The following is an 85,439-nucleotide window of genomic DNA, read 5'->3' as shown; positions in this document are numbered from 1 at the left end:
TTAAGTTTGACTTGCTCATTTGCACACCGAATGTGCTTGTTTAAAATCTCTTCTATATAAGAAGAAATGTTTGACGTACTGGTTGGTTCGTTCAGTTTTCAAAGATCAATGTTTGGTTCGCCTCTTCAAAACAGCGACTTAATTAATATATCATGTTCAGTCGTTATCGTCAACAACTTTTTTATGATTTATTTTATTAAGCCGTTGCGGCTTGCCGCTCTCTTAATGCGACAATTAATAATATATCATGGCTGTTTGGAGGATGCAATAGTTTTTTTAAAAATATATATCTTCTATGATCACCCTTTATTATAGTAAGCGAGCTAAATCTCCCTCCTTATTCTACATTGAAATAAACACGAGAATCCCTAGTACCCATACAGAATTGTTCCGCGTTCTCTCTTATATAGTAGAAACTAAAAAACAGGTGATCTGCTGCTCACTCCAAAACTTATCTCAAACCTCTCTGGGATTCCACACTTTCCTTAGGGCCCCAATCATTGGATTTATATTCCAAACTAAAATAAAAAGGTGAAGACGAATCTTCACCTTTAAATGACCCATAAGTGTATAGCTGTAAGAGATAGCACTCCAGGAATACCCAACACCGCAGAGATGGCAGCCGTAAATCCATTGATCGGTATGTGTAACCCGAATTGGGCCCCAAAAAGATTCACAAAGAATAATAAAATGACGGCTACAATCACCCGTGTCATTACTTGACCTACAATTTTTATTGGCTTTGTTGGCAGACCAATAACCAATAATAGAGGAATAGCCAAGCCTAATAATAAAATTACGAGTACCGGATCCATAAAAAACCCCCTTGTCCAAGCTGCTGTTTTATATAAACAGTCTATGCTTGTAACCAAGGGGGTAGTACAGATTTAAGATAATGCGTTAATTCCTCGATATCTTGCCTCCCGAAGCAAGTAGAAATATTTCGCTTTTATAACAGCTAAGTCCATCAACCCGTCTTCACTAGGGTCTATACTTTGCTCAATGATCGTATTTAAGGACTCCCATTCTTGTTTCATCTTCCTGATATTTAAGAGAAGTTCTTGATCCATTTCTTTTTTGACTGTTTTCTTTTTGCTAAACAAGCCTTTTCACCCTCTCCTAGAGTTCTCGGCGCCCTTCAAGAGCTTTGGAAAGGGTCACTTCATCTGCATATTCAAGGTCTCCGCCTACAGGGAGCCCGTGTGCAATTCTAGTCATTCGAATTCCAGAAGGTTTAACAAGACGGGAAATGTACATCGCGGTTGCTTCACCTTCAATATTCGGGTTGGTCGCAAGAATCAGCTCTTCAATTCCTTCATCTTTCAATCGATCAATTAAACTTGCAACATTAATATCTTCCGGTCCAATTCCATCCATTGGTGAGATCGCGCCGTGGAGAACGTGGTATTTCCCGCTGAATTCTTTCATCTTCTCCATAGCGATGACATCTTTCGGATCCTGTACGACACAGATTAATGTCTGATCTCTGGACTCATCTTGACAAATAGAGCAGGGATCCTGGTCAGTAATGTGGCCACAGATCGAGCAATGAGTTAACTCCCTTTTCGCACTAACTAGGGATTTAGCAAAGTCGAGAACGTCGTCCTCTTCCATTTCTAAAACGAAAAAGGCCAGCCGGACAGCCGTCTTCGGACCGATTCCTGGCAGTTTCGTAAAACTGTCGATCAGTTTTGATATAGGTTCCGGGTAATACATGAAAATTCCTCCTAGAACATTCCTCCAGGCATACCTTTCGTGAATTGTCCCATAGTATCATTCGTTTTATCATCCACTTGCTTGAGTACATCGTTTGTAGCAGTGATAATTAAATCCTGCAACATTTCAACGTCATCTGGATCAACGACTTCTTCGTCTATCGCAACGTCGGTAATTTCCTTCTTTCCATTAGCTGTTACTTTAACCATTCCACCACCTGCAGAAGATTCAAAAGTCATTTCATAAAGTTCTTCCTGAGCCTTCATCATTTTCTTTTGCATCTTTTGCATTTGTTTCATCATATTATTCATGTTTCCTCCACCACGCATGGAGCATTCCTCCTTTAAGTACCTGTTAGTCTTGGACTTCTATCAAATCATCTCCGACTAATTTTCGGGCTTCTGAGACCAAAGGTTCTTCTTCGCCACCCTGTTGGGGCGATTCGCCTTCTTCGCCTTCTTCCACGGAACCCCCGTCGGTTGATTGCTTTTGTTTACGGACATACTCTTCTCTAATCTCTTGCCAGTTTGGCTCTGGAATCGGAATAATCGTCATAGGTTTTCCGATGAATTCAATAAGCAGTGGTTCGATTGTCTGTTGATGCTCAAGCGCCAAAGAACAATGAATATCATACCGGAAGGCTAGAATCAGAGCTTTGGATGAGGCAGCCCTTGGCTTGCTGTTTAAAAGTGTTGCATGTGCTGGCGCATTGTTCCTCTTTAAAGCTTCCATAAAATCTGCCCAACGCCCTTGAACATTTTTAATGTCTTCCTTCGAGGCTTCATTAAGCACTTGGCGAATACGTTCATAAGGAACATTATACCCTTTTCTTCCGGATTTTGCAGGCGCTCGCTTCTTGGTGGACTTTGCTTGTGTCTGCCCTTCGGCCCCTTGTTGCTTGAGCGTCGTCAATTCTTTCTCCAATTCAGCCATTTTCTTTGTCAGCTTGTCTACCGTTTCCGATTCAGCCGGCTTCCCCTGGACAGGCCCTGCCTGGACTTCTACCATATTAAGCATGGCAATTTCTATGAAGACTTTTGGACTCGTGGTCCATTTCATTTCTTGCTGACAACGATTCAACTCACGAATCGCTTGTTGGATCCAACCGGGAGAGAGTTCCTCTGACAACCCCTTGAAAGATTCGTCAGGAATAGCCCTTTCTAAATTATGTTCAAGGTCTGGTGCGCTTTGGAACAGAAGCAAGTCCCTTAAATAATAAATAAGGTCGAACACAAACCTTCCAGGATCTTTTCCTTGCTGGATCAAATCATCCACCGCTTCGAGGGCAGACCTGGCGTCCTGATTATAAAGCGACTGCAAAACAGCGGTCAGTTTCCCTTGAGAAACCGATCCTGTCACCGCAAGAACATCTTCAAGAGTCACTTCATCTTCACTGTATGATACCGCCTGATCAAGAAGACTTAAGGCATCCCGCATCCCACCTTCAGCCGTAAGCGCAACAATCTCAAGCGCTTCTTTTGAGATGGGAATTCCTTCAACCTCTGTAATCTTCTCCATACGGTCCACCATGGATTTCTGAGAAATCCGTTTGAAATCAAAACGCTGACACCTGGAAATAATCGTCAGTGGAATTTTATGAGGTTCTGTCGTTGCCAAAATGAAAATGACATGCTTTGGGGGCTCTTCCAACGTCTTAAGTAATGCATTAAAAGCACCCATGGAGAGCATGTGTACTTCATCAATAATATAAACCTTATAAGGCACCGCACTCGGAGCATACTTCACCTTGTCCCGGATTTCACGAATCTGCTCGACTCCATTATTTGAAGCGGCATCAATTTCAATGACATCCGAAATTGAACCATCCTGAATACCAAGGCAGGCATCACACTCATTACACGGTTCCTTTACAGGGGAACGTTCGCAGTTGACGGCTTTTGCGAATATTTTTGCAGCACTTGTCTTCCCTGTTCCCCTCGGTCCAGAAAATAAGTATGCATGAGAAAATTTATTCTGCTCAATCGCATTCTGCAGTGTACGTGTGATATGCGTTTGTCCAACGACTCCTTCAAAATTCCGCGGGCGCCATACGCGATATAAAGCCTGATAGCTCATAAAAACCGTTCTCCCTTACTAGTCTCTACCTCATTATACCTGATTCAAGGTTGGGATGTGAACCTCTGGTGTGCCCTGAAACACCATGGAACAAAAATTCTTCCCTTTGCCCCCATGGACAATTAAAAAAAGAGCTGTTATGAATATTCATAACAGCTCTTTTTTGTTTCATATGTAATGCCGTGCACCCATCTTCGATGATGTGGCCCTAAGCGTTACTTATGGTTATGGCTCGACCCAGGCACTCCCACGGCACACGGGAGAGACAGCTTACTGCTGCTTCCTTCCGGACCTGACAGGATTCACTGGTTCCCGTTGCGCAGGACCTGGGTGTCAACACCACTCACATAAGGCAGACCCTAAGGCCGCATCACCTCGGATGGGGATTCGGCCTCGCTATAGCGGATTGCGAGTACAGGGCACCGCTACCTCCCCGCTTAGCACGGCATTAACAAGTATATCGGCTTTTCATAGAAAATGCAATGATTAAACACTGTTAATTATTAGTAAAAGGTGATTTTTTTTTGTTTTTTCGTATATTACGGAAAAACTGTGTAAGCATTTCCCCGCATGTCTTTTCTAGAACGCCTGCATGAACTTCTGATTTATGATTAAAACGATCATCATCCAGTAAATTAAGAAGCGTCCCGGCACTCCCTGCTTTAGGATCTTTAGCCCCATATACAACTTTAGGAATTCTTGATTGTAATATAGCCCCCGCACACATAGGACAGGGCTCTAATGTGACATACAGCGTACATTCTTCCAGGCGCCAGCTGCCGATATGCTGATTCGCTCGTTCTATTGCAATGAATTCTGCATGGGAGGAGGCAAGTTGGGAAGCCTCACGTTGATTATATCCCCTAGCAATAATTTCCCCATCTTTAATAATAACAGCTCCAATTGGAACTTCCCCTTCTGCTTCTGCTTTCTCAGCTTCTTTGATAGCAAGCTTCATATAGTGTTCCTCATTCAACATGACCATCCCCCTGTAACTTTTTCAAGAATATTTCTGTTTTCCTCTTTCATACATTGATAAAGATGAGAAAGGAGTGATCCATTTGCAAATTCACGTCGTTCAGCAAGGAGATTCGGTATTTTCCATTGCTGGTCTCTATGATAGTACGCCAAATGCCATTATCGAGGCAAATGAACTGGAGACTCCCGGTGACCTTGTCATCGGTCAAGCACTGGTAATCCCGATTGTCGGCCAATTTTATTTTGTCCAACAGGGGGACAGCTTATATTCCATTGCCCAGGAGTTTAATACGACACCTCAACAATTAGCTCAAGTTAATGGTCTGCAGGTCGGAGCAGTGCTTCCTGTCGGTTTACGTCTGTATATTCCTGATGCACCGCCCCGGTCTATTACAGCGAATGCATATATTGAACCTTTTGGAGGAGAGGTATCTGATACCTTAAGGTCTTCCGCTGAAAATAGGGCGGCATCCCTGACCTATTTAGCTCCCTTCAGTTATGAAATTCAGGAAGACGGTTCGTTAAAAGCACCACCGCTTGATAACTTTAAGGAGATTGCTCAGCAGAACGATACAGCGCTCATGATGGTAGTCACAAACTTAGCAGAGGATGGATTTGATCGGGAGTTAGGCCGGAAAATTCTCACTGACGAAGCCTTGCAAGATACGCTGCTCGACAATATTATCCAAATAACCAGACAAGTCGGGTTTCAGGACGTCCACTTCGATATGGAATTTCTACCACCAGAAACGAAAGAGAATTATAACCAGTTTTTAAGAAAAGCAAAGCAGCGTCTGTCGGCAGAAGGTTTACTCATTTCTACGGCTCTCGCACCAAAAACTAGCGCTGAACAGCAAGGGGCCTGGTACGAAGCCCATGACTATAAAACCCATGGGGAAATTGTAGACTTTGTGGTCTTAATGACATATGAATGGGGATATAGCGGAGGGCCACCACGTGCAGTAGCACCCATTGGTCCTGTAACAGAAGTAGTGGATTATGCGCTTACTGAAATGCCAGCAGAGAAGATCCTGCTTGGACAAAATTTATACGGCTATGACTGGACCCTTCCATATGAACCGGGAGGGGAGTTTGCAAAGGCCATTAGCCCTCAGCAGGCAATCCAAATTGCAAGAGAAAATAATGTTGCGATTTCTTATGATCAAGAAGAGCAAGCCCCTTACTTCACGTATACGGATAGCTCTGGGAATGAACATGAAGTATGGTTTGAGGATGCACGATCTATTCAAAAGAAATTCGACTTGATCAAAGAACGGGGTCTCCTTGGCATTAGTTATTGGAAACTGGGCCTTGCCTTTCCGCAAAACTGGCTCTTACTAAATGGACAGTTCAGCATTGATAAAAAATAAAAAGGAAAACACTTTCCATCCCAGCGGCCATCTCTCGTTCACAAGAAGAGAAAGTCACTTACATCTTAATTAAATGTAAGTGACTATTCTATTTTTATAAATGTAATCGTATATCTGGATACACCTGTCTCTTGAAAAGCTTTAGATAGTCCTTTTTCCTCTATCTCCTGCTTTGAGACCGCCCGGTAAGGAATATCAACACTGAATGGATACTCGAATGGAAAAGGGTCAACGGAAACACTTGTTTCATCCACCCAGTTTGCAAGCATACCATCAGGCGCAAAATCAAAAGCCTGTCTGAAACCTTCCTTAAACCAAGGAACTTCCTTTTTCTTCGGAGTTCCTGGTTCTTGCATACATACATAAAGGGAAAGGTCATCACAGAATTGCAAGCGACGAAAATGCAGATCATACACATCGTAGGGGATATCCATTTCCATCGATGCGAACAAGTCTTTTTGACGCTTTTTCTCCTCCGTTAAAAATGCCTGCACCAGCGGATTATCATCCTTTTCAGAGAAGAAAGAAGCATAGTGCATACTGCAAAGCATACCAGCATACATTGATTGACTGGCCACTTCCTGAATTCCCCGTTGATAAGCTGACAACTTCTTTTTTAATGGATAATCGACAAATGTATAAGGCCGTTCCTTATCTTCATTCCATTCCGGATCCTGATCCAACGGAATCCAAGCACGGTCATGCTGCTGAATTGCCCAATCTGCTTCCTCTCTCAGCTTTGAACGCAATAAATAATGGTTTTTCCATTGTTCTACAATTTGCCTGGAAATAATGGCATGGTCGTGTTGGGCGATCATATGGAAGTAGTTCTCTTTTTCAAGGACGATCATCGTTTTTTCCTCCCTCTCACATCGAATGCAGATTATGTAATCAGAACAGTGCATCAGTTTTCTTTTTATTATATAGGAACTTCCTTAACCTCTCTACATCACCTCTAAATAAATAGCTTCTTTTTTATGTTGATAAACTCCTGCTCTATACAAAAAAGGAAAAGCCACGAAGACTATGTCCTCGCGGCTTTTCTATTTATTTTATTATTTTAACAGTTTTAAGGATTCACGGTTGAAAGCTGGAATGTCATCCGGTTGGCGGCTTGTCACCAATTGATCCTGACATACAACGACTTCTTTATCCTCGTAATTTACACCCGCATATTCCATGTCTACAGCGATGGATTTGAAACCGGTAGCCTTACGACCTTCAAGTGTTTTAGCTGTGATTAATAGCTGAGGTCCGTGGCAGATAGCGAAGACTGGTTTCTTCTCATCCATAAAGTGTTTAGCGAAAGAGACAAATTTTTCGTCCCCGCGTAGAATATCCGGAGAAAAACCACCAGGGATAAATAATGCATCAAAGTCTTCCGGTTTTACATCATCAATGGATGTATCAATTTTAATTTTAGCCTCTCCCTGCTTTCCTTCTACCTCTTTTCCTGCTTCCCACTCGATGGTCGTTACTTCATGGCCTTCTTTTGAAAAAGCTTCTGCAGGGCTTGTATATTCTACATCTTCAAACATAGACGTCATGACACAAGCGATCTTACTCATATCTAATCATCTCCTTAAATGTAGGGTTAAATGGAATACATAGGATATCTTCCCCCATGTGATGATTTTAAACCTTCATTCTCAGGTGTACGGATAGTCCTTCATAGAGAACTGCTGAAAGGTTGTATCTTTCTGATTACGATAGACTTCTTTCCCTGCAATCGTATTGATGATGTGAACATTACGGTGCACAGATAAACCTAAATTTGTTGCTCCCGCTCCATGGGAATGAACAAGATCGGTCAATGTAAAGAAGTAGTGGTCCCGGTCGTCGTTGAACACCAGTTGGTAATCACGACTCACTTTATACATCCCTTCCCCCTCCCATTCAATTTCATCTTTAAAACGAGAGAGGAACCAGTCAGGAATGTGCGGTTTATATCCTGTGGCGAGAACCACCTTTTCCGTCTGGTATGTGTAATCAATTTCTTCCTGCCACTGCCTGCAATGAAGGTGATAGCTGTCTTCCATCGCTTCAATTCCCGTAATTTCAGTCATTGGCTGAATGAGTATCCGGCTTTCCTGCATCCCGGCTGTGCGATGGTAAAGTTTTGTATAAAGACGTGTCAGGGTTTCAGGATCAATCCCCTTCCTCAACGGTTCAAGTGTGTCAAGTGCTTGCTTGCGCTGGTTCAAGCTTAGATTATGGAAGTAATCGACAAATTCAGGGGTAAACATTTCTTGAGCAAATTTAGCCGTATCGAGTTGAAAAAGTCCCCCCGACCTCGTAAAGAGACTCAAATTCATATCTGCGTTACGATCTTGTTCTTCCAATAAATCCAGAAAAACTTCTAATGCACTTTGCCCAGAACCCACAACAGTCACATGCTTTGCTTTAAGAAGTTGATCCTTTTCAAATAGATAGCGGCTTGTATGCAGTACATCCTCATTAGGAAGGCGATCCATTCCTTCTAGAATCAAGGGATCATTTCCAGTCCCCATAACGATATGTTTCGCTTGGTAATGCTTTCTCTTGCCAGTCGCCCTTTCTTCAACGACTACTTCATAATAAGGCAATTCAGCACCTTTATGGTCTATAACATCAACGACCGTATGACCAAAATATAACCCATTCAATTGTTTGGCTACCCATTGCATATAATGGTTGTATTCCTGACGTGGAACTTCAAAATGCCGGTGGAAGAAAAATGGGAACATCCGGTCATGTTCATGAAGGTAATTCATAAAAGTAAAAGGGCTTTTTGGATCAGCGAATGTAACAAGATCTGCTAAAAAAGGGACCTGAAGATCCATGGTCTCAATAAGCATGCCGGGATGCCAAATGAATTCAGGTGTTTTTTCAAAAAATACCCCTTCCACTTCTTCCGTTTGATCAAGTAGTGCAGCCATTCCTAAATTAAAAGGACCTATACCGATCCCGATGACATCGAACATCTTTTTGTCCATTTCATCACTTCCTCTATACCATCACTTTTCCCTATGATGACTTGTTTGATTCTTTCCATAGCTGGTCAAGAATAATTATGAGCACTGTCCCAACAAGCAACCCATTACTTAGCAAATTCTGTAAAATAGGTGGCGCTCCATTAAACGCTTCAGGAGGGAGAAACATAAGCCCGATACCAAGTAAAAAAGAGAGCCCCAAAATGGTCAGACGTCGCTCATCTAATGGTTGGCTAGCTATATTGGATAGACCGAGTCCCATCAGTTGAATAAAAGTTGCTAGTAACGCAGCGTTCGCTACCGGTGCAGGAATGCCTGATATAAAACCAACGATCGGTGGGAAAAAAGAAAACACCACTAATAATAATGAAGCATATAGAAAAGGCTGTTTCTTTTTTTGCCCTGTCAATTTCATAAACCCTGAAGATGAAGCCATGGAAACATTAGCCACGGCTGAAAATACAGCAGTGATCCCATGGTTAATTCCTAAAAAGCTGCTCCCTTTATTCACCTGATCATAAGTATATTGCGGTTGGCCGTAAATGGTATGACTGACTGCAATAATAGAAGCAACCAGGTTTGACAATAAAATCACAGCTGTCAAAAAACCTAAAGGTAAAGTTCCCCATGTCAATTGAGGCGGCCCCCAGGCAAAGATTTCAGGGAGGGAGAAAGCGGCCGTCCCTCCCGATGGCAACCTTTCTCCAATGAAAACGATGGTATACACGATCCAGCCTACACCAATGCCAATCAAGACACCAAAACTTTTCAACCAACCTTTTCCTATTATGGATAAGCCAATAATGAGCCCCAGTGTTAAAAAGGCCACAAACGCTTGGATACCATCAACAGAGTCCACTTGTTGTTGAATGCCAAGCATGCCCTGAAGGAACGTTCCACTTAGCTGGACTGTCAATAAAAATAAAAAAGCTCCTGTGACTAATGGGGTAAAAACATATAGTACCCTGTGAGATAACCCAGAGATTCCAAAAATGAATAAGAAAATCCCCGTCCAGATCATTGTCCCTTCTAATGCCTGCAATGTCTCTGTATAAGTCTCACCAGACTGGGCCCCACTGTACGCCATGACAGCAAAGATACTAATCCAAATCCCTGCCGGTCCCTCCATAATTGGCAGTCTATGTCCAAATAGACCTTGTAAAAATGACGTGACCCCTACAACGAAAAAAGTACGTTGCATAAGGCCAGCGATTTCATTAAATGGAAGATCAAAAATAGAGCCAATAACAATGGGGAGGGCCACTGCATTAGCTAAAAGAAATACAAACCATTGGACGGCTTCTAACGAAAGGTCCAAAACACGCGTCGATCCTTCTTTCATAGTTACTACACCCGCATTCTATGTAATCTATTACCAACCATATCTTACCATAGGGTGGGCGATCCTTGCTCATTCCGTTTCACGTGAAACACGGTAAAAATGAACATAAACAACCCCTTAAAAACCATATAAAAGCACAGCCGGCATTGGCTGTGCTTTCATCTATTATTCTTCTAATGTGGATGTGTCACCCGTTGGCAGTCCAAGTTCCCAGGATTTGAGTAGTCGCCTCATAATTTTACCACTGCGCGTCTTCGGAATCGTATCTTTAATCTCAATTTCCCTAGGAGCCGCATGGGCACTCAATCCTTTTTTGACGAACTGGCGGATATCCTCAAGCAATTCGTCGGATTGCTGGTAACCCTCTCTTAAAGTAATGAATGCTTTAATGATTTCACCACGCTCAGGATCCGGTTTCCCAATGACCCCTGCCTCAGCTACCGCTTCATGCTCGATTAATTTACTTTCCACTTCGAACGGCCCCACTCGCTCTCCAGATGTGTTGATAACATCGTCAAGACGTCCCTGAAACCAAAAATATCCGTCTTCATCCTTGTAGGCACTATCGCCTGAGACGTACCAGCCATTAATAAAGTAACTTTCATACTTTCCAGGGTTATTCCAAACCGCACGCATCATAGATGGCCACCCCTGTTTGATAGCGAGGTTCCCCATTTGGTTAGCTGGAAGTTCATTCCCCTCATTATCAACAATAGACGCTTCAATACCAGGGAACGGTTTCCCCATAGACCCAGGGCGCATGTCCATTGCTGGATAGTTACAAATCAACATCCCACCTGTTTCGGTCATCCACCAAGTATCATGGATACGCAGGTCGAAGGCTGATAGCCCCCATGTGACAACTTCAGGGTTCAATGGCTCCCCAACACTTAATATATGGCGTAGAGAGGAAAGGTCGTGTTTCTTAACCGCCTCTTCACCAGCACTCAACAGTTTACGAAAAGCTGTGGGAGCTGAGTACCAAACAGAAACATTCTTTTCCGCAATCGTGCCATACCAGTCATCAGGACTAAAGCGTCCACCGCGAATAACATTCGTCACTCCGTTTAACCATGGAGCAAAAATTCCATAACTTGTCCCCGTTACCCAACCAGGATCAGCTGTACACCAGTATACATCGTCTTCTTTAAGATCAAGCACCCATTTACCTGTTTGGTAATGTTGTAGCATGGCATTGTGAACGTGGTAGACTCCTTTTGGTTTTCCTGTAGAACCGGATGTATAGTGCAGCAGCATGCCGTCTTCTAAATCCACCCATTCAATATCAAATTCATCCGACGCCTTTTCCATTTCCTCCTCATAAGAAATGTAGTTGCCGGGAGCATCGCCGCCTACAAGGACAACCTGCTTCAAGTTTGGCAGCTCATCAGCAGGGACGCGTTCAAGTAATTCCGGTGTTGTAATAAGCATCGTTGCTTCACTATCCTCCAGACGGTCCCTTACTGCTTGTTCCATAAAGGCTTCAAACAACGGTCCAGCAATAGCGCCTACTTTGAGAATACCAAGGAACGTCGCATAAAACTCAGGACTTCTCGGCATGAACAGAAAGACACGATCTCCCTTTTCTATATTGTGTTTTTTCAACACATTCGCAAATTGATTACTTTTTTTCTTTAAGTCTTCAAATGTCAGTGTCTCTTCCCTGCCCGGGGCAGAATATATAAGAGCCGCCTGATCCTTCTTATCAGGATTTTCAGCATGGCGGTCGACAGCTTCATAAGCAATATTTACTTTACCTGTCTTACTCCACGTAAAGTGCTCTTTCGTCTCTTCCCACTGGAAATTCTCATACGCTTCTTTGTAATTTTCCATGTTGTGATTGCCTGATCGAGCTGGAATTGGTTTCATGTCCATAATTAATCACCTCATAAGAATGTTTTGTAAACGGTTTCCTTTTGTGTCTGAAGAAAGCTCTGATCCTTTCAGAGCCACGACCTGCATACTTTTCTGAAAATTTTATGAATTAATTCTATTGTAGGGGATTTCCGAGAATATTTAAAGAGAAATGGATGAAAATTTACAGAAATAAGACATGGAGACGAGGTAAATTGACAGTAAAACCCTTAGTCTATATAATGAGACCAGCTTAAAAAAGCTTCATAAAGAGGTTTCTTAGCCCACCCCTCTATAAAAAACTAAGGATGACGACTTATTAAGCCGCAGCCCTTAGCCGCTGCGGCTTTTTTAGGAATCAATGAAAAGGAGTATGCCATATGCCAGGACGAAACGATCAAGAACTCGATTTATCCCTTCTTGGTAATCAGGGAACTTCCTATTCCTTCGAATATGACCCTGATGTTCTTGAGACATTTGAGAACCAACACCCGAACCGGGACTATTTTGTAAAATTCAACTGCCCTGAATTTACAACCCTTTGCCCTAAAACAAGGCAGCCAGACTTTGCAACCATTTATATCAGCTATATCCCGGACGTGAAGATGGTAGAGAGTAAATCATTGAAATTATATTTATTCAGCTTCCGTAACCACGGGGACTTTCACGAAGACAGTGTCAATACCATCATGAATGACTTGATCAATTTAATGGATCCTCGTTACATTGAAGTATGGGGCAAGTTTACCCCAAGAGGGGGGATTTCCATTGATCCCTATTGCAATTACGGTAAACCTGGGACTAAGTTTGAACAAATGGCCCACCATCGACTGATGAATCATGATCTTTATCCAGAGAAAATCGATAATAGATAAAAAAGAGCTACGAAACATCTCGCAGCTCTTTTTATCTTTCATTATTTCTTGTCCTCTTTATATTGCAAATAAGCCACTTGGGTAACAAGAAAATCTTCTACCCCGTGTTTTCCATCAGCTCCGCCTAGCCCTGATTTCCTCATACCGGCATGATAGCCCTGCACAGCTTCAAAATTTTCACGATTAATGAAGGTTTCACCAAACTTCAATTCATTGATCGTACGCATCGCTTCATTCATATCTTCCGTATAAACAGAAGAAGATAATCCATAATCTGTATCATTCCCTTTTTCAATCGCCTCATCAAGCGTCTTGAATGTCGCAACAGGAATCACAGGTCCAAAGATTTCCTCCTGCATAATTTCCATCTCGTGTTCTACATTTGTCAGGATTGTCGGCTTATAAAAGTACCCTTTTTCAACATCCCCGCGTTCGCCTCCGATTTCCACTTTTGCACCAGCTTTTACGGCACTTTTTACCATATTTTCCACTTCTTCCAAGCGATCTATACTGGCAAGTGGTCCTACATCTGCTTTTTTATCTGCCCTTGGATTCCCCATAGACAGTGCTTCAAACTGATGTCGCAATTTGGAGACGAATTGGTCAGCGACACGTTCGTGGACGTACACGCGCTCTGCGTTTGTACACGCCTGCCCATTATTGGCTAGCCGTGATGTCGTAATGTTTTCCGCAGCGACATCAAGGTCTGCATTTGCTGTTACAATTGCAGGTGCCTTCCCTCCAAGTTCAAGATTCACTTTCGTAATATTTTGGGCAGCTGCTTCCATAACTTTGGTTCCAGCCGGTATACTGCCTGTCATTGAAACCATGTGTACTTTTGGATGGGAAGCTAGAGCATTCCCAATTTCAGAACCTGTCCCTGTCACGACGTTATACACGCCTTTCGGGATGTCCATAGAGTCTATAATTTTTGTGAATTCCATAGCTGTGTTTGGCGTCTGCTGGCTTGGTTTCAGGACTAATGTATTTCCCGTCACCAGTGCAGTCGCCACTTTACGCGCCAATATAAATACAGGGAAATTCCATGGTACAATGCCTGCGACTACACCGATTGGCTTCCTATAAATAAAAATGTTCTCATTTTTACGATCACTTGGAACAATTTCCCCTTCTATTCTTCTTGCCCATTCCGACATATAGCGGAAATAATCAATAGCAAGGTCAACTTCTCCGCACGCCAATTCATAATTTTTTCCTTGCTCTTCTTGCAAGAGATCAATAAAGGTCTCCCGCTTCTCCTCCATGCGATCCCCTATCGCCCTTACTAGCTTCCCACGTTCAATATTCGGTATGTGCTCCCATTCTTTTTGGGCATCATAAGCCGCCTGAACGGCGCGATTTACATCGCCTTCCGTCCCTTTGGGAATTTGAGAAATCATTTCCTCTGTAGATGGGTTCACGATATCAATCCATTCGCTCCCCTTTGATTCTGTATATTCACCATGAATGTAAAGTTTATGTTGCTGCATTAAAAATGCCTCCTGTTCGGATTTACCATTTTCATTTCCCCTTCTGCATAAAAATAAACAAACCGGGCTCTAATCGTTTCTTGTCCACTGTCCGAAAAGTTTCTACTGAATTCGAACGAATTCGAGACAATAAAAAAAGCCCTGACTGAACAGGGCCGGTCTTTACCATTCTAGTATGAAACCTTTAACTTTCTTCCCACTTTCATCCTCATTTTGCTGCTGTTCTGCCTCAAAATAAGGGTCCTCTTCTTTAAAATGGTACGTAATACTTTCAGGTTCAAGATACAGCTTAAATTCCAAGTCTGTCACCTTAGGAAGAGAAATGTCCGCAACTGTTGACTGTTCCCCATCTTCATCAACGAGAAGAATGTCAATATGATCATACCCTTGAGCAATCAAATGTTCTTTTAAAACCATAAATGACTCCCCCGTACAATTATTCTAGTTCACCGATACCCTTTCCCAGGTTTTAAGAAACGTTCATTCTATGTAAGAGCGGGAAAAATTCCCGCCTGTCAATTAATATCCGTAACCACGGCCACCTGCATAAGATGCACCGATGATAATCAAAAGGATGAACAAAACAACTAATAGCGCGAAACCGCCACCGTATCCTCCGCTCATTCTATTCCCTCCCCTCTCTTTCTTACCTTACTACCTTATTCAGGATGTTTGCAGAAGGAAGGGCATGAGCGGATTTTTTATTTTTTTCATGAAAAGAGTCACACAATCAAATAGGAAAGACACGCTTAATAGAAAGAAGAGCAAAATATAAGGCTTGAACAAAAAACGCTATTCCCCACAATGGAGCGGGAATGAATTTGGTTGCCCGAGCCAAGTTAGCGGCGTCTCCCGCCTGCCCAGGCGAAACAAAACTAATCCACATCACTTCAAAAGCACTCGTCACCGATTCGACCAGGACTAATGAAGCCAAAAAAATGAGGACATATTGGACCACTTGTTCGTGTCCTGTTCGCAACAACCAGATAAAGGCTGCCCCGAACGTCAGAATCCAAAATAAGCCGTATAGATTTCTCACCCAGAAAATCAAGTTAATAGCAAGAAACGCCATTAAAATGTAAATCATCCATTTGTACTGTCCACGACTAATCAATGAAAAGAAGATAAAGGCAAAAAACGAGGCAAAGACATAACCGGCTATACTTGTGAACACCTGCCCAATCCAGGACCGATGGCCTGTCAAAGCAAATCCGGAGGTGTTCGGAAATAGCGAGATTCTCCTTACTTCTCCTCCTGTCAAAAGAGCCATTAAGGAATGGCCGCTCTCATGAATCATCGTATTCAATATAGCAAAATATTTTCCAACCACAGGGAGCTGTGTAAGTAAAAGAGCAAGAATAAGCGCTGAAAGCACCTGAAGTTTCATGGGTTTCATTCCTTTCTATGACTTTATTATCGAATTCCACTCTGATTTCACGTATCTTAGAATTAGAACCTTTAGCAATGAAGGAGTATGAAGACATGAGATTTAAAATATGTTTTTTCTACAGTATCAGCATTTTATTATTATTAAACGGTTGTACTTCTCCAACCACGGAATCAAAACTAAGAGTGGCTGTCGCGGCAAGTCTTGAAGATGTGATGGAAGAATTAACACCAATCTTTGAAAATCAATATGATATAAAAGTAGAAACCGTTTATGGCGGTTCGGGGAAGTTGGCAAGGCAAATTGAACAAGGAGCTCCTGTTGATGTTTATTTATCAGCGGATGATGACTGGGTCAAGGTTTTACAAGATAAAGGGCTTGTTGAAAATGATACCTATATAGAATTCGCTACTAACCAACTTGTCATGATTGGAGCTAAACAAGCTCAAAACCTTGAGTCCATCCAAAAACTCAAAGATTTACAACCATCTACACAGATCGCTATAGGGAACCCGTCCAGTGTCCCTGCTGGTACATATACGGAACAAGCGTTAAAAAAGATTCATATATGGGATGAAATAGCAGGACAATTCGTTTTTGGCGGTGATGTGAGGCAGGTCCTTGCCTATGTCGAATCAGGCCAGGTAAACTACGGAATTGTATACGCAAGTGACGCCCTTATCTCAGATCAAGTTGTATTAAATTCTGAAATCGACACTGCTCTTCATGATCCAATCCACTATCCCGGCATTCTCATTTCAGATAGCCGGTCTAAGGAGCAAGGGCGGCATTTTCTTAATTTTCTCCTAAGCGAGCAGACGACAGAAATCTACAAGAGCTATGGATTTAATCCAACGAGAGGTGGAGAGATAGACTAATGAATATGGAACCTCTATGGTTATCTCTTAAAGTCGCTGGAATAGCTACCATCATCGTGTTTATTATTGGTTTATGCAGTGCCCGGATCATTTCCAGAAAATTATTTCCCGGGAAAAGTATCATCGAATCAATATTATTACTTCCCCTTGTCCTTCCACCTACCGTTATCGGGTTCAGTCTCTTGTACTTGTTTGGTAAGAATGGCTGGTTCGGACAATGGCTGATGGATTGGTTGGGTGTTCAAATTATCTTCTCCTGGTGGGGAGCGGTTATTGCCTCCACCGTCGTTTCCTTTCCGCTTATGTACCAGAGCGCTTCTGCAGCATTTCAAAATTATGATCGAAACTTAGAGCATGCTGCTTTAACTTTGGGGGCGACTAAATTAAAAGTGTTTTTTACCATTTCACTCCCTTTGGCATGGCCTGGGCTCTTAGCTGGACTCGTCATGTCATTCGCCCGATCTCTTGGTGAATTTGGAGCGACGTTGATGATTGCAGGTTACATTCCTGGGAAGACAGATACGATTCCTTTGGCTATTTATTTTTCCGTGGAATCGGGAAGAATGGAAGAAGCACTCATGTGGGTTATCACCATCCTGGCGCTCGGATTCAGTACCGTCCTCTGGATGAATACATGGAGTCGGAAGAAAATCAATTTTATTCGGAGAGCATAAATAATAGCGCACACGCCTTGATCAGCTATCATGGAACTGTTTTCTGTCACCGAAGAGATTGTCAGTATTCGGAGGGCGTTGAAACTGGATACTGTCTATATACAAAATTCTTTTATCATTTCCTGGACAATAAAAAAAGCTGAAGCTATTTTTTAAGCTTCAGCCAGCGCCCCCGGCAGGATTCGAACCTGCGACACACGGTTTAGGAAACCGATGCTCTATCCCCTGAGCTACGGGGGCAGAAAGCGTATGTGTAATATTATACAAAACAAACCAACGATTGAAAAGAGAAGGAACTCTAAAAATATTTTTCGGATGTTACTTCCAACGTTTGTATGTGATAAAATATTATTTGTCTGTCTAAATGTATCGTATTCTGTAAAAATGAGTGAACAACACTCATGTTTATTTTGAATTGTGTTTTGAAGGAGGAAAAGAGATGGGAGATCTACCTTTCATATCCGTTGAAGGGCCCATTGGGGTTGGGAAAACGTCTCTGTCTAAAAAGCTCGCCTCCCATTTTGATTTTCATTTACTGAAGGAAATCGTTGAGGAGAACCCATTTTTAGGCAAGTTTTACGACAATATTGAAGAATGGAGCTTCCAAACAGAAATGTTCTTCTTGTGCAACCGTTTCAAGCAGCTTGAAGACATCGACCGCAAATATTTGCAGTTGGGGAAGCCTGTAGTGGCTGACTACCACATATCTAAAAATATGATTTTTGCTCGTCGGACATTACGTGCCGAACAGTTTGACAAATATGCACAGATTTTTGATATATTGACACACGATATGCCTAAGCCGAATATGGTTGTTTATTTACATGCGAGCTTAGATACACTGCTCGAACGTATTCGTATGCGCAATCGTGATATAGAGGCAAATATTCAACCCTCTTATCTTGAACAACTCTCTCAGGACTATGAAGACTTCATGAGACATTTTGAAGCTACTCATCCTGAAATCCCTGTGATTCGTTTAAACGGGGATGACTTGGACTTCGTAAAACATCAAGACGATCTTAATAATATTGTTGATCAAGTGGAGCAGCATTTAAATAAAGGAGAAGTTATCAAATGAATGCACGTGAACGTTATGGGATTCCACATGACAGCGTCATAACGATTGCTGGTACTGTCGGTGTCGGGAAATCGACGATGACGAATGCTCTTGCTGACGCCCTCAAATTTCGTACCTCTTTTGAAAAAGTCGACACGAATCCCTATCTCGACAAATTCTATCAAGACTTCGAGCGTTGGAGCTTCCACTTACAAATTTACTTCTTAGCGGAACGCTTCAAAGAACAGAAGAAAATCTTCGAATATGGTGGTGGATTCATCCAAGATCGCTCGATTTATGAAGATACGGGTATTTTCGCTCGTATGCACTATGAAAAAGGGACAATGTCGGAAACAGATTATGAAACGTATCGCAACCTTTTTGATGCGATGGTCATGACACCTTATTTCCCACACCCTGATCTTTTGATCTATTTAGAGGGGTCATTTGATGACATTTTATCTCGCATTAAAGAACGAGGGCGCCCAATGGAACAGGAAACGCCCATCGAATATTGGGAAGAAATGTTCAAACGCTACGACAATTGGATTGATAATTTTAATTCCTGTCCTGTTTTGCGATTGAATATCGCCGATTACGATGTATTGAATGACAAAACAAGTATCGAACCAGTCCTTGAAAAAGTCGGTCATTTCATCCAACAGTCCCGTAAATGGCGCTCTAGTCATTTATTGACTTAATGAATCTTATATTTATAAAACTCCTGACGATTTAACTACTCGTCAGGAGTTTTATATTTTTGGATAAATTCATTAATCATCTTGCGGTGGCTGCCAATCATGTTCTCTGGCAGCGCATGAAGAGGCAGAAATTTAATCTGCAATGTTTCTTTACTGTCGACATTTACCGGCCCTTCATAAGTTTTTGTATAATATGCGGTTGTGACCAAGTAAAATTCGTCCCCGTTCGGTGCACGACTAAATTGATCTTGACCAGAATAAACATCCAGTAAGTTTAAATCCTCTACCTTAAGCCCTGTTTCCTCCCATACTTCCCGCTTAGCGACTTGCTCAGTATTCTCCCCGAGTTCCATCAACCCACCAGGCAGCCCCCATACTCCTTTAGGAGAAGTGCGTTGTTGTAATAAAATCCTATCTTGTTTATCAAGAATGATCACTACAGATCCCACTAGAATAATCGGCCGATGCCCAATGATTGCTCGCAAATCTTCTACATATCCCATCGAATCCCCCTTTCTCCTTCTTCTATATTATAACAAGAACAGAGCTAAGGGTGTCCTTACTCACCCAGAGGCAAAGCCTAAACGACGCCTCTAGGAACACTAAGAACTTAAAGAAGGAGAATTAAAAAAAGCCCCCCCAGTGTTAATGAGAGAGCTCTTAAGAGAGGGGAAAATAAAAAATCGTTACACAAAGTAACGATTTCTGTTCTATAAATCTCCAATATTTATGCGCTATTGTTGATATTAAATGGCGGAGGAGGAGGGATTCGAACCCCCGCGGGGCGTAAACCCCCTGGCGGTTTTCAAGACCGCTCCCTTCAGCCGGACTTGGGTACTCCTCCGTGTGACCGACAATGAATATAATAACATGGTTGTCCTCTATCGTCAACAAAATCCTACAATTTTTTAGAGAAAATTATTGAGGGACAATCACGAAACATAATCACTTCGTTATTATACAAATTACAAAAACAGGAGTCAAGCTACCCTTCCTATCCATATAAAAAGGAATGGAACCTTGGTTGGTTCAGATTCCATCCCTTTTCAAATACATGTTATTGAATAACTTCCTCCCCACCCATATATGGACGAAGGACTTCTGGCACGATGACACTTCCATCTTCCTGCTGATAATTCTCAAGGATTGCTGCAACCGTACGGCCAATGGCCAGACCTGAACCATTTAATGTATGAACAAATTCAGGTTTTCCTTTTTCCTCACGGCGGAATCGAATCCCTGCACGGCGGGCTTGGAAATCTTCAAAATTGGAACAAGAGCTGATTTCACGGTACGTTTCCTGACTTGGGATCCAAACTTCAATGTCATATTTCTTTGCCGCTGTGAAACCGAGATCTCCTGTACACATGCTCATGACACGATAAGGGAGCTTTAACAACTGAAGAACTTTTTCTGCATGCCCTGTCAATTCTTCAAGAACATCGTAGGATTCTTCTGGTTTTGCAAGCTGAACAAGCTCTACTTTGTTAAATTGGTGCTGACGGATCAAACCTCTTGTATCACGGCCAGCGGAACCAGCTTCAGAACGGAAATTTGTACTGAAGGCGACAAACTTTTGGGGGAGATCCTCAACGGATAGAATCTCTTCCCGATGGAAATTTGTCACAGGTACTTCTGCTGTTGGGATTAGGAAGTAATCCCAACCTTCGATTTTGAAAGCATCTTCTTCAAATTTCGGCAGTTGACCTGTGCCTGTCATTGCTGTTCGGTTTACCATTTGAGGAGGAAGCATTTCCTGATATCCATGCTCATCTGCATGAAGATCCATCATGAAGTTAAGTAAGGCACGCTCCAATCGAGCACCTAGTCCTTTATAGAACACGAAACGGCTCCCTGTGACCTTAGAGGCTCTTTCAAAATCAAGAATATTTAAATCAACTGCGATGTCCCAGTGAGGCTTGGCTTCAAAATCAAATTCCTGAATTTCCCCTACCTGGCGGGCTTCAACGTTGTCTCCCTCATCTTCTCCCACAGGCACACTTTCATGAGGGATATTCGGAATGGATAACAGAAGGGTTTCAAGCTTTTCTTCCACCTCTTTTAATTCAGCATCAAGTGTTTTAATGCGATCACCTACTTCACGCATTTCCTTAATCTTGTGATCGGCATTTTCTTTTGCTTTCTTTAATTGAGGAATTTCTTTAGATACTTCATTACGTTTCGCTTTCAATTCTTCTGTTTCTTGAATCAACTCACGGCGTTTGCTGTCTAAATCGCCAAAGGCATCCAAGTCAGATAAGTTTTCACCACGTTTTTTCAATTTTCCTTTAACTTCTACAAAGTTTTGACGTAAATATTTCATGTCCAACATGGTATATCCTCCTTTATTTATAGAAAATAAAAAACTCTCGTCCCTATAGAAGGGACGAGAGCTTTTGTTTATGCTTCCCGCGATACCACCCAAGTTAAAGGTACACGTGTACCTTCCGGCTTCACTCATAACGGTGAGTACCGGTCTGACCTACTCCATTTCAGCCAGACACTCAAGGATGGATTCACATGGTTTCTTCGTCAGTTCTCACCGGCCACTGACTCTCTTGAGAAGAAAGGACATGCTACTATTTCCTATCATCGCGTTCATTTAATGTTTGTGTTATATAACATTAGCGGAATCAAAATTATAATGCAAGTGTTTTATTTGTTTCTTCCACCATTTTCACAAAATGTTCTGTTAAACGGTGGTCATCCGTCAATTCCGGATGGAAGGAACAAGCCAAATATTGATCTTGTTGGGCCGCAACAATGTGACCATCATAACGGGCTAACACTTTCGTATTCCCACCAACCCCTTCAATGTAAGGGGCACGGATAAATACGGCATTAAAGTCATCAGCTACACCTTCGATATCAAGGCTTGCTTCAAAGCTCTCACGCTGGCGTCCAAAGGCATTGCGGCGAACTTTAATATCCATCACTCCGAGGTGGACATCATAGGAGCCATCGATCTCTGATGCAAGCAGAATAAGACCTGCACACGTACCGAAAATCGGTTTACCACTTTCACCGAATTGACGGATCGGCTCCAGGAATTCATACCTGTCAATCAACCGCCGTATTGTTGTGCTTTCGCCCCCTGGAATAATCAAACCGTCGATTTCTTCCAGCTGTTCTTTCCTTTTGACCACGATGGCTTTTGATCCTGTCGCTTCAACGGAACGGATATGTTCACGAAAGGCACCTTGCAGGCCTAATACACCGATTGTAGTCATGCTGCATTCTCCTTTTTTCTTACTGGCTGCGATCCTGCATACGCTGTTCAGGAGTCAGGTTGGACATTTCCATCCCCTTCATGGCTGTTCCAAGATCTTTGGATAATTCACCAATCAGTTTATAATCATCATAGTGAGTCGTTGCTTCAACAATGGCACGGGCAAATTTCTCAGGGTTGTTGGACTTAAAGATTCCAGATCCTACAAATACCCCGTCTGCGCCAAGCTGCATCATCAAGGAGGCATCAGCTGGTGTTGCAATTCCACCGGCAGCGAAGTTTACCACAGGAAGGCGTCCTTCTTCACGGATTTCCATCAACAAATCAAATGGTGCACCATTTTCTTTTGCATAAACCATTACCTCATCTTCAGAAAGTCCACGCAAATGACGGATTTGGGACTGGACTTGGCGCATATGGCTTACAGCTTCTACAATGTTCCCAGTTCCTGGCTCTCCTTTTGTACGAAGCATGGAAGCACCTTCACGAATACGGCGTGTCGCTTCACCTAGGTTTCGGCATCCACATACAAATGGTACAGTGTAGTCATCCTTCTTAATGTGATAAATCTCATCAGCAGGAGTCAGTACTTCACTTTCATCAATGTAGTCCACACCCATAGCCTCAAGAACACGTGCCTCTGTAATATGCCCGATACGTGCTTTCGCCATTACCGGGATAGAAACGGCATTCATGACCTCTTCAACAATTGTAGGATCAGCCATTCGTGCGACCCCTCCAGCAGCACGGATATCTGCTGGTACTCGTTCAAGAGCCATTACCGCTACCGCTCCTGCTTCTTCAGCAATTTTCGCTTGCTCTGCGTTTACGACGTCCATAATGACGCCACCTTTTTGCATTTCGGCCATTCCGCGTTTGACGCGATCCGTACCTGTTTGTGACATGTTGATTCCTCCCTAACAGCTATATAGTGTAAGCATTTATTTTTGAATCATTGATTCTTATCTTCTATTGTAACGTATTACTATATTAAATCCCACTAGTTAAATAGGGATTTTTTAACCTAAAACCATCCTTTGACCATGTCAACAGCGCCCGTAAAGATATCACTGAAGAATTCACCAATAGCCCCAAGTGTCAGCATAAACCAGTTTGCCTTTTCAACACCTGCAGAGGTAACGATATCGACCGTCTGTCCACTCTTGGAAATAATGTTACCATAGTTCTCTTCCCCATTGTAAACAAGCGTTGCATTGCCAACCTTTTGCCCTTTTTCCACAGGAGCAACAAGGTTGCCCTCATTATCCAGCAGGTCTTCATCTATATTGAACTGAATATCATATTGTTCTTCTTCACCATTCTTTACCAGTGTGCTAAGCGCCTCACTCGTTTCAATCGCTACCTTATCTTCTTTTCCTTTGGTCACAGGGAGTGACGATTGGTTGTCTATTGATTCACCAGCTGGAAAGATTTCCTGACGTGTGAACTGGTTAAAACCATAGTCCAACAGTTTCCTTGTTTCATTGAATCGAGAGGCTCTTGTTTCCGATTTCATAACTACAGAAATAAAACGTTGGCCGTCGCGTTCCGCTGTACCTGTAAAGGTATTTTTGGCAAGTTCTGTGTACCCTGTTTTCAAACCATCCATACCCTTATACTCAAACTGTTTTAAATTTTGTCCGGGCATACCTGGAAGCATCCAGTTCCAGTTCGTTACCGTTTGACCGGAAAATTCTAGTGTGGGCTTACTGGAAACTTCTAAAGCTTCCGGATAATCATTCGTTAAATGGTAGGCAAGCAATGCGGCTGATTTTGCTGAGAGCATGTTCGTCGCATCCGGGTCCGTACCTTCTGGGTGGTTGTCCCCTAAATGTGAATTGTTCAATCCTGTCGCATTGACGAATTCATAATCAGGAAGGCCCATTTCTGCAGCCTTTTCGTTCATCATTTGAACAAATTCACCCTCTGAGCCTGCAATCAACTCTGTTAGAGCAATCGTTGTAGCGTTATCTGAATTAATAGCCATAGCTTCGTACAACTCACGAACTGTATATTCTTCATCCAACCTTAGACCTACACCTGAAAATTCAGGATTCGCTGATATATCATATGCATATTGACTGACTTTTGTCGTGTCATCCCAACTGATTCGACCTTCCTCTATGGCTTCCATAACGAGATATTCCGTCATCATTTTCGTCATACTAGCAGGAGGCAGTGTCAAATCTGCTTCTTTCTCAAAAAGTATCTTCCCTGTTTCCGCGTCCACGAGTATTGCCGATTCTGCATCAACATCTACGCTCGCATATGTATGTCCGGGATTCACGGACACCGCAAAGATCCCCATTAGCAACGCCATCATCATGGCCATAGATGTTTTAAACCTTTGTGTCAACTTTCTCAACCTCCACCCTTATATTATGCATCTTTGTTATTTTATCACATGCGTATATAAAAGAATAGACAGGGAAAAGTCCCTGTCTATTCCTTTTATACGGGTCAAACGGAGTAGTTTGGCGCTTCTTTAGTGATTTGTACATCATGCGGGTGGCTTTCTCTCAATCCAGCTCCGGTAATTCTAGTAAACTGAGCATCTGTTCGTAGGGAATGAATTGTCGGGGTGCCGCAATATCCCATCCCTGAACGAATGCCTCCAAGAAGTTGATGAATGGAATCCGACAGTGGTCCTTTATATGGCATGCGGCCTTCAATTCCTTCTGGAACAAGCTTCTTCGCTTCCTGGTCGTTTTGGAAGTAGCGATCTTTAGAACCGGATTCCATGGCACCTACAGATCCCATACCACGATATACTTTGAAGCGGCGGCCTTGGAAGATTTCCGTTTGGCCAGGGCTCTCCGATACTCCGGCAAGCAGACTGCCAAGCATAACGGCATGTCCTCCGGCAGCCAATGCTTTTACAATGTCCCCAGAATATTTAATTCCCCCATCAGCAATGATCGGCTTGTTATGTTTCTCCGCTTCTTTCGCACAATCATAAACAGCCGTAATCTGAGGAACCCCTACACCAGCAACGACACGAGTGGTGCAAATGGAACCAGGGCCAATTCCAACTTTCACCACATCCGCTCCTGCTTCAATCAATTCCCGAGTCGCTTCTGCTGTAGCGACATTTCCTGCGATAATATTCACTTCAGGATGACGGTCTCGGATCCGTTTCACCTGTTCGATGACGCCCTGCGAATGGCCGTGGGCTGTATCTACAACAAGTGCATCAACACCCGCTTCCACCAATTTGTCTATACGCGTCATAGCATCTGCCGTAACACCGACAGCCGCTGCACATAGAAGACGACCTTGCTCATCTTTGGCCGATAATGGAAATTCAATCACTTTTTCAATATCTTTGATTGTGATTAATCCTTTAAGGATCCCCTGGCTATCTACCATCGGGAGCTTCTCAATCTTATATTTCTGGAGGATTTTTTCTGCCTCATCCAGCGTCGTTCCCACAGGAGCTGTTACCAGATCCTCGCTCGTCATAACTTCACTTATCCTCATAGAGTAGTCTTCAATGAAGCGGAGGTCACGATTGGTGATGATTCCGACAAGCTTCTGTTCTTCTATATTGTTGACGATCGGGACACCGGAAATTCTGAATTTCCCCATGAGATGCTCCGCATCGAACACTTGGTGGTCCGGTGTCAAAAAGAACGGGTTCGTAATAACACCGCTTTCTGAGCGTTTAACACGATCGACATGCTCTGCTTGCTCTTCAATCGACATGTTCTTATGAATGACACCAAGCCCCCCCTGGCGAGCCATTCCGATAGCCATTTCCGCTTCAGTTACGGTATCCATCCCGGCACTGATGATCGGCATATTCAAACGTAATGTCGGCGATAATTCGGTCGCCAGTGACACATCACGTGGCAAAACATCAGATTTAGCAGGCAAAAGCAGTACATCGTCAAACGTCAAACCTTCTTTTGTAAACTTGTCTTCACGCATACTTGACCTCTCCTTTTCTTTCTAAAATAGTTTGGGTGAAAGTGGGTAAAATAAGTGGTATATTCGCAGACACCATTTCTTATTGTTATATACAATACGACAATGATTGGGCTTTTTCAACCATAAAAAAATGGGAGAAACTCCCTTAAATGAACGAAAGGAGAGGCTATCTTGCACAAGACTGATCCCATACTCACCTACCTTCAAGTGACCGCTCATACTCGACCTTTTCTTCTTGACTGTTATGAAAGAATGGGGCATTCCCGTTCTGAGCATCATGCATACAATAATGCTGAACGCTTTATTCATGGGCTTACCCTCGGACAAGATTACTGGTTAACGGCCTTAGATACACCTTTAAGTGTAAGGCCTCTCCTATTTTACTATGGAATGAATCACTTTATTAAAAGCTGCCTGCTGACCGTAGATCCAGGATATCCAGCCACAGCTAAAGTCCTCGCCCATGGGTTATCGACCCGAAAGAGAAAAAAGCAGCATTACAGGTTCTTAGAAGATGACATTAGGATTCAACCCAACGGGCTCTTTCCCCATGCGGCACATCATTTATTCCAATTCTCCTCAGAGAAGGGGAAAGTTTCAATGGATGAATTACTGCGCCCACTCCCTTGTATGAGGGAACTTTACGAATTAAAAAAATCCCCCCCCATTAAAATAGAAGAGGAATGGCCAGATCTGTTAGCCTATTTTGCCGTTCTGTATAATCTAAGTATGCTTGTTCGATACGAAGGAGAATGGTGGGGTGAGATGGAACAAATGAAAGACCGTGAAGACTATGTATTCATCATTCATTTCCTGGAATCGGCAGCCGACCAAATTCCAAAACTTTTTGCTTCGTGGTTAAAAGACCAGTTTGCAGCTATTTCCTGACGCAAACTGGTCTATCATTTATACCTTTCATCCAAACTTTATAGAGATGACCTCCCCATCCTCTTCCCAAAGAATTTGCAGCCTTGTCTGGTGTGATTTTCGACAAAAATCACATGCCTCACGCATATCAGATTCGAGAGTTTTGGATGAGTTCAACATTAAGGAAACCAATCCCTGGTAGTTTCCATTATTTATATAAAAAAGCCGCCTGCCGCTACTAATAGCTCGACAGGCGACGCATCATTTAAATTCACTTATGATTCATCTGACTCTTCTTCTGTTGTCTCTATTGTGGAATCTTCACTTTCTTCAGATGCTTCATCCTGAGATTCCGCCTCTTTTTCAAGTGCTTCTTCTACCATTTCTTCTTCCTCTTTTTCTGATTCTACACGGGCAACTGTTGCGACTTCTTCTCCTTCACCAAGGCGAATTAAGCGAACCCCCTGTGTGTTACGACCAGTCTCTGAAATACTCTCCATAGGCATGCGGATCAAGACACCGCTTGCTGTAATAATCATGATATCTTCTTCACCGTTGACAGCTTTCGTAGCCACAACGTGACCATTCTTTTCTGTCAGGTTACAGGTGATAATTCCTTTACCTCCACGGTTTGTAATCCGATACTCATCAGCTGGTGTCCGTTTTCCGTATCCTTTGCTGGTAACGGTCAACACTTGCAAGGAATCATCAAGGATTTCCATTGAAACCACTTTATCATCATCACGGAGGGAGATCCCTTTCACACCTGCCGCGGTTCGTCCCATTGCACGGATTTGATCTTCATTGAAACGAATTAGATAACCGTTTTGAGTCCCGATCATAACGTCTTTCGTACCATCTGTCAGTCGAACAGAGATCAGTTCGTCATCTTCACGTAAGCCAAGGGCAATAAGACCGCCTTTTCGGATGTTGGCAAACTGTGAAAGTGTGGTGCGTTTCGTGATTCCGTTCCTCGTTGTAAAGACAAGGTACCAGTCATCAACAAAATCTTCGACCGCAATAACTGCATTAATCCACTCATCACGTTCCACATTCAGCATATTGATAATCGGAATACCTTTTGCTGTCCGGTTGAATTCAGGAACTTCGTATCCTTTAGCTTTATACACTTTTCCTTTGTTGGAGAAGAAAAGGAGTGTGTTATGAGTAGAAGTGGACAATAAGTGTTCCACAAAGTCCTCTTCATGTGTACCCATACCTTGGACGCCTCGTCCCCCTCTTCGTTGTGAGCGGTATGTGCTTGCAGGCAAACGTTTCACGTATCCCTGATGTGTCACTGTTACGATGACTGTTTCTTCAGGGATCAAATCTTCATCTTCAATGAAGTCAGTTCCTCCCAGAACAATCTCTGTTCGGCGCTCATCATTATAACGTTCTTTGATATCCAACAGCTCTTCACGAATAATTTCAAGTACCTTTTCATCGTCGGCAAGAATGGCTTTCAACTCGCTGATCAATTTCATGATGTCTTGGTACTCTTCTTCAATTTTCTCCCGTTCTAACCCTGTCAGACGCTGCAGGCGCATATCGAGAATGGCCTGGGCCTGTTTCTCAGAGAGACCGAAACGATCCATCAATCCAGTACGAGCGATTTCTGTCGTTTGGGATTCACGAATCAACGTGATCACTTCATCCAAGTGGTCAAGCGCGATACGAAGTCCGGCTAAAATGTGGGCGCGAGCTTCCGCTTTTCTTAGTTCATACTCCGTACGGCGGCGGATGACCACTTTCTGATGATCCAGATAATGTTCAAGGCACTGTTTCAAGTTGAGTACTTTCGGATGGCCGTTTACAAGTGCCAGTATATTAATACCAAATGTTGATTGTAAGGCCGTCATTTTGTACAAGTTATTCAGCAGCACATTCGGATTAGCGTCACGGCGTAATTCGATGACGACACGAAGGCCGTTACGATCCGATTCATCACGTAAGTCAGTGATGCCGTCAATTTTCTTATCGCGGGCAAGATCGGCGATTTTTTCTACAAGACGGGCTTTATTCACCTGATAAGGGAGTTCTGTAACAATCAATTTAGCTTTCCCATTGGCCTGTTCTTCAATTTCAACAGTTGCACGGACGGTAATGGAGCCTTTCCCTGTTTCATAGGCTTTCCGAATGCCGCTTAGTCCGAGAATTTTACCTGCTGTCGGGAAGTCAGGACCATAAATATAATTTTCCATCAATTCCTGGATCGTGATCTCAGGATCTTTACTCAAAGCTAAAACGGCATCAATGACCTCCCCAAGCTGGTGAGGGGGGATGTTCGTAGCCATCCCTACCGCAATTCCTGAACCACCGTTGACGAGCAGATTAGGGAACTTAGAAGGCAGCACTTCAGGCTCTCGTTCTGTTCCATCGTAGTTGTCATTGTAATCAATGGTATCTTTGTTGATATCGCGAAGGATTTCCATAGAAATCTTCGACATACGTGCTTCTGTATAACGCATAGCGGCTGCCGCATCCCCATCGACAGAACCGAAGTTCCCATGGCCATCGACAAGCATGTAACGGTAGTTGAAATCCTGCGCCATACGCACCATTGTGTCATATACGGCAGAATCCCCGTGAGGGTGGTACTTACCGATAACTTCCCCTACGATACGTGCAGATTTTTTATAAGCTTTGTCTGCATGCATACCGAGATCGTGCATCGCATATAATATCCTTCTGTGTACAGGCTTTAGACCGTCCCTGACATCGGGAAGAGCACGGGCGACAATAACACTCATCGCGTAATCTAGGAATGACGTACGCATTTCCTGGCTGATATTCACTTCCTGTACGCGCGGACGTTCGGGTTGATCCACCATTCTATTTACCTCCTAATTGCCTAAAAGGAAAGGATAAGCCCTTTCCCATCCTATCTCATGACATTCTCTCTATATTAAACATCAAGGTTTTGTACATACTGGGCATTTTCCTGAATGAAGTTACGACGTGGTTCGACTTTATCTCCCATAAGAATATCGAACGTTTCATCAGCACTCATGGCATCTTCAAGACTGACTTGAAGCATGGTCCTTGATTCTGGATCCATGGTCGTTTCCCACAATTGTTCTGGGTTCATCTCTCCAAGACCCTTATAACGTTGAACCCCTGGCTTCGGTGAATTGGACAGCTCCGCGAGTTTGGCATCCAGCTGTTTGTCACTGTAGGTGTAATAGACCGTCTTTCCCTGCTGTATTTTGTAAAGAGGTGGCTGAGCGATATATATATAGCCATGTTCAATCAAAGGGCGCATATATCGATAGAAGAACGTCAATAGTAAAGTACGAATGTGTGCTCCATCAACGTCAGCATCGGTCATGATTACAATTTTGTGATAGCGTGCTTTTGATATATCGAATTCTTCCCCAATTCCTGTGCCAAGGGCCGTGATAATTGTCCGGACCTCATTATTGGACAAAATTTTATCCAGACGCGCTTTTTCTACGTTGATGATTTTCCCGCGCAGTGGCAGAATTGCTTGGAAGTGGCGGTCACGTCCTTGTTTGGCTGATCCACCGGCGGAGTCTCCCTCAACGATGTAGAGTTCAGAAATATTGGCGTCTTTTGATGAACAATCAGCCAGTTTCCCTGGGAGGTTAGATACCTCAAGCGCATTTTTACGTCGTGTAAGTTCCCTGGCTTTTTTAGCCGCCATCCTTGCTCTTGATGCCATCAATCCTTTTTCAACGATCGTTTTGGCCATATTCGGATTTTCAAAAAGGAACTTCGAAAAGCTCTCGGAAAACAAAGCATCTGTAACCGTACGTGCTTCACTGTTTCCTAGCTTTGTTTTTGTCTGTCCTTCGAACTGTGGGTCCGGGTGTTTGATCGAAATAATGGCCGTAAGCCCTTCCCGGACGTCATCCCCGGTCAAATTAGGGTCTGTTTCTTTGAACATACTATTTTTACGCGCATAGTCATTGATAACACGGGTTAAACCAGTCTTAAACCCTGATTCATGCGTTCCCCCTTCATACGTATGAATGTTGTTCGCATAAGAATAAATGTTGCTTGCAAAGCCGTCATTATACTGCATTGCAATCTCAATGGAGATTTCATCCTGTTCTTCTTCAATGAAGAAAGCTTCATGCAACGTATCACGCGTGCGGTTCATATGTTCAACATACGACAAGATTCCGCCTTCGAAATAATAGTTCACAGGTTCATCGTCGGTACGTTTATCCTCGATTGTGATCGTTAACCCTTTATTCAAGAACGCAAGCTCACGTAAACGATTGGCCAAGATCTCAAACTGGTATTCCTGCGTTTCTGTGAAAATTTCAGGATCCGGTTTGAATTGAATGCGTGTTCCTGTCTTATCGGTTTCTCCGATCACCTTCAAGTCTTCTTTGGGTACACCACGGTGGTAAGACTGGTAGTGAATTTGCCCATCACGGTGGACATATACTTCAAGGTTCGTAGATAATGCATTCACGACTGAAGCCCCTACACCATGAAGTCCTCCGGATACTTTATAGCCGCCCCCGCCGAATTTTCCTCCAGCGTGAAGGACGGTCAGAATAACTTCCACGGCAGGACGACCTGTTTTTTCTTGAATCCCTACTGGAATACCACGACCGTTATCAGTAACCGTAATGCTGTTGTCTTCTTCAATCATGACTTGAATATGATCGCAAAAACCGGCCATTGCCTCATCGATACTGTTATCGACAATTTCCCAGACCAAGTGGTGAAGGCCCTTTTCATTGGTGGAACCAATATACATTCCTGGTCGCTTCCGTACCGCTTCTAACCCTTCTAGTACCTGTATTTGGCTCTCATCATATGTCTGCTGCTCTTCGATAATATCTTCCTTCATGGTACTCACCTACATTTCTCAAGTGGTTTAACTCTAATCTCATATGACTGAATCTATCTCTATATTAAAAATCGGACTCTTCCGAGTAATCTTCCAATTTATTCAATGTTGTCATCATATTCGCCCGTTTCTTTAAAGTATAGACAGAAAGGGGGCTGAAATAGATAACATCATTCGTAATTACGATTGCCTTTGCCTGATGATCTTCAGTTTCGATTACCTGCTTAGCTTTACGCTGGTTATGAATCATTTCTTCAATGATTGTAGAAGAAGAAATCAAGCTGTTATCAATGATTGCCACGACATCCTCGGATTGGATTACATGGTCATCTCCGATGTGAATGAACAATTCCCCACCTCATTTCTCTGTGTCTATCGTTCCTTCTTTCACGCGAAAGATTTCTGCCTGCTCCAATGCTTCATGTTCGATCCCATCAATATTGGTCGTCGAGACAAAAGTCTGCACTTTTCCTTGAATCGTATGGAGCAAATGCGATTGTCTAAAATCGTCCAGTTCACTCAGCACATCATCCAAAAGTAAGATCGGGTATTCGCCTACTTCACTATGAATCAGTTCAATCTCCGCGAGTTTCAAAGACAAAGCAGTCGTTCTCTGCTGCCCCTGCGATCCATAGGTCTGGACATCTTTTCCGTTCACGTAAAAAACAAGGTCATCCCTATGCGGCCCGGCCAACGTTGTCCCACGCTCTACTTCTTTCGATTCAATTTCTGCGAATTTATCAGTAAATGTATTCTTTATTGTTTCCAAATTCATATCCTCTGATACTTGAACACTTGCATCATAGGCAATTTCCAACTGTTCGAGCTGCCGACTGATCCCCTCATGGATCGGTGTGGCCCAATTTCTAAGCAGCTGCAGGAATTTGAAGCGGCGTTCAACAATGATTGCGGCATGCTCAACCAACTGCTCTGTCATCACTCCGAGCATGGTCCGATCCATACCAGGTTTCCTCTGTAAATCTTTTAAAAGATGGTTACGTTGTCTGAGAATCTTTTGATATTGACCTAAGTGATAAATATAGGTGGGCTGAATCTGACCAATTTCCATGTCAATAAACCGACGACGCACCTGAGGACTCCCTTTTACAAGATTAAGATCCTCAGGTGCAAACATCACCACGTTTAAAGCGCCAATATAATCACTCAAGCGCTTTTGCTCAATATGATTCAATTTTGCCTTTTTCCCTTTTTTGGAAATAACAATCTCGAGCGGGAATCGACGGTTTCGTTTAAAAATACTCCCTTTTATTTTACCATACTCTTCATCCCACTGTATCAGTTCTTTATCTCTTGGAGTTCTATGAGATCTTGTAAAAGCGAGAACATAGATTGCTTCCATCAGATTGGTCTTCCCCTGGGCGTTTTCACCAATGATGACATTGATCTTATGGTCAAATGTCAATGAGAGCTCATCATAGTTCCTGTATGAACGTAGTGATAACTCATGTATATACATAGAAGAACTGTACCCTAACCTTCATTGACAACGGTAAAGCTGCCGAACTCTTCGACTTCTACTGTATCGCCCACGTACAGTTTACGGCCACGACGATTTTCAAGCTCACCATTTACAAAAACTTCAAATTCCGCTAGAAAGATTTTCACCATTCCACCAGACTCGACAATATTCGCCAGTTTTAAAAATTGACCTAAAGGAATGTATTCTGTACTGATTCCGATTTCTTCGCTCATATTATTTCACCCTATTTCATGAATTCACCTATCTTATATTTTACTAAAGATAGAGGTGTAAAGAAAGTCCAAGGCAACGAAACACGTCCGTATGCCTAAATCTGTTTGGTTAGCAGGATTTAGTTAAGTCTTGTTTTCCGAGACACTTTCGAAAGAAAGGAAAGGAATTCATTCATGCCTTTCACCGATTTCCATATCCTGGTGGTTTTATTGAAAATAAAAAGAAGAAGGTACCCTATGAATGATCATAAAGCACCTTCTTATCTTGACCTTGATCAAAGATTTAATAAGTTCTAACTGGAAGAATCAATTGTAAAATTTGATTATCGTCGATTGGACGAATTAAGAATGGACGCATGGCCCCGGTAAATTCAACTTTCACTTGATCATAATCCACAGCTTTCAAAGCATCCATCATATATTTGGCACTGAAAGATATTTTCAAGTCTTCCCCATCGACATCATTCGCCATGACTTCTTCGACAACATTCCCTACTTCTGGAGAATTCCCTGTAATTTCGAGATGGTTGTCTTCTTTTGTAACTAAGCGAACTACATTGTTGCGGTTTTCCTTGGCAAGTAAAGAGGCACGATCGACTGATTGAAGCAATTCCTTCGTATCAATTTTGACAATCGTTTTACTTTGATCAGGAATCAAGCGGGATGTTTCCGGATAATTTCCGTCAAGGAGACGGGACAGGAAGTAAAGATGTTTTGTACGGAATAGTACTTGATTATCCGTCACGCTGACTTCGATCGTATCTTCTGAGTCATCAAGGATTTTATTCAACTCTGTCAAGCTCTTTCCTGGAATAACGACGGCTGGAAGTGATTTCCCTTCTGGTTGTTCCAAAGGAATTTTACGTGAAGCCAGTCGGTGACTGTCTGTAGCGATAAATTCCAGGTGCCCGTCGTCTAATTTCACATGGACCCCAGTGAGAATCGGTCTGGTTTCAGAAGTAGAAACAGCAAACACCGTTTGACGAATTAAATTCTTTAATAAATCAATCGGTAATTCAAAACTCTCTTCTGTATGGAGCTGAGGCAGTTGTGGATATTCCTCAGGGTCTTGTCCGTTCAAGTGGAATTCAGCATTTCCTGAACGAATAGTAACATTACGAGAATGATCACTTTCAATTTCCACGGTGTTCTGAGGAAGTTTACGTACGATATCAGGGAAATACTTTGCTTGTAACACAATATTTCCTGGTTCAATATTTTCCACATAAACGATTCCATCTTCTTCACTAGGGATAAAAGATTCAATAGAAATGTCAGAATCACTACCTGTTAGTTTAATTCCTTCATCACTCGCTTCGATTTTCATACCGGTAAGAATAGGAATTGTGGTTCTGGAAGAAATAGCTTTCATGACATTTTGTACACTATTGATTAATTGATCCCGCTGGATTACAAATTTCATTTCAATACACTCCTCCTACTTGAGCATATATTAATTATTTTTTTATAAAATGCAGTAATAGTACTAGTATGGGCTGTGGAATTGTGGATAACAAGTAAAAGGACTGATGACTTAAGGTTATCCACATGTGGACAGGTTGTTGATGGACGTGCAACCTTTATTCACATTATCCACTAGTGTGTTTTTAGTTGCTCTTTGATTTCATCGAGCTCTCTTTGTAATTGTTGATCATCTGCGACCATTTTTGAAATTTTCTCATGGGCATGAATAACGGTTGTATGGTCACGCCCTCCGAATTCCTCCCCGATTTTCGGTAAAGAGAAATCGGTTAGTTCCCTTGATAGATACATAGCAATCTGACGTGGAAAGGCTACTGATTTCGTTCGTTTCTTTGCTGGGAAATCTTCTAGTCTCACATTGTATTTCTCTCCGACCATTTCCTGAATAGCCTCAATTGTAATTACTTTCGGTTTGGAACTCGGAATGATATCTTTCAAGGCTTCAGCAGCTAGAGACGCATTAATATCACTATTAATGAGTGATGAGTACGCAACGACTCGGATCAAAGCCCCTTCAAGCTCGCGGATGTTCGTATCGATCTGGTTTGCAATATAAAGCATGACTTCATTAGGGATATCGAGCCCTTCCGCTTTTGCTTTTTTACGGAGAATGGCGATTCTCGTTTCTAAATCTGGAGGAGTAATATCTGTAATCAACCCCCATTCAAAGCGAGAGCGCAAGCGATCTTCCAATGTAGGGATCTCTTTAGGCGGACGGTCACTGGAGATTACGATTTGCTTGCTTTCTTCATGGAGTGTATTGAACGTATGGAAAAACTCTTCCTGGGTTTGTTCTTTTCCTGCAAGGAACTGTATATCATCTATTAAAAGCACATCGACACTTCGGTATTTGTTGCGGAAATTGACGGCTTTGTTATCACGAATGGAATTAATGAATTCGTTCGTGAATTTCTCCGATGATAGATAAACAACTTTGGCGTTTGGATTGTGATCCAGCACATAGTGGCCGATCGCATGCATTAAGTGGGTTTTACCAAGTCCTACACCACCATAGATAAATAGTGGGTTATAGGCTTTTGCAGGGGCTTCAGCCACCGCTAAGGAAGCTGCATGGGCAAAACGGTTCCCTGAACCAATGACGAATGTGTCGAACGTATATTTTGAGTTCAACATGCTTTGTGGCGACTCTTCATTTCCGTTGTTTTTCACATTTGGAACCTTCTTAGAAGAGAGCTTCACATCTTCAAGAGAATCGTCCTTTGATTCCGGAATGATGAATTTTGTATCCAATTCTGCTCCTGTCACTTCATATAGAGTCTCTGTTATTAAACTCTCATATTGATTTTCAAGCCAATCTCTGGCGAATTCATTCGGAGCAACGATTGTTAACGTATTTTCGCTTAAGGAGTCAGCTTTTGTGGCTTTCAGCCATGTTTCAAAACTCGGTTTACTAATCTTTTCTTTTATTTGATCGAGCGTATTCGTCCATAATTCATTGATGTTCTCCAAATTTTTTCACCCCTCTCTGTTTCAATGGAAAACAAAAAAGCCTTTCGTTCTCTTTTCCGAACGTAACAAAAGGATCGAAAGGCTTTTGTATAAGGTTTGTATAATGAAATTTGTAAAAAAACCTCTGATCGGATGTGGATGTCCGAAAGTTGATTTTACTAGAGTTCTAGAAAGTTATTTCCAATATCCACAGTGTTGTGCATAACTAAATAAACAAGTGTGTTAATAAATGTCCACATGTTATCCACAGTCTGTGGAAAAGATTTTTGTTCTTCAGAAGTCATTCACGCTTAAACACAAATATAATACCAGATAAAAACACTAGTTGCAATGGTTCACGGGAACTTATCCACAATTCCGATGACTTGTAGATAAAACTCATCCACAGCACTATATTTTGTGATTTTCTTGTCGATATTTGTTGTGGATAGTAGAAAAGGCAGGTTTAAATTATACACAGATCCTGTGAGTATTGGCTAGGGGAAGTTTTGTTCGCTTATAAAAAAGAAGACGACAGCACTTGTTATACAACAGCCTGTTATATAACGGTCCCGGTCTTTTTGGTTAGGATTTGGAAAACAGAAGTTGACAAAAAGCAGGTCTATTTATTATACTAATCGGGACTGCCTTTTAGATGTATTATTGGAATTTTCCCCAGGAGGTGTATATATAATGAAACGCACATTTCAACCAAATAATCGTAAGCGTAAAAAAGTACACGGCTTCCGTGCGCGCATGAGCTCAAAGAACAGTCGTAAAGTTCTTGCACGCCGTCGTCGTAAAGGAAGAAAAGTTTTATCAGCATAGGCCACTGAAAACAATCAGTGGTCTTTTTTTCAGTATATGGTCAAAAGTGGGGCGGATTTTCGTCCCTCTTTTGTTTTATAAAGAACTGGAGAAGTAGATCGGCTTTGAAAGGAAAAGCATAAGAAGAGGTTTTCTACTACATAATGGTAAGGGTCTCTTTTTACCCGGTTAATCCAGGCATTTGCTTGTTTATTTGGAGGGTGTTTGATGAAAAAGGCTTATCGTATAAAGAAAAATGAGGATTTTCAGGAAGTTTTCAAGCGTGGTCAATCGTTCGCAAACCGGCAGTTGGTCCTATATTATATGAAAAAAGAGGATCAGACCCATTTTCGTATCGGTCTGTCAGTGAGTAAAAAAATTGGTCATGCCGTGATGCGTAATCAAATCAAACGGTATTTGCGCCAGGCCTTCCATGAATTGGAGAACGATATCCACCCTCAATACGATCTTGTCGTCATCGCGCGAAAGCCGACGAATCAAATGGGATTTCATGAGGTAAAGAAAAGCTTGACCCATGTATTAGTAAGGTCGAAGCTATTAAATAAAAAAATTCGTACGTAATCATATAGAATTATGGTAGTGAGTAATGCTAAACTTAGGATTGTCGTATAGTCATGGATAGTTTTTGTTTTTTTAAAAGATAGTAGAGCGATTTCAGTAAGGAGGAAGGGACGTTGCGAAATAAATTACTCATCCTGTTAGCAATGACAGGTTTGCTTACGTTCCTATCCGGGTGTATGGATGTTAACCAGGAGATCACCTCGGATAGTACAGGATTTTGGAATGAATATATTGTCTTCCCATTGTCAAAAACATTGTTGTTTTTTGCGGATGCCATGAATGGAAGCTATGGTTTAGCGATTATTGTCGTTACAATTATTATTCGTTTATTATTGTTGCCTTTGAACGTGAAGCAGTTGAAAAGTTCAAAAGCGATGCAAGATATCCAGCCAGAATTGAAGGAACTTCGTGAAAAGTATTCATCTAAAGATGCACAAACCCAGCAAAAACTGCAGCAGGAAACGATGCAGCTCTTCCAGAAAAATGGAGTGAATCCATTAGCTGGGTGTCTGCCGATTATTGTTCAAATGCCGATTTTAATTGGGTTTTACCATGCAATTATGAGAACGACCGAAGTTCAAACCCATAATTTCCTATGGCTTGAGCTTGGTCAATCAGATCCATTTTTAGCAATTTTAACAGCAGGTACAACATTCCTGCAGCAAAAGTTGATGATGGCTGGAGGAGCGGCTGCACAGAACCCGCAGATGCAAATGATGCTTTATGTCATGCCGTTAATGATCGGTACATTTGCGTTCTTCTTCCCATCAGCACTTGCATTGTACTGGATTGTTGGTAACATTGTAATGATTCTTCAAACCATTTTCATCCGTAAACCTATGATGAAAGATGAGACAGGAGGAGCGAACTAGTGAAGCAATGGACTGCTACGGGACCTACAGTTGATGAGGCGATCCAAACAGCACTAGAGCAATTACGTACATCAAGAGATCAGGTGGATGTCGAGGTCATTGATGAAGGTAAAAAAGGATTTCTCGGTTTTGGTACGAAACCAGCTATTGTAAAAGTATCTATCAAGAAAAATCCTGTGCAGGACGTCGAAACATTCATCCATGAAGTAGCAGAACAAATGGGCGCACCTGTTCAAGTGAAAACAGAGCTCCGCCAGCGGGATATTTATATGGAGCTTGAAGGTGAGAAGATCGCGATGCTGATCGGAAAGCGCGGTCAAACATTGAATTCTCTTCAATACTTGGCTCAACTTGTCGTCAATCGTGAATCAGACGTTTTTTATACGGTGATGTTGGATGCGGAAGGTTATCGGGACCGTAGAAAAGAGACATTGAAAAACTTGGCCCAACGCCTTGCGGAAAAAGCAGTACGGTCTAACCAGGCAGTGAAACTGGAGCCGATGCCGTCTTATGAAAGAAAGATTATTCATAGTGCATTGCAAAATAATAGAAATGTCGAAACGGAATCTGCGGGTAACGATCCGCGTAGACATGTCGTCATTAGACCTCAGTGATTAATTTTAGTCAATGCTTCTGTCCATGAACTTGGATGGAAGCATTTTTTGTTGTGTTCATTTCAATACCGATCAATACCGAGAACACGATGCTTTGAGACTTTTGAAGGAATGAAGGGTAGCTGGGAAGGTGGATCTCTTTCCAAAGGCAAAAGGCTTACTTGGTCCCTGAAGGCAAGTATATTCCTTCAGCCTTAAATTCATACAAAATCTCTGGGTCACCTGACATTTTATTGGATAACGGATTCTTTCTCTGAGCTATCGTATTGTTCCGTTTAATCGTGGGGAAAATGATAGAAATACTTATTCACATGTGGATAGAAAAGAAATTACCAAATCAAGAATATAGGTGTTGATATCTTTTCAAATCATTTTCCTGTATGATAAGCTAGTATGTTAGTGATGACAAAAATATCCTTGTTGTGGATAACTATAAATGATAGAAGTTTTTTAGGAGGTGAGTGCGTGTGGAAACAGATACGATAACCGCTATTTCGACCCCTATGGGTGAAGGGGCGATCGCAATTGTCAGATTGAGCGGGCCTGAAGCTGTAGCCATTGCTGCCGATCTTTTTAAAGGGAAGGATTTGAACAAGGTCGATTCCCACACGATGCATTATGGAAAAATTATGGACCCAGAAACGGGCGAAGTGGCGGAAGAAGTCATGGTATCTGTCATGCGTGCCCCGAAGACTTTTACGAGAGAAGATATTGTCGAAATCAATTGCCATGGCGGACTTGTTTCCGTGAATCGTCTCTTGGAAATCGTTTTAGCCAATGGTGCACGCTTAGCGGAGCCTGGAGAATTTACGAAACGTGCCTTTTTGAACGGGCGTATTGACCTTTCCCAAGCGGAAGCCGTTATGGATTTGATTCGTGCCAAAACAGATCGGGCGATGGACGTCGCTTTGAAACAGATGGACGGCCGACTGTCTAACCTAATCCAAGAACTCAGACAGAAACTTCTTGAAACGCTTGCTCATGTCGAAGTCAACATTGACTATCCTGAGTATGATGATGTGGAAGAGATGTCCCACGAGATGATGGAACAGAAAACAAAAGAAGTGCATGAAGAAGTGACTCGTATCCTTGAAACGGCAAGACAGGGGAAGATTCTAAGAGAAGGTCTCGGAACAGCGATCATCGGTCGTCCGAACGTCGGGAAATCTTCATTGATGAATGCCCTTGTCCATGAAAACAAGGCCATCGTTACTGAGGTCCCGGGGACGACAAGGGACGTTATTGAAGAATACGTCAACGTTCGGGGAGTTCCTTTGCGTCTTGTCGATACAGCAGGAATCAGAGAGACTGAAGATATTGTAGAGCGCATCGGTGTAGAGCGTTCCCGCCAAGTATTGAAAGAGGCTGATCTCATCCTGTTTGTGTTAAACTATGGAGATGAGCTGAGTAAAGAAGATGAAAAACTCTTCGAGGCCATCCGCGATATGAATATTATTATTATTGTAAATAAGATGGATCTAGAACAGCGTTTAAATCTTGATCATGTAAAGGAATTAGCAGGCGGTCACCCTGTCATAACAACCTCGCTGATTCGTGAAGAAGGGATCGATCAGTTGGAGAAAGCCATTGGAGATACCTTCTTTGAAGGAGATTTAGATGCTGGAGATATGACATATGTTTCCAATGTGCGTCACGTGCAGCTGCTAAAACAGGCTAAGCAGGCACTCGAAGATGCCCAAAATGGGATGGAAATGGGTGTGCCGCTAGATGTTGTTCAGATTGATGTGACGAGAACATGGGAAATCCTCGGAGAGATTGTTGGGGATACTGTCCATGAAAGCTTAATTGACCAGTTATTCTCACAGTTTTGTTTAGGGAAGTAATGGTGATTAAAACATGCTAGAGGGTAAACTTTAGCTGCTGATCCGATAAATAATTATGAAAAAGGAGAGTCATCCGAATGACATATGATGCAGGGCATTATGATGTAATTGTTATTGGTGCTGGTCATGCGGGGGTAGAAGCAGGACTTGCTGCTGCAAGACGCGGAGCGAAGACGTTGATGCTGACATTAAATCTTGACCTTGTTGCCTTTATGCCGTGTAACCCGTCCATTGGTGGTCCCGCAAAAGGGATCGTTGTCCGTGAAGTGGATGCATTAGGTGGTGCCATGGGACGAGTCATTGATAAGACCCATATCCAGATGCGTCTTTTGAATACTAGAAAAGGCCCCGCTGTCAGGGCCCTTCGTGCCCAGGCAGATAAACCGCTTTATATTAAAGAAATGAAACGGGTGCTTGAAAACCAGGAAAACTTGACCCTTCGTCAGGCAATGGTTGAAAAGGTACTGGTGGAAGATGGAAAAGTAAAAGGGGTAGTGACAGAAACAAAGGCCGCTTATTATGCCCCAACGGTAATTGTGACAACAGGAACGTTTATGCGTGGCCGCGTTATTATTGGAGACTTGTCATACGAAAGTGGTCCAAATAACCAGCGCTCTACGGTATCTCTATCTGAACAATTGGAAGAAATGGGCATTGAGATGGTCCGTTTTAAAACAGGGACTCCGATGCGTGTTAACAGCCATACCATTGATTATTCCAAGACGGAAATCCAGCCTGGAGAAGAAGAACCGCGTTCCTTTTCTTATGAAACGACGGAATTTATTACAGATCAAATTCCGTGCTGGTTAACGTATACAAATGAAGATACCCATAAAATTATCAATGATAACTTAGGGCTTTCCGCTATGTATTCTGGTGCCATCAAAGGAACAGGTCCTCGTTACTGTCCTTCGATTGAAGATAAAATCGTGCGCTTTAATGACAAGCCACGTCATCAGATTTTCCTTGAACCAGAAGGCAGGGATACAGAGGAAGTGTATGTCCAGGGATTATCGACTTCGCTGCCGGAATACGTTCAGAATGAAATGATGCGTACGGTCCCTGGTCTTGAAAAAGCGGAAATCATGCGCGCCGGATATGCCATTGAATATGATTCTGTTGTTCCGACACAATTATGGCCGACATTAGAGACGAAAAAGATTGAAGGCTTATTTACAGCCGGTCAATTGAATGGAACTTCCGGTTATGAAGAAGCGGCTGGCCAAGGCTTGATGGCAGGGATTAATGCCGCTGCCAAAGCGTTGGATTTAGAACCGTTGATTCTTGACCGCTCCCAGGGCTATATCGGGGTCATGATTGATGACCTTGTGACGAAGGGAACAGGCGAACCTTATCGTCTGCTGACGTCCCGGGCGGAATTCCGCTTGATGCTTCGCCATGATAATGCCGACTTACGCCTGACAGAAATCGGCTATCAGCTTGGTTTAATTCCAGAAGACCGCTACGAGCGCTTCCAAGAGAAAAAACGTTTGATCGAAGAAGAGAAAAAGCGTCTCGATAAAGTGATTCTAAAAGAGACGGATGAAGTTCAAGGCGTCATTGAGGAAGCGGGTGGCTCTAAATTGAAGGATGCTGTCCGTGCAACAGACCTGCTGAAGCGTCCGGAGATGAACTACAGCTATATTGAACGTCTGACACCTAGTGACGTTTCTCTACCAGCAGAAGTGAAAGAGCAAGTGGAAATTCAAGTGAAATACAGCGGCTATATTAAAAAAGCCCTCGAACAAATTGATCGCATGAAGAAAATGGAGACAAAGAAAATTCCGGAGAACATCGATTATGATGCGATTCATGGGCTGGCCACAGAAGCACGTGACCGCCTGAAAGCCGTCCGTCCACTGTCTGTCGGCCAAGCTTCCCGTGTATCTGGGGTCAACCCGGCGGATGTTTCTATTTTGCTTGTCTATATCGAGCAAGGGAAAATTGCGCGTGTTTCCGGTGAATAATTCGAGAGGATGGACTTATGGATATCAATACCTTTCTGAAAGCTTTACAAGGACATGGGATTGAACTGGATGATAAACAACAGAAGCAGTTCCAGCGTTATTTTGAAATCCTCGTAGAGTGGAATGAGAAAATGAATCTCACTGCAATTACCGACAAGGAAGGCGTCTATTTGAAACATTTTTTTGATTCATTGACAGCAGCTTTCTACTACGATTTTAACCAACCACTTCGTATTTGCGATGTTGGTGCAGGGGCTGGTTTCCCCAGTCTTCCCCTGAAGATTGCTTTTCCACATTTAAAAGTAACGATTGTCGATTCTTTGAAGAAACGGATCACCTTTTTGAACCACTTAGCCCATGAATTAGAACTTGACGATGTCGCTTTTTATCATGATCGTGCCGAAAGTTTTGGTCAAAACGCGAATTTTCGTGAGAATTATGACCTCGTTATGGCCCGTGCTGTAGCTCGGATGTCCGTACTGAGTGAGCTTTGCCTGCCACTTGTGGCGAAAGGTGGGCATTTCATGGCTATGAAAGGTCCAAACCTAAATGATGAGATGGCGGATGCTAATCATGCAATCCAAACCGTTGGTGGCGAAGTGCTGGACGTTCGTACATTCGAGTTGCCGGAAGAAGGCAGTGAACGCAACATTGCTATTATAGAAAAAAGGCGCCAAACACCAAAAAAATATCCAAGAAAAGCGGGGACTCCGAACAAGTACCCTATACAGTAAAGTTGTTAACCTCTCTACTTTAAGTGGAGAGGTTTTTTAATACTGTATTACATCTCCCCTCATTCATTTAAATTAGTAACTTAAAGGACCCTTATAAACATAAGGAGGGATGGGAAATCTGGGGTCTTTTTTTATTCAGAAATCAGACCTTTACAAAATGATAGCCTGCACGAGGATTTTTTTAATGGCTGAGAAAATTATTTTCATTAATTTTATATTTACATTGAAAGGAATTTTCTGATTCTGTATAGAATGTATATTAATGAGTGTGAAAACGCTTTTATATTAAGGTTAAGAGAAGGAGAAAGGGGATTGTATACATGACACAACATTTATTTCGATTAGATGGAAAAGTAGCTGCAGTAACCGGAGGGACGAGGGGAATCGGCCGTGCTGTCGCCATCGGATTAGCCGAAGCCGGCGCAGACATTGCCTTATTACAGAGGAATCTATCTCAAGTTGATGTGAAGGAAGAAATAGAAACCAAGGGAAGGGTTTGTCACATTATTCCATGTAATTTAAATGAGGCCACACAAGTGAAAGAGGCTATTCCTTCTGTGGTAGAAGCGTTTGGCCATATTGATATATTAGTGAACGCAGCGGGGATTCAGAGACGATCCGATGCTGTAGAGTTTTCTGAAGAGGATTGGGATGACGTTCTAAATATCAATTTGAAGACGACATGGACGCTTTGTCAGCAGGCGGGGCGTCAAATGGTTTCGAATAAGCAAGGGAAAATCATTAATTTTGCTTCTCTGTTGTCCTATCAGGGAGGAATACGCGTTCCCGCCTACGCCGCTTCTAAAGGAGGCGTATCTCAGTTGACGAAGGCGTTATCCAATGAGTGGGCAAAAGAGGGGGTTAACGTTAATAGCGTGGTGCCTGGCTATGTGGCAACAGATATGAATACGGCGTTGATAAATGACGAAGAAAGAAATAAACAAATCCTTGATCGAATTCCGGCAGGGGATTGGGGTAAACCTGAAGACTTTGTCGGGGCCGCTGTTTTTCTTGCTTCAGATGCATCCAACTATGTCCATGGCCATCAATTAGCTGTTGATGGCGGGTGGTTAGGAAGATAAAAGAAGTCCCGACTCCCTATGGTGTGAGTCGGGTTTTTACATAATAGTGTCTAGGCCGACACGTAATTTTAAGAGGGGTGATTTACAATTCGGGCCTTCCATCGTGTAGGTTTACGCTGCTCTTTCGCACTATCTACAGGTCAGATAAAAATAGTATTTCGTATCGTAGGTCAATTTCGGTTCCCGCGTTTCATCCGCCTGCAATGGAAAAGGTCCTCTCGATTTCTCCTCCTAGTTGGTGGCTCTCCTCCCGTGCAAATTATCCTCTTAATTGTGGTTTCCTATTTATAATGGCTGTGCTGCCCAGCAACAAGGAGTGGTTTGATGGCCTATCACCATATTGTGAAAATCTAAAAAAGGATGACAAAGAGCCCGTCATAGGGATGTTCTAAGAGGGGTTCTTTGAAAGACGCATAAATAGTCTTCTAATAAGAAGTCCAATCACAGTTCCCGGAATTAAAGACAGGATCGGAAGCCATACAGGGCCGATGAGAGTTCCTGCTACTTTAAATACAGGAGAATAAATAAGACCGACCGTGACAAAGTAGGCACAAAAAGCAAAAGGGACGAAAGTGTAAGACTCACATTCCCCATCTGCTTTACGGTAGGCATCCCACACGGCAAACATATACACACATGGATAGAACATCAGCCATTGATAATCTGTCACTTCAATGGCTTTTGTAATGTTTCCATGAAAACTGTGGATAATAGCCATATTAAATGAACTGTTCACGTTGAGAATGATCTCTAAGATAATAAAAGCGAGCCCTTTGATTACCTGTCCATTTAAAATTTGCCCGAACCCAGGAAAAGCAATGCTCCATAATAAAATTTCCAATCGTTTCTCTTTCATATCGATTCCTCTTCCGCTAAAGATTATTGGATGAGTTTATGCCTATCTGGAGCTTGGGGAGGCTCTTCAAACCAACCGTTATGGATCATAATGTCCAGACCATCTTTGGAGTAGACGGCAGCATCAAGGGTTAACTTATGATAAGTGAAAATAAGATCATAACGCAGGCTCACCGATGCCCCGGTCGTATAGTTTCCTTGTCCAGAAGATGCCAGCACACTGATGACATACATCATTAATCGATCGGAAAAGACAGGGTCTGTATTTGTTGTTAACATATTTGAAGAATTCATAGGGGGAATGATACCGGATTGCTCCAGAAAATTGGCAAAGACTTTTCGGTGCTTTCCGGACATTTTCTTCCCTTGACTCATAAATTCTTTGATAGTTTTATTTTTGGTTGTCTGCGCAAAGCCCTGACAAATCATTTCTCCTACCGTGTTGTTCTTAATATTTTCAAATATGTGGGTGATTTCTACCGCGTTCAGCGAGCGTTTGCTGAAGGGATGGTAGTACTTTTTGGACTCTACATATTCGATTTCATCCTCAACTGCAATTTGAGGCGACATCGTGTATATGTTCTTTTCAAATCCTATATGGACACAATGATTATAGAGGGCCTCCTGTTTTTGAATTCTTATTGAAAAAAACTGTCGGACATCTTCTCTTGCAGATGCGCCGAGCGAATATGCTTCAGAGGTGAGCCCCGCTTTCGCCATGTGTCCAAGGAAAGTAAGTATAAATGCATCGGTAAACAACTTTTTTGCATTCGGGTTCAAGTCATCCATGCTGTAACCATTCGGAATAGGGTGGCCGGCTCCCTCTAAAAATCCTCCACACTCTTGAACGCCATAATCGGCAATTTCCCTTGCCAAAGCGATCAAAGATTGAATTTCCTCATCCTCACTGGTGACTTTGAAATATTCAAGCAGCGGGATGGCCATGCTGTTTTGGATATATTGGGTCCATAATAGACCAATTTCATTAGCTGTCAGTATTCTTTGGGACATACTCGTTTCCCTCCTGTGATGATGGTGGCGGTGCTAATTTCGTTTCGTTCACTTCTTCTTTATATAAAAGGTAGATCGGCAAGAGGATCATGTTTACAAGGAAAATATAAATCAGCATTTTGGCTAACCAGTCGATGACGAAAATAGTTGACACAAATACTAAGGCAATAAGTAAAAGTGGAGAAAGATAGGCATAGATCATGGGTTCGTCCCCCCTTGTCTTTTTATACTTTCCCTAAAGGTATAAATTATTACAGAAAGTGGATGATAGGAGAAAGAAGTCAGATTACGAAATAAGGAGCTCGTCATGTGGAAATGGAAGCGCAAAGGAAAACAAAAGTCGTCAAAGCAACAGCCATCCAACCAACAGTCAACAAAGCAAAGTGATACTATTCCTAAATTTATTCAAGTGATGAGTAATTCAGAGGATTTTGTTACTTACACTTTGAGCGGCCGTACAAAATGTACGATTTCCTATATAAAAACGATGTGTGATTCAAAAATTTTAAATCGTAGTGTGTTAACTACCTTAAATGATAACCATTTACACACGCTTCATGACATGCAGGAAAAAATTCCAGTGGAAGACATTCAAATTACGAAAGATCTTGATGTCATCAAGGAAAAGGTGATGGTCGGCTACATTATGCTTCAAGTAAGAGACGCAAAGGAAGAAGTGCTTTTGATTCCTGCTGTTTCTTTGGAAGCACGAGAGGTAAGCGTTCCAGAAGTGGAATTCAGTGTGGTCGGTCCTAAAGAAGCCTTTGTGGAGACCCTCAATACGAACATTAACCTTATACGGAAACGCCTGCCACTGCCCCAGTTGAATATAAAAGAAATGAATATAGGGAAGGTGACCAAAACACGCGTTGCTATAGTATATATTGACGGCATCGCCAATCAAGATAATGTCGATACCGTGACACAAAGACTGGAAGATATCGAAATAGATCAAGTGACAGACAGTTCTTTCATAACCCAGGTGATTGCGGATAACTCAAACTCTCCCTTTCCTCAACTTCTAGATACTGAACGCCCAGACAGAGTAACCTCCAACCTGATTGAGGGGAAAGTTGCGATCTTGGTTGACGGCTCACCACATGCCTTAACGTGTCCAACGACAGTTGTAGAATTTTTTGGAGCTTCGGATGATTACTTTCTGCCATGGCACCTGGCGACAGCTTTCCGTTTAATCCGTCTGTTTGCCGTCATTTTCTCTGTACTTAGTACACCGCTTTATGTGGCTGTGCTTACCTATCATCATGAAATGATCCCGGCGGAATTGATGGCGACCATTGTCTCTTCCCGTTCGGACATCCCCTTTCCGCCGATTTTAGAAGTGATTGTGTTGGAATTGACGATTGAGTTACTGCGAGAAGCAGGAGCAAGGCTTCCGACGAAAATCGGTCAAACGATCGGTATCGTAGGGGGTATTGTTATCGGAACGGCAGCTGTGGATGCTGGATTGACGAGTAATGTTTTATTAATCATTGTCGCTCTCAGTGCCCTCGCTTCCTTTACCACACCTGTCTATCAAATCGGTAACACCATTCGCCTTATCCGCTTTCCATTTATCATCGGGGCCCAGCTCTGGGGGCTGATAGGGATATCCATGTGTATGGTCTTCTATATTGGTCACTTGATTAAATTGCAATCGATCGGCCGTCCATTTTTTGAACCTTTATATCCGCTTAGGCTTAAGGATTTGAAGGACTCCTTTATTCGACTGCCTTTTAACAAACAAACGGAGCGCCCTGTGTTAATGAGAACAGGAGATCCTCAGCGAATGAATTCATCACGTGTAAATGCAAAGAGGGATATCGATGAATAAGATAAACAACAGCCAGGGACTTCAAATCCCCGAAAAATATTTAGTGACTCCTGCCTATGTCTTTTTTTTAGTTAACAGCATGCAAGTAGGTGTCGGAATTCTCGGCTTTGAAAAGTATTTAGTTGAAAAAGCCGGGTTTGATGCATGGGTCTCTATATTAATTGCAGGGGGAATATTACATGTCGTTTTATGGATGATCTACCGCCTCCTCCAAAAAGGAGGAGGCGATATTGTCCACATCCATAAACTGGTTTTTGGTAAATATATCGGGGGGTTCCTCAGCCTCTTGTTTTGTGCGTATTTCACTCTGCTAGCATTCACTGTACTTATTACTTTTATTGAAGTCATTAAGGTGTGGGTGTTTCCCGGTCTCCAATCCTGGATATTCGGGTTCGTTCTGTTACTTCTTGTCTATTACTTAGTCTCCGGTGGCTTTCGTGTTATTACAGGGGTATGTTTAATCAGTGTTCTTATTGGGCTGCCGATCTTACTGTTGAAATTCTTTCCCGTTCAGGCTGGTCATACAATGACCATTTATCCTGTCCTCAGTCATGACATTACAGAAATTTTAAGTGCATCCAAACAAAGCGTCCTTAGTTTTCTCGGTTTGGAATTTCTGTTGATTTATTATCCGTTTATTAAAAATCCGAAGAAATCGAAGAAGTGGGCTCATTTTGCCGTCTTTTACACAACGATGATTTATTTAATTAGCCTTCTGGTTACATTCGTCTACTATAGTGAAGAACAACTGAAGCAAGTGGTCTGGGGGACGATCTCTGCATGGAAAATTGTCGAATTTCCGTTCATTGAGCGATTTGAATTTGTAGGCATTGCCATGTGGTTATATGTCGTACTGCCAAACATTTGCCTTGGACTCTGGGGGGCCACCCGGATACCAAAACGGGTGTTTAATATCAAACAAAAATACTTAGTGATCATTTTTTGCATTGGCTTTTACATTCCTCTTGGGTTCATTGAAGGAAGACCTGTGATTGATGCTATAAACACTTTCTCAGGCCAAGCAGGGTTTTATATTATACTGTATATTCCTGTCCTGTTAGCTCTTAAGATCATCTCTGATAAAGTGAGGAAGCGCCATGAGAAATAAATGCCTATTCATATTCATGATTTCATTGGTCCTTTTATCTGGATGTATGCCTAACCAGAGTGTCGAAGAAGTGGCCATTATCCAGATTGCGGGGTATGATTTAGGGGAGGACGAGCGGATTCGAGGGACGGTCTCCATTCCGCAATATGGGAAGAGCGAAGATAAAGCATCGGCAACTGAACTCTATTTAACCGTTGATGCGGATTCGGTCAAGGATGTGGAGAAAGAAATTAAAAAGCAATCCTCTAGCCCCATTTCAACAGGTAAATTGGCTGTTTCCTTATATAGTAGAGAAATGGCGGAAAAGGGCTTGTCTAGCATTATTGATGTCCTTAGTCGTGACCCTCGGCTTAGCCGTAATATGTATTTAGCGGTTGTCGAAGGGGAAGCCGGTGAATTAATTAAAAGTGGATATACGCAGGAGGAAACGACATCAAAGAATGTCCAAGGGTTGATTGAGACAAACAACCATCATAATTTTCCAACCTCCAGCCTGCATGACTTTTTATATGCCTATTATGGGCAGGGAATGAATCCCTTTCTACCACTGCTTAAGAAGCAAGAAACATTTGTCGAGTTATCAGGGATTGCTTTTTTTAAAAAAGGGAAGATGGTGAGTATGATCCCTGATTCGAAGGTGTTTACATTTAAAATGCTGAAAGAGAATTTCTCAGCAGGAATGCAGGATCTCCCGTTTAGGGAAGGGTCCATTATGATGGATAACATTGGTTCACAGGTAAATTATAAAATGAAAGGCACCATGGATAACCCGTCGTTTGAAATTAATATTAGTATCAAAGCAGAAGTGAATGAAATGCTTGGCTTGGATGTGACCCCCAATCCTCAACTAGCCAATGAAATGGAGAAAGCCTTTGTCGATTATTTCAAAAAAGAAGCAAATGAGTTAATCAAGATGTTTAAAGAAAAAGAGATTGATCCATTGGGACTCGGAAGCTTCGCAAAAACAAGAAGAAGGGACTTTGATTTAACCAAATGGGAAGAGCATTACCCTGAATTGGATATTGATGTGAAAGTGGATATGGAGATCACCGAATATGGAATCTTCTCCTAGGATTTAAAAAAAGAGCGGTTTATTAATACGACCGCTCTTTCCTGGTGTATTTATTTAGACGTTTTCTTTAAGATGACAAACCGGGACCGAATCAGCTCATAGTAAAGGGATGTGATGGTCTGAGTGATGAGGAACACGGCAAAGGAATACGGAACCGTAAAGCCCTTCTGAAATTCGACAATCCCTAGTTTCGTAAATACCCATTGCATCATAAGCCCGATAGCTGCCCATCCGATTATGTAGAAGATGAACGTTCTTTTATTGATATGGAGAGATTCATAAAAGTAAATGAAAAAGTAGCTGAAAGGAGCAAACGAAAGGTAGTAGAGCAAGTCAAAAAGTTCATAATGATTGCTATCGTTCAATGTGAAGAAATCAACCAGCCCCCCGCCGATCGTGAAATCGAAGAATACCCCGATGGTAAATCCAAATAACAAAAACAATAGGCTAACATCACGATTAAATTTGGATGGAAGAAGAAATAAAAGGGTGTACGAAATAAGTAATAAAATGAGGACGGAAATTTCATTCTTATCAAAGCTTTCCCATAACACATTCATATTTGTTTCACCTCACTGGATGGGGCTTTTCTTAAACATATTAAGACAACAAGGGCTATAATGTGTAGACCGAGATAATAAAGCACATCAAAAATGAGATGCCACTGTTTATATGTGGTAACATCAAATACCCTCGATAAAAGAGTCAATAGAATCAATCCAATGGTGGATATGCTTATGACAAAGGTCATCTTTTTGTTGAAAGATGAAGAGCCATAACGATTTAATTGAAACATTATCAGCGTTGGAATAATGATGCTCCGAAAAATTAGAAAGCCAGCATAATCAGCAGGGTTTTCAGTTATTTTTCCGAATTTTAACTCCTCATAGATAATCCATGACCAATTGATACTGATGACGCCGATCGTTAAAAAAATAAATGAATTTTCTATTAGATTCAGGCGTTTTGGCAGGATAATGAATAGGGAGATAATCAGCCATGCACTGAAAAGAAATGTTGTAAAAGCCATGTAAATCCTCCTTATCTTCTCCACTATTGTTTGTCCTCTTAAAAAAAATATTCTGCTGTGACTAATGTTGTAATATGAAAAAAGAAACACTCCGAGTGTGACTCTGAGTGTTGTTTTACGTGGAATATTCCAGGCATGGAGAAAGAATACTGCCCGATATAACCGCTGAGTACTTCTTTCATTTCTTCTTGTTCATCTTTTGATAAATGTATGTTCCGATTCCATATTAGGCCCATTTGTATTTGTGTTTCTCACGAATGGTTTTACCATAGCCTCTCTCTGTCCACTGGATGATAATATCGCCATTTATGCATCAGAAGGAGAAGCTGAACGTGCTTATTATGACACGTTTGGCGGAATCGAATTAATAGGTTTCATATAATAATGCCAGTTTTCTTGGGGTTTCCGGATTGCTTCCTACAGCAGCTTTCTAACGGAGGTCACAGCATTGTGTGTGGGTTCCGGTAGATGACCTCTTTCCTATTTTTTACTGCAGAATTCCCACAATAAGTGATTATTTTTCTACAAATGAGATTTTTTATTACCGAAATTCTTTCTTAAAAAAGGGTTCCCCCATAAGAAGCTAGAAACATAAAGGGATACATGGTAAGGAGGTTTTAGGATGGAATTACATACCGAGCGGTTGTACCTTAAGCCGTATACACAGGATCTGGCAGCACGTGTTGTTGAATTAGCGGGCGATCCATCCGTAGCGGCCACCACCTTTGTTCCTCATCCATATACATTAGAGGTTGCTGAACAATGGATTGATTCCCATAAGGAGTGGATAGAAAAGAAATGTGTCTTCCCTTTGGCGATGATCATGAAGGACACAGGAGAACTGGTTGGGACAATGACTTTAAGAATGGACGATCACCATAATAAAGGAGAGCTCGCATATTGGGTGGGGAAACCTTATTGGAATAACGGCTTTGCATCGGAAGCAGCTATTGAGATGGTGAATTTCGGATTTGAACAATTAGGGCTCCATAGAATATGGTCTGCAGCAATTTCGACAAATCCTGCTTCATTGAAAGTGATGAAAAAAGCCGGACTTAGTTATGAAGGAACTCTTAAACACGATGTCTACCACAGAGGAGAATACAAGGATATCGATGTTTATGGAGCCATAAATAAAGAGTGAATGGTTTCATGTGAAACAAAGCACGCCCTCATTAACCTTCGGGCGTGCTTTGTTTAGGTTCAGCCTGCTTTTGATTTATGGGAATCCATGTTCCAATGAAAGCTATCAGAGAACATCCGAGGAACATAGACGTAAACCCAGCGTGGGCAATGCCCATGATTGTTGAAAAAATAATTAAATCGAAGATGGAATCCAAGATAGAAAGCAAGGAAATAGTCGTTGCTCTAACATGGGAAGGAATGAGATCATTCGCCAGCTGTGAATAGACGGGATAGCGAATGGCGCTGGTAAGCTTGATTGAAACCATAGCTAGAAGCATGATTGATAATGAATGGTGAAAGAAAGCCACCCCGATCAGTGCAATGACTGCCAGCATTCCGGTTAGAAAAAGGAGCTGAATACGCATCACCTTTTTGGTCATCCAGCCAATGGACCTCGCTGCGATGAACCCGATCAAAGACGTCAGCGCATAAATGAATCCAATGCCATAAACAGGGAGCCCAGCATCCACTAACAGTTTTTGGTCAAACTTTTCAAAGATCGCAACGGCTGGAATGAAAACAAGGGTGATATTCATGAACATCCAAAAGATTTGTGGACTTTTACGGATAGCCTGATATCCTGCTTTTATCTGTTTTCCCATGGGTGTTCGGACTCCACCCTGGTTGGGCGGGTTTTTAATGAACAAAATCAAAATGAATTGGACAAACATGAAGCAAAGGCTAAGCGTGAGAAGGAAGCGAAATTGTGCTTCAGACAAATCATTTGCCAGGATGGCTCCGACGATTACAACAAAAATGGACACGATAAACCGTGCTGACCCAACCTGCCCCATTGCTCGGTCCATGGCACTTTCTTCTCCACTTAACTTTAGCGATTCATAAATCAGGGCTTCATCAGCACCACTGAAAAAAGTAGCCGCGATCCCTGTAAGGAAGCTGCTTAGAAAGAATACCCAAGAGTCAAAGGCAACGATTAATAAACCATGGGCGCAGATGCTGAGAGTGGAACCGAGGAGAAAGGCCTGCTTAGCTCCAAATCGATCGGCAATGACACCAGTCGGGATTTCTCCGACAAGAACCCCTGTACTGAAAAAAATCATAACAAGAATGATCAAGGCTTCTTCCAAGCCCCTGGAAAAATAGAAAAGTGTTAGCACGGGCTGGATAAATCGCATATTCCCAAAAATTTCTGCCCAGAATAAAATGCGAATGTTATGGGTTGCGCATGTATGCTTTTTCAAAAGGTCTCCTCCTGCACAATAAAATCCGATGCGGACAGGAGGTCAAGCATGATAGCTTAAGAAGCTCTCCCCCCTGTGTTTGGAGTAAAAAGTAAAACGGATTTTTTTTGCATATAGATTTCCTCCTCATTAGTTATCCTTATATAAATTATGCTCAAGGTCTTTAAAATCCTTCTTTACTTTTTGAAATGGAAGGGACAAATAAAAAAGGGGTTCCTATTATCTGAGAAAAGAAAATCTATCGACTTGATTTGTCATGAAAAGTCATAAAGTAGATTCCTTTGAATAGCGTAAAAACACGGTTCTTCATAGAAAAAAAGCGCATTTTCGACAAAGAAGAAGATGAATTCTTCCATATAGAAGATACTTTTCATAGATTAAATGTGATAAAATGAATAAAGAAATGAAAAACGGCATACGTATGCGCAGCAGCTGAGTAGCCTGCGGCGCTTTTTATGTTTCAAAATATAGAGTAAATTCAATAAAAAATAAGCGTATGCTCGATCGTATAAAGGTGGTGTCTGATCGTGTTACATCCTTTTGGTCGTTTGTTCGGGCTAGGGGACAAACCGGATTCGGATAATGACAACAATGAAGAAGAAGGCTACAACCCCGACGAAGTTGTACAAGTTCCTGTTGAACGAGTGCAGCCTAACCGTTACCAACCTCGAGCGATTTTCAACAACGAGAAGATTAGCGAACTCGCCCAGACGATACATACGCATGGGATGATTCAGCCGATCGTTCTCCGTCGGTTAAATGAAGAAGAGTATGAATTGATTGCCGGTGAACGTAGGTGGCGTGCCGTCCAGTCGCTTGGCTGGGAAACCATTCCCGCGATCATCCGTGATATGGACGACTCACAAACGGCCTCTGTCGCTCTGATTGAAAACTTGCAGAGGGAAGAATTGACCGTTATTGAAGAAGCCGTCGCTTATGGTAAATTGCTTGAACTGCATCAGATTACACAGGAGGCGCTTGCGCAAAGGTTAGGAAAGAGCCAATCCACCATTGCGAATAAATTACGTCTGCTGAAATTGCCCGAGTCTGTCCAGCAGGCGGTTATGGATAAGAAAATAACCGAGCGGCATGCCCGTGCTCTGATAGCGCTTAAAGAAACAGAACAGCAGGAAAAAGTCTTAACAGAAATCATTGAAAAACAATGGAACGTGAAACAAACGGAAGAGCGGATTGCAAAATTAAATGACCCGCAACCGAAGAAAAAGAAACCGACGCTTAAAGGGGTCAATAAGGATATGCGGATTGCCATGAACACGATCCGTCAATCCTTGACCATGGTGACAGATACGGGAATCGATTTGGAGACGGATGAAGAAGATCATGATGATTATTACCAAATCACCATTAAGATCCCGAAGGGTAAGAAAAAATCATAGCCTGAACGACCCATCTTGACTTTCGTGGAGATGGGGCTTTTTTTAAGTCATTTTACCTAATGCTTTCAATGAAATGGTAGAATGATAGTAAAGATATGGAGGCAGGTGACATCATGGGGAAAGTGATTTCCATTGCGAATCAAAAAGGTGGAGTTGGAAAAACGACTACCGCAGTTAATTTAAGTGCATGTTTGGCGCATTTGGACAACAAGGTGCTTTTAGTGGATATTGATCCTCAAGGGAATGCGACAAGCGGGGTTGGTGTAGAAAAAGGGGACATGGACCAGTGCATATACAATGTTCTTGTGAACGATGTGAAAGCGGAAAAGGTCAGAACAAATACACTTGTCACGAATCTTGATGCCATCCCGGCAACTATTCAACTGGCAGGTGCCGAAATAGAACTGGTATCAATTATTTCCCGGGAAGTAAAGTTGAAAAAGGCCCTCGATGAAATCAAAGGTGAGTATGATTATATTATTATCGATTGTCCCCCCTCTCTCGGTCTCTTAACCCTTAACTCCCTGACAGCCTCCGATTCCGTTTTGATCCCCGTACAGTGTGAATATTATGCGTTGGAAGGGCTGAGCCAGCTTTTGAATACAATCAGGCTTGTCCAAAAACATATGAATAGAGATTTAATGATTGAAGGTGTCCTTATGACGATGCTGGATGCGCGAACGAATCTTGGAATTCAAGTCATCGAAGAGGTGAAAAAGTATTTCCGAGATCATGTTTATCAATCGATTATCCCTCGTAACGTCCGTTTGAGCGAAGCCCCAAGCCATGGTAGACCTGCAATTCTGTATGATGCAAAATCCCGAGGGGCGGAAGTGTATTTAGATTTAGCAAAGGAAGTGATTGTGAATGGAGAGAGGGTTAGGTAGTAAAGGTCAGGAGCTTTTAGGAGCTTTTTTCAATAACCAAAAGTCATCAAGTGGAGAAATTCAACAAATAGCGATTAAAAATTGTCGTCCCAACCCTTATCAACCTCGCAAACAGTTTGAAGTAGAAGCTTTGGAAGAATTGGAACAATCCATTAAAGAACATGGCATCCTGCAGCCTTTAATCGTACGGCAAAGTATTAAAGGTTATCAAATCGTTGTCGGTGAGCGCAGGTTCCGGGCTGCACAAAAAGCCGGTTTCAGCCATATCCCCGCTCTTGTGAAAGAACTGACGGATGAACAAATGATGGAAATAGCTCTACTTGAAAACCTACAACGTGAAGACCTTTCCCCGATTGAAGAAGCCCAGTCTTATGAACAATTGATCAAGGAGCTCGGAGTCACACAAGATGAACTGGCTAAACGATTAGGAAAAAGCCGGTCCCATATTGCGAATATGATTCGTCTTTTAGCCCTTCCCCATGAAATAACCCATAAAATTAGTGAAGGAAAGTTGTCGATGGGACACGGCCGGGCTTTATTAAGTTTGAAAAAACGGGATCAACAAATTCAATTATCACAGAGGATCGAAGCTGAATCCCTAAATGTTCGTCAAGTGGAGCGGATCATTTATAAGTGGACGAATAAGCAGACGAAAAACAAGGAAAAAAAGTCGAGGGATTTGTTTCTACAAGAACGCGAAGAAAATTTAAAAGAACGACTTGGGACGGGCGTGAAAATTCACAAAGGAAAGCGTAAAGGAAAAATCGAAATAGAGTTTACGAATAATGAAGATTTAGAACGTATTATCAAATTGTTTGACGAGAGAGAATAAAAAGCTGGAGGCTTACACCTTGGTTATCTCTTTTTTGTCGAATATTCATGAAATCTTATAAGAAAAGATAATGGAGAGAGTGCGATGGTTTTATTAGGAACGCTTGTCAATGGTTTATGTATATTCATAGGAACCTTATTAGGGTTATTTTTCACAAAGATTCCGGAACGTTTCAAAGAAACTGTTATGAGCGGTGTCGGTCTTGCGGTTCTATTGATTGGTCTGCAAATGGCGTTTGAAACAGGAAATATTGTCATTGTATTGCTTAGTCTGCTCTCAGGGGCGATTATTGGCGAGGCGGTTCATCTTGAAGACAAGTTGGAATACATTGGTCGGTGGGTGGAAAGGAAATTTACCAAGCCTGATCAGACCTCAAGTATCGCTCAGGGGTTTATCACAGCTTCTCTCATTTTTGTCATTGGAGCCCTCGCTGTCATTGGTGCTCTGGACAGTGGATTGAGGAATGATCATGAAGTATTGATCACAAAGGCAATTATTGATGGTTTTGTTTCCCTCGTTCTTACATCCACACTAGGCATCGGGGTCATTTTTTCAATTATTCCGGTTGTTCTCTATGAAGGATCCATCGCCCTCTTGGCTACTCAGATCAACAACTGGATTCCCCAAGCCATGCTGGACTTATTCATCGTTGAAATGACAGCTACAGGGGGGTTGTTGATTGTGGCTATCGGATTGAACCTATTAAAATTGACAAAGATCAGAGTGGCCAATTTATTACCTTCTTTACTTATGGTCGGCGTTGTCTTAGCTGCCGCTCAATGGTTCTAGTATTAGGGAATCCTTTTTTTGTACGTTCGGGAAGATGTGGTGAATGTCTGGATCGGATTCGACTCCATGTACACCTGTTTCCTTTTGGCTTCGGTCAGTTGTATGGCTGCCGCTACTTTAGCCGCCATTTTCATAACAATATGAAGTCTCGTGTTTTGTAGAACGACATGTTCCATAAATCCACTAACATTGACCATTCCGCTAATGTGTAGTTGACCTACAGGCGGGAGGTCTTTTTTTAATGCAGAACCCGGACTGAGAGATCCCTTTCCAAGAATGACAGAGCCGACAGAGGAGGATTTGCCTAGGCATGCGTCTATAGCAAGGATATAAGGATTCGGATGATTTTTCCGGATGGTGGTTAATCGCTCCTTCAAATTCAAAGCGTGAAGGGGCTCTTCCAATGTTCCATATATATGGAACGTTTCGAATGGGTGATCATGTAGCATCGAACCAACCAAAGGTCCAAAAGAATCTCCTGTAGACCGATCTGTACCGATACAGGCGATAACGATCTCCTTGGAAGGTGGAAGCCATTCTTGCAAGTATGTGCTTAGCTGGTCGCTCATAGCTGGATCCTCAGTGTTTACACGTTTCTCTTCTTTGGAAAACTTGTCCTTGAAATTCATAGCTTCTCCTCCAGACACATAGTAGTAACAGTATATAAGGTTGTCCGTGTTTCTATACGTGACAAATACATAGATGTGGAGGAACGGCCATGTTAAAAGCAGGGTTTAAGTGGATGTTCTTGATCATAGGAACGATGATTGGTGCCGGCTATGCTTCAGGAAGGGAATTATGGCAGTTTTTTGGACATGGGAGCAGCTTGGCGATTCTTCTTTTCTCCTTGATGTTTATCCTTTCTTGCAAGTCTATTCTTGATATTAGTTATAAAAAGCAGACGGGACATTATCTACCTGTCCTCAGGGCTGTAGTCGGTAAACACCTGACCGGCGTGTATGATTGGATGATCATCATTTACCTTTTCACAACGACCGTAATCATGCTGGCTGGAAGCGGGGCAACGTGGCAGGCATTCAATTTCTCCTACCGAATGGGCATTCTCGCTATTATTATCCCTCTCATTCTATTATTTGTATGGGATGTTAAAGGAATTGTCATTGTAAACAGCTTTGTGCTTCCTCTGCTCATTTCCGGATTATTGTTCGTATTGGTTTTATTCATTAGTGATCAGGAGTTATCTCTTTTTGGCCATTTTCATGAAATGGATAATTGGATGTCAGCCTTTCCTTTTACGGCGCTTAACATTCTCCCGCTCATTGCTGTCCTTGGTGCGATTGGGAATCAAGTCCGGCATAAGGGTGAGATCTGGATTGCCAGCATTGGCAGCGGTGTAGTGCTTGGAGCTGTTTCTTACCTTTATAACAACAGTTTGATTCAAATCTCTGAAGATATCATTTTGTATGAAATCCCCCTTTTTGCGATATTGAAACATTATCCATACGAAATGATGATCTTTATGTCACTTATGCTCTGGATTGCTATTTTTACCACTGCTGCTTCCGGTACGCTAGGATTAGTGACGAGATTCAGAGAATATGTACGTCAACCATTATGGATATTGGCAATGGCTATCATAGCAGTCATGCTGCCCTTCACTTCATTCGGATTCTCTACGTTAATTGAATACTTGTATCCGCTTTACGGTATCTTGAATCTTTATGTGTTAGTTTCCCTTCTTCTATATCCGATACTTTCTCAATTCAAAAATCGCTAGAAACCTGTTAAAATGAATGGCATATTCATAGTCGTACAGGGAGGGAAAGCGGTGACCGAAGCTGAAAAAGCGGTAGATGATGCAAAAACCAAATGGGACGAGCTCGTGGAATATATGACAGACTCAGAGTTGTGGTTCCAAGTGGCTGCTGGTGCGATACGGATTGCTCTCATTTTATTGGTCTCTTTTCTGATCATTCGGATTGCAAGACGGGTCATTACCCAATTCTTTGCCAATAAAAGGCGCGGGCCTTTTCGAATTACTGAACGGCGGGAAGCGACACTCAATAAACTTGTCCTCAATACATTGACCTATGTCGTGTATTTTATGGCCTTTATCATGATTCTTGAAACGTTTAATTTTAAAGTGGGGGCGTTACTCGCGGGGGCTGGTGTTGCTGGCCTTGCCATTGGTTTCGGCGCACAGAACCTTGTTCGTGATATCATATCAGGTTTTTTCATTATCTTTGAAGATCAATTTTCTGTCGGTGATTATATTCAGACCTCGGGTGTGGAAGGATTTGTGGAAGAAGTGGGATTGAGAACGACAAAAGTAAAAGCATGGACAGGCGAGGTGCATATCCTTCCGAATGGAAATGTGACTCAAGTAACAAACTTCTCCATGCACAACAGCATTGCCGTCGTCGATGTGAGCATCGCCTATGAGGAAGACATTGAAGCAGCAGAAAAAGTGATTCAGGAGTTGTTGGGAGAGCTTCCGGAGCGTTATGAATCCATGTTAAACATACCGGAGTTGCTTGGCATTCAAACCCTTGGGGCCTCAGATGTTGTGATGCGGATTATCTGTGAAGTGAATCCCATGGAACACTGGGCGATTGCCCGCGTGATTCGTAAAGAAGTGAAAAACAGACTGGATGCAGAAGGCATTGAAATTCCATTCCCACGTATGGTGATGTATTCACGTGATGAAGAGGCGAATGATTCATCTGTTGTGAAAGAAAGTTAAAGAAGGAGGGTTCCTGATGGCTGGAAAGTCGTATGAATTGAATGATGTTGTCCAAATGAAAAAACCTCACCCGTGTGGGGAGAATCGCTGGAAGATTATCCGAATGGGGGCAGATATTCGGATCAAATGCGAAGGCTGTGGTCACAGTGTACTCGTACCTCGTCGAAAATTCGAAACGAAGATGAAGAAAGTACTTGAAACCAGTGAATAACTTCCTCCCCTTCTCTACATGGAAGGGGAGATTTATTTTTATTCCATGTGAAACGTTGAACAACAACTTCGGATTACGTAAAGTCAGGGGGACCAGGTCCTTTCTCATAGATTGTTTACCCTGGATTATTAATACGGTCTAGTTGTTGAAAAATGGAATAAAATGATGGTTTTTTTCTACTTTATTAACAAATATGGAATTTGTTAATGTGGAAAAAGAGTTTTTCAGGAGAAATAGCCGATGCTTTCTTGTTTTTGCATAGGTTGTTATTTTCAAGTACAGAATCTATAATTAAGTGGACTAACATGCATGTATGTAAATCCTTAAGGAGTGAAAGTCTCATATGGCACTAACAGCAGGAATCGTAGGTTTACCGAACGTAGGGAAATCTACGTTATTTAACGCAATTACACAAGCAGGCGCTTTGTCTGCCAACTATCCGTTCGCCACAATCGATCCGAACGTAGGGATCGTGGAAGTTCCGGATAGCCGGCTTGAAAAGCTGACTGAGCTTGTGAACCCAAAGAAAACTGTACCTACAGCTTTTGAGTTTACAGATATTGCTGGAATCGTCAAAGGTGCGAGTAAAGGCGAAGGCCTCGGAAACCAGTTTTTATCCCACATCCGTCAAGTGGACGCGATTTGCCACGTCGTTCGGGCATTCGAAGATGAAAACATTACCCACGTATCCGGACAGGTCGACCCGATCACGGATATCGAAACGATCAACTTAGAGTTGATTTTGGCTGATCTTGAATCTGTTTCGAAGCGGATGGACCGAGTCGCTAAAATGGCTCGCCAAAAAGACAAGGAAGCGGTTGCCGAGTATGCAGTACTAGAGAAACTGAAAGAGGCATTGGAGGAAGAAACACCTGCCCGTGCCGTTGAGTTCAGCAGCGACCAACAGAAAATCGTGAAAGGCCTTCATCTACTAACTTCAAAGCCCATCCTCTATGTGGCGAACGTAAGTGAAGATGAAATTGGCGAAGCGGACAATGATAAAGTGAAAAAAATTCGCGAATTTGCTGCAAAAGAGAATGCAGAAGTGATTGTAGTTTGTGCAAAAATCGAGTCAGAAATTGCTGAGCTTGATAGTGAAGAAAAAGACGAATTCCTTGATGATTTAGGAATTGAAGAATCCGGCCTTGACCAACTGATCAAAGCCACTTACAACCTTCTTGGTCTAGCTACCTACTTCACAGCTGGTGAGCAGGAAGTTCGAGCATGGACATTTAAAGAAGGAATGACGGCCCCACAAGCAGCCGGTATCATTCACACCGACTTCGAAAGAGGCTTCATCCGTGCAGAGACAGTGTCCTATGACGACCTTGTTGATGCGGGTTCTATGGCTGTAGCCCGGGACCGGGGCCGTGTCCGCTTAGAAGGGAAAGAGTATTTAGTAAAAGATGGCGACGTTATCCATTTCCGTTTCAACGTATAAGCTTAGGGTCCTTCCGTTAAAAGGTTGTAAATCTTGGACAACTTTGATACAATACTAAATTGTGAGTAATTCAATAAAGATTACTCCTTGCTCCTTTGATAGAAAAGGAGCCGTCAAGTCCATAAGGAGGTGAAAACGGATGAGTAGAAAATACGAAATCATGTATATCATCCGCCCAGACATCGAGGAGGAAGCAAAAACATCTGTCAAAGATCGTTTCAGCAAAATCCTTACAGATAATGGAGCGGAGATTGAAGAAGTTAAAGAAGTTGGCAAGCGTCGTCTTGCTTACGAAATTAACGACTACCGTGATGGGATCTATGTAACGATCGACTTCAAGGGTACACGTGAAGCGATCAATGAATTCGACCGTCAAGCGAAGTTCACGGATGATATTATCCGCCACATCGCTGTACGCGAAGATGATAAATAAGGAGTGGTTCTGATGTTAAATCGTGTCGTATTAGCCGGCAGATTGACGAAGGATCCTGATTTACGCTATACGCCGAACGGAGTAGCTGTCGCTAATTTTACAATTGCCGTGAATCGTCCATTTTCAAACAACCAGGGAGATCGCGATGCCGATTTCATTAACTGTGTCGTTTGGAGACGTGCGGCTGAAAATTTAGCTAACTTTATGAGTAAAGGTAGCCTTGTCGGAGTCGACGGACGCTTACAGTCCCGCAGTTTCGATAACCAAGAAGGCAAGCGTGTATTTGTGACAGAAGTTGTTGCAGACAGCGTGCAGTTCCTAGAGTCCAAAGGTGCTTCCCAAGGGGGAGGAAACCGTGGAGGTTCAGGATTCCAACCAAATCAGAATCAACAACCATCAGGAAATAACTTCGGTTCTAATAATAACAACCAACGAAATGATGACCCATTCGCAGATAATGGGGAACCAATCGATATATCCGATGATGATTTACCATTCTAAATAGGAAGGAGTGAATGCTACATGGCACGTCGTGGACGCGGAAAACGTAAAAAGGTGTGTTTCTTCACAGCTAACGGTATCACACACATCGACTTTAAAGATGTTGATTTGTTGAAACGTTTCGTCTCTGACCGTGGAAAAATTCTTCCTCGTCGAGTAACTGGAACTTCTGCTAAATATCAGCGTAAATTGACGAAAGCGATCAAGCGCGCTCGTCAAATGGCCCTACTTCCTTACACTACTGAGTAATAGTAGCGTCAAGAAAACCCTTGATTTCTCTTAGGAGAGATCAAGGGTTTTTTGTATTCACTCGGATACGGACTTGGTTTTGTTACTGTTCTGAGGAGGGCGAAAGCCGGCTTGCATTATTTCAAGCCCATGAGTTCTCTCAGCTCCTGTTTGTTTGTTAACAAGTCTTCTAGGGTGTACTTGTCCAGAACCGATAAGAATGCACGCAAGGCTTCGTGTAACACGCCTTTAAGTCTGCAGGCGGGCGTAATGACACAATAGTTGGTGGCACAATGAAAACATTCAAGCAAATGGAAATCATCTTCCATCGCACGGACGACCTGACCGATATTGATGTCCGCCGGGGTTTTGGCTAAACGGATACCGCCTGAGCGGCCGCGAAGGGTTTCAATTAACTCCAACTTATTCAGTTCATGGATAATTTTCCCTAAATGGTTTTCGGATATATGAAAGACTTGAGAAATTTCTTTTTTATTCGCGAGTTCCCCCTCTTGTTTGGAAGCGGTAAAAATCAAGACTCTTAAAGCGTAATCTGTATATTTCTTCAAACGCATGCTCTTGTAACCCTCATTCTTGTTTTTTTCTATCTTATCATAAACCCAAAGGTCTGTCTTAAGTGGAGAATGTTTCCGTTTTTGTCACAAAAGATGTATTTAGAATATTGCTTTTACATGTTGCGATTTCTATAATAAAGGTGTATATAAAATACATCAATAAAAGGGGTTTTGAGGATGTCTGCAAAGACTACTGAAACACTCAATAAGCAAACAATTGAAACGGTTAAAGCGACAGTACCTGTATTAGAGGAATATGGAGAAGCTATTACAACACATTTTTATCAGCGCTTGTTTGAAGATCACCCTGAATTGAAAAATATCTTCAACCAAACACATCAGCATGTGGGTGATCAGCCGAAAGCCCTCGCGAATACGGTTTATGCTGCGGCACAGTATATCGATCAGCTGGAAGTGATTCTTCCACGTGTGAAACAAATTGCCGAAAAGCACCGCAGTTTAAATGTGCAGCCTGAACACTACCCAATTGTCGGGGAATATTTGTTAAAGGCGATTAAAGAAGTACTGGGAGAGGCTGCTACAGACGACATTATAAACGCCTGGGGAAATGCTTACGGTGTCATTGCTGATGCTTTCATTGGAGTTGAAAAAGAGATGTATCAGGAAGCCGAGCAGCAAAAAGGCGGCTGGACAGGGTACCGTTTATTCAAAGTGGCAGGTAAGGTACAGGAAAGTGATGAAATTACATCCTTTTATCTTGAGCCGGAAGATGGTGGGGAACTGCCGGTTTATAAACCTGGCCAGTATTTGACGATTAAGGCAGAGATTCCTGGTGAGTCCTATGATCACTTAAGGCAATACAGTCTTTCTGAAGCTCCTGGTAAGCCTTATTACAGAATTAGTGTAAAAAAGGAGCTCGGAACTGCGGGCCAACCGGACGGCATTGTGTCTTCCTGGTTGCATGATAAAGTAAAAACAGGTGACTCTATTCCTGTAAGTGCTCCTGCCGGGGACTTTTACTTAAATGCTCATACCGATCGTCCAGTGGTCTTGATCAGTGGTGGGGTAGGTCTGACTCCTATGATGAGTATGTGGCGTTATGCTCGGGAAAAACAGCCGGAAAGAGAGGTCCGCTTTATTCACGCGGCACGTAACGGAAGTGTGCATGCCTTTAAAGAAGAAATAAAAGGGGCAAAGCCAGGTACGGCTCATCTTATTTATGAAAAGCCGAGTGAGGAAGATATGAAACAGGGACTATATGTGAGGGAAGGTTATATTTCTCTTGAATGGCTCAAGACCGTAGCACCTGAACATGCAGAGTTTTATTTCTGTGGTCCGGAAGGTTTTATGAGAGCTGTTAATCATATGCTTCAAGAATGGAGAATTCCTGAAGAAAGAATTCATTACGAGTTTTTCGGCCCTCAAGGAGTTTTGTAAAATAAAAAAAGAGGTGGAATCATAATCGTGATTCCACCTCTTTTTTCTGTTCCCTACATATGGATGCTATCTGTGACTGGCTGCATTCTTCGGTCTACTTTTTCAATTTGTGCCATAAATACCTGAATCAGAGGTCCACTGAGAAGTGTAATGAGTACGGTCCCTATTCCGATAGCTCCTCCAAAGAAAAAGGCCAGGAGGACAAGGAGAATGCTAATAAGGGCTCTCGATATCGATACATTCCAGCCAGTCAAATTACTTACCACGAGCATCATCCGATCAAACGGGTTCGGGGCGAAATCGGCCTGTAAGTTGAAGGCGATACCAAATCCAGCAATTACCATTCCGGCTAGAAGACAAGCCAATTGTGACCAAAATACATCCGGGTGGATGGTATCTCGAATGGAAAATACCCAAAAATCAATGCCGGCTCCTGTTAATAGGGATGTGGCGAGAGCGAGGAGCTCCGGCCGCCTTCGCTCTGCAATCGCATTAAAAACGATCATGCTGAAACCGACAACGATTTCCCAACTGCCAATCGTTAAGCCAAATGTCCGGTGAAGTCCGACAAGGAGAGCATCAAAGGGTGAGGTGCCAAGGGCCGACTGGATCGTTAGAGCAATCCCTAAAGTCATAATGATGATTCCAACTGTATAATACATGGCTCGATAATACATGCGTTTCACACTCACCCCTCCTTTCCGATTTTCATATCTTCAAAGACTATATCGTGAAAAGGAGGTTGATTCAAGAGAAACAGTTGTAAAAAAACGACAGGGAGAAATCCCTGTCGTTTGCTTTTTATTTTATTCTTCTACATGGGCCCACTTGAACTCAAATTCTGGACCTGTAGAGGTAGTGAATACACCTTTGATGGAGGGGCGGAAAAGCTGTGCTTTTGCATCCTGATAGATTGGCGCGACCGCCATATCCTCTTCAAGGAGAAGTTTTTCTGCTTCCATGAACGTTTCGAAACGTTTATCAGGATCTTGCGCATATTCTCCATTCGCCTGTTCGATCAAAGCGTCATACTCTTCACTGGAATAGCCCATGTTGTTGTTTTGGCCACCTGTTAGATACATGTTTAAATATGTGTTCGGGTCAACATAGTCTGGCCCCCATGTGGCCGCTTCCATTTCAAACTCGGAAGAATTGTCACGGCGGACACGCTCTTTGAATGGTACTTCCATCAATTTGATTGTGAGCCCTTCAAGGTTTTCTTCCAGTTGGTTCTTATAATAAGCCAGAACGTCTTTAGACGTACCTGTATCGTCCCCAAGAAGTTCGATTTCAACAGAATCTTTGCCTAGTGCTTCTAGACCTTTCTGCCAGTGTTCCTGTGCTTTTTCGACGTTATATTCAACCAATGGACCTTGCGCATCGCGGAAGTCCTCGTCACTGTCGGGCATGGATACGAAGTTGGATGGGACATATCCTTCTGCAGGCACGGAGCCATCGTTCAAGATGACATCAACAAGGGACTGTCTGTCAATGGCATAGGAAATGGCTTTGCGGACATCTGCATTAGCAAGGGCCTCATTGTTGTCCTGGTTGAATTTGAAGAAATATAAGTATGGTTTTTCAGCTACATTGAAAGCTTCATTCGAGCGGTATTGATCTACGAATTCAGCGTTTAATTCTGTTTGATCGATCTCACCGGATTCGTAAAGGTTGACCCCGGTCGAGACTTCTTTAATTACTTTTGCATTGATGGTTTCTAATTGAACCGTGTCAGCATCCCAATAGCTGTCACTTTTTTCCACCGTCCAACCTTCGCCATGGTTCCATTCAGTCATATGGAAAGGACCATTGGAAAGCGTGTATTCCGCTTCTGTAGCAAATTTGTCACCATGCTCTTCAACAAAGTCCTGATTCAACGGCATGAATGTAATGAAGACCGTCATGGACTTGAAGTATGGGACAGGCTTTTCCAATTCTACGACTAACGTTTTATCATCTTTCGCTGTTGCACCAAGCTCTTCTAGTTCAGCTTCTCCATCACTGATTGCTTGGGCATTTTTAATGATGCCTCCAAGGAAGTAAGGCCCGTATTCTGAACCAACTTCCGGATCAACCGCTCTTCTCCAGGCATATACAAAATCATGTGCTGTGACAGGATCACCATTGGACCATTCAGCATCACGCAGTTTAAATGTCCATGTCAGTCCGTCTTCGCTGACTTCCGAGCTTTCAGCCATCCCGTCTGCAAGCTGACCGTTCTCATCGAGACGGTAAAGACCTTCATAGGTTTCACCAGCCCATTGGAAACCGACCGAATCAGTGATTAAAGATGGATCCATACTAGGAATCTCACTTTTTGCTGTGACTGTAATCTCTTGATTTCCAGATGCTTCCCCTTCACTGGATTCCTCTGAAGTTTCTTCTGTGTTTTCTTCCCCGCTGTCTGTGGATGTTTCGCTGTCTCCACCGCTGCAGGCAGCAAGGAACAGAGCGAACATCAGTGCAAGCAGCACAATTAGATGTTTTCTCAAAATGATCTCCCCCATTTGTAATTTTCTAAATATAATTACTTTTTGAATTATACAGATAAATAAGAAAAAAAGCAAAGTTCTTTATTCGATAAAAGGTTGAAAAGAATGTCGTGAAACAGAATATTCTAAATATAATTGACAATGGTTCTTTCTTTGATAGGATTATAGAATATCATTGCTTTTCTAACGCATTAAAGGACTTATAAGAAAAGTAAGACAGTTAAAATAGAGGAGGTTGAAGTGAGTATGAAACGTGAATGGGATTTGTTGCATACCCCTGGTCCGACACCGATTCCGCCAAGTGTGGAACGTAGCATGAACCAGCCGATGATCGGACACCGTGGTGGGAAATGTAAAGAGCTGATGAATGATATCGCACCAAGACTGAAACCGGTATTCGGGACATCCGGAGAAGTCCTGGTCGTGACTGGAAGCGGAACGTCTGCGCTGGAATCAGCTGTTGTCAATACGACACAGCCCGGAGATGAAGTCATTGTGGTTGTTGCCGGCGCCTTTGGTGATCGTTTTGCACAGATTTGTGAAACCTACGAATTAAAAGTAACCCGTATTGATGTGCCTTGGGGAGAGGCTGTGGAAGTTTCGCAGGTAGAGGAATTTCTTCAGGCAAGCCCGGATACGAAAGCTGTATTCCTAACTCATTGTGAAACGTCTACCGGGGTAATGCATCCCGTTGAAGAGATAGCGGGACGTGTGAAGGAAATCAGTTCAGCGCTAGTTATCGTAGACGGTGTTTCTTCGATTGGAGGAGCGGGGATTGATATGGACCGCTCTGGAATCGATATCTTAGTTTCAGGATCACAGAAAGCGATGATGCTTCCTCCGGGGCTTTCCTTTGTTGCTGTTGGAGAACAAGTTTGGTCTGTCATTGAGAATAACCCACGCCCGCGGTTTTATTTAGATTTGAGAAAATATCGCGATCAGCTCCAAGGGGGACAGACACCCTTTACTCCGGCTCTTTCGTTATTATTTGGATTACAACAGGTCCTGCATTTGTTAGAAGAGGAACGTTTAGATCGTGTTTATGAACGCCACCAGACGATGAAAGAAATGACGAGGGACGCCTGTCGTGCATTACAGCTTCCGTTGCTTGTTTCGGATGAAGAGGCCTCTTCAACCGTCACCTCCATCCGGCCGGATACTTTTGAGGCTGAAGAACTTAGAAAAATTGCCAACGAGGAGTTTGGCCTCATCTTAGCTGGTGGACAGAAACATTTAAAAGGAGAGATTTTCAGAATCGGTCATATGGGGTACTGCCGTCCGTCCAATGTAATCCAATACATCGGAATTCTCGAAATTGTATTAGATCGATTAGGTCATGAGTTTGAAGCAGGAGCCGGTGTGGCTGCTGCACAATCAGCTTATTTGAAACGTACACGGGAGGGATAGAAATGCACAGAGTATTGATCAGTGATCCGTTAAGTGAAGATGGGATTAAGCCGCTGCTAGAAGCAGAAGATATAGAAACGGTGATGGATTCGACGATGTCTTATGAGCAGCTGCTAGAAGCGGTTGCTTCTGCAGAAGCGCTCATCGTGAGAAGTCAGACACAGGTGACGAGAGAAGTCATTGAACATGCCCCTCACCTGAAAATTATCGGACGTGCAGGTGTGGGTGTCGATAATATTGATATTGATGCTGCCACTGAGAATGGCGTCATCGTCGTAAACGCCCCTGATGGAAATACGATTTCCACAGCTGAGCATACCATGGCTATGCTCATGTCCCTGGCTCGAAATATTCCTCAAGCGTATCATCAGCTTCAACAGAAGCGCTGGGAAAGGAAGAAGTTTGTCGGTGTGGAATTGAAGGATAAAGTGCTTGGAATCGTCGGATTTGGACGAATCGGCCGGGAAGTGGCACAGCGAGCTAAGGGACACCGAATGAAAGTGATCGCTTTTGATCCTTTTTTGAATGAAGAAAAAGCGGAAAAGTCAGGGGTAACGAATGGTTCGCTTGATGAGGTACTGCAACAGGCGGACTTCCTTACCGTGCATACCCCCCTGATTGAAAAGACCAAGCATTTGATCAATGAGGAAACGATATCCGTGATGAAGACAGGTGCAAGAATCTTAAACTGCGCCAGAGGTGGAATCGTTGAGGAAAATGCCCTTTATGAAGCGATTCAATCAGGGAAAATTGCAGGAGCGGCTCTTGATGTATTTGAGGAAGAGCCGGCGACTGAGCATCCGCTTCTTTCTCTTCCGGAAGTCATTGCTACGCCACACCTTGGGGCAAGTACGGTAGAGGCCCAGGAGAATGTAGCAACAGATGTCAGTTATGATATCCGTGAATTATTGCGCGGGGGAACTGTGCGAAACCCTGTGAATCTTCCATCTGTTTCTAGTGAAATGATGGAAAGACTGGCCCCATACTTCAAGCTTTCTGAGCAGTTGGGTTCCTTTTTGTCAAAAGTGGTAGATGGTACATTGGAACGCGTGAATGTGTATTATAGTGGCGAATTGCTGGATGTCGATACAATCCCGCTTACGAGAGTTGCGATTAAGGGAATATTGAGTCATCATATCGGCGACCGCATAAATGATGTCAACGCATTTAAGACGGCTGCTGATAAAGGAATCACTATTAATGAACAGAAATCGACCCGGACGAAAGGTTTCACGAACTTAATTACAGTAGAAGTTGAAACAGACAAGGAAAAGCGAAGCCTTGCAGGGACATTGTTGAACGGTCTCGGGGCACGGATTGTCCAATTTGATCAATATTCTATCGATGTCGTACCAGAAGGACATCTTGTCGTTATTCGTCATACTGACCAGCCTGGAGCAATTGGACGTGTCGGAAGCTTGCTTGCTGAACATGAAATCAATATTGCTACCATGCAGGTTGGACGTACCAATGAAGGTGGAGAAGCTGTGATGGTTCTCACCGTTGATAAGCCGGTAGTAGGGGAATGTAACGAAAAGCTCGGTCAGGTGGAAGATATTAAGCAGGTACAGTGTTTAACAATATAGTTTTGATGAAAGGTAAACCCAAGGAGGTTTACCTTTCATATTCTCATCAAATGTTTCGAAAAAGGGAGGTTTAATAGAGAATGGGATTAAAAGGATAGAAGGAAAGAAAGCTCAACATCACTAGGATGCTGAGCTTTCTTTTGTTCATTATATTTTAATAGATTCATGGTGCTTTTCCTCGACAAGATAAGGATCACACAGATGGTTCCGCTTCCCATGGTTCTATGCATTTGAAAGAGGATACCTTGAATAGCTAAGCGTCCTTTTGTTTGGTCTTTTGCTGTTTCAGATGATTGTAGACCGAACCTTTTATCCAATTGGGTGAATCTCTTTCTGGCGTTTGGTGAATGTATAGACCTCTGTGTAGCCGACTGACTTGGCCAGATCAATGGCCTCTTCGTAGCGGTAGCCAATATGATCTGGTTTGTGGGCATCGGAACAGAGAACGATTCCAACTCCTTCGTCTTTGCACATTTGCAGGAGGATAGGGTCTGGATAAAGCTCGCCGACAGGTTTCCGTAATCCTGCGGTACTAATTTCTATACATGTATCGGTACTGGCGAGCGCCTTGGCCGCCCGTTTGTATTGTTCCTTGAGAAATTCTTCGTCATCCGGTTTATAACCGAATACTTTAATGACATCAATATGGCCGACAAAGTCAAACAATCCTGATTCGGCCAATGTCACTACACGATCAAAATATTGACGGTATACTTCTTTCAGGTCGCGTTTTTCATATTCATCTCGGTAAATGGCAAGGTCGATGCCCCATTCATCAATCCAGTGGACAGAGCCGATGACATAGTCAAACGGGTGTCTCGTTATGAAGGTGGCCATTTCTTCCTCTTTTCCTGGCATATAGTCCATTTCTATGCCCATTTTTATCGAGAGTCCTTCTTCTGCTGCTTGATCAAACAGTTTCTGATACGTTTCAAAATCGAGGGTCCGGCGGTTCTCGACCCACGGGTTTGAAAGTATGTCACGGGTTTCTTGGAAAAAATATGCATGTTCAGATATGCCTAATTCTTCAATTCCTTCGTCTTTCGCTTTTTTTATGTAAGTTCGTAGATAGTCGACATCAAGGTTTCCGGTTTCAGCCATATGAACATGATAATCTGTACGCATGTGCGGTCCTCCTCTATCGAATTTCATTCATCATATCAAACATTAAAAAAAATAACCAAGAGAAAACGGAGGGAAGATGTGAGGTGAGACGAGAAGTTGGAAGGGGGGATATGTTAAAATAGGGAGGTTAGAACAAGCACGAAAGAAATAGAGGTGCGTAATCGATTATGAATGATACGAAAAGGTTAACGGAAGGGGCTTTAATGACCGGCATATATCTGCTATTGTTATTGGTAATTATTTTTATGCCGGGAATCATCGGGTCGGTTTTATTACTAATCTTACCCGTTCCCTTCGTTTTCTATAGTTACCGTTATGGTTGGAAGCCTGGTGTGCTGATGTTTATTGGTGCATTGGTGTTTACTTTCATCTTTGCTACTGTTTTTTCTCTTCCTGTTACAATACTTGCTGGAGTCGGTGGTCTCTTTTTAGGCGGTTCAATGCATAAACAGAGATCTCCTTATGAAACACTTGCTATTGGAGCAGTTGGATTCAGTATTGGACTTTTGAGTATCTTCCTTTTGACACAGGTGTTATTCAATGTTCAATGGATGGAAGAATTGAATAATAGCATGGAACAAGGCTTTTCCATTTTTGAAAGCATGTTCTCAGGACTCATGGGCGGAGAAGAGATCCAACAGGAAATCGACGCTTTCCGAGAGTTAATTGCATTCATTCCGGACATTATCCCAAGCATATTAGCTATTGCCGGTGTGTTTATGGCGTTTATCAGTCAATGGCTCACGTACAAATTGATTAACCGGGTTGAAAATCAATCATTGAAATTCACAGATTTTAAGAACTTCAAACTGCCGACATCAATACTATGGTATTACTTTGTCGCGATGATTTTGAATTATGTCACGGTGGGTGGAGATGGGTTGCTCTATTTGGCAGCCGTTAATGTTTTCATCCTGACAGGAACGCTTTTAGTCTTGCAAGGGTTCTCTTTCGTTTTCTTTTATGCATGGAAGAAAAAATGGTCAAAAGTTATTCCGGTTCTCGTGGTTATATTTTCCATGATTCTTCCGCAAATAGTAATGTATCTTGTAAGAATTATAGGTATAATTGATATAGGGTTTCCAATGAGGGAACGTGTGGAAGAGAAGAAAGAATGATAGCTCGCAGAAGATGGTAGGAGCTGAATGCAATGCCGAATTTTTTTAAAAAGCCAACAATGAGCGGACACTTGTGGATCATTTATTTGATCTCGCTTATCCTGCTCAGTTTCATCTGGTATTATCAATGGACACTTGGATTGATGATGACGTTGTTTTTAGCGGCGTCTATTTTCTACAGCGTCCGTACAGAACAAAACATGATTAGTGAGACAGAAGAATATATTTCCACTCTTTCCTACAGGGTGAAGAAGGTCGGCGAAGAGGCCTTGTTGGAAATGCCCATAGGAATTGTCCTTTACAGTGAGAATTATATGGTCGAGTGGGCTAACCCCTATATGAATAAGTTTACAGAAGAGGATACCGTTGTCGGCGAATCCCTGAAACAACTGTCTGACCAATTAATCCCTGCTGTAAAAGATGAAGAAGACGAAGTATGGATTACGATCAAAGGGTACAAATTTCAAACGATTATCAAGAGAGATGAACGTCTGCTGTATTTATTTGACCGGACAAAGCAGACAGAGATTCATAACCGATATGAAAACGAACAGACCGTCCTCTCTATCATTTTTCTTGATAATTATGAAGAAATCACCCAGGGGATGGATGATACTGCCAAAAGCCATATCAACTCTCAAGTAACTTCCATTTTGAATAAATGGGCGGGCGATTATGGTATTTACTTGAAGCGGACGTCACAAGAACGGTTCATAGCCGTCATGAATCAAGAAATTCTTTATACTTTGGAAAAGGCGAAGTTTGAAATCCTTGATGATGTCAGGGAATTAATTACGGATCAAAATGTCCCGTTGACCTTAAGCTTCGGGATTGGTGTTGGCCCGGTCAGCCTTCCTGAACTGGGAGAGCTGGCCCAATCAAGCTTGGATCTCGCTCTCGGCCGGGGAGGAGATCAGGTGGCCATTAAGGACGATTCAGGGAAAGTCCGTTTTTATGGAGGCAAAACTAACCCAATGGAAAAAAGGACCCGGGTGCGTGCCCGTGTCATTTCCCACGCTATGAAAGAATTAGTCCAAGAAAGCGAAAGAGTTCTCATTATGGGGCACAAATCGCCGGACATGGATTCGGTCGGCGCCTCGATCGGGATTTTGAAAATTGCCCAGGCCAATGACAAGAAAGCAGCTATTGTGCTGGATCCAGATGATATTGATACGGGTGTACAGCGAATGGTTGAGGAAATTGAAAAAGACGAAGATCTATGGGACTATTTCATTCCGCCTGAAGATGCTATGGAAATGGTGACAAATGAAACGCTGCTCGTTGTCGTAGATACCCATAAACCATCGATGGTCATCGAGGAGAAACTCTTATCCAAGACCGAACATGTTGTGGTCATTGACCACCATAGACGGGCGGAGGAATTCATTTCAGATCCAACGCTTGTTTACATGGAGCCTTATGCATCCTCAACGGCGGAACTCGTAACAGAACTACTTGAATACCAACCGAAGAAACTGAAATTATCCATGCTCGAATCGACCGCTTTGTTAGCAGGGATTATCGTTGATACAAAAAGTTTCACCCTTAGAACGGGATCAAGGACATTTGATGCTGCTTCTTATTTACGATCCAAAGGTGCAGATACTGTACAAGTTCAGAAGTTTATGAAAGAAGACCTGGATGTCTATGTGCGCAGAAGTAAATTGATTGAACGTGCATCCATCTACCGTGATGGCATTGCTATTTCTGCCGGGGACCCTGGGGAAACTTATGGCCCAGTGATCATAGCCCAGGCAGCAGATACGTTGTTAACAATGAGCGGCATTGTTTCCTCCTTCGTCATCTCCGAACGGAGTGATGGAAGAATTGGAATCAGTGCCCGGTCTCTCGGGGATATCAACGTTCAAGTCATCATGGAGAAAATGAATGGGGGCGGACATCTAACCAATGCGGCCACCCAGTTAGAAGATACAACGATTGAAGATGCGCGAGCATTGTTGCAAGATATAATTGACGAGTATTTTGAAGGGGGAGACACAGAATGAAAGTGATTTTTAAAGCAGATGTAAAAGGAAAAGGTAAAAAAGGCGAAATCAAAGATGTGAACGATGGATATGCGCGAAATTACCTTTTGAAAAATAATCTGGCTGTAGAAGCGACCAAAGGGAATGTGCAGGCTCAAAAAGCGAAAGACGCTAAGCAGGCGCAAAGGGCACAAGAGGAAGTCGAAGAAGCCAAACGTCTGAAAGAGACCCTTTCCGATCTTGAAGTGAAGCTGACAGCGAAGTCAGGAGACAACGGACGTCTCTTTGGTTCCATTACGAGCAAGCAGATCGCTGAACAGTTGAAAAAGGGTCACGATATTAAAATTGATAAACGCAAGATCGAGCTGGATGACCCGATTCGAACGCTGGGCTATACAAACGTTCCTGTGAAACTTCACCCTGAGGTCACAGGTACCATAAAAGTTCACGTTCAAGAAAAGTAAGTCTCTAATGGTCAAGCGCCCCATCCATTTTTTGGAGCTAGGGCGCTTCTGTTTTGTGTACCTGGCCTGACCCCCCATTTTTTTGATAAGAAAAAGGGAGGGTGTATAGAATAATCGTAATGGACAAGTTCGATTATTTTGCGATTGGTGGGCCATCGCGCTTTGGATTCAGAGGAGGAACAACAGTGAGTGAAATGTGGAATGATCGTACCCCGCCCCATAATATAGAAGCGGAACAGGCGGTCCTTGGTGCGGTCTTTTTAGAACCTGAAGCGATGTCAACAGCAGCAGAATATCTCCTTCCGGAAGACTTCTACCGTGCGAGCCATCAGCGTATTTTTGAAGTGATGCTTACGCTGTCAGATAAGGGAGAGCCGATCGATCTCGTTACGGTTACGGCCGCGCTTTCCAATAATCAAGTATTAGAAGAAGTGGGAGGGGTTTCTTATTTAACCGATATTGCAAACTCCGTTCCGACGGCTGCTAATATATCGTATTACACAAGTATTGTAAGTGAGAAGTCGACATTGAGGAGTTTGATCCGGACTGCGACGAATATCGTTACGAGCGGGTATGCAGAGGAAGAGGATTTAGAGGATGTACTGAACTCTGCTGAAAAGGATATTCTCGAGGTTTCCCAAAGAAAGAATTCCAGTGCATTTAAAAGCATTAAAGACGTGTTAATTGACGTTTATGATAATATCGAACAATTGCACCATAATGATGGAAATACGACTGGGATCCCAACAGGGTACCGGGACCTTGATCATATCACCTCCGGTTTCCAGAGGAACGATCTGATCATTATCGCTGCTCGTCCGTCTATGGGGAAAACCGCCTTTGCCTTGAATATTGCTCAAAATGTCGCGGTTCATACAGATGAAAATGTCGCGATCTTCAGTTTGGAGATGGGAGCCGACCAGCTTGTTTCCCGTATGATTTGTGCAGAAGGGAACATTGACGCCCAGCGGCTCAGAACGGGCCAAATGGAAACAGAAGACTGGAACAAGCTGACAATGGCGATGGGGAGTCTCTCTAACGCTGGAATCTTTATTGACGATACACCGGGAATACGGGTCAGCGAAATCCGTTCTAAATGCCGCCGGCTCAAGCAAGAACATGGACTTGGTATGATTCTGATCGACTATCTGCAGTTGATTCAAGGGAATGCCAACTCCAAGGAAAACCGTCAGCAGGAAGTATCGGAAATTTCTCGTTCTTTAAAAGGGTTAGCTCGTGAATTAAATGTCCCGTTAATTGCTTTGTCTCAGCTATCCCGTGGTGTGGAATCGAGACAAGACAAGCGTCCGATGATGTCCGACTTACGTGAATCCGGATCGATTGAGCAGGATGCTGATATTGTAGGATTCCTCTATAGGGATGATTACTATGATCAGGAATCCGAGAACCAGAACATTATTGAAATTATTCTCGCTAAACAGCGTAATGGACCGGTGGGAACCGTTGAATTAGCCTTTGTGAAAGAATATAATAAGTTCGTCGATTTGGATCACCGGTACTCAGATGCTGATGTGCCGCCAGCCTAAATAATAAAGACGCCCGTGACTTTAAGTCCGGGCGTCTTTATTATAAGTTCGCTTCAATTGAAGCGATCTATGATACATCATCTCCCATCACGCCTCCAGAAAAGTCACGCTGGGAGATGGATGATCCTAAAGAGATAGAAAGTGATAAATGGCATGCGCAACGCCATCTTCATCATTGGTCTTCGATTGAAAGAGACAGGCATCTTTCACTTCTTTCTTTGCATTCCCCATGGCAGCACTGTAACCTGCTTCAGAGATCATCGATAAATCATTTAAACTATCCCCTATCACCGCTGTCCGGGATAGGGATAGATCAAGATGACTGGCCAAATGCTCCAACGCTTTTCCTTTCGAAGCCTGTCTGTGTTCAATTTCAAAGTTATGATCAGCCGAACTTACAAGAGTGAGAGCTGGGTAGGATTCGAAGGTCAGCCATCCTTTTTTCAATTTTTCATGGTGGAAGGAAAAAGCAAGGATGTTGTAAATATCCCGGCCTGACTCCATGATTGTTTTATATGAGTCGATCTGCAAAAATCCGGTTTGACTGAACTGCTTCTCCACGGCTTTCTTGAGTTCAGCAAGATTTGCCTCAGGGTTTGCACTTCGTATGCGATCAAGTTCAATCTGGAGAATCTCCCTTCCATTTTGGGGAGTAAAAATGGAATGATCATCAATCGCCTCATAATAGAAGCCTTCCTTTTCAAGCCATGATAAAGTGGTTTCCACATCTTCTTTATTGATAGGGGTTGATGTAAACAGGCTGCCATCTGGGCGGTGGATGGTCGCCCCATTTGCCCCAATGACCCATGTTTTAATGTCGAATTTTCGGAACAGGTGCCGTACATCAAACGTTGCCCTGCCTGTGGCGATTACCACTTCTACACCCTGGGCCTGTGCGGCCTGGATTGCTTCTATATTTTTAGCACTGATTTGATTTTTGGCATTTAGTAATGTCCCATCCAAGTCAATTCCGATTATGTCCATATTCCCGGTCCCTCCTCTTCAGTGACAATTAAATCAACGTTAGCCTCATTCAAACATTGGCGGAAATCCTCATCAGGAAGACGATCGGTAATGATAACATCTACATCATTAAGATCTGCAAAGGAGAAAAATTCGGTCACTCCGAATTTCGTATGATCAGCCAGTACGATGACTTGTTCGGCTTGTTTGATCATATTTCGTTTAACCATCCCATCTTCTTCATGGGCAATCGTTAATCCAGCTTCAGAAATTCCTACAACGCCGATAAACGCTCGGTCAACATGATATTTTTTCAATCTCTCAATGACTGAGGCTCCATAGAGGAATTGGTGTTCCTTTTGTAAATATCCCCCTAGAAGCTGAATGGACACGCTTTCAAGATTAGATAAAATCTCTGCTTGATGGATGGAATTCGTTATGACGGTAACCTCTAATGGAGGGATTTGATTGGCACATGCCTGGACGGTCGTTGATGTGTCCAAGATGATCTTATCACCTGCTCGTATAAAGGAAGCTGCTTTACTGCCAATCTGCTGTTTCTCGTAAGAGACGGTATTTAAACGGTTGGAGTAGTCCTGGATCGCTGTATGTGTTCTCGGTAAAATGGCACCTCCGCGTGTCCGGACAATCGCCTTCCGTTCTTCTAATTTTACTAAATCCCTTCTCGCTGTATCCCTTGATATATCAAACATTTCACACATTTGATCGATAGAAATCCGCCGTTTTTCTTTAAGGAACTGTATAACGCCTATGAGGCGCTCTTCCTGATACATGGAATTCTCCTTCCAAAATCTTTCTCTTGTAAGTGATTATAAGTAAGATCGTAATCAAAATCAATGATAAATAAGTAGTATTAAGTTAATTTTATTGGAAAGGCATGATTATCATGTATCTTTTAGTAAAGAATAGGATTATTAAAATCTTTAAATGAATATCCAACGATTTATTTTATCGGTGTATTCGGTCTTGTACGTATTAATGCTGCTTATAATCGAACGATATAATAATATTTATATTTATTGTTCGGTTTTAGCGTTGACTTTAGTTGTGCGAATTGATAAACTGACGGTAGATATGATATAAAACAAATTTTTGGCGGAGGTGCCTTATGTCTTCAGTAGTAGTAGTCGGAACCCAGTGGGGGGACGAAGGAAAAGGCAAGATCACTGATTTTCTTTCACAAAATGCCGAAGTTGTCGCTCGTTATCAGGGCGGAAATAATGCAGGTCACACAATTAAATTTGATGGAATAACATATAAGCTTCACTTAATTCCTTCAGGAATCTTTTTCGACGATAAAATTTGCGTACTTGGAAATGGAATGGTTATCGATCCGAAAGCATTACTTGAGGAGTTGGAATACTTGCACGACAAAGGTGTTTCCACAGATAATCTGCGTATTAGTAACCGTGCCCATGTCATTCTTCCTTACCATTTGAAACTGGATGCTTTACAGGAAGAAGACAAAGGAACGAACAAGATCGGCACGACGAAAAAAGGGATCGGTCCTGCGTATATGGACAAAGCTGCACGTACAGGGATCCGTATTGCCGATCTAATGGATAAGGAAAGCTTCCGCGAGAAGATTGAACAAAATCTTGCTGAAAAAAACCGTCTTTTTGAAAAGGTTTATGAGACGGAACCGTTTACCGTGGAAGGAATTCTTGACGAATATTATGAGTACGGTCAAAAAATTGCTGAATATGTATGCGATACGTCTGTGGTGTTAAATGATGGACTGGATGAAGGACGTCGTGTTCTTTTTGAAGGAGCCCAAGGGGTCATGCTCGATATCGACCAAGGGACTTATCCATTCGTAACCTCTTCCAACCCTATCGCAGGAGGAGTAACGATTGGCTCTGGAGTCGGTCCTTCTAAAATTAAACACGTTGTGGGCGTATCTAAAGCCTACACAACTCGTGTTGGGGATGGACCATTTCCGACAGAACTTGAAAATGAAGTGGGCGATCAAATTCGTGAGGTCGGCCGTGAATATGGTACAACGACCGGGCGTCCGCGCCGCGTTGGCTGGTTTGATAGTGTCGTCGTTCGTCATGCACGCCGCGTGAGTGGGATTACGGATCTTTCCCTAAATTCAATCGACGTGCTTACAGGAATTGAAACATTGAAAATTTGTACAGCCTACAAATATAAAGGGGAAATTATAGAGCAATTCCCTGCCAGCTTGAAAGAGCTAGCTGAATGCGAACCTGTCTATGAAGAAATGCCGGGTTGGACAGAAGACATCACGGGAGCTAAAACGCTCAGCGATCTTCCAAAGAACGCTCGCCATTATATTGAGCGTGTGTCCCAGCTTACAGGAATTCCGCTTTCCATATTCTCTGTGGGACCTGACCGTTCACAAACGAATGTCGTCCGCAGTGTCTATAGTGAATAATTTTGAATGCAAGCCTGGCTGAAAAGCCGGGCTTTTTTACTTATCAAAAGGAAATAGATTATAGGATAAACGTGCACCTATCCGACTATGATAGAAAAAAGGGAGTGTTTCACGTGAAACGACTGTGTGTTTTTGCCGGGTCAAGTGCTGGAAATGATCCGCTATTCATTGAACGTACCAAAGCGTTAGGGGAAATGTTGGGAAAGAAGGATATTGAGCTTGTCTATGGTGGCGCAAAGAGTGGGTTGATGGGTGTAATCGCCGACCAAGTTTTAGAGTCAGGGGGGAAGGTGACAGGAATTATGCCGTCACGTCTTTTTGAAAAAGAGATCGTCCACCAGGGAATTACTGAAATGATAGAAGTGAAATCGATGCATGAACGTAAAGCGAAAATGAGTGAGCTATCCGATGGATTCATTGCTCTCCCAGGAGGATTCGGCACTTTTGAAGAGCTTTTCGAAACGGTAAGCTGGGCCCAAATAGGGATCCATACCAAACCGTTAGGCCTCTACAATATTGCTGAATATTACACCCCGCTTGTGCAACTGATAGAGCACGCGATAAAGGCTGGCTTCGCTCCTAAGGATAATCGTCGTCTTTTTATTGATAAAGATGACCCTGCAGCCTTATTGAAGGAAATGGAAAGCAGAACATAAAATAAGACGTGCCAGCCTTTGGCACGTCTTATTACACTTGAATCGTAGTAAAGAAAATAAGTCCAAAATAACGGTAGGTCAACTTAATCCTATCAATGGAGGAGTCCTCTGTAATGCTCAACCCGTAAATCGTATTCGGTGCAGAATTAACCGAAGAGGCCATTGCTTTGCTTGAAAGTGGTGAGGTATTTGGGGCGAGAGAAATAGTATCATAATCTTGTACCGCGTACGCCTCTTCGACAAGGGCGTATGTATCTGTAATCATAAGGCCTTTGTCAGAATCACTGACTTGCATCTTCACATTTGTCGGCGATTGGTTGTTATTAATGGAGATATCCGTGATGTGGATGTTTCCAAGTAAACTCTTATTTCCAAGGGCTACAATGACAGTTTGTTGATCTTCAGTGGTGCCGATTGATCCGTGAGTAAGGGGCGGATTTAACTTAAGAAAGCCAATGAATGAGACAAATAATAGAATAACGACGAAAGTCATATAGCGGAAGAACCTCTGCAAAAAACACTCCCTCCTTTCTTATTTTGTTGTCTGAGAAATGACAGCCCTTATGGGAAGAGTCATTCCCCAGTTATCACCGCCTACCCCCTTGCGTTGTGTTCTTCACCTTTTAGAAGGACATATCAAGCCTGCTTTTCCTAGGGAGATGTACAAGGAAGTGTAGAAATCTATCATTCTATGAAGATTTCTATTGCTAACATCCAAGGGGTATGGTACGATAGATATCGTTGCGATAAAGAAAAGCGCAGTTGGTCCGGTAGTTCAGTTGGTTAGAATGCCTGCCTGTCACGCAGGAGGTCGCGGGTTCGAGTCCCGTCCGGACCGCCACTTTTATTATACCACTTGAAGTGGTCGAATACACACGTAACCTGCTGCTCTCGTTAGGTAATAACGTCGAATGGTTGAAGACAAAAAACGAGCACAGAACATTTTTTAATGGACATCGAAACCAGTTAATAAGCAGCGAGAATTAAACATCAATTAAATATTATTATGGCTCGGTAGCTCAGTCGGTAGAGCAACGGACTGAAAATCCGTGTGTCGGCGGTTCGATTCCGTCCCGAGCCACTCCTTCAAAACTTACGGTTTATATACCGTGAGTTTTTTTATGTCTAGAAAGTCTAAAAAACGTATATCCAAAGAGCTTGATGGTCTACCTTTCCTCTACGAATACCAAGTGCTCCTTCTTGACCTCCCCTTTCTCACACGCCAACAGACCCTGTCTATTTTTTAGGCTAATCTCCTCTCTTCGTAGAGGTTCTAATTTGGTTTTTGTTTTCTATATTTAACATTAATAAGAAAAAGTTGAATGAATATGAAAAAAAGCTTATCATTTCGTAATTTTGGTAAGAATTTTATATATTTTTTACATCTTAAGAAAACTATTTTTTATAAACTTTTAATATGATAGATTAATTGAGAGGAAGGATAGCAACGAATTAGACGGTTGCATCAGGAGGAACAGCAATAATGTGGAAAAAAATAATGATTTCAGTGGTAGCCATCGTTAGTGTAGGGGTAGGTACGGTCTACGCCGAGAGTTCACTCCCGACGGTCTATCACGTTTATATAGAAGGTGACCATGCAGGTACCGTAGAAAATAAAGAAACCGTCCAGTCGTATTTGCAAGAACGTATGCTAAAAGCGGAACACAAGTATAAAGATTGGGACCTTTCTTTTAATGAAGAGATTTCATTTGAAAAACAAAAAGTTTTGTCCGTGAAGGACGAAACAGATGAGGTTTTGCAATCGTTAGATAATGACCTGACTCTGGCTGTTGATGTGGTTAGGGTTCATGTGAATGGGGAGCCGGTCGCCAATCTCCCGAACGAGGAGCAAGCGGGCGAAGTGATTGATTCACTTAAGAAAGAATATGTGGAAGAAGAAGCTTTAGAAAAAGTGGAACACGACCAAGTGGAACCTCCGGAAGTAGGCGAAACAGAAGTCATGGATGTTCAATTATCAGGGACCGTCAAGATGGAAGAAGATCAAGTGACTCCATCACAGGTAAATACCGTGGATGAAGCAGTTTCCAGAATCGAAGAAGGACGTACTTTTCAATCAGCTCCTTCCAGTATTCAACCGTTAAATGCTAAACTGACAGATACTAAGGGACCTTTATTGGATATAATCGTGACCAAAAAGGAACGGCTGGAAGAAACGATTGGACATAAAGTCGAAATCAAAAAGACAGATGAGCTTTACAAAGGTGAATCAAAGGTTAAACAATCGGGTGAAGATGGAAAGAAAGAATTTTTGATAGAGAGAATGTACCGCAACGGTAAGGAAGTAAAAGAAGAAACACTTGAAGAAGAACGTACGAAAGAACCTGTCAAAAAGATTATTTTGAAAGGGACAAAGCAAGCCCCTTCTAAAGGCACGGGGAACTTTTCTTGGCCCGCTGTTGGAGGGGAAATTACTAGTAAACAAGGAAAACGCTGGGGTCGTATGCATAAAGGCATCGATATTTCAGGGGTTTCTGATAAAACGATTAAAGCAGCTGATAATGGCAAAGTCGTTGAAGCTGGCTTCCGTAAGAGTTTTGGAAATAAAGTGGTCATTGACCATGGAAATGGTTATGAAACCATATACGCTCACCTTTCTTCGATTAGTGTGAAGGAGGGCCAAACAGTTAAACAAGGTGGAAAGTTAGGAGTTATGGGGTCAACCGGCCGTTCAACAGGGGTTCATCTTCATTTTGAAATTCATAAAGACGGTTCTTTGAAAAATCCTCTTTCCTACGTTTCTCCTTAATTAGTCCGCTATGATGAAAGTCATAGCGGTTTTTTGATGATCTGTGAAATTTTAATAGAATCAGTATCTCCTTTGGCCATGAACAATCTGGTTTTCCTGAAACTGCCATTCCCGCTATTTAAGCATGCTTTATGTTTCGTTACATTCACACATAAGCATGGCATGGGAGGGTGTAGGGAATTCAACTATTGGCAGGAAGGCCAATAGTTGAATTCCCCCCAGTTCTACAACTAATCGTAAGGTTTTATAAATTATAATAGACAAAGATAAGACTATAGGCGAAACGACTGATTTCCAAAAGAGGTTTAGGGTGAAATAAGACATTTACCATTAAATAAGTTAAAATGAGGGAAAGAATAGAAGTTGAGGAAAGGAATGTGACGGAATATGGCACAGAAAATTTTAGTGGTTGATGATGAGAAACCCATTGCGGATATATTAAAATTTAATTTAGAAAAAGAAGGATATGAAGTTGTGTGTGCTTATGATGGTGATGAAGCTATAGCGAAGGCAGATGAGGAAAATCCAGAATTGATTCTGCTTGATATCATGCTTCCAAATAAAGACGGAAATGAAGTCTGCCGTGAAGTAAGGAAGCGTCATAATATGCCGATTATTATGCTGACAGCAAAAGATGCGGAAATCGATAAAGTGCTCGGTTTGGAAATGGGAGCAGATGACTATGTGACAAAACCATTCAGTAACCGTGAACTCATTGCGCGAGTGAAAGCGAATTTGCGTCGTCAGCAACAGGAGCCTGAAGATAAAGCTCAACAAACCAAGGATATTGAAATCGGTCGTTTGGCTATCCATCCGGACGCTTACACAGTGACACGTGATGGCAATT

83 protein-coding genes, 4 tRNA genes, 1 other RNA gene and 1 other annotated feature (1 of these 89 cut by a window edge) are annotated in these 85,439 nt (G+C 42.6%); of the genes, 43 read left to right on the top strand and 45 right to left on the bottom strand.

Annotation, left to right across the window (positions count from 1 at the left end; all coding sequences use genetic code 11):
- Window positions 1-551 precede the first annotated feature (551 nt).
- From BLW54_RS04975 to tadA, 7 genes are all read right to left on the bottom strand, one after another.
- A complete protein-coding gene (locus BLW54_RS04975; protein ID WP_035507417.1) occupies window positions 552-815 on the bottom strand; it encodes a pro-sigmaK processing inhibitor BofA family protein in 264 nt (87 codons plus the stop codon).
- 72 nt (window positions 816-887) lie between these two features.
- Window positions 888-1,103 (bottom strand): YaaL family protein, encoded by a 216-nt coding sequence (locus tag BLW54_RS04970; RefSeq protein WP_035507415.1) that lies wholly within the window; start codon window positions 1,101-1,103, stop codon window positions 888-890.
- A 16-nt stretch (window positions 1,104-1,119) separates the two neighbouring features.
- Window positions 1,120-1,716: a recombination mediator RecR gene (recR, locus tag BLW54_RS04965; RefSeq protein WP_035507414.1), complete on the bottom strand. Its 597-nt coding sequence runs from the start codon at window positions 1,714-1,716 to the stop codon at window positions 1,120-1,122.
- 11 nt (window positions 1,717-1,727) lie between these two features.
- Window positions 1,728-2,045 carry a YbaB/EbfC family nucleoid-associated protein gene (locus BLW54_RS04960; RefSeq protein ID WP_035507411.1) on the bottom strand — a complete coding sequence of 106 codons (318 nt, stop codon included), beginning with the start codon at window positions 2,043-2,045 and terminating at the stop codon, window positions 1,728-1,730.
- A gap of 25 nt (window positions 2,046-2,070) precedes the next feature.
- Complete coding sequence (gene dnaX, locus BLW54_RS04955; RefSeq protein WP_035507409.1) at window positions 2,071-3,792, bottom strand: DNA polymerase III subunit gamma/tau; 1,722 nt, start codon at window positions 3,790-3,792, stop codon at window positions 2,071-2,073.
- 180 nt (window positions 3,793-3,972) lie between these two features.
- Window positions 3,973-4,238: signal recognition particle sRNA large type (gene ffs, locus BLW54_RS04950), an RNA gene on the bottom strand.
- A 50-nt stretch (window positions 4,239-4,288) separates the two neighbouring features.
- Window positions 4,289-4,771 carry a tRNA adenosine(34) deaminase TadA gene (tadA, locus tag BLW54_RS04945; protein WP_035507403.1) on the bottom strand — a complete coding sequence of 161 codons (483 nt, stop codon included), beginning with the start codon at window positions 4,769-4,771 and terminating at the stop codon, window positions 4,289-4,291.
- Window positions 4,772-4,853: 82 nt separating this feature from the next.
- Here tadA and BLW54_RS04940 point away from each other — a divergent pair, with 82 nt between their 5' ends.
- Window positions 4,854-6,140 carry a glycoside hydrolase family 18 protein gene (locus tag BLW54_RS04940; RefSeq protein WP_035507401.1) on the top strand — a complete coding sequence of 429 codons (1,287 nt, stop codon included), beginning with the start codon at window positions 4,854-4,856 and terminating at the stop codon, window positions 6,138-6,140.
- 83 nt (window positions 6,141-6,223) lie between these two features.
- Here the strand turns inward: BLW54_RS04940 and BLW54_RS04935 are convergent, their stop codons facing one another.
- From BLW54_RS04935 to acsA, 5 genes are all read right to left on the bottom strand, one after another.
- Window positions 6,224-6,991: a DUF3891 family protein gene (locus tag BLW54_RS04935; RefSeq protein WP_035507400.1), complete on the bottom strand. Its 768-nt coding sequence runs from the start codon at window positions 6,989-6,991 to the stop codon at window positions 6,224-6,226.
- 204 nt (window positions 6,992-7,195) lie between these two features.
- Complete coding sequence (locus BLW54_RS04930) at window positions 7,196-7,708, bottom strand: type 1 glutamine amidotransferase domain-containing protein (RefSeq protein WP_035507399.1); 513 nt, start codon at window positions 7,706-7,708, stop codon at window positions 7,196-7,198.
- Between the two features lie 81 nt (window positions 7,709-7,789).
- A complete protein-coding gene (locus tag BLW54_RS04925) occupies window positions 7,790-9,115 on the bottom strand; it encodes a lysine N(6)-hydroxylase/L-ornithine N(5)-oxygenase family protein (RefSeq protein WP_035507398.1) in 1,326 nt (441 codons plus the stop codon).
- A gap of 31 nt (window positions 9,116-9,146) precedes the next feature.
- A complete protein-coding gene (locus BLW54_RS04920) occupies window positions 9,147-10,454 on the bottom strand; it encodes a purine/pyrimidine permease (protein WP_035507394.1) in 1,308 nt (435 codons plus the stop codon).
- A gap of 165 nt (window positions 10,455-10,619) precedes the next feature.
- Complete coding sequence (gene acsA, locus BLW54_RS04915) at window positions 10,620-12,329, bottom strand: acetate--CoA ligase (protein ID WP_035507393.1); 1,710 nt, start codon at window positions 12,327-12,329, stop codon at window positions 10,620-10,622.
- Window positions 12,330-12,688: 359 nt separating this feature from the next.
- Here acsA and queF point away from each other — a divergent pair, with 359 nt between their 5' ends.
- On the top strand, window positions 12,689-13,183 hold the full coding sequence (queF, locus tag BLW54_RS04910; protein ID WP_035507392.1) for a preQ(1) synthase: 495 nt from the start codon (window positions 12,689-12,691) through the stop codon (window positions 13,181-13,183).
- A gap of 41 nt (window positions 13,184-13,224) precedes the next feature.
- Here queF and aldA read toward each other — a convergent pair whose 3' ends face one another.
- From aldA to BLW54_RS04890, 4 genes are all read right to left on the bottom strand, one after another.
- On the bottom strand, window positions 13,225-14,673 hold the full coding sequence (aldA, locus tag BLW54_RS04905) for an aldehyde dehydrogenase (RefSeq protein ID WP_035507390.1): 1,449 nt from the start codon (window positions 14,671-14,673) through the stop codon (window positions 13,225-13,227).
- Between the two features lie 162 nt (window positions 14,674-14,835).
- Entirely contained in the window at window positions 14,836-15,090 is a 255-nt protein-coding gene (locus BLW54_RS04900) for a hypothetical protein (protein WP_074733345.1), read from the bottom strand.
- 102 nt (window positions 15,091-15,192) lie between these two features.
- The gene (locus tag BLW54_RS04895; RefSeq protein WP_074733344.1) at window positions 15,193-15,297 is read right to left on the bottom strand and encodes a YjcZ family sporulation protein; all 105 of its coding nucleotides are present in this window, start codon (window positions 15,295-15,297) and stop codon (window positions 15,193-15,195) included.
- A gap of 106 nt (window positions 15,298-15,403) precedes the next feature.
- Window positions 15,404-16,060 carry a M50 family metallopeptidase gene (locus BLW54_RS04890; RefSeq protein WP_035507387.1) on the bottom strand — a complete coding sequence of 219 codons (657 nt, stop codon included), beginning with the start codon at window positions 16,058-16,060 and terminating at the stop codon, window positions 15,404-15,406.
- A gap of 95 nt (window positions 16,061-16,155) precedes the next feature.
- Here BLW54_RS04890 and modA point away from each other — a divergent pair, with 95 nt between their 5' ends.
- Window positions 16,156-16,938, top strand: coding sequence for a molybdate ABC transporter substrate-binding protein (gene modA / locus BLW54_RS04885; RefSeq protein ID WP_035507386.1), 783 nt, complete (start codon window positions 16,156-16,158; stop codon window positions 16,936-16,938).
- Window positions 16,938-17,612, top strand: coding sequence for a molybdate ABC transporter permease subunit (gene modB, locus BLW54_RS04880; protein ID WP_035507385.1), 675 nt, complete (start codon window positions 16,938-16,940; stop codon window positions 17,610-17,612). The genes modA and modB overlap by 1 nt, the downstream gene beginning before the upstream one ends.
- A 167-nt stretch (window positions 17,613-17,779) precedes the next feature.
- Here modB and BLW54_RS04875 read toward each other — a convergent pair.
- Window positions 17,780-17,852: transfer RNA gene (locus BLW54_RS04875), tRNA-Arg, on the bottom strand.
- A gap of 199 nt (window positions 17,853-18,051) precedes the next feature.
- On the opposite strand from BLW54_RS04875, the gene BLW54_RS04870 reads away from it, so the two are divergent.
- Both BLW54_RS04870 and BLW54_RS04865 read left to right on the top strand, forming a co-directional pair.
- Window positions 18,052-18,693 (top strand): deoxynucleoside kinase, encoded by a 642-nt coding sequence (locus BLW54_RS04870; RefSeq protein ID WP_035507384.1) that lies wholly within the window; start codon window positions 18,052-18,054, stop codon window positions 18,691-18,693.
- Entirely contained in the window at window positions 18,690-19,373 is a 684-nt protein-coding gene (locus BLW54_RS04865; RefSeq protein ID WP_035507383.1) for a deoxynucleoside kinase, read from the top strand. The genes BLW54_RS04870 and BLW54_RS04865 overlap by 4 nt, the downstream gene beginning before the upstream one ends.
- A 35-nt stretch (window positions 19,374-19,408) precedes the next feature.
- On the opposite strand, the gene BLW54_RS04860 is transcribed toward BLW54_RS04865, so the two are convergent.
- The 7 genes from BLW54_RS04860 to guaB all read right to left on the bottom strand — a co-directional run bounded on the left by BLW54_RS04860 (window position 19,409) and on the right by guaB (window position 26,532).
- Window positions 19,409-19,876 (bottom strand): NUDIX hydrolase, encoded by a 468-nt coding sequence (locus tag BLW54_RS04860; RefSeq protein ID WP_074733343.1) that lies wholly within the window; start codon window positions 19,874-19,876, stop codon window positions 19,409-19,411.
- Between the two features lie 248 nt (window positions 19,877-20,124).
- A tRNA-Ser gene (locus BLW54_RS04855) sits at window positions 20,125-20,217 on the bottom strand.
- Between the two features lie 213 nt (window positions 20,218-20,430).
- Complete coding sequence (gene serS / locus BLW54_RS04850; protein ID WP_035507381.1) at window positions 20,431-21,705, bottom strand: serine--tRNA ligase; 1,275 nt, start codon at window positions 21,703-21,705, stop codon at window positions 20,431-20,433.
- 47 nt (window positions 21,706-21,752) lie between these two features.
- Window positions 21,753-21,975 (bottom strand) — a binding site (T-box leader).
- 37 nt (window positions 21,976-22,012) lie between these two features.
- Window positions 22,013-22,603 (bottom strand): pyridoxal 5'-phosphate synthase glutaminase subunit PdxT, encoded by a 591-nt coding sequence (pdxT, locus tag BLW54_RS04845; RefSeq protein WP_035507379.1) that lies wholly within the window; start codon window positions 22,601-22,603, stop codon window positions 22,013-22,015.
- Window positions 22,604-22,622: 19 nt separating this feature from the next.
- On the bottom strand, window positions 22,623-23,507 hold the full coding sequence (gene pdxS, locus BLW54_RS04840; protein WP_035507377.1) for a pyridoxal 5'-phosphate synthase lyase subunit PdxS: 885 nt from the start codon (window positions 23,505-23,507) through the stop codon (window positions 22,623-22,625).
- Between the two features lie 119 nt (window positions 23,508-23,626).
- Window positions 23,627-24,958 (bottom strand): serine hydrolase, encoded by a 1,332-nt coding sequence (locus BLW54_RS04835; RefSeq protein ID WP_231622355.1) that lies wholly within the window; start codon window positions 24,956-24,958, stop codon window positions 23,627-23,629.
- Between the two features lie 104 nt (window positions 24,959-25,062).
- Entirely contained in the window at window positions 25,063-26,532 is a 1,470-nt protein-coding gene (gene guaB / locus BLW54_RS04830; protein ID WP_035507374.1) for an IMP dehydrogenase, read from the bottom strand.
- Between the two features lie 171 nt (window positions 26,533-26,703).
- Between guaB and BLW54_RS04825 the strand changes: the two genes are divergently transcribed.
- Window positions 26,704-27,420 carry a YaaC family protein gene (locus BLW54_RS04825; RefSeq protein WP_035507373.1) on the top strand — a complete coding sequence of 239 codons (717 nt, stop codon included), beginning with the start codon at window positions 26,704-26,706 and terminating at the stop codon, window positions 27,418-27,420.
- Window positions 27,421-27,674: 254 nt separating this feature from the next.
- On the opposite strand, the gene gyrA is transcribed toward BLW54_RS04825, so the two are convergent.
- The 7 genes from gyrA to dnaA all read right to left on the bottom strand — a co-directional run bounded on the left by gyrA (window position 27,675) and on the right by dnaA (window position 36,892).
- Window positions 27,675-30,230 (bottom strand): DNA gyrase subunit A, encoded by a 2,556-nt coding sequence (gene gyrA / locus BLW54_RS04820; protein ID WP_051744063.1) that lies wholly within the window; start codon window positions 30,228-30,230, stop codon window positions 27,675-27,677.
- A 74-nt stretch (window positions 30,231-30,304) separates the two neighbouring features.
- On the bottom strand, window positions 30,305-32,227 hold the full coding sequence (gyrB, locus tag BLW54_RS04815; protein WP_035507371.1) for a DNA topoisomerase (ATP-hydrolyzing) subunit B: 1,923 nt from the start codon (window positions 32,225-32,227) through the stop codon (window positions 30,305-30,307).
- A 64-nt stretch (window positions 32,228-32,291) separates the two neighbouring features.
- Complete coding sequence (gene remB / locus BLW54_RS04810) at window positions 32,292-32,576, bottom strand: extracellular matrix regulator RemB (RefSeq protein ID WP_035507369.1); 285 nt, start codon at window positions 32,574-32,576, stop codon at window positions 32,292-32,294.
- 9 nt (window positions 32,577-32,585) lie between these two features.
- On the bottom strand, window positions 32,586-33,704 hold the full coding sequence (gene recF / locus BLW54_RS04805) for a DNA replication/repair protein RecF (RefSeq protein ID WP_074733342.1): 1,119 nt from the start codon (window positions 33,702-33,704) through the stop codon (window positions 32,586-32,588).
- 14 nt (window positions 33,705-33,718) lie between these two features.
- Window positions 33,719-33,940, bottom strand: coding sequence for a S4 domain-containing protein YaaA (yaaA, locus tag BLW54_RS04800; protein ID WP_035507365.1), 222 nt, complete (start codon window positions 33,938-33,940; stop codon window positions 33,719-33,721).
- Window positions 33,941-34,223: 283 nt separating this feature from the next.
- The gene (gene dnaN, locus BLW54_RS04795) at window positions 34,224-35,363 is read right to left on the bottom strand and encodes a DNA polymerase III subunit beta (protein ID WP_074733341.1); all 1,140 of its coding nucleotides are present in this window, start codon (window positions 35,361-35,363) and stop codon (window positions 34,224-34,226) included.
- A 173-nt stretch (window positions 35,364-35,536) separates the two neighbouring features.
- On the bottom strand, window positions 35,537-36,892 hold the full coding sequence (gene dnaA / locus BLW54_RS04790; protein ID WP_035507361.1) for a chromosomal replication initiator protein DnaA: 1,356 nt from the start codon (window positions 36,890-36,892) through the stop codon (window positions 35,537-35,539).
- Window positions 36,893-37,564: 672 nt separating this feature from the next.
- On the opposite strand from dnaA, the gene rpmH reads away from it, so the two are divergent.
- The 8 genes from rpmH (at window position 37,565) to BLW54_RS04750 (ending at window position 45,373) form a co-directional block, all read left to right on the top strand.
- Window positions 37,565-37,699 (top strand): 50S ribosomal protein L34, encoded by a 135-nt coding sequence (gene rpmH / locus BLW54_RS04785; protein WP_074733340.1) that lies wholly within the window; start codon window positions 37,565-37,567, stop codon window positions 37,697-37,699.
- A 207-nt stretch (window positions 37,700-37,906) separates the two neighbouring features.
- Window positions 37,907-38,260, top strand: coding sequence for a ribonuclease P protein component (gene rnpA / locus BLW54_RS04780; protein WP_035507358.1), 354 nt, complete (start codon window positions 37,907-37,909; stop codon window positions 38,258-38,260).
- Window positions 38,261-38,373: 113 nt separating this feature from the next.
- Entirely contained in the window at window positions 38,374-39,132 is a 759-nt protein-coding gene (gene spoIIIJ / locus BLW54_RS04775; protein ID WP_035507357.1) for a YidC family membrane integrase SpoIIIJ, read from the top strand.
- Window positions 39,132-39,746, top strand: coding sequence for an RNA-binding cell elongation regulator Jag/EloR (gene jag / locus BLW54_RS04770; protein WP_035507355.1), 615 nt, complete (start codon window positions 39,132-39,134; stop codon window positions 39,744-39,746). Before spoIIIJ ends, jag begins: the two co-directional genes overlap by 1 nt.
- Before the next feature lie 467 nt (window positions 39,747-40,213).
- Complete coding sequence (mnmE, locus tag BLW54_RS04765) at window positions 40,214-41,590, top strand: tRNA uridine-5-carboxymethylaminomethyl(34) synthesis GTPase MnmE (protein WP_035507353.1); 1,377 nt, start codon at window positions 40,214-40,216, stop codon at window positions 41,588-41,590.
- Between the two features lie 77 nt (window positions 41,591-41,667).
- Window positions 41,668-43,557 (top strand): tRNA uridine-5-carboxymethylaminomethyl(34) synthesis enzyme MnmG, encoded by a 1,890-nt coding sequence (gene mnmG / locus BLW54_RS04760; protein ID WP_035507351.1) that lies wholly within the window; start codon window positions 41,668-41,670, stop codon window positions 43,555-43,557.
- Between the two features lie 17 nt (window positions 43,558-43,574).
- The gene (gene rsmG, locus BLW54_RS04755) at window positions 43,575-44,291 is read left to right on the top strand and encodes a 16S rRNA (guanine(527)-N(7))-methyltransferase RsmG (protein WP_035507350.1); all 717 of its coding nucleotides are present in this window, start codon (window positions 43,575-43,577) and stop codon (window positions 44,289-44,291) included.
- A 320-nt stretch (window positions 44,292-44,611) separates the two neighbouring features.
- Window positions 44,612-45,373, top strand: a complete 762-nt coding sequence (locus BLW54_RS04750; protein WP_035507348.1) for an SDR family oxidoreductase — start codon at window positions 44,612-44,614, stop codon at window positions 45,371-45,373.
- 388 nt (window positions 45,374-45,761) lie between these two features.
- On the opposite strand, the gene BLW54_RS04745 is transcribed toward BLW54_RS04750, so the two are convergent.
- Genes BLW54_RS04745 through BLW54_RS04735 form a run of 3 tightly spaced genes read right to left on the bottom strand, consistent with a single transcriptional unit; the run spans window position 45,762 to window position 47,441 of the window.
- Window positions 45,762-46,229, bottom strand: a complete 468-nt coding sequence (locus BLW54_RS04745) for a membrane protein (protein WP_035507346.1) — start codon at window positions 46,227-46,229, stop codon at window positions 45,762-45,764.
- Window positions 46,230-46,252: 23 nt separating this feature from the next.
- Window positions 46,253-47,239 (bottom strand): DUF3231 family protein, encoded by a 987-nt coding sequence (locus BLW54_RS04740; RefSeq protein ID WP_035507345.1) that lies wholly within the window; start codon window positions 47,237-47,239, stop codon window positions 46,253-46,255.
- Window positions 47,214-47,441: a hypothetical protein gene (locus BLW54_RS04735; protein WP_035507343.1), complete on the bottom strand. Its 228-nt coding sequence runs from the start codon at window positions 47,439-47,441 to the stop codon at window positions 47,214-47,216. The genes BLW54_RS04740 and BLW54_RS04735 overlap by 26 nt, the downstream gene beginning before the upstream one ends.
- A gap of 105 nt (window positions 47,442-47,546) precedes the next feature.
- Here BLW54_RS04735 and BLW54_RS04730 point away from each other — a divergent pair, with 105 nt between their 5' ends.
- The 3 genes from BLW54_RS04730 to BLW54_RS04720 are packed head-to-tail and all read left to right on the top strand — an operon-like array spanning window position 47,547 to window position 51,250.
- On the top strand, window positions 47,547-49,070 hold the full coding sequence (locus tag BLW54_RS04730; RefSeq protein ID WP_074733339.1) for a spore germination protein: 1,524 nt from the start codon (window positions 47,547-47,549) through the stop codon (window positions 49,068-49,070).
- Entirely contained in the window at window positions 49,063-50,178 is a 1,116-nt protein-coding gene (locus BLW54_RS04725; protein ID WP_035507339.1) for a GerAB/ArcD/ProY family transporter, read from the top strand. Before BLW54_RS04730 ends, BLW54_RS04725 begins: the two co-directional genes overlap by 8 nt.
- A complete protein-coding gene (locus BLW54_RS04720) occupies window positions 50,168-51,250 on the top strand; it encodes a Ger(x)C family spore germination protein (RefSeq protein WP_035507338.1) in 1,083 nt (360 codons plus the stop codon). Before BLW54_RS04725 ends, BLW54_RS04720 begins: the two co-directional genes overlap by 11 nt.
- A gap of 50 nt (window positions 51,251-51,300) precedes the next feature.
- Here BLW54_RS04720 and BLW54_RS04715 read toward each other — a convergent pair whose 3' ends face one another.
- Window positions 51,301-51,810 carry a hypothetical protein gene (locus tag BLW54_RS04715; protein WP_035507336.1) on the bottom strand — a complete coding sequence of 170 codons (510 nt, stop codon included), beginning with the start codon at window positions 51,808-51,810 and terminating at the stop codon, window positions 51,301-51,303.
- Window positions 51,807-52,280: a hypothetical protein gene (locus BLW54_RS04710; protein WP_051744062.1), complete on the bottom strand. Its 474-nt coding sequence runs from the start codon at window positions 52,278-52,280 to the stop codon at window positions 51,807-51,809. The genes BLW54_RS04715 and BLW54_RS04710 overlap by 4 nt, the downstream gene beginning before the upstream one ends.
- A gap of 622 nt (window positions 52,281-52,902) precedes the next feature.
- Between BLW54_RS04710 and BLW54_RS04700 the strand changes: the two genes are divergently transcribed.
- The gene (locus BLW54_RS04700; RefSeq protein ID WP_035507334.1) at window positions 52,903-53,424 is read left to right on the top strand and encodes a GNAT family N-acetyltransferase; all 522 of its coding nucleotides are present in this window, start codon (window positions 52,903-52,905) and stop codon (window positions 53,422-53,424) included.
- Between the two features lie 31 nt (window positions 53,425-53,455).
- On the opposite strand, the gene BLW54_RS04695 is transcribed toward BLW54_RS04700, so the two are convergent.
- Window positions 53,456-54,667, bottom strand: coding sequence for an MFS transporter (locus tag BLW54_RS04695; protein WP_035507333.1), 1,212 nt, complete (start codon window positions 54,665-54,667; stop codon window positions 53,456-53,458).
- A gap of 527 nt (window positions 54,668-55,194) precedes the next feature.
- Here BLW54_RS04695 and noc point away from each other — a divergent pair.
- The 4 genes from noc (at window position 55,195) to BLW54_RS04675 (ending at window position 58,572) form a co-directional block, all read left to right on the top strand.
- A complete protein-coding gene (gene noc, locus BLW54_RS04690; RefSeq protein ID WP_035507331.1) occupies window positions 55,195-56,064 on the top strand; it encodes a nucleoid occlusion protein in 870 nt (289 codons plus the stop codon).
- A gap of 113 nt (window positions 56,065-56,177) precedes the next feature.
- Complete coding sequence (locus BLW54_RS04685) at window positions 56,178-56,951, top strand: ParA family protein (RefSeq protein WP_035507330.1); 774 nt, start codon at window positions 56,178-56,180, stop codon at window positions 56,949-56,951.
- A complete protein-coding gene (locus tag BLW54_RS04680) occupies window positions 56,932-57,783 on the top strand; it encodes a ParB/RepB/Spo0J family partition protein (RefSeq protein WP_035507328.1) in 852 nt (283 codons plus the stop codon). Before BLW54_RS04685 ends, BLW54_RS04680 begins: the two co-directional genes overlap by 20 nt.
- Window positions 57,784-57,867: 84 nt before the next feature.
- Window positions 57,868-58,572, top strand: a complete 705-nt coding sequence (locus BLW54_RS04675; protein ID WP_035507326.1) for a DUF554 domain-containing protein — start codon at window positions 57,868-57,870, stop codon at window positions 58,570-58,572.
- 2 nt (window positions 58,573-58,574) lie between these two features.
- On the opposite strand, the gene yyaC is transcribed toward BLW54_RS04675, so the two are convergent.
- Complete coding sequence (gene yyaC, locus BLW54_RS04670; RefSeq protein WP_035507324.1) at window positions 58,575-59,201, bottom strand: spore protease YyaC; 627 nt, start codon at window positions 59,199-59,201, stop codon at window positions 58,575-58,577.
- 89 nt (window positions 59,202-59,290) lie between these two features.
- Between yyaC and BLW54_RS04665 the strand changes: the two genes are divergently transcribed.
- From BLW54_RS04665 to rpsR, 7 genes are all read left to right on the top strand, one after another.
- Window positions 59,291-60,310 carry a YkvI family membrane protein gene (locus BLW54_RS04665; protein WP_035507323.1) on the top strand — a complete coding sequence of 340 codons (1,020 nt, stop codon included), beginning with the start codon at window positions 59,291-59,293 and terminating at the stop codon, window positions 60,308-60,310.
- A gap of 51 nt (window positions 60,311-60,361) precedes the next feature.
- A complete protein-coding gene (locus tag BLW54_RS04660) occupies window positions 60,362-61,276 on the top strand; it encodes a mechanosensitive ion channel family protein (RefSeq protein ID WP_392387178.1) in 915 nt (304 codons plus the stop codon).
- 16 nt (window positions 61,277-61,292) lie between these two features.
- Window positions 61,293-61,487 carry a DUF951 domain-containing protein gene (locus BLW54_RS04655; protein WP_035507321.1) on the top strand — a complete coding sequence of 65 codons (195 nt, stop codon included), beginning with the start codon at window positions 61,293-61,295 and terminating at the stop codon, window positions 61,485-61,487.
- Window positions 61,488-61,830: 343 nt separating this feature from the next.
- Window positions 61,831-62,928, top strand: a complete 1,098-nt coding sequence (ychF, locus tag BLW54_RS04650; RefSeq protein WP_035507320.1) for a redox-regulated ATPase YchF — start codon at window positions 61,831-61,833, stop codon at window positions 62,926-62,928.
- Window positions 62,929-63,067: 139 nt separating this feature from the next.
- Window positions 63,068-63,361 (top strand): 30S ribosomal protein S6, encoded by a 294-nt coding sequence (gene rpsF, locus BLW54_RS04645; protein WP_035507318.1) that lies wholly within the window; start codon window positions 63,068-63,070, stop codon window positions 63,359-63,361.
- Between the two features lie 12 nt (window positions 63,362-63,373).
- Window positions 63,374-63,862 (top strand): single-stranded DNA-binding protein, encoded by a 489-nt coding sequence (ssb, locus tag BLW54_RS04640; protein ID WP_035507316.1) that lies wholly within the window; start codon window positions 63,374-63,376, stop codon window positions 63,860-63,862.
- Between the two features lie 21 nt (window positions 63,863-63,883).
- On the top strand, window positions 63,884-64,111 hold the full coding sequence (rpsR, locus tag BLW54_RS04635; protein WP_035507315.1) for a 30S ribosomal protein S18: 228 nt from the start codon (window positions 63,884-63,886) through the stop codon (window positions 64,109-64,111).
- Between the two features lie 116 nt (window positions 64,112-64,227).
- Here the strand turns inward: rpsR and BLW54_RS04630 are convergent, their stop codons facing one another.
- Window positions 64,228-64,665, bottom strand: a complete 438-nt coding sequence (locus tag BLW54_RS04630; protein WP_035507312.1) for an Rrf2 family transcriptional regulator — start codon at window positions 64,663-64,665, stop codon at window positions 64,228-64,230.
- 177 nt (window positions 64,666-64,842) lie between these two features.
- Between BLW54_RS04630 and hmpA the strand changes: the two genes are divergently transcribed.
- Complete coding sequence (gene hmpA, locus BLW54_RS04625) at window positions 64,843-66,063, top strand: NO-inducible flavohemoprotein (protein ID WP_035507311.1); 1,221 nt, start codon at window positions 64,843-64,845, stop codon at window positions 66,061-66,063.
- Between the two features lie 53 nt (window positions 66,064-66,116).
- Here the strand turns inward: hmpA and BLW54_RS04620 are convergent, their stop codons facing one another.
- A complete protein-coding gene (locus BLW54_RS04620) occupies window positions 66,117-66,740 on the bottom strand; it encodes a YczE/YyaS/YitT family protein (RefSeq protein ID WP_035507801.1) in 624 nt (207 codons plus the stop codon).
- Window positions 66,741-66,869: 129 nt separating this feature from the next.
- Window positions 66,870-68,570, bottom strand: coding sequence for a peptide ABC transporter substrate-binding protein (locus tag BLW54_RS04615; RefSeq protein WP_392387179.1), 1,701 nt, complete (start codon window positions 68,568-68,570; stop codon window positions 66,870-66,872).
- Window positions 68,571-68,801: 231 nt separating this feature from the next.
- On the opposite strand from BLW54_RS04615, the gene BLW54_RS04610 reads away from it, so the two are divergent.
- Both BLW54_RS04610 and serA read left to right on the top strand, forming a co-directional pair.
- On the top strand, window positions 68,802-69,962 hold the full coding sequence (locus BLW54_RS04610; protein WP_035507308.1) for a pyridoxal-phosphate-dependent aminotransferase family protein: 1,161 nt from the start codon (window positions 68,802-68,804) through the stop codon (window positions 69,960-69,962).
- A gap of 2 nt (window positions 69,963-69,964) precedes the next feature.
- Window positions 69,965-71,548, top strand: a complete 1,584-nt coding sequence (gene serA / locus BLW54_RS04605; RefSeq protein WP_035507306.1) for a phosphoglycerate dehydrogenase — start codon at window positions 69,965-69,967, stop codon at window positions 71,546-71,548.
- 309 nt (window positions 71,549-71,857) lie between these two features.
- On the opposite strand, the gene BLW54_RS04595 is transcribed toward serA, so the two are convergent.
- A complete protein-coding gene (locus BLW54_RS04595) occupies window positions 71,858-72,673 on the bottom strand; it encodes a histidinol-phosphatase HisJ family protein (RefSeq protein ID WP_035507303.1) in 816 nt (271 codons plus the stop codon).
- A gap of 167 nt (window positions 72,674-72,840) precedes the next feature.
- Between BLW54_RS04595 and BLW54_RS04590 the strand changes: the two genes are divergently transcribed.
- The 4 genes from BLW54_RS04590 (at window position 72,841) to dnaB (ending at window position 77,787) form a co-directional block, all read left to right on the top strand.
- Window positions 72,841-73,791: a YybS family protein gene (locus BLW54_RS04590; protein ID WP_035507301.1), complete on the top strand. Its 951-nt coding sequence runs from the start codon at window positions 72,841-72,843 to the stop codon at window positions 73,789-73,791.
- A gap of 32 nt (window positions 73,792-73,823) precedes the next feature.
- Complete coding sequence (locus BLW54_RS04585; protein ID WP_035507300.1) at window positions 73,824-75,797, top strand: DHH family phosphoesterase; 1,974 nt, start codon at window positions 73,824-73,826, stop codon at window positions 75,795-75,797.
- On the top strand, window positions 75,794-76,240 hold the full coding sequence (rplI, locus tag BLW54_RS04580; protein WP_035507298.1) for a 50S ribosomal protein L9: 447 nt from the start codon (window positions 75,794-75,796) through the stop codon (window positions 76,238-76,240). Before BLW54_RS04585 ends, rplI begins: the two co-directional genes overlap by 4 nt.
- Before the next feature lie 185 nt (window positions 76,241-76,425).
- Window positions 76,426-77,787: a replicative DNA helicase gene (gene dnaB, locus BLW54_RS04575; protein ID WP_035507296.1), complete on the top strand. Its 1,362-nt coding sequence runs from the start codon at window positions 76,426-76,428 to the stop codon at window positions 77,785-77,787.
- 126 nt (window positions 77,788-77,913) lie between these two features.
- On the opposite strand, the gene BLW54_RS04570 is transcribed toward dnaB, so the two are convergent.
- Both BLW54_RS04570 and BLW54_RS04565 read right to left on the bottom strand, forming a co-directional pair.
- Window positions 77,914-78,771: a Cof-type HAD-IIB family hydrolase gene (locus BLW54_RS04570; RefSeq protein WP_074733338.1), complete on the bottom strand. Its 858-nt coding sequence runs from the start codon at window positions 78,769-78,771 to the stop codon at window positions 77,914-77,916.
- On the bottom strand, window positions 78,762-79,544 hold the full coding sequence (locus tag BLW54_RS04565; RefSeq protein ID WP_035507292.1) for a DeoR/GlpR family DNA-binding transcription regulator: 783 nt from the start codon (window positions 79,542-79,544) through the stop codon (window positions 78,762-78,764). Before BLW54_RS04565 ends, BLW54_RS04570 begins: the two co-directional genes overlap by 10 nt.
- Before the next feature lie 335 nt (window positions 79,545-79,879).
- Between BLW54_RS04565 and BLW54_RS04560 the strand changes: the two genes are divergently transcribed.
- Both BLW54_RS04560 and BLW54_RS04555 read left to right on the top strand, forming a co-directional pair.
- Complete coding sequence (locus tag BLW54_RS04560) at window positions 79,880-81,169, top strand: adenylosuccinate synthase (RefSeq protein ID WP_035507290.1); 1,290 nt, start codon at window positions 79,880-79,882, stop codon at window positions 81,167-81,169.
- A 113-nt stretch (window positions 81,170-81,282) separates the two neighbouring features.
- A complete protein-coding gene (locus BLW54_RS04555) occupies window positions 81,283-81,825 on the top strand; it encodes an LOG family protein (protein WP_035507287.1) in 543 nt (180 codons plus the stop codon).
- A gap of 31 nt (window positions 81,826-81,856) precedes the next feature.
- On the opposite strand, the gene BLW54_RS04550 is transcribed toward BLW54_RS04555, so the two are convergent.
- Window positions 81,857-82,339, bottom strand: a complete 483-nt coding sequence (locus tag BLW54_RS04550) for a hypothetical protein (protein ID WP_035507285.1) — start codon at window positions 82,337-82,339, stop codon at window positions 81,857-81,859.
- A 250-nt stretch (window positions 82,340-82,589) separates the two neighbouring features.
- Here BLW54_RS04550 and BLW54_RS04545 point away from each other — a divergent pair.
- From BLW54_RS04545 to yycF, 4 genes are all read left to right on the top strand, one after another.
- Window positions 82,590-82,666 (top strand) — tRNA-Asp (locus BLW54_RS04545).
- Between the two features lie 167 nt (window positions 82,667-82,833).
- A tRNA-Phe gene (locus BLW54_RS04540) sits at window positions 82,834-82,906 on the top strand.
- Between the two features lie 402 nt (window positions 82,907-83,308).
- The gene (locus BLW54_RS04535; protein ID WP_074733337.1) at window positions 83,309-84,592 is read left to right on the top strand and encodes a peptidoglycan DD-metalloendopeptidase family protein; all 1,284 of its coding nucleotides are present in this window, start codon (window positions 83,309-83,311) and stop codon (window positions 84,590-84,592) included.
- A 387-nt stretch (window positions 84,593-84,979) separates the two neighbouring features.
- Window positions 84,980-85,439, top strand: the 5' portion of a protein-coding gene (gene yycF / locus BLW54_RS04530; RefSeq protein ID WP_035507281.1) for a response regulator YycF. 245 nt of this gene lie beyond the right edge of the window; the window shows 460 of its 705 coding nt (coding positions 1-460); its start codon is at window positions 84,980-84,982; its stop codon lies off the right edge, out of view.

The organism is Halobacillus karajensis (assembly GCF_900108515.1).
Lineage (GTDB): Bacteria > Bacillota > Bacilli > Bacillales > Halobacillaceae > Halobacillus > Halobacillus karajensis.
This window is presented reverse-complemented; position numbering and strand designations above follow the sequence as displayed.

Bases quoted from the DNA above. Each gene is read 5' to 3' on its own strand.
- BLW54_RS04975 (WP_035507417.1), bottom strand. From the start codon at position 815: ATGGATCCGGTACTCGTAATTTTATTATTAGGCTTGGCTATTCCTCTA.
- recR (WP_035507414.1), bottom strand. From the start codon at position 1,716: ATGTATTACCCGGAACCTATATCAAAACTGATCGACAGTTTTACGAAA.
- BLW54_RS04960 (WP_035507411.1), bottom strand. From the start codon at position 2,045: ATGCGTGGTGGAGGAAACATGAATAATATGATGAAACAAATGCAAAAG.
- dnaX (WP_035507409.1), bottom strand. From the start codon at position 3,792: ATGAGCTATCAGGCTTTATATCGCGTATGGCGCCCGCGGAATTTTGAA.
- tadA (WP_035507403.1), bottom strand. From the start codon at position 4,771: ATGTTGAATGAGGAACACTATATGAAGCTTGCTATCAAAGAAGCTGAG.
- BLW54_RS04935 (WP_035507400.1), bottom strand. From the start codon at position 6,991: ATGATCGTCCTTGAAAAAGAGAACTACTTCCATATGATCGCCCAACAC.
- BLW54_RS04930 (WP_035507399.1), bottom strand. From the start codon at position 7,708: ATGAGTAAGATCGCTTGTGTCATGACGTCTATGTTTGAAGATGTAGAA.
- BLW54_RS04925 (WP_035507398.1), bottom strand. From the start codon at position 9,115: ATGGACAAAAAGATGTTCGATGTCATCGGGATCGGTATAGGTCCTTTT.
- BLW54_RS04920 (WP_035507394.1), bottom strand. From the start codon at position 10,454: ATGAAAGAAGGATCGACGCGTGTTTTGGACCTTTCGTTAGAAGCCGTC.
- acsA (WP_035507393.1), bottom strand. From the start codon at position 12,329: ATGGACATGAAACCAATTCCAGCTCGATCAGGCAATCACAACATGGAA.
- queF (WP_035507392.1), top strand. From the start codon at position 12,689: ATGCCAGGACGAAACGATCAAGAACTCGATTTATCCCTTCTTGGTAAT.
- aldA (WP_035507390.1), bottom strand. From the start codon at position 14,673: ATGCAGCAACATAAACTTTACATTCATGGTGAATATACAGAATCAAAG.
- BLW54_RS04900 (WP_074733345.1), bottom strand. From the start codon at position 15,090: ATGGTTTTAAAAGAACATTTGATTGCTCAAGGGTATGATCATATTGAC.
- BLW54_RS04895 (WP_074733344.1), bottom strand. From the start codon at position 15,297: ATGAGCGGAGGATACGGTGGCGGTTTCGCGCTATTAGTTGTTTTGTTC.
- BLW54_RS04890 (WP_035507387.1), bottom strand. From the start codon at position 16,060: ATGAAACTTCAGGTGCTTTCAGCGCTTATTCTTGCTCTTTTACTTACA.
- modA (WP_035507386.1), top strand. From the start codon at position 16,156: ATGAGATTTAAAATATGTTTTTTCTACAGTATCAGCATTTTATTATTA.
- modB (WP_035507385.1), top strand. From the start codon at position 16,938: ATGAATATGGAACCTCTATGGTTATCTCTTAAAGTCGCTGGAATAGCT.
- BLW54_RS04870 (WP_035507384.1), top strand. From the start codon at position 18,052: ATGGGAGATCTACCTTTCATATCCGTTGAAGGGCCCATTGGGGTTGGG.
- BLW54_RS04865 (WP_035507383.1), top strand. From the start codon at position 18,690: ATGAATGCACGTGAACGTTATGGGATTCCACATGACAGCGTCATAACG.
- BLW54_RS04860 (WP_074733343.1), bottom strand. From the start codon at position 19,876: ATGGGATATGTAGAAGATTTGCGAGCAATCATTGGGCATCGGCCGATT.
- serS (WP_035507381.1), bottom strand. From the start codon at position 21,705: ATGTTGGACATGAAATATTTACGTCAAAACTTTGTAGAAGTTAAAGGA.
- pdxT (WP_035507379.1), bottom strand. From the start codon at position 22,603: ATGACTACAATCGGTGTATTAGGCCTGCAAGGTGCCTTTCGTGAACAT.
- pdxS (WP_035507377.1), bottom strand. From the start codon at position 23,507: ATGTCACAAACAGGTACGGATCGCGTCAAACGCGGAATGGCCGAAATG.
- guaB (WP_035507374.1), bottom strand. From the start codon at position 26,532: ATGCGTGAAGACAAGTTTACAAAAGAAGGTTTGACGTTTGACGATGTA.
- gyrA (WP_051744063.1), bottom strand. From the start codon at position 30,230: ATGGTGGATCAACCCGAACGTCCGCGCGTACAGGAAGTGAATATCAGC.
- gyrB (WP_035507371.1), bottom strand. From the start codon at position 32,227: ATGAAGGAAGATATTATCGAAGAGCAGCAGACATATGATGAGAGCCAA.
- recF (WP_074733342.1), bottom strand. From the start codon at position 33,704: ATGTATATACATGAGTTATCACTACGTTCATACAGGAACTATGATGAG.
- yaaA (WP_035507365.1), bottom strand. From the start codon at position 33,940: ATGAGCGAAGAAATCGGAATCAGTACAGAATACATTCCTTTAGGTCAA.
- dnaN (WP_074733341.1), bottom strand. From the start codon at position 35,363: ATGAAATTTGTAATCCAGCGGGATCAATTAATCAATAGTGTACAAAAT.
- rpmH (WP_074733340.1), top strand. From the start codon at position 37,565: ATGAAACGCACATTTCAACCAAATAATCGTAAGCGTAAAAAAGTACAC.
- rnpA (WP_035507358.1), top strand. From the start codon at position 37,907: ATGAAAAAGGCTTATCGTATAAAGAAAAATGAGGATTTTCAGGAAGTT.
- mnmG (WP_035507351.1), top strand. From the start codon at position 41,668: ATGACATATGATGCAGGGCATTATGATGTAATTGTTATTGGTGCTGGT.
- rsmG (WP_035507350.1), top strand. From the start codon at position 43,575: ATGGATATCAATACCTTTCTGAAAGCTTTACAAGGACATGGGATTGAA.
- BLW54_RS04750 (WP_035507348.1), top strand. From the start codon at position 44,612: ATGACACAACATTTATTTCGATTAGATGGAAAAGTAGCTGCAGTAACC.
- BLW54_RS04745 (WP_035507346.1), bottom strand. From the start codon at position 46,229: ATGAAAGAGAAACGATTGGAAATTTTATTATGGAGCATTGCTTTTCCT.
- BLW54_RS04740 (WP_035507345.1), bottom strand. From the start codon at position 47,239: ATGTCCCAAAGAATACTGACAGCTAATGAAATTGGTCTATTATGGACC.
- BLW54_RS04735 (WP_035507343.1), bottom strand. From the start codon at position 47,441: ATGATCTATGCCTATCTTTCTCCACTTTTACTTATTGCCTTAGTATTT.
- BLW54_RS04730 (WP_074733339.1), top strand. From the start codon at position 47,547: ATGTGGAAATGGAAGCGCAAAGGAAAACAAAAGTCGTCAAAGCAACAG.
- BLW54_RS04725 (WP_035507339.1), top strand. From the start codon at position 49,063: ATGAATAAGATAAACAACAGCCAGGGACTTCAAATCCCCGAAAAATAT.
- BLW54_RS04720 (WP_035507338.1), top strand. From the start codon at position 50,168: ATGAGAAATAAATGCCTATTCATATTCATGATTTCATTGGTCCTTTTA.
- BLW54_RS04715 (WP_035507336.1), bottom strand. From the start codon at position 51,810: ATGAATGTGTTATGGGAAAGCTTTGATAAGAATGAAATTTCCGTCCTC.
- BLW54_RS04710 (WP_051744062.1), bottom strand. From the start codon at position 52,280: ATGGCTTTTACAACATTTCTTTTCAGTGCATGGCTGATTATCTCCCTA.
- BLW54_RS04700 (WP_035507334.1), top strand. From the start codon at position 52,903: ATGGAATTACATACCGAGCGGTTGTACCTTAAGCCGTATACACAGGAT.
- BLW54_RS04685 (WP_035507330.1), top strand. From the start codon at position 56,178: ATGGGGAAAGTGATTTCCATTGCGAATCAAAAAGGTGGAGTTGGAAAA.
- BLW54_RS04680 (WP_035507328.1), top strand. From the start codon at position 56,932: ATGGAGAGAGGGTTAGGTAGTAAAGGTCAGGAGCTTTTAGGAGCTTTT.
- BLW54_RS04675 (WP_035507326.1), top strand. From the start codon at position 57,868: ATGGTTTTATTAGGAACGCTTGTCAATGGTTTATGTATATTCATAGGA.
- yyaC (WP_035507324.1), bottom strand. From the start codon at position 59,201: ATGAATTTCAAGGACAAGTTTTCCAAAGAAGAGAAACGTGTAAACACT.
- BLW54_RS04665 (WP_035507323.1), top strand. From the start codon at position 59,291: ATGTTAAAAGCAGGGTTTAAGTGGATGTTCTTGATCATAGGAACGATG.
- BLW54_RS04655 (WP_035507321.1), top strand. From the start codon at position 61,293: ATGGCTGGAAAGTCGTATGAATTGAATGATGTTGTCCAAATGAAAAAA.
- ychF (WP_035507320.1), top strand. From the start codon at position 61,831: ATGGCACTAACAGCAGGAATCGTAGGTTTACCGAACGTAGGGAAATCT.
- rpsF (WP_035507318.1), top strand. From the start codon at position 63,068: ATGAGTAGAAAATACGAAATCATGTATATCATCCGCCCAGACATCGAG.
- ssb (WP_035507316.1), top strand. From the start codon at position 63,374: ATGTTAAATCGTGTCGTATTAGCCGGCAGATTGACGAAGGATCCTGAT.
- rpsR (WP_035507315.1), top strand. From the start codon at position 63,884: ATGGCACGTCGTGGACGCGGAAAACGTAAAAAGGTGTGTTTCTTCACA.
- BLW54_RS04630 (WP_035507312.1), bottom strand. From the start codon at position 64,665: ATGCGTTTGAAGAAATATACAGATTACGCTTTAAGAGTCTTGATTTTT.
- hmpA (WP_035507311.1), top strand. From the start codon at position 64,843: ATGTCTGCAAAGACTACTGAAACACTCAATAAGCAAACAATTGAAACG.
- BLW54_RS04620 (WP_035507801.1), bottom strand. From the start codon at position 66,740: ATGTATTATCGAGCCATGTATTATACAGTTGGAATCATCATTATGACT.
- BLW54_RS04615 (WP_392387179.1), bottom strand. From the start codon at position 68,570: ATGGGGGAGATCATTTTGAGAAAACATCTAATTGTGCTGCTTGCACTG.
- BLW54_RS04610 (WP_035507308.1), top strand. From the start codon at position 68,802: ATGAAACGTGAATGGGATTTGTTGCATACCCCTGGTCCGACACCGATT.
- serA (WP_035507306.1), top strand. From the start codon at position 69,965: ATGCACAGAGTATTGATCAGTGATCCGTTAAGTGAAGATGGGATTAAG.
- BLW54_RS04595 (WP_035507303.1), bottom strand. From the start codon at position 72,673: ATGCGTACAGATTATCATGTTCATATGGCTGAAACCGGAAACCTTGAT.
- BLW54_RS04590 (WP_035507301.1), top strand. From the start codon at position 72,841: ATGAATGATACGAAAAGGTTAACGGAAGGGGCTTTAATGACCGGCATA.
- BLW54_RS04585 (WP_035507300.1), top strand. From the start codon at position 73,824: ATGCCGAATTTTTTTAAAAAGCCAACAATGAGCGGACACTTGTGGATC.
- rplI (WP_035507298.1), top strand. From the start codon at position 75,794: ATGAAAGTGATTTTTAAAGCAGATGTAAAAGGAAAAGGTAAAAAAGGC.
- BLW54_RS04570 (WP_074733338.1), bottom strand. From the start codon at position 78,771: ATGGACATAATCGGAATTGACTTGGATGGGACATTACTAAATGCCAAA.
- BLW54_RS04565 (WP_035507292.1), bottom strand. From the start codon at position 79,544: ATGTATCAGGAAGAGCGCCTCATAGGCGTTATACAGTTCCTTAAAGAA.
- BLW54_RS04560 (WP_035507290.1), top strand. From the start codon at position 79,880: ATGTCTTCAGTAGTAGTAGTCGGAACCCAGTGGGGGGACGAAGGAAAA.
- BLW54_RS04535 (WP_074733337.1), top strand. From the start codon at position 83,309: ATGTGGAAAAAAATAATGATTTCAGTGGTAGCCATCGTTAGTGTAGGG.